Source organism: Bradyrhizobium sp. LTSP857 (assembly GCF_000938285.1).
In the GTDB taxonomy this organism is placed as follows: domain Bacteria; phylum Pseudomonadota; class Alphaproteobacteria; order Rhizobiales; family Xanthobacteraceae; genus Bradyrhizobium.
Genome location: NZ_JYMS01000039.1, coordinates 1 through 115,343, shown reverse-complemented (window position 1 = coordinate 115,343; position 115,343 = coordinate 1). Strand labels below are relative to the sequence as shown.

The following is a 115,343-nucleotide window of genomic DNA, read 5'->3' as shown; positions in this document are numbered from 1 at the left end:
ATGATGCTGACGCTGTCCAAGCGCATCATCCAGTCCGACCGCCGGATCCGCCGCGAGCGCGACGTCAACCGCAATGAGCTCGTTGGCAACGAGGTCGAACACAAGACCGTCGGCATCATCGGGCTCGGCAATGTCGGCCGCCGTATCGCCGCGCTGTGCAAGGGCCTGCTCGGCATGAAGGTGCTGGCCTATGATCCGTATCTGTCGGCCGATATCATGGCCGAGCGGGGCGGGGAGAAGGTCGAGCTCGACGAGCTCTTGCGCCGCGCCGATTTCGTCTCAATCTCCTGTCCGCTCAACAAGGGCAGCCGCAACATGATCAGCGTGCGCGAATTTGCGCTGATGCAGCCGCATGCCTATTTCATCACCACGGCGCGCGGCTTCATCCACGACGAGGACGCGCTGCTTGGGGCGTTGCGCGACAAGCGCATCGCGGGCGCCGGCCTCGACGTCTGGTCCAAGGAGCCGCCTCCGCCGGAGCATCCGCTGCTCCAGTTCGACAACGTGCTGGCGAGCCCGCATACCGCGGGCGTTACCATCGAGGCGCGCCAGAACATGGGCCGCATCGCCGCCGAACAGGTTTTGGAAACGCTCGACGGCAAGCGCCCGCCCCGCATCATCAATCCCGAGGTCTGGCCGGTTTATGCCGAGCGATTCAAGCAAGCGTTCGGCGTGACGCCGGGGTAGGGGCGCAACGTCGATCAGGCCGCGTCTGAGACACGAACTTCGACCTTCAGTCCAGCGGCGACTGCCATATTAACCAGAGTATCGATACCGAACAGTTCGATCTTCCCGCGCATCAGGTCGGAGACGCGAGGCTGGGTGACGCCAAACAGCTTCGCGGCTTCCGACTGATTGAGCTTCATCCCGGTGATATGATCGCGCAGCGCCAGCATCAGTTCCGAGCGCAGCTTCATGTTCGCGGCTTCCGCCGGCGTATCCTCGATCGCGTCCCAAACACTGGTGAAGCGCTTCTTGGTCATCGGTTCAGTTCCTTCAACAAATCCCGGTAGCGTAGTCGCCCTCTGAACTCGATCGGCTTCATGATTTAGATATACAAAATATTGTATAGGCTTGCAATCCCGCCTTCGGGACAATGTTGACCTTGATCCGTATCAAAATCTCCCTCCCCGATTCGGGCCAAATGGGATTAGATTGCTTCCGGGGCAGCAGGGAGGTCCCATGTCAACTTATGTCGTCAGGTTCATGAAGGACGTGCTCGGCCAGTACGGCCGGCAGATCGAGGTCTGCCAGGGCGCGCTCGAGATCGACGCCTCCGACGAGGCCGAAGCCAGGGAACGGGCGAAGGCGAGGTTTTGCAAGGATCAGGCGTTGCATCACTGGTCGCTGCATGCCGACCGCATCCAGGTCAGACCGGCTGACTGTCCCTCGTAGGGCCTAGCGGCCGGGCGCCGCGACCGGCGGCGGCGCGGTGACGCCCGCGCCGAGCGAACGCTGCACCATGACGGTATCGGACCATCGGCCGTGGCGATAGGCGACCCCGGATAACAGGCCGGCGCGCGCGAAACCGAACTTTTCGTGCAGCGCCAGCGAGGGGGCATTGTCGGCATCGATATAGCCGATCATCTGGCGGAAGCCGGCCGCCGCGCAAGCGTCGATCAATTCCTGGAGCAGCAGCCGTCCGACACCGCGCCCGAGATGTTCGTGGTGAACATAGATCGAGTGCTTGGCCGTGTAGCGATAGGCCGGGCGCTTGCGGAACAAGACCACATAGGCGTAGCCGACGACCTCGCCGCGATAGGTTGCGACCAGATGCGGCAGCCGGGTCTGCTTCAAATTCTTGCGCCGGTCGCGTAAGTCGTCCGGTTCCGGCGCGCCGGTTCCCTCGACGTCGCGGGGCACGCCGTTGCGGACGTGATGGCGATAGATCGCCAGCATCGCCTCGATATCGCTTTCACGTGAGGGTCGGACAAGGACCGGCTCGTCATCCGTGTGCATCACGGCTGTTTCGCTCATCGACGCCTACTCGGTAACGACGTAGGTATAGAGCCCGATGCGGCCCTGGGCATCGACCTCTTTGTAAACGCCCTGAATTTCGACGTCGAAGCCGGGAAACGTATTGAAGCAGGTCTCGAACATCTTGAGATAATCGACCATGGGCTTGGCCCGCTCCGTCAGCCGCTCGCCAGGCACGATGGTGGCGATGCCGGGCGGATAGACCACGAAGGGCGTGGTGGCGATACGGCCCGCAATTGCCTCGATCGGCAGATAGTCGACATCGTTCTTGAACAGATAGCGCGCGGCATCGCGCGGTGACATCGCAATCTCCGGCATGTGCTCGGGCATGAATTGCCGCGCCTGAAGTGCACTGACATCGGCGGCGCGGAAGAAGCGGTGCATCTCGCCGCAGAGGTCGCGCAGCCGCACGCCGGCATAGCGCGCCTGCCGCCGCTGATAGAATTCCGGGATCGCGTCGGCGAGCAGCGCATTGTCGTCGTGCAGCCTCTTGAACGCGACGAGGCCGGAGATCAGTGTGCCGGCCTTGCTGGCCTCGACGCCGGGCGTGAGCAGGAAGAGCAGGGAGTTGAGGTCGTTCTTCTCTGGCACGATGCGGTTTTCGCGCAGGTACTGCGCGACGACCGGGGCGGGGATGCCGTGCTCGGCATAGGCGCCGGTGGCGCGATCGAAGCCGGGGGTGAGCAGCGTCAGCTTGTTCGGATCGGTCATGGCAAAGCCTTCGGTGAGGCCGGGGAAGCCATGCCAATTGGTATCGGGGGAGAGCTGCCAGAGCACGGGATTGGTGGCGAGCTCGTCGGTGGAAAGCGTTTCCCAGGCAACGTTGTGCGCGGCGCCGGGGCGGCTGACATCGGGAATGGCGACGCGATCGGGCACGAACGGTTCGAAGAACCAGCGGCGGTCCGGATTCTGCTCCTTCTCCTCGAACTCCCGGCGCATCGCGCGGATCTTCTTGCGCAGCTCGATGCCGAGGCGGATCGTGTCGTCCCACAGCACCTCGCCGGAACGGCCCTTCATCATCTGCGCGCCGACGTCGAGGGAGGCGAACAGCGGATAGAACGGCGAGGTCGAGGCGTGCTGCATGAAGCTTTCGTTGAAGCGGCGGTGCTCGACGCGCCGCTTCTGGCCGCGAATGTGGCGGTCCTTGATGTGGATTTGTGACGCCTGTGAAAAGCTCGCGAGCTGCTTGTGGGTCGACTGCGTCGCGATGATGCCCGGTGCTTCGGGGGGAAGATTAGCCAGCCCCATGGCGAAGCGGCCAGCATAGAGCGGATGGAATTTCATGAAGCCGGCCCAGGCCTCGTCGAACAGGATGTACTCGCAGAGATGGCCGATGCGCTTCAGGATCATCTCGGCATTGTGGATCGTGCCGTCATAGGTGCACTGCTCGACCACGGCGACGCGGAACGGCCGCTCCTTGCGCCAGGCGTCCTTGTCCTCGACCAGCGGGTGATTGCGGATCGCCTCGCGCAAGGCCTTCTCGTCCAGCGCGTCCCAGCGCATCGGGCCGATCAGGCCCCAGGCGTTGCGGACGGTCGGCACGTAGACCGGGATGCCGCCATTGATCATCAGCGCGCCGTGATGGGCGGCCTTGTGGTTGTTGCGGTCGAACAGCACGAGGTCGCCGTCGGTGACGAGCGCGCCGAGTGCGACCTTGTTCGAGGTCGAGGTGCCGTTGAGCACGAAATAGGTTTTTTCCGCGCCAAAGATCTGCGCGGCTTCCTTCTGCGCCTTCAGCGCCGGGCCCTCATGGGTGAGGAGGTCGCCTAGGTCGAGCACGGAATTGTCGAGATCGTCGCGGAACACGGATTCGCCGAGATGCTCGACGAAGACACGGCCGATCGGGCTGCGGTTGTAGAACACACCGCCGTTATGGCCCGGACAGGTCCAGAGTTGGTTGCCTTCCTCGGCATAGTCGACCAGCGCGCCGAAGAACGGCGTCTTCAATGTCTCGGCATATTGCTTGAGCCGGCTGATCAAATTCTTGGCGATGAAGGTCGGCGTCTCCTCGGACAGGAAGACATAGCCGTCGATGAAGTCGAGCACCTCGACCGGTAGATCCTCGAAGCGCTTGCGCCGGATCAGCAGAATGATCGGGAAGTCGAGGCCGCGGCGCCGCATCAGATTGATCAGCGCCGAGGTCTTGCCCTCCAGGCCCTTCTTGCCCCAGTCCACCACCATGCAGCCGATCGCGGCATCGGTCTGCACCGCCATCTCGGCGTCTTCCAGCTTGCGGGCCCGGACCACCTCGAAGCCGGAGCGCTGGATCTCCTCGATGATCTGGTTGAAGCGGACACCCTCGAGGTCGTCGGCGTCGAATACGGGTGCGGCGAACAGGAAGTTGAAGCGCTTGAAATAGTCCATGAGGTGTCCCGGATGTGCAAGACCAACACGTCTCGGCACATTCGATGACAGTTATATGACGGTGGCGCAGGTTGGCCTTCGCCGCGTTTGTGAGGCGAGGGAACTGCTACCGCTTCGCCTCGCCGAACACCACCGTCGGCACCGCGCGGTTGACGACATCGCGCAGTGCGAAGCTCGACTGCACCCGCGCCACGCGCGGCAGGCGCGACAACTCGGTGCGGTGGATGCGCTCGAAATCCTGGATGTCGCGGGCAAGCACGATCAGGATGTAGTCGTCGTTGCCCGACATCAGGAAGCAGCGCACGACGGAAGGGCATTTCACCACCTCCGCTTCGAACGCCTTCAGCGCTTCGTCGCTCTGGCTCTCCAGCGCGATGCGCACCAGCACCGTCGTGGTGAGGCCGAACTGCGCCAGATCCAGCGCGGCCTGGTAGGCTTGGATGTAGCCGTCATCCTCCAGCGCCTTCTGCCGCCGCGCCAGCGCTGTGCTCGACAACCCGACCTTGGTGGCAAGCTCGGTGTGGCTGGCCCGCGCATTGGTGGTGAGTTCCGCGAGGATGGCGAGATCTTTCCGGTCGAGGGCCAAGGTTTTGTTTCCAGCGTGAAAGGGCACTTCTGCGCTCGAAACCAGCGCGCGGGTGGCGAAACTAGCGGATATTTGCACGAAACCAAACTGGCCCTGTCGCTACGATGGCGCGGTGAATCAGGACGTTGGAAGGAGCCCAGGATGCGTGTCGGTGTGCCCAAAGAGATCAAGGTGCAGGAATATCGCGTCGGGCTCACCCCTGGCGCCGTCCGCGAATATGTCGCGGCTGGGCATCAGGTGACGGTCGAGACCGGCGCCGGCAGCGGCATCGGCGCGTCCGACGAGATCTATCGGCGGGCAGGGGCCGCGATCGCCGGGAACGCCCGCGACATCTTTGCGAACTCCGAGATGATCGTGAAGGTGAAGGAGCCGCAGAAAAGTGAGTGGGCCCAGCTCCGCGAAGGTCAGATCCTGTTTACCTATCTCCACCTTGCGCCGGATCCTGAACAGGCCAAGGGCCTGCTTGGCTCCGGCTGCACCGCGATCGCCTATGAAACCGTCACCGACGCGGCCGGTCACCTCCCCCTGCTCGCGCCGATGAGCGAAGTCGCCGGCCGTCTCGCCATCGAGGCCGCCGGCGCCGCGCTCAAGCGTTCGGCCGGTGGTCGCGGGCTGCTGCTCGGCGGCGTGCCCGGCGTGCAGCCGGCGCGTGTCGTCGTGCTTGGCGGCGGCGTGGTGGGCACACAGGCCGCGCGCATGGCGGCGGGTCTCGGTGCCGAGGTCACGGTGATTGACCGTTCGTTGCCGCGGCTGCGCGAGCTCGACGATCTCTTCAGCGGGCGGGTGCGCACGCGATTCTCGACCATCGAGTCGGTCGAGGAGGAGGTGTTCGCCGCCGACGTCGTGATCGGCGCCGTGCTGGTGCCGGGTGCGAGCGCGCCAAAGCTCGTTACGCGCGCGATGCTGAAATCGATGCGGCCTGGTGCCGTGCTCGTCGACGTCGCGATCGACCAGGGTGGTTGCTTCGAGACTTCGCACGCGACCACGCATACCGATCCGACCTACGAGGTCGATGGCGTCGTGCATTACTGTGTCGCCAACATGCCGGGCGCGGTACCGGTGACGTCGAGCCAGGCGCTGAACAATGCGACGCTGCCGTTCGGGTTGATGCTCGCCAGCAAGGGCTTTGCGGCAGTGCTGGAAAATCCGCATTTGCGCAACGGGCTCAACGTTCATCGCGGCCGGATCACCAACAAGGCGGTGGCGGAGAGCCTCGGGCTGGAGTTTGCGCCTGTTGGGAGCGGGCTGGCGGCGTAAGGCGCGTCCGGCTCACACCTTCGTTAGCCGGTACTGCCCGAAATCCGGGTCATGCGTCATGCGCCAGTAATCCACGAAGCGCCACGGCATCGCCGAAAACACGCGTCCGCTCGAATTGCGATAGTAGGTGCTCATGCCCGGATGGGTCCAGATCATGCCCTCGTGTTCGGCGTCAACCTCGCGGACATAATCGTCGAGCACATCCTGGCGGACGTCGATCGCGGCGACGTTGCGCTCGATCATGTCGACGAGACAGGCCGAGATATAGCGACTCTGGCATTCCGACTGGAAGATGACGCTGCCGCCGTGGGCGGGACCGGCGTTGGGGCCGAGCATGCAGAAGAAATTTGGAAAGTCCGGCACGGTGAGACCGAGAAACGCGGTCGGATTGTCGTTGCCCCAGGCCTCACGCAAATTCTTGCCGTCGCGGCCGCTGATGTTGAGGCGGGCGGCCATCTCTGTGACCTTGAAGCCGGTCGCGACAACGATAATGTCGGCAGGGCGGTGCTCGCCGTCGGCGGTGACGATGCCGTCGCGGTCAAAATGGTCGATCGTGTCGGTGACGAGGTCGACATTGTCCCGCCTCAAGGTCTTGAACCAGTTGTTGTCGAGCAGGATGCGCTTGCCGTAGGGCGGATAGGTCGGCACGCATTTCGAAATCAGGTCGGGCCGGTCCTTCAGCTCGGTCAGGATGAAGTCGGTCAACTCCTGGCGATGCCGGTCGTTGCCCTTGTTGACGGCGCGTTCGGGGTGCGGCCAGGCGGGGTCCTTGCGCAGGAACGGCAGCAGGCCATCGCCGTAGCGCCAGAACATGTTGAAGCGGTACCACTGCACATAGAACGGCAGATGCGCGAGCAGCCAGCGCGCGCCATCGCTGATCGGATCGGCATAGCCCTTCACCGGCCGTGCCCATTGCGCGCTGCGCTGGTAGACCGTGACCGAGGCAACGCGGCCGGCAATCGCCGGCACCAGCTGCATCGACGTCGCGCCGGTGCCGATCACGGCGACATGCTTGCCTTCGAGGTTGATGTCGCCCGACCACAGCGCCGAATGCAGGATCGCTCCCTTGAAATTCTCTTCGCCCTTGAAGCGGGCGCGGGAGGGATCGTTGAGCTGGCCGATGGCGGAGACCAGTGCGGTGGATTCGAATATCTCCTCGCCGTCCTTGGTCTTGAGCGTCGAAATCCAGCGCCATTTGCCTTCGTCCCAGCGCGACGAGGTCAGCTCGGTGTTGACGCGCAGATGCTCGCGGATGCCGTATTCGTCCGCGACCTTCAGCAGATAGCCGAGCAGTTCCTCGCGCTGACAAAAATAGCGAGTCCATTCATTGTGCGAGCCGAAAGAGTAGGAATAGGAGTGGTTCGGCGTGTCGACGCCGCAGCCGGGATAGCGGTTGGTCCACCAGGTGCCGCCGAGCTCGGCGTTCTTCTCGACGATGGTGTAGGGAATGCCGAGATGGCCGAGCGCCACGCCGAGCGCGATGGCGCAGACGCCGGCGCCGACGATCAGCACATGCTGGTCCGCGAGCTTTCCGTCGGAGGGACGATTGGTCCAGCGCGGCTCGCGCGCCACAAAACCCATCTCCTCGCGCATCAGCGGCGCATATTCCGGTGCGACGTTCTCGCCGAGGCAGGCGCGCATCATCTTCAGCAGCAGCTCTTCACCGGGATCGGTGATGACCGGCTTTGGCGTGCCGTCGGCAAAGAGATTGACAACCGCGGCGCGGATTTCGTCCTGGATCTCCTTCGGGACCCCGGCCTCGGGATCGGGGATGAGGCGGATGTCGCGCTTGGGCAGATAGGGCGGCTCGAGCCAGCGCTCGTCGCCGGTCATGTGCACCAGCACCATCAGCAGGCAGCGGATGTCGCCTTCCGCGATGGCCGAGGTGAGGTCGAGGGGCTTACGGGGAGATGCGATGTTCATCGTCTTCTTCTGATCTCCGACGGCCCAGTACGTTCGATTCTGGAGGAGGCGAACGAGCGACTTGCGGTCATGGCACGGTAGTCGACAAGCACTGGGTCGTCTACGCGGCCGGTGTCCGGCCGCGTTCCGGTGCCCAAACCGGCCAAAAGAAGAAAACTATTGCCTCAGGCTCGCCCGGCGGAAGGAGTTTCCCCTCCAAGGGGCAAATACGCCAATCGCTTCCATTGCTGTTTGGGGCCGAAACAACGACATTTCTGTCAGAAATTGATGGATTGACTGCTATGGAACGCACCCGATTTGAGCCCTTCGGCGAGCAGCTGGTGTCCGCGACGGACACCCAGCCGACGTCGCGTGCTGCAAGGCTCGTGTTGCGGGCCGGCACCGGCCTGTTCTGGTCGCTGGTCGCCGCGATCGTGCTCGCGCGCGCGGCCTTCTTCGAGCCGGGCGTCTATGACAGCTTCAGCCACGTGGCCTCGCTGGCCAAAAGTCTGATCTTCTAAGCGCGATTATTCCGAGCTGAGCATAGGACTTCCCTAAGCCCTGATATGTCGAAAACTTATTTCCCAATCGGGCGGCCCTGCGTATAAATCCTCCTCCTCCGGGAGAGATTTGTGTCGCAGAATCAAGCATCCAGCCCGACCGAGACCAAGCCGACCACCGCCGCTAGCCGTATTGTGGCGCTGATTCCCGGCATTCTCCTCTGCATCGCCGTGGCCGGCGTTTCGGCCCTGCTCGAACGGTTCGAACTCGGCATCTTCGAGCACCCCTATGTCGAGGCGCTGGTGATGGCGATCCTGCTCGGCATGGCGCTGCGCAGCTTCTGGAAACCGGCGCCGCGCTGGCAGGCCGGCATCGCCTTCAGCGCCAAACAACTCCTCGAAGTCGCGGTGATGCTGCTCGGGGCCTCCATCAGTTTTGCCGCCATCGCGGCCTCTGGCGTCGCGCTCCTCCTGTCGATCGCAGCCGTCGTCGTGATCGCACTCTCCGCCTCCTTCGGGTTGAGCCGTCTGCTCGGCCTCTCGACGCGGCTGTCGATCCTGATCGCCTGCGGCAATTCCATTTGCGGCAACTCCGCGATCGCGGCGGTTGCGCCGATCATCGGCGCCAACAGCGACGAGATCGCGTCCTCGATCTCCTTTACCGCCATCCTCGGCGTGATGATGGTGCTCGGTCTGCCGCTGCTGATCCCGCTGTTGCAGTTGACGGCCACGCAATACGGCATCCTCGCCGGCTTGACCGTCTATGCGGTGCCGCAGGTGCTCGCGGCGACGGTGCCGGCCGGGCTCGTCTCGACGCAGATCGGCACGCTGGTCAAGCTGATGCGTGTGCTGATGCTCGGGCCGGTGGTCGTCGGCCTCTCCCTGGTCGCCTCGCGCTGGCAAACCGGCGCCAAGAAAACCAATGTCGGCTTCTTCCGACTGGTGCCTTGGTTCATTCTCGGCTTCCTCGTGCTCGCGACCTTGCGCTCGCTCGAGGTTGTGCCGTCCACGGTGGTTGCTCCGATCACGCGGATCACGGGTTTTCTCACGGTGGTGTCGATGGCCGCGCTTGGCCTCGGCGTCGATGTGAAGGTGCTTGCCAATGTCGGCGGCCGGGTGACGGCCGCAGTGACGTTGTCACTGATGCTGCTGCTCGGCATCAGCATCGCGTTGGTGCATTGGTTCAAGTGATTAGAGCGAAACTGCCGTAGGGTGGGCAAAGGCGCGAAAGCGCCGTGCCCACCATGTATCCACATTCGTGATGAAAATGGTGGGCACGCTTCCGCCTTCGCTCTACGAGCTACGGCGGACAAGTCGCTTTGCCCACCCTACGAGATCGTCTGTCTCTGCAAGCGTCGAGTTGAATCAAATCACATCCGCCAGCGAATGCCCGTGCAGCTCGATGTTCAGCCCCTGCATGCCCAGATCGGTGATCTCCCCGCCCATAGCCTTGATGCTCTCCTCACGGATCAGCGACATCAATCCGCGGCGGAGTGCCAGAAATTCCGACGACATCATCATTGCTTGCTGCCGTGGCCGCTCCAGCGGAATCGGAATTTCCGCCTTGATCGAGCCGGGGCGGGCGGTCATGCAGTAGACGCGATCGGAGAGGAATATCGCCTCGTCGATGTCGTGGGTGACGAACAGCACCGAGATCTTCAGCCGCTGCCACATGTTAGTGAGGATCTGCTGCATGATGACGCGGGTCTGCGCGTCGAGCGCGCCAAAGGGCTCGTCTAGCAAGAGGACCTTCGGTCCCGTCGCAAGCGCGCGGACAATACCGACGCGCTGTTTCATGCCGCCTGAGAGTTTGTCCGGGTAGTGCTTCTCGAACGCCTCCAGCCCCGCGAGTCCGAGTAGCGTGCGCGCGGCGCGCTCACGCTGCGAGCGCGCCATGCCGCGCATCTTCAGGCCGAACTCGACATTCTCCCGCACTGTCTTCCAGGGAAACAGCGAATATTGCTGGAACACCATGCCGCGCTCGGAGCTGGGTCCGTTGACGCGCTCGCCGTCGACGGTGACGACGCCCGTGGTCGGCTTGAGGAAGCCCGCGACCGCATTGAGCAGCGTCGATTTCCCGCAGCCGGAGGGCCCGACGATCGAGACGAACTCGCCGGGCTTCACATGGATCTGGGTATCGGTGACGGCCTGAACCGGTCCTTCGATACTGTCATAGCTGAGCGAGAAGTTCCTGACCTCGATATGGCCCTGCGGTGCTTTGGTCAGGATCTCGTTCATTTCAGCCTCCACGGCATCACCAATTGCCCCGCGCCCCTGATGAGCAGGCTCGATCCCAGTCCGAGCACGCCGATCGCGATCATGCCGAGCGCGATGTCGGGATACTGGACCAGCGAATAGGCCTCCCAGGTGAAATAGCCGATGCCGTACTGGCCGGAGATCATTTCGGCCGCGATCAGCGACACCCAGGCGACGCCCATGCCGACAGTGAGGCCTGTGAAGATGTGCGGCAGCGAGGCCGGAAAATACACCTCGCGGAAGATCGAGCGTTCGCGCGCGCCGAGACATTGTGCGGCGCGCACCAGCACGGGATCGACCAGCGACACGCCGTGCAGCGTGTTGACCAGGATCGGGAAGAACGAGCCGAGGAAGGTGATGAAGACGATGCTCTGCTCGTTGGTCGGCCACAGCATGATCGCCATCGGCACCCAGGCGATCGCCGGGATCGGCCGCAGCACTTCCGCGACCGGGAAGATGATCTCATGGACCAGCTTGAAGCGGCCCATGACGAGGCCGAGCGGTACGCCGACAATCGCCGCCAGCGAGAAGCCGACGAGGATGCGCCGGCAGCTCAGCAAAATGTGCATCAGGAATTTGGGATCGTGGATCGCCTTGGTGAAGCTCGCATAGACTGCGAGCGGCGATGGCACGTTGGTGAAGCGCACGAAGAACACGACGCGATAGGTCGTGAGCAGGTGCCAGACCAGCAGGAAGACGAGCAGCGAGATGATGCCGATCGCAGTCGCGCGCAGGCCGTTGCGGTTCAACTTATACCAGCGCAGCGCGAGCGTACCGAATGATGTGGGTTTTGCGGGCGGCGCGGCGTCCGACGCGGGCTCCGTTTCCGTGGTGGCAACGGCCATTGGCGTGCTGTCCTCGGAATGTCTGAGGAGGGCGGGGCTGCTCACGTCTTGCCCCCGCTGACTGCCGCCTTCACCGCATCGTCGAAGCCGAGCACCTTGCCGTTGATCTTGGCCGCGTAGGCTTCCGCGTCCTTCTTCAGCAGGAACGGCGCCACGTCGCCATTGCCGACGGCGAAGAAGGCCTGGTCGGCGAACAGCTTGATGCCGCGTGTGGTGTCGAAGACGTAGGCGACGTTGATCTTCTTGCCCTTGGCCTTGTAGTCGGCATAGGCGCCGAGCGTGCAACTGGCGGACGCGAACGGCAGGATGCCGGCCTCGTCGACCCAGACCTCGCCGGCCTTGCGCGGATCGGTGATCGGCTTCTTGCAGAACGAGTCTTCGCCGGATATCTCGTAGTTCTTGGTGCTCGCAAGCTGCGCGTCATAGTCGAGCTTCATCTCGGCATAGGCCTTGCGGATGTAGCTGTCATCGACCCATTTCTTTGGATCGAATTCCTTCATGCGGCCGAGATTCTGAAGAACCTTGACGTCGGTCGCCGCCGCATCGATCAGCGCCGGTTTCACGGTCGGATCGGTGGTCATGTTGCCGCTGGGGCCGAGGAAAATATAGACCACTTCCTTGTTGATCCCGGTCCATTCCTGGATCTTTTCGGCGGCAAGCTTCGGGTCATCGCGCAGCCACTGGTTGGCGGCGATCAGCGCCTTCATGTAGGCGACGACGACTTCAGGATATTTCTCGGCAAAATCGGTGCGGACCACGATGCCGTGGAAGGTCGGTAGATTGGTCTCGACGCCGTCAAAGATCTTTCGCGCGAAGCCACGGAACGGCAGCAGCTCGGCGAAGGGGACGAAGTCGGCATGCGCGTCGATCTTCTTCTCCTGGAGATTGGTCGAGCCGACTTCTGGGCTCTGGCTGACCAGTTGGAAGAAATCGGAGGTGTAGCCGCGGTCCTGCATCGCCTTCAGCACCATGCCGTGCGCGGCGGAGCCGAAGGGCACGCTGACGAGCTTGCCCTTGAGATCGGCGAGATCGTAATAGGGTGAGTCCTTGTGGACGACGATGCCGTTGCCGGAGCCGGACAGGCTGTAAGCGGCGATGCCGATCAGGCGGCTCTTGCTCTCAGGATTGCTGTCGAAGGTGAAGCCGTTCACGATCAGCGGATAGTCGCCCATCATGCCGATCTGGAGCTTGTTCGCCATCATCGCATTGGTGACGGGCGGACCGGACGTAAAATTCTGCCACTCCAGCTCGAACTTGATGTTGGCGTACTTGCCGTCCTTCGGCAGGTATTTTTCGAGGAGATGCAGCTGACGGATGACGACACCGGCGGTCACCGTGTTGGTCGTGGTGTCCTGCGTTCCGATGCCGAGCGTGACGGTTTCCGCCGAGGCCGGTTGCGCCAGAAGGAGAGCCAGCGTCGTCACCGACATCGCGATCGAGAGCGTGGGAAGATGGCGGACCATTCTCATCCTCATTCGGTTGGATGTGCTGTGGTTGCCATGATTGGGTGAGGGCGCGGGCGGGGCAAATCCGGAATGACCGTCGCAGTCGATTAGTTGCCGGGAAAAGCTGATTGCATACTCCTTGGGCAGCCCTGCACTATAAAGCCGCTTGCCTGTGCACTGACGCTGGTCTCGCGCCGTCAGTCGGCCGCTTGGCCGCGCATTTCTTCCAGCACGTCCGGCCGGCAGACCACGATCTGCGACCGCTTGGTCAGCACGATTCCCTTCTCCTGCATGCGCTTCAGGCTGATCGTGACCCACTGCCTGGTGGCGCCGACCATATGGGCAATGTCGGCATGGGTGAAAGCGGCTGCGATCACCCTGCCGTCGGCATCCTCGACGCCGTAGAGATCGACGAGATGCAGCAGAAGATGCGCAAGCCGCTGCGTGATCGATCGCGTTCCCAGCATCTGGGCTAGCGCCGAATAGCACTTGCCCTTGAAGGTCAGGCCCTCGATCAGGCCGATCGCGAGGTTCGGAATCTCCACGGCGAGCGACCGCAGCTCCTTTCCGGGCAGGTGCACCACGCTGCAATTGCTGGATGCAACGCCAGACCATTGGTGCACGGTGCCTTCGAACACTTCAGGCCCGCCGACGAAATTGCCGACATGCCAGTAGGCCAATGTGATCTCGCGTCCGAGCGGAGAAGTATAGAACACGCGGATGCGGCCGCTCTCGATCAGCCAGATGCCGTCATGCTTGCCGCCCTGGCTGAACAGCGTCTGGCCGCGGTTGAGCACCTTGCGACGGCCCTGCTTCAGCACCAGTTCCCGCTCGCGCGGCGTCAGCTTGTCCATCAGCGGCGGTGGTCCGCCGATCCATTGCTGGTTCTCGGTGAGCAGCAGCGAGGAGCCGCCGGCAGGTCGAACCGCTCCGGGAACAGCTCCGCGAACCACGTTGGCCGCCTGCAACATCATCCGCCTCCGGAACGTTGAAATCGTTCTAAAGAGGAGCAATGTCCGTGCCAATCACTCAACTGTCATCGCCCGCGAAGGCGGGCGATCCAGTATTCCAGAGAAAGCAATGGGATACGGAGAAGCCGCGGCGTACTGGATTCCCCGCTTTCGCGGGGAATGACAGCGGAGCAAGTGGGTCGGCTAATGCCCCGCCAAACTCAACAAATACGGCTTCGGATAAATCCCCCGATTATGCCCATCCGAAAACGAGATGTTCAGCCCGTAGCCGAGATCGCCGATCTCGGTGATCGCGATGCCCGGAAACGCTTCAGGAAAGCGGTCGTCGAAGCGGGCGCGGGTGCAGTGGGCGCATTTGCAGGAGAGGCGTAGCTGCTCGGCCGCAATCCTGACCACGTCGTTTTGCGTCGTGCGCACGACGAGCGTCGCGAGATCGGCGCTTGCTTCGTATTCGCTCACCGTCGGTGCCACCAGTGCAGTCATGGTCATGACGAATCTCCGACTCTCTTGTACGCCGGCGCGGTCGGGCGCGAATAGCAACTAATTGCCAGAGTGAAGGCGTGGCGTCGTTGCCTGCTATTCAGCCACCGCTCGGGAAATGTGAAACTAATCGACCGGGAATTTCACTTCCGCATTGCTGGACTCTCCCTTCTCTCCGAAACCTTGTGCGCCATCGTAGGCCAAGGAGAGACAATGAGCGCCTTTCAGAAGGAAACGGTTCTGTCGGTCAGGCATTGGACCGACTCCTTGTTCAGCTTCACCGCCACGCGCGATCCCGGCTTCCGTTTCCAGAACGGCCAGTTCGCGATGATTGGGCTCGAGGTCGAAGGCAAGCCTTTGATGCGGGCCTACAGCATGGCGAGCGCCAATCACGAGGAAGAGCTGGAGTTCTTCTCGATCAAGGTACAGGACGGCCCGCTGACCTCGCGCCTCCAGAAGATCAGGGAAGGCGACATCATCCTGGTCGGCCGCAAGGCGACTGGCACGCTGATCACCGGCAATCTCATTCCGGGAAAACGTCTGCTGCTGCTCTCGACCGGCACCGGGCTTGCGCCGTTCGCCAGCCTGATCAAGGACCCCGACGTCTACGAGAATTACGAGACCATCGTGCTCGCCCATGGCTGCCGCCGGGTTTCCGAGCTCGCCTATGGCGAGCACCTCGTCGATGGACTGCGCAATCACGAATTCTTCGGCCCGCTGATCCGCGACAAGCTGTTTTACTACCCGACCGTGACCCGCGAGCCGTTCAAGAACCGCGGCCGTATCACTGATTTGATCGCCTCCAACCAGATGTTCGACGACATCGGGCTATCAGACCTCGATATCGAGACCGATCGCATCATGCTGTGTGGCAGCCCGGCGATGCTCGAGGAGCTCCCCGCGATGTTTGCCGCGCGCGGCTTTGTCGAGGGCAACCACAGCCAGCCCGGCCATTTCGTGATCGAAAAGGCCTTCGTCGAGCGGTGAGGCGCAAATCGGTCTCTGGCGACAACTAATTGCTATCGCCGGGACGCCCCCTGAACAAATCTGATGCAAAGGCGCCGGATCTGCCGGCGGACCAGGAGCAAGCGATGGCACTAGATCAGATCGTCGACGGACTTTCGGAGGTTTCCTGCGATGTGCTGGTCATTGGCGGCGGTACGGCCGGCCCGATGGCGGCGTTGAAGGCGAAGCTGAAGAACCCGAAGGCCAATGTCGTCCTGCTCGAAAAGGCCAACGTCAAGCGCTCCGGCGCGATCTCGATGGGCATGGACGGGCTGAATAACGCCGTCATTCCCGGCTACGCGACGCCGGAGCAGTACACCAAGGAAATCACCATCGCCAATGACGGCATCGTCGATCAGAAGGCGGTCTATAAATACGCGCAGAACTGCTACAAGATTATCGAAGAGCTCGACAGCTTTGGCATCCGCTTCCTGAAGAACGAGAACGGCGATTACGCCGTCAAGAAGGTTCATCACATCGGCACCTATGTTCTGCCGATGCCGAACGGCGAGACCGTGAAGAAGGCGCTGTATCGCCAGCTTCGCCGCGCCCGCATCCTGATCTCCAACCGCTACATGGCGACGCGGCTGCTGAAGTCTTCGGATGGCCGCATCGCCGGTGCGATCAGCGTCAACACCCGCACGGCCGAGATTCTGGTCATCAAGGCCAAAGCCGTGATCCTCTGCATGGGCGCAGCCGGCCGTCTAGGCCTGCCGACGTCCGGCTACATGTTCGGCACCTACGAGAACGCCGCCAATTCCGGCGACGGCTATGCGATGGCCTATCACGCCGGCGCCGCGCTCGCGAACCTCGAATGCTACCAGATCAATCCGCTGATCAAGGACTATAACGGCCCCGCCTGCGCCTATGTCGCCGGTCCGTTCGGCGCCTTTACCGCCAACAACGAGGGCTCGCGCTTCATCGAGTGCGACTATTGGTCGGGTCAGATGATGCTCGAGTTCTACAACGAGCTGCTGTCCGGCAAGGGCCCGGTGTTCCTCCAGCTCAAGCATCTCCATCCCGATACCATCTCGGAGATCGAATCCACGCTGCACAAGGTGGAGCGGCCGACGCGCGGCCTGTTCCAGCAGGGGCGCGGGGTCGACTACCGCAACGAGTCGATCGAGATGCATATCTCCGAGATCGGCTTCTGTTCCGGTCACAGCGCCTCCGGCGTGTTCGTCGACGACAATGCGCGCACCACCGTCCCCGGCCTCTACGCCGCCGGTGACATGGCGAGCGTGCCGCATAACTACATGCTCGGCGCCTTTACCAACGGTTCGGTCGCCGGTATCGATGCGATGGAGTTCGCCGACAACCACGACTTTGCGGAGTTCGACGCCGCCGATGTCGCGACGGAGCGCGACCGCGTGCTGGCGCCGACCAAACGCGAGGACGGCATTCCGCCGAACCAGGTCGAGTACAAGACGCGACGCCTCGTCAACGATTATCTCCAGCCGCCGAAGGTCACGCGCAAATATGAGCTCGGCATGCGGCGCCTCGCCGAGACGCGCCAGGACATGCAGGAGCACATGATCGCGCGCAACGCGCACGAGCTGCTCCGTGCCCTCGAAGTGCAGTCGATCATGGATTGCGCCGATATGGCCGTGCATGCCTCGCTCTACCGCGAGGAAAGCCGCTGGGGCCTCTATCACTGGCGCACGGATTTTCCGGAGAAGGACAACGAGAACTGGTTCTGCCACACGCTGCTGAGCAAGCAGAACGGCAAGATGACCAGCGAGAAGCGTGCCGTCGAGCCCTACGTCGTGCCTATCGCGGACGATGAGAAGGATCTCTACGACAAGCAGCGTATCCGCGCCACCGCCTGATCCATCGCAACATAGCACCAGGAGCATCCAATGCCTCTCGCTTCCTATCAGACATCGGTTCCGGTGGTCGTCGACGACGCCAAATGCATCGCGGACAAGGGCTGCACCGTGTGCGTGGACGTCTGCCCGCTCGACGTGCTCCGCATCAGCGACATGACCGGCAAGGCCTACATGGCCTATGACGAGTGCTGGTACTGCATGCCCTGCGAGGCGGATTGCCCGACCGGCGCCGTCACCGTCAACATTCCCTATCTCCTGAGGTAGTCATGTCGAGCCCGTTCGAATCCTATGACGATCTCGAAGACGCCGACGAGCGACTCCAGGCCGCCGATCCCGCCGAGCGCCGCGTCGCCATCATCGCGCTCGGCCATTCCGGCGATCCGGCAGCCGTCGGCCATCTCGCCAAGATGGTCGCCGATCCCGACGCCGGTGTGCGCCAGCAGGTCGCCATGGCGCTCGGCGAGTTCGACGGGCCGGAGGCCGCGAGCGCGCTGGTCAAGCTGTTGGTCGATCCCGAAAGGATCGTGGCATCGGCCGCGTCCGACAGCATGGCCGAGTTCAAGGATCCCGCCTGTGCCGAAATCATCCTGCCGCTGGTCAAGCATGCCCACGCCTTCGTCCGCATGGGCGCGCTGCGCGCACTGAAGGAGCTGCGGTGCAAGGATACGCTGAAGCCGGCATTGGAAGCGCTTCAGGACCCGGACGCCGCCGTGCGCGTGCAGGCGATCGGCGTGATCGGCTTCCTCAAGCTGGAGGAATCGATTCCGGCGCTGACCGCACTGATCAATGATCCCGACGCCCATGTCCGACGCGCCGCGGTGAGCGCATTGGCCTTCTCGCATCTGAAGCCGGCGGCCGAGAGCATAACCCGCGCGCTGAAGGACACCGACTGGATGGTGCGCGAGATGGCAGCAGAAACGCTGGGCCTCAACGTCAACGGTTCGCTTGCGGCCGACCAGCTCATCAGTTCACTCGCTGATGAGTTCTGGCAGGTGCGGCTGAAGGTGATCCGCAGCCTCGGCAAGATGAAGATCGAGCGCGCGGTGCGCCCGATCGGCAATAGCATCAACCACGACCAGGCCAATCTGCGGAAAGAGGCGGCTGCCGCACTCGGCGAGATCGCGCATCCCGACGGCGAGGCATTCCTGGCCGTCATCGCCGACGACGCCGATCCCGACGTGCGCAAGAACGCGCGCTGGGCGCTTCAGCAGATTGCGGCCCGCAAGGCGCGGGCAGGGGCATAGCTGCGAGGCATCCTGCCGCTCTGGACTTCCCCCGCCAGACGTTTATTTGTCTTCGCCAACGTGATCGGCTGCCATTCGAACGCGGCCGATCCGAAAAACAGCGAGGACGCCGGCCATGACGACATTGTCCGTTAAAGATCTTCTCCCCGAGGATGGAACGAAGGGGACGCTTGTCGGCCGTGTCTGGCTGCCGCAGGCGAACGGCCCGGCCGTGGTCGCCGTGCGCAGCGACGGCGTCTTCGACGTCACCGCGAAATTTTCGACCATCAGCGCGCTCTGCGAGGAGGACAATCCCGCCAAGGCGCTTGCTGCGACCAAGGGCGAGCGCATCGGCGATCTCGAGGCGATCGTGGCCAATACGGCGCCCGATCAGCGCGATCCGAAAAAGCCATGGCTGCTTGCGCCCGTCGATCTCCAGACGCTGAAAGCTGCCGGCGTTACCTTCGCCATCTCGATGCTGGAGCGCGTGATCGAGGAGCGGGCCAAGGGCAATCCGGCCTCGGCCGAAGCGATCCGCAAGGAAGTGACGCGGCTGATCGGTGACGATCTGTCGAAGCTCAAGCCGGGCTCGGACCAGGCGATGCGGCTGAAGCAGGTGCTGATCGATCAGAACGCCTGGAGCCAGTATCTCGAGGTCGGCATCGGTCCCGATGCCGAGGTCTTCACCAAGGCGCCGACCTTGTCCTCGGTCGGCACCGGCATGGATGCCGGCCTGCATCCGAAATCGACCTGGAACAATCCGGAGCCGGAACTCGTGCTGTTCGTGTCGAGCCGCGGCAAGATCGTCGGCGGCGCGCTCGGCAATGACGTCAATCTGCGCGACTTCGAGGGCCGCTCGGCGCTGCTGCTCTCGAAAGCAAAGGACAACAACGCCTCCTGCTCCATCGGTCCGCTGCTGCGCCTGTTCGATGAAACGTTCTCGCTCGATGATGCGCGCAAGCTTGATATCAGCCTGAACGTGAAGGGGCAGGACGGTTTCGTTCTCGACGGTCATTCCTCGATCAGCATGATCAGCCGCGATCCGACCGACCTGGTCGAGCAAACCATCGGCAAGGTGCATCAATATCCCGACGGCTTCGTGCTGTTCCTCGGCACGATGTTCGCACCGGTCAAGGATCGCGATGCGCCGGGGCAGGGCTTCACCCACAAGCGCGACGACATCGTCACGATCGCTGCGCCTCAACTCGGCAAGCTCGTCAACCGCATGCGGACCAGCGACGAGTGCGAACCCTGGACCTTCGGCATCGGTGCGCTGATGAAGAACCTCGCGCAGCGGAAGCTGATCTAGCTCTTCGCCTCCAGCGCGACCGAAGCTCGTCGCGACCCCGCTCGCCGAGAGAGGGAGCGCACCTTCATCTTCGCGTTGCAGAGACGGAACAAAATCGCGTGGGGCGTGTCATAGAACGGCCCACCCCACATTTCTCCGAGTCAACGAAGAATAGTCAGATAATATGACTAGTCAGCTCGCCTCGTCCGTGAAATAGTCGACCAAATGGCCCCCGAAAGGGCCGTGTGTGGGTGCCATATTACCGAAATGGGCGCTCGCCGGTAATTGGGAGAGGCGCCTCATGACCGCGCGCATCGTGGTCATCCCGACCAAACGAGCTCATTCCAACAACGCGGAAGTCGCGCGCTCGATCGGCGTCGACATCATCGCCGGCCGCTACGCGGAGGGAACGCGGGTGCCGGGCGATGCCGAGCTGACCGCCATGTTCGGTGTGTCGCGGCCGGTGTTGCGGGAGAGTGTGAAGACGCTGGTCGCCAAGGGCCTGCTCACCACCAAGGCGCGGGTCGGCACCGTCGTGCGCGAGCGCGCCGCGTGGAACATGTTCGACGCTGACGTGCTGGCCTGGCATCTCGACGCCGGCATCGACAAACGCTTCCTCAACGATCTCGCCGAGATCCGTCTCGCGGTGGAGCCGCGGGCGGCCGTGCTCGCGGCGGCGCGGCGCTCGGAGGAGGACCTTGCCGAGATCCGCCGCAGCATGGAACGCATGCGCCTTGAGGCTTCCGACTCCGTCGGCTTTGCCGATGCCGATCTCGCGCTTCACGTCGCGGTGGCGCGTGCGTCCGGCAATCTTTTCATGCGCTCGATCGGACATGTCATCGAAGCCGCCTTGCGCGCGTCGTTCCTGCTCAGCGCGCCGGTCGAGCCGGACGACCGCGACGCCGTGCTGCTGTGGCACCAGAAGATCGTCGATGCCATCGCGGCCGGTGATGCCGACACCGCCTCGGAAGCGATGGTCTATGTCATTCACAACGGCATGCACCGCCACGAGGGTACCGTGATTGAGACCGCGCCGGCCGAGCCGTTGTCATCCGCGGATACTGGAGAATGAGCGTGACTGAACTTCGCATCGCCATCGTCGGCTTTGGCAAGATCGCGCGCGATCAGCATGTCGGTGCGATCGCCGCGACATCGGGCGCGACGCTCGCGGCCGTCGCAAGCCGCAATGCGTCGCTGCCGGAGCTGCCGCATTTTGCCACCATCGAGGAATTGCTCGAGAAAGGACCGCCGATCGATGCGGTCTCGCTCTGCACGCCGCCGCAGGTTCGGCGTGCGCAGGCCGCGGCCGCACTCGCCGCCGGCAAGCATGTGATGCTGGAGAAGCCACCCGGCACCGGCGTCGCCGAGCTCGATCCACTGATCGCGATGGCGGCGGATGCGAAGCGCACACTGTTTGCGACCTGGCATTCGCGCTACGCGCCGGCGGTCGAACCGGCACGCGAATGGCTCGCCACGCGCCGGATTAAATCAGTGCACATCAATTGGAAGGAAGACGTCCGCGTCTGGCATCCCGGGCAGGCCTGGATCTGGGAGCCGGGCGGGCTTGGCGTGTTCGATCCCGGCATCAACGCGCTCTCGATCCTGACCCGCATCCTGCCGCAACCGGTGTTCGTCACCGCCGCCGAGCTTGCCTTTCCCGCCAATCGCCAGGCGCCGATTGCCGCGAGCCTGACGCTGGCCGACATCAGCGGCCTGTCCATTACCGCCGAGTTCGATTTCCGCCAGACCGGCCCCCAGAGCTGGGATATCGCCGTGGAAACCGATCAGGGCCGGATGGCGTTGTCCGGCGGCGGCAGGCGGATGGCCGTCGATGGCAAGGCCATTGCCGAGGCGCCTGATCAGGAATATCGCGAGCTTTACCGGCGCTTTGTCGAGCTTGCGGCACGCGGCGCACGCGATGTCGATCTGGCACCGCTTCGTCTCGTCGCCGATGCCTTCCTGCTCGGCAAGCGCACGATCGTTGAACCGTTTATGGACTAGACATGGCTGGCTCAAAAATAACAAAAGACGTCTTTGGAACGCTGCCGGACGGCCGCACTGTCGATCGCATCGTCTTGCGCGGAGAGGGCGGGTTCGAGGCCCGCATCATCACCCATGGTGCGGTGATCCAGGCGCTGATCGCGCCGGATGCCAAGGGCGGCTACGACGATGTTGTGCTCGGCCATGACGCCTTCGCCGGCTATCTCGCCGAACGAAAATTCTTCGGCGCCACCGTCGGCCGCTACGCCAACCGTATCGCCCAGGGGCAGTTTTCGCTCGACGGCGAAACGGTGCAGCTTCCCGTCAACAACGGCCCGAATGCGCTGCATGGCGGCCTGGACGGGTTTGACCGCAAGCTCTGGGAGATCGCCGAAATCGACGAGGGTGCAGAGCCAGCGGTGACGCTCACCTACACGAGTCCGCACGGTGAGGAAAACTATCCCGGCCGGCTCGACGTCCGCCTGACCTATCGCGTCACCGGCCCGACCGAGCTGTCGCTGACTATGGAGGCGCGGACCGACCGGCCGACCATCGTCAATTTGACCAACCACAGCTTCTTCAATCTCGAAGGTGCGACCTCAGGCACGCCCATCCTCGACCATAGGCTGATGGTCGCGGCCGAGCATTTCCTCGCCATCGACCCCACGGCCATTCCACTGCCGGAGCCGCCGCGCGCATTGGCCGGAACGCCCTTCGATTTCCGCAACGCCCACCCTGTCGGCGAGCGCATCCGCGAGAGCGATACGCAGCTGCGCAACGGCAAAGGCTACGATCACACCTACTGCCTCGGGCGCGAGGGCAAGCTTGCTCTCGCCGCGCGGCTGGAGGCGCCGCGTTCGGGGCGGATCATGGAGCTCCTCACCAATCAGCCTGGTCTTCAGGTCTATTCCGGCAATTATCTCGACGGAACGATTTCGGGGAAGGGCGGCAAGCTGATCCGGCAATCGGACGCCATGTGTCTTGAGCCGCACATCTGGCCGAATGCGCCGAACCGGCCGGATTTTCCGAGCCCGCGCCTCGATCCCGGCCAAGTCTATCGGCATCACACCGTCTACCGCTTTGCAGTGAGGGCGCCATGATCGAAGAGGTGCCGACTTCCGTCCTCTCGAACGATCCCTGTCATCTCGGCGAGGGGCCGACTTATGACGTGACTACCGACACCGCCTGGTGGTTCGACATTCGTGAGGGGCGTTTGTTCGAAGCGCATCTCGGCAGTGGCGCGATCCGCGTCCACGCACTCGGCCGGATGGCGAGCGCGCTCGGGCGCATCGATGCCGAACGTCAGCTGATCGTGGCGGAGGATGGCCTCTATATCCGGACACTCGCCGATGGCGCGATGACGCTGTTCCGTCCGCTCGAAGCGGATAATCCCGACACGCGCTCCAATGACTGCCGCGTGCATCAGTCCGGCACGTTCTGGATCGGCACCATGGGCCGCAAGGCGGAAAGAGGGACCGGCGCGATCTACGCGCTCCATGGCGGCAAGATCTCGATGCTGTTTCCCGGCATCAGTATTCCCAATTCGATCTGCTTCTCGCCGGACGGTGCGACCGGCTATTTCACCGACACCGCGCGCGCGGTGCTCTACGCGGTTCCGCTCAATCCCGCGACCGGCTTGCCGCGTGGGGAGCCGGAGGTTTTGTTGCGCCACACCGGCATCGGCGGCTTGGACGGCTCGGTCTGCGATGCCGACGGGCAGATCTGGAACGCCTGCTGGGGCGCAAGCCGTATCGATGTCTACAGCCCGCAAGGCGAGCACCTGCGCTCCTTGAGTGTGCCGGCAAAGCAGGCGAGCTGCCCCGCCTTCGTCGGGCCCGATCTGTCGCGCCTGCTCGTCACCTCCGCCTGGCAGGACATGGACGCGGCCGCACGCGCCGCCGATCCGCAAGCCGGCTGCACTTTTCTGCTGGAGGCATCCGCGCGCGGTCGCGCGGAGCCCGACGTCAAGCTCGCATAGGAGACCAGAACCACCCCACGACCATCGTTCTCGACGAAACCAAAAAACAGTCTGACACCCAAGGGAGTGAAACATGCTGAAACTGAAGACGACATTTTTCGCGCTGGCGCTGGCCGGCGCCGCGACGATGGCCGCAGGCGTCACCGCCTCCGCCCAGGACAAGCTGACCGTCGGCATCGCCATGCCGACCAAGTCCTCGGCGCGCTGGATCGACGACGGCAACAACATGGTCAAGGTGCTGAAGGAGCGCGGCTACAACACTGACCTGCAATATGCCGAGGACGACATTCCGAACCAGCTCTCGCAGGTCGAGAACATGGTGACCAAGGGTGCGAAGGCGCTGGTGATCGCCGCGATCGACGGCACCACGCTGTCGGACGTGCTCAAGCAGGCCAAGGCCAAGGGCATCACCATTATCGCCTATGATCGCCTGATCCGCGGCACGCCGAACGTCGACTATTACGCGACCTTCGACAATTTCCAGGTCGGCGTGCTCCAGGCGGATTCGATCGTGCAGGGTCTCGGGCTGAAGGATGGCAAGGGCCCGTTCAACATCGAGCTGTTCGGCGGTTCGCCCGACGACAACAATGCCTACTTCTTCTACAACGGCGCGATGAGCGTGTTGAAGCCGTATATCGACAGCGGCAAGCTCGTCGTCGTGTCCGGCCAGATGGGCATGGACAAGGTCGCGACCCTGCGCTGGGACGGCGCCACGGCGCAGGCCCGCATGGACAATCTGCTCAGCGCCTACTACGGCAACAAGAAGGTTAATGCCGTGCTGTCGCCCTATGACGGACTTTCGATCGGCATCATCTCCTCGCTCAAAGGCGTCGGCTATGGCAGCGCCGATCAGCCGATGCCGATCATCTCGGGCCAGGACGCCGAAGTGCCCTCGATCAAGGCGATGCTGCGCGGTGATCAATACTCGACCATCTTCAAGGACACCCGCGATCTCGCCAAGGTGACTGCCGACATGGTCGATGCCGCGCTCGCCGGCAAGCAGGTCACCGTCAACGACACCAAGACCTATGAGAACGGCGTCAAGATTGTGCCGTCCTATCTGCTCAAGCCGGCCGTGGTCTACAAGGACAATTGGGAGAAGCTGCTGGTCGACAGCGGCTACTACAAGAAGTCGCAGTTTCAATAAGACTCTTTCTTCCCCTCTCCCCGCCTGCGGAGAGAGGGGAAGTAACGGATGGGACATGACACGATGACCGCCATGCTGGAGATGCGCAACGTCAGCAAGAGCTTTGCCGGCGTGCAGGCGCTGCGCGACGTCAACTTCTCGGTCGAGGCAGGGCAGATCCAAGCGCTCGTCGGCGAGAATGGCGCCGGCAAGTCCACGCTGATGAAGGTGTTGAGTGGCGTCTACCCTCACGGCAGCTACGAGGGCACCATTATCTTTGATGGCGAGGAGCGCCGCTTCCGCGACATCAACGATTCCGAGGCGCTCGGCATCATCATCATCCATCAGGAGCTGGCGCTGATCCCGCTGATGTCGATCGCAGAAAACATCTTCCTGTCGCATCCGCCGTCAAAACTCGGCGTGATCGATCGCGACGAGGTCTACCGCCGCACGCGCGATCTGCTGGTGCAGGTCGGCCTGAAGGAATCGCCGGATACGCTGATCACCGATCTTGGCGTCGGCAAGCAGCAACTGGTCGAGATCGCGAAGGCGCTGTCCAAGCGGGTGCGCATGCTGATCCTGGACGAACCGACCGCGAGCCTGAACGAGGCCGACAGTGCTGCGCTGCTCGAACGTCTCATGAAATTCCGCGAGCAGGGCATCGGCTCGATCCTAATCTCGCACAAGCTCAACGAGGTCGCGCGCGTCGCCGACCACATCACGGTGCTGCGCGACGGCCGTACCGTCGACAGCATCGACTGCCATGCCGAGCCGATCCAGGAAGACCGCATCATCCGCAGCATGGTCAACCGCGATCTCGCCCATCGCTTCCCCGAGCGCAGCGCGAAAATCGGCGAACCCGTGCTCGAGGTCGCCAATTGGTCGGTCTATCACCCGATCCATCCCGAACGGCAGGTGATCAAGAACGTCAATTTCGGCGTGAAGCGCGGCGAGGTCGTAGGCATTGCCGGGCTGATGGGCGCCGGCCGCACCGAGTTCGCCATGAGCCTGTTCGGCCGCTCCTGGGGCACCAATATCAGCGGTCGCATCCGGCTCGAAGGCCATGAGATCGCGCTGCCGAACGTCGTAGCCGCAATCGACGCCGGCCTCGCCTATGTCACCGAGGACCGCAAGCAGCTCGGGCTGATCCTGGCCGATGATGTCCGCAAGAACATCACGCTCGCAAGCCTCGACCAGGTCGCACCCAACCGCGTGATCGACGATATCGCCGAGCTGAAGGTCGCCAGCGACTATCGGAACCGAATGCGGATCCGCTGCTCCGACGTCTACCAGGAGACCGGCCAGCTCTCCGGCGGCAACCAGCAGAAGGTGGTGCTGTCGAAATGGCTGATGACCGACCCCAAGGTCCTGATCCTGGACGAACCGACGCGGGGCATCGATGTCGGTGCCAAATACGAGATTTACTGTATCATCAACGAGCTTGCGGAGGCCGGCCGCGGCGTCGTGGTGATCTCCTCGGAGATGCCTGAGCTGCTCGGCATCTGCGACCGCATCTGTGTCATGAACGATGGCGCCTTCGTCGGCGAGTTCCCTGGCACTGAAGCGACGCAGGAAAAAATCATGCGCGCCATCATGCGCAATGAACGAAGCAATGAAAACGGCGTGCCTGAGGCCGTGGAGATGGGAGGATTGCACCCATGACCGACAAGACGGTTTCGCTGCCTGAGGAGCGCCGGCACGGCAGCTTCATCAAGAACAATTTGCGCACCTACGGCATGCTGCTGTCGCTGCTCGCGATCATGCTGTTTTTCCAGGTCATGACTGGCGGCACGCTGCTCCAGCCGCTCAACCTCACCAACCTGGTGCTTCAGAACAGCTATATCGTCATCATGGCGCTGGGCATGCTGCTGGTGATCGTCACCGGCCATATCGACCTCTCGGTCGGTTCGGTCGCGGGCTTCGTCGGCGCGGTCGCGGCCGTGCTGATGGTGACGTATAAGGTCGACTACACGCTCGCCTTCATCATTTGCCTCGCGGTCGGCGCCGCCATTGGTGCTGCGCAAGGCTACTGGGTCGCCTATTTCAAGATCCCGTCCTTCATCGTGACGCTGGCCGGCATGCTGGTGTTCAAGGGGCTTGCGCTCGCGGTGTTGCAGGGCCAGTCGCTCGGCCCGTTCCCGCCGACGTTCCAGAAATTATCGTCCGGCTTCATTCCGGAACTGCTGCCCGAAGCCGGCACGCTGCATCCGACCTCGATGCTGATCGGCGCCGTGCTGGCGCTGGGGCTGGTCTATGCCAGCGCCAAGAGCCGCACGCGCGAGCTGTCGCACGGCATCGAGGTCGAGCCTTACGCGTTCTTTCTCGGAAAAAGCATCGTGCTGGCCTGCGCGGTGCTGTACTTCACCTATCTGATCGCGATCTATCGCGGCCTGCCCAACGTGCTGGTGATCATGAGCGCGTTGATCGCGCTCTACGGCTTCGTTACCCGCCGCACCGTGATCGGGCGCCATATCTACGCGGTCGGCGGCAATGCCAAGGCGGCAAAACTCTCGGGCATCAAGACCGAGCAACTGACCTTCCTCACCTTCGTCAATATGGGCGTGCTCGCAGCTCTCGCCGGCCTCGTCTTCGCCGCGCGCCTCAACACCGCGACGCCTAAAGCAGGTTTGGGCTTCGAGCTCGACGTCATCGCCGCCTGCTTCATCGGCGGCGCCTCGGCCTATGGTGGCGTGGGTCGCGTCGGCGGCGCCGTGGTCGGCGCCATGATCATGGGCGTGATGAACAACGGCATGTCCATCCTCGGCGTCGGCATCGACTACCAGCAGGTCATCAAGGGCCTGGTGCTGCTCGGGGCGGTCTGCATCGACGTGTATAACCAGCGGCGGTAGCTAGATCGGCACACCATACGGTGAGCTATTGCTCAGTTGATGGGTATATGATCGAATGGCCGGATGGCGAACGGCCAGCCAGAACCTGATCTCATCATCTTCGATTGCGACGGCGTGCTCGTCGACAGCGAGCTGTTGAGCTGCCGTTGCCTGTCGGAGGTGCTGGCGGAGTTCGGCTTCGACCTTCGCGTGGAGCAGGCGCTCGACCTCTTTCTCGGGCGTAGCACGGCTGCGATCGGACAATATTATCGCGAGCGCGGCGAGATCCTGCCTGTCGATTTCCTCCCGCGCCTGAAGGCACGCGTGCTCGAGACGTTTGCGGGGGTGCTCCAGCCGATCCCCGGGGTGAGCGCCGTCTTGTCCGAGTTGAAGGCGCCGCGTTGTGTCGCATCTTCGAGCGATATCGATCGGGTCTCGCTGTCGCTCAACGTGACGGGTCTCGCTTCGCATTTCGATAGCCGTCTCTACACCGCGCAGATGGTCAAGCACGGCAAGCCGGCGCCGGACCTCTTTCTCTACGCAGCCGAAAAGATGAAGGCCGATCCTAGGCGCGCCCTGGTGATCGAGGACAGCGTCAGCGGCGTGCAGGCGGCGAAGGCGGCCGGCATGACGGTCTGGGGATTTGTCGGCGGCAGCCATTATCATGGGCGTGACGGTCGCGCTATACTGGCCGCCGCCGGGGCCGATCGGGTCTTCGCGCGCATGAGCGATTTCTGGGAGGCGTGACTTCAGCCATGGCCGTCGAGAACGAAAAGTCGAGACTCGACGACGCCGCGCGCGCCGGCTGGCTCTATTTCATTGCCGGCCACACCCAGGACGAGATCGCAAAGATGCTCCAGGTGTCGCGGGCCTCTGCCCAGCGGCTGGTGTCGCTGTGCCTTGCCGAGCGGCTCATCACCTTCCGGCTCGAACATCCCATCGCCGCCTGCATGGAGCTGGCGGCACGGCTGAAGGAGCGATTTGATCTCGCCCATTGCGAGGTGGTTCCGGCTGATCCGGCCGCGCCGCAGGCCACAGCCGGCATCGCCGAGCGCTGCGCCAATCTGCTGGACGCGACGCTGCGCTCGGAGACGCCGGTGATCGTCGCGCTCGGCACCGGGCGCGCGGTGCGCGCCGCGGTCGAGCGCGTCACGCCGATCGACCGGCCCAATCACCAGATTGTCTCGCTGGTCGGCAACATCTCCGCAGACGGCTCGGCGAGCTTCTACGATACCGTCGGCCGGCTCGCTGATCGCACCGGCGCCCGGCATTATCCGATGCCGCTGCCGTTCCTGATGTCCTCGGAGGACGAGCGCAACAAGATGGTCCGCATCGAGCCGATCGCCAAGGTGAAGGCGGTCGCGGCCAAGGCTGATCTGCGCCTTGTCGGCATCGGCCAGATGGACCAGAAGGCGCAGGTCCATGTCGACGGCTTCGTCACCCGTGACGAACTGTTCGAGATGATGCGCCAGGGCGCCATCGGCGAGATCACCGGCTGGGCCTATGACGCGAAAGGCCGCCTGCTCAAGGCCGGCACCAACAAGCGCCTCACCAGCATTCCGCCGGAAGTACCGGCGAAGACCACCACGATCGGCGCGGCTGTCGGTGCGGCCAAGGTGCAGGCGATTGCGGCGGCGCTGAATGGGCGCCTGATCAACGGCCTGATCACGGACGAGACGACGGCAAGGGCGATTCTGGAGCGGTAGGGCGTTCGCTCTTCCAGCCTCCCGAGGCGGGAGGTCTTGCCACCCACACCGCTGTCATCATCCGCGAAAGCGGATGATCCAGTACGCCGCGGCCTGGCTTGGGGCAAACCAACAGACGATACGGAGCACTGGATGCCCCGCTTTCACGAGGCATGACAGCGAGAGTAGGGAATGGGCCGGCCCTCCCGCACCGCAGCACTCATAAGTTGCGAGAATGCTCGCGCGCGTGCTTGACAAGCGTCGCCCCTCAGTTGAACATACGCTCAACGCGTGGGCATATGCTCAAAAACGCGATTTGAGGGAGGTCACCGTGAAACACGTCCTCGGCGTCGTCTGTGGCGCCTCCGTACTGCTTGCCGTCCCCGCGATGGCCGAAACGACCCTGACGATCGCGACCGTCAACAACGGCGACATGATCCGCATGCAGGGGCTGACCAGCGAATTCACCAAGGCGAACCCCGACATCTCCGTGAAATGGGTGACTCTCGAAGAGAACGTGCTGCGCCAGCGCGTCACCACCGACATCGCCACCAAGGGCGGTCAGTTCGACGTGCTGACCATCGGCACCTATGAGGTGCCGATCTGGGCCAAGAAGGGCTGGCTGGTGCCGCTCGCCAATCTCGGCGCCGATTACGACGTCGCCGACCTGCTGCCGAAGATCAAGGACGCGGTCTCCGTCGACGGCAAGCTCTACGCCGCGCCGTTCTATGGCGAGAGCTCGATGATCATGTACCGCACCGATTTGTTCGAGAAGGCCGGCCTGAAGATGCCGGAAAAGCCGACCTGGGATTTCGTGATCGACGCCGCCAAGAAGGTCACCGACAAGAGCGGTGGCGTCTACGGCATCTGCCTGCGCGGCAAGGCCGGCTGGGGCGAGAACATGGCGTTCCTCTCCGCCATGGCCAATTCCTACGGCGCGCGCTGGTTCGACGAGAAGTGGGAGCCGCAGTTCAATACGCCGGAATGGAAGGCGACACTCACGACCTACGTCAATCTCATGAAGGACGCCGGCCCTCCCGGCGCGAGCTCCAACGGCTTCAACGAGAACCTGGCGCTGTTCAACGCCGGCAAGTGCGGCATGTGGATCGACGCGACGGTGGCGGCATCGTTCGTCACCAACCCGAAGGAATCCAGGGTCGCCGACAAGGTCGGCTTCGCGCTGGCGCCCAACACCGGGCTCGGCAAGAACGCCAACTGGCTGTGGGCCTGGAGTCTCGCAATCCCCGCCGGATCGAAGAAGTCGGAAGCCGCCGAGAAGTTCATCGCCTGGGCGACGAGCAAGGACTACACCAAGATCGTGGCGGCGAAGGAGGGCTGGGCCAATGTGCCGCCGGGCACGCGGACCTCGCTCTACCAGAATCCTGAGTATCTGAAGGTCGCCCCGTTCGCCAAGCTGACGCTGGCCTCGATCGACGCCGCCGACCCGAACAAGCCGACAGTGAAGCCCGTGCCTTACGTCGGCGTGCAATACGCTGCCATTCCCGAATTCCAGGGCATCGGCACCCAGGTGGGGCAGCAATTCTCCGCCGCACTTGCGGGATCGATGACGGTGGATGCGGCGCTGACCGCGGCGCAATCGGTGACCGAGCGCGAGATGAAGCGCGCTGGTTACATCAAGTAGACCCGAGCTCTCCCTGAGCTCACACTTGCGGCCATCCACTTTTCGCTTGATGGATGGCCGCCTTTTCCCCTCGCCCGAGGAGACGCGTGGATGGCAACCCGGCAGACGCAATTCCTTGCGCGGTCGCTCCTGGCCCCGGCCGTCGGGCTCCTGTTCATCTGGATGATCGTCCCGCTCGCGCTGACGATCTACTTCTCGACGCTGCATTACAGCCTGCTCGATCCCGGCTCCGAGGCGTTCGTCGGCCTGGAGAATTTCCGCTACTTCCTCACCGATCCGGCGTTCCTCGCCTCGCTCCAGAACACGCTCGTGCTGGTCGGCTCGGTGCTGGCGCTGACCATCCTGCTCGGCATTCCCCTGGCGCTGCTGATGGACCAGCCCGTGATCGGCCTCAACATCGTGCGGCTGATGGTGATCGCGCCGTTCTTCGTGATGCCGACGGTGAGCGCGCTGGTGTGGAAGAACCTGCTGATGCACCCGGTGTCCGGGCTGTTCGCCTGGCTCGCCGAGGTGTTCGGGTTGACGCCGATCGACTGGTTCACCGATGCGCCGCTGCTCGCCGTGATCCTGATCGTCGCCTGGCAATGGCTGCCGTTCGCAACGCTCATTCTGCTGACCGCGCTGCAATCGCTCGACGAGGAGCAGAAGGAGGCGGCCGAGATGGATGGCGCCAGCGCGCTCTCCGCCTTCATCTACATCACGCTGCCGCACCTGGCGCGGCCCATCACCGTGGTGATCCTGATCGAGACCATCTTCCTGCTCACGGTGTTCGCCGAAATCTATGTCACCACGGGCGGCGGTCCGGGCCTTCAGACCACCAACATCGCCTTCCTGATCTATTCGCAGGCGCTGATCCAGTTCGATGTTGGCAGCGCATCGGCAGGCGGTCTCGTGGCGGTGGTGATCGCCAACATCGTCGCCTTCTTCCTCGTCCGCATCGTCGGCCGCAACCTGGAAGCCTAAAATCATGGCGCGCAAATCAACGACGCAGCGGGTGGTGGTCTCGACGATCGGGGCGTGGTTCTTCGGCTTCCTGATCTTCTTCCCGATCCTGTGGATGGTGCTGACGAGCTTCAAGACCGAGCTCGAAGCTTTCGCCATTCCGCCGTCCTTCCTGTTCTTCCACTGGACCACGGAAAACTATGCGACGGTGCAGGAGCGCAGCGACTATCTGCTCCATGCGATGAACTCGATCATCATCGCCGGCGGCTCGACCTTGATCGCGCTGCTGATCGCGATCCCCGCAGCCTGGTCGATGGCGTTCTCGCCGACCAAGCGCACCAAGGACATCCTGCTCTGGATGCTCTCGACCAAGATGATGCCGCCGGTCGGCGTGCTGGTGCCGATCTACTTGATCTTCAAGACCTTCGGCCTGCTCGATTCCCGCATCGGCCTCGTCTTCATCCTCTGCCTCGGCAATCTGCCGATCGTGATCTGGATGCTCTTCACCTATTTCAAGGAAATTCCGCGCGACATCCTGGAAGCCGCGCGCATGGATGGCGCCACCATCGGCCGCGAGCTCGTCTATGTGCTGACGCCGATGGCGATCCCGGGCCTTGCGTCGACCATGCTGCTCAATTTGATCCTGGCCTGGAACGAGGCGTTCTGGACGCTCAACCTGACGACCTCGAACGCCGCGCCGCTCACCACGTTCATCGCGTCCTATTCGAGCCCGGAAGGGCTGTTCTGGGCCAAGCTGTCGGCGGCTTCCACGCTGGCGATCGCGCCCATCATCATCCTTGGTTGGTTCAGCCAGAAGCAGCTCGTGCGCGGGCTCACCTTCGGCGCGGTAAAGTAAGGGGGCTGCCGGATCATGGGTCAGATTACGCTTCAGGACGTGCAGAAATCCTTCGGCCCCGTGCACATCATCAAGGGCGCCGATCTCGAGATCGCGGACGGCTCCTTCGTGGTGTTCGTGGGACCGTCCGGCTGCGGCAAGACCACGCTGCTGCGGCTGATCGCCGGGCTCGAGGACGTCAGCGGCGGCAAGATTTTGATCGACGGCAAGAACGTCGTCGATACGCCCCCCGCGAAGCGTGGGCTCTCGATGGTGTTCCAGTCCTACGCGCTCTATCCGCATATGAGCGTGCGCGGCAATATCGGTTTCGGCCTGAAGATGGCGGGCCTCTCCAAAGACGAAACCAACCGCAAGGTGGAGGCCGCCGCCGCGACGCTCAACCTCACGCCCTATCTCGACCGCAAGCCGCGCGAACTCTCCGGCGGCCAGCGTCAGCGCGTCGCGATCGGCCGTGCCATCGTCCGCGAGCCCAAGGCGTTCCTGTTCGACGAGCCGCTGTCGAACCTCGACGCGGCCTTGCGCGTGCAGATGCGCATCGAGGTGACGCGGCTCCAGAAGCAACTTGGCACCACCGCGGTCTACGTCACCCACGACCAGGTCGAAGCCATGACCATGGCCGACAAGATCGTCGTGCTCAATGGCGGCAAGATCGAGCAATATGGCTCGCCGCTGGATCTCTACGAGAAGCCCGCCAATCTCTTCGTCGCCGGCTTTATCGGCTCGCCGAAGATGAATCTCGTGACCGGCGAGCCCGCCAAACAGCAAGGCGCGACCACCATCGGCGTGCGGCCGGAGCACATCAAGATCGAGCGCGATGGCGGCGGCGGCTGGCAGGGAACGATCGCGGTTGCCGAGCATCTCGGCAGTGACACTTTCCTCTATGTCGATGCCGGTCCGCTCGGGATGCTGACCGCGCGCTACATCGGCGAATTGAGCCTGCATGCCGGCGACCACGTGTCGCTGGCGCCGGACCCCGCGCGGATTCATCGCTTCGATGCAGGCGGCAACGCCATTCGCGGTTAACAAGAAACGGCAAGAAACGAAAGAAACGGAAATACCAACATGTACCTGGAGAAATTCAAGCTGAGCGGCAAGACCGCGTTCATCACCGGCGGCGGGCAGGGCATTGGGCTGGCCTGCGCCGAAGCGCTGGCCGAGGCCGGCGCCAGGGTCGTGATCGGCGATCGCGACAGCAAGGTCGCCGACAGCGCCAAGGCCAGTCTGAAGGCGAAAGGCTACGATGCCGAGACCGCGATCATGGACGTCACCGACACCAAGCGCGTGGCGGAAGTTGCGAACGACCTCGTTGCCCGCCACGGCAAGGTCGACATCCTCGTCAACAATGCCGGCATCGCTCGCAGCGAAACGCCCGCGGAGACCGTCACCGACGAGCACTGGCTCAACGTCATCGACGTCAACCTCAACGGCACGTTCTGGTGCTGCCGCGAATTTGGCAAGCATATGTTGAAGGCCAAGAGCGGCGCCATCGTCAATATCGGCTCGATGTCCGGATTCATCGTCAACAAGCCGCAGGAGCAGGCCTTCTACAACGCCTCCAAGGCGGGCGTGCACCATCTGACCAAGTCGCTGGCCGCCGAATGGGGCGCGCGCGGCGTGCGCGTCAACGCGGTGGCGCCAACTTATATCGACACGCCGCTCAACGCGTTCGTCAAGAGCGATGCCAGAATGTATGACGCCTGGATCGGTGGAACCCCGATGGCGCGGATGGGGCAGGTCGACGAGATCGCCTCGGTCGTGCTGTTCCTGGCCTCGGAGGCGGCGAGCCTGATGACCGGCAGCATCGTGCTTGTGGATGGCGGCTACACTTGCTGGTAGGCTTGCGTCAAAATTGACGAAAGCGACCGGGAGCAACAATGCCGCGAGCGTATATCGGCGTCGACGTGGGGACCACGAGCACGCGGGCAGGGGTGTTTGACGAGGCGGGCACTTTGCTTGCGACCGCCAAGCATCCAATCCGGATCTGGCACGAGGCCGGCGACATCGTCGAGCAGTCGTCGGCCGACATCTGGGACGCCTGCGTGAGATCGGTGCGGGCCGCGATGGCGGAAGCTGCAATCGCGCCCGACAGCGTCGGCGGCGTCGGCTTCGATGCGACCTGTTCCCTTGTGGTGCTCGATCCCCTGGGCGAGCCGGTCACCGTCAGCGCGTCCGGAGACAAGCAGCGCAACGTCATCGTCTGGATGGATCACCGCGCCACGGCCGAGGCGCGGCTGATCAACGAGACCGGAGATGCCGTGCTGCGCTATGTCGGCGGCTCGATCTCGCCCGAGATGGAGATGCCAAAACTGTTGTGGCTGAAGCGGCACATGCGCGCGAGTTTTGACGCCGCGGGCCATTTTTTCGATCTGGCAGATTACCTGACCTGGCGCGCGACGGGATCGCTGCAACGCTCGACCTGCACCGTCACCTGCAAGTGGAACTATCTTGCCCATGATGGCGGCGGCTGGAGCGCGCCGTTCTTCAAGCGCATTGGCTTGTCGGATTTCGTTAATGAGAAATACGCCCGCATCGGCACCGAGATCGTTGCGCCGGGCACGCGGCTCGGCGCGGGTCTCACGAGCGCCTCCGCCTCCGACCTGGGCTTGTCGCCCGGCACACCTGTCGGCGCATCGCTGATCGATGCCCATGCCGGCGGCATCGGCGCAATCGGTGGCCGTGACGGATCGGGCGGGGCGGCTGACGTCTCGGACCGCCTTGCCTACATCATGGGAACGTCGGCCTGCATCATGGCGACGACGAAGGAGCCGTGTTTCGTGCCCGGTGTCTGGGGCCCTTATTATTCTGGTATGGTGCCGGACTTCTGGCTCAACGAGGGTGGGCAGTCGGCCGCGGGCGCGGCGATCGACCATCTGCTCAAATCGCATCCGGGCCATGCCGAGGCGAGTGCGGCGGCGCGTAACGACGGCGTCGATCTCATCGAGTTCCTCGAGCGCCGCATCATCGCGCGCGCCGGCGATGCCAGCCGCGCCGCGCTGCTCGCCCGTGATATCCATGTCCTCCCCGAATTCATCGGCAATCGCTCGCCCTATGCCGACCCCGATACGCGCGCGGTGATCGCGGGCCTCGATCTCGACACCGATATCGGCGCCATGGAGCGGCTGTTCGTTGCCGGCCTATGCGGGCTCGCCTATGGTCTTGCCGAGGTGATCGAGGCCTTTGCCGCGCATGGCGTTCATTCCAGCATCATGATCATGGGCGGCGGCGCCAGCCGGAGTCCGCTGGTGCGACAGATCATGGCTGATACCACCGGCCTGACGGTCGCGCTGCCGCAGACGAAGGAGCCGGTGCTGCTAGGTGCGGCGATGTTAGGTGCGGTTGCCGGCGGCGCCTATGCCTCGATCGGCGAGACCATGGCAAAAATGTCGGCGCTGGGACGGAAGAGCGCACCGACCGCGCCCGACATGGCCGCGTTTCACGCCCGCAAGCGGGATGTGTATAAGTTGCTCCGCGAGGTCGACCGCGGCAGCCGTGCCGCGATGCGCGACGCCGCAAAGGACTGAATTCGGGGTTGAAACGGATGCTGATGTCTTGCGGCGATGCGCTGATCGATTTTGTACCGACTCGAAACGCCGAGGGGCGCGAGGCGGTGATGCCGGCGGTCGGCGGCTCCTGTCTTAACGTTGCGATCGGGATGGCGCGGCTGGGGGCGCCAACTGTCTTTGTCGGCGGCATCTCGACCGATCTGTTCGGGCGCATGATCGCCGATCATGCCGCAGCCTCGAACGTAGAGCTCAGCTTCGCCACCCGCAGTGATCATCAGACCACGCTCGCCTTCGTGCGCATCGTCGCGGGCGAGTCGCATTACGCCTTCTATGATGCCGAGACCGCGACGCGGAATTGGACCTACCGGCCCGGCTCTATTCCCTTTGATAAAGTCGAAGTCCTCCACGTCGGATCGACCACGCTGGTCAACGACCAGGGCGCGGCCGAGACCAAAGCCCTGATTGCAGACGCGCGGGCGTCCTCGACGATCTCCTTCGATCCAAACTGCCGGCCTAATCTGGTCAAGGACAAGCCGGCCTATCTCGCGCGCATGGCGGAGTTCGGCGGCCACGCCGATCTCATCAAGATGTCGGATGTCGACTTCGCCTATCTCTTTGGCGAGGAGCCCTATGCGCAACGTGCGAGCGCGCTGCTGGGGCAGGGCACGAGCCTCGTCGTCATCACCCGCGGCAACAACGGTGCCATGGCCTGGCATGCCAAGGCTGGGCATGTCGAAGTCACTGCGCCAAAAGTCGAGGTCGCCGATACCATCGGCGCCGGCGACAGTTTTCAGGCCGCGCTGCTGTTCGCCCTGCACAAGCAGGGACGCCTTGCCCGGCAGCAATTGAAGGACATCGGCGCTGACGAGCTCCGCCGCGCGCTGTCCTTTGCCGCCAATTGTGCCGGCCTGACCTGCACTCGCCCGGGCGCCGATCCGCCCTGGAGCCATGAGATCACCTGGAGCTGGTAGCTAGACAGGGTGTCCGGGCTCCTAATTTCTGAGTTGTTCCGGTGAATTGCGGCCATGCGCCGGCCGAAATGGACAGGATAGCCACACGCTGGCAAGGTCCGCGCGACCTCACGCGAGCCTGCCCTTATGAGCAACGATCTGTGTTTCCTGTCCGCCGTCGAACTGCGCGCGCGCATCAGCGGCAAGGAGGTCTCCCCTGTCGAGATCACCCGCGCTGTGCTCGCGCGCGCCGAGGCGCTCCAGGGCGAATTGAACTGCTTCATCACGCTGTGTGGCGACGAGGCGCTTGCCGAGGCGCGCGAAGCCGAGCGCAAAATGACGGCCGGCGAGCCGCTCGGCTTGCTGCACGGCATTCCCTACACCGTCAAGGACATCGTCAACACCAAGGGCGTGAAGACCACGTTCGGCGCCGTTCCCTACAAGGACAATGTGCCGAATGAGGATGCCGTGGCGGTTGCGCGGTTGCGCGCCGAGGGCGCGATCCTGATCGGCAAGACCACGACGCCGGAATTCGGCAGCAAATGTCTGACCGACTCACCGCTGTTCGGCCGCACCCGCAATGCGTGGAGCGCGGAGCGTTCCTCCGGCGGCTCCAGCGGCGGCGCGGCGGTGGCGGTGGCAAGCGGCATCGCGCCGCTGGCGATCGCGACCGATGGTGGGGGCTCGACGCGGATTCCCGCCGCCTGCAACGGCGTGGTCGGGCTGAAGCAGAGCAACGGGGTCATCGCGCACAGCCAGGCGCTCGATGCTTTCGGCAATCAGACCTATGTCACGCCGATGACGCGCGATGTCGCCGACACCGCCTTGATGATGCAGGCGATGGCCGGCGAGGATGCCTGCGATCCCTGGTCAATCGGCGTGCCCGTGCCTGATTTTATCGGCACGGCCACCCCGCGCGGCGATCTGCGCGGGCAAAAAATCCTGTATTGCCTGTCGCCGCCCGGACGTCCCGTGTCTGCGGATGTCGCCACGGCCTTCAAGGCAAGCCTCGATCGGTTGGCGAGCCTGGGTGCCGAGCTCGAGCAATTTTCGGGCGAAGGGTTTGATATCGAGCCGATCTGGCGCGCCATCAACCACACGGTCTGGCGCACGCGTTTTGCCAAGCTGGTTGCCGAGCACGGCGACGTCCTCAGCGAGGCCTTCGTCAAGCAGGTCGCGCTTGCGACCAATGTCAGCGGCGTCGCCTATCAGGAGGCGATGTTCGCGCGCACCGCGCTGTTCCGGCGCGTGCAATCCCTGCTTGCGCGCGGTCATCTGCTGGCGATGCCGACCATCACCCGCACCGCATTGCCGATCGACCAGGATCTGTTCGGCACCATCGAGATCGACGGCAAGCATTTTGACAGCGTCCGGCCGCACTGGTTCCCCTGGACCATGCCTTTCAACATGACCGGCCACCCGGCAATCAGTCTCCCCTGCGGCTTCGGCCGCGACGGCCTGCCGATCGGGCTTCAGCTTGTCGGCCGATTCCGTGCCGACGCAGAATTGCTGCGCGTCAGCGCGCTGTTCGAGGCCTCGCACGACCTTTTGTCCCGCCGGCCCGGCTGATGAGGCACTTGCCGCAAAGGGCTTGCCTTGGGCGTCCGGACATGTTGATCGTGCCGCGGATGAGCCCTGAAACCGAGCGCGCATGAGCGTATTCTTTCTCCGACGTCTCCTGACCTTGCTCGCGACGCTGGTCGGCGCATCCGTGATCATTTTCCTGGTGCTGGATGCCTTGCCCGGCAACGCTGCGCAGATGCTGATGGGCGCCGATGCGTCGGCGGATGCGGTGCGCGCGCTCACGGTCAAGCTCGGGCTCGATCAGCCGCTCGCGGTTCGTTACCTGCAATGGATCAAGGGACTTCTGATCGGCGATCTCGGCAACTCTTATGTTTACGGCACGCCAGTCGCGAGCCTGATCGCGGAGCGGCTGGTACTGACCATTCCGCTCGCGATCATGTCCATGCTGATCACGGTGACGCTGGCGCTCTCGGCCGGCATCTACACCGCCGCCAACCACAACAAGCTCGGCGACGTCGGCGTGATGTCGCTGACCCAGATCGGCATCGCTCTGCCGAACTTCTGGTTTGCGATTCTACTGGTGCTGCTGTTCTCGGTGCGGCTGCAATGGTTGTCCGCCGGCGGTTTTCCCGGCTGGGAGGACGGCATCTGGTTGGGTGTCAAATCGCTGCTGCTGCCGGCGGTCTCGCTGGCGGTGGTGCAGGCCGCAATCCTCGCGCGCGTCACGCGCTCGGCGGTGCTGGAAGTGCTGCGCGAAGACTTCGTTCGCACCGCGCGCGCAAAAGGTCTCGGCAAGCGCGAGGTGCTGTGGAGCCACGTGCTGCGCAACGCCATGATCCCGGTGATGACGGTGATGGGGCTGCAATTCGCTAATCTGCTGGCCGGCACGATCGTGATCGAGAACGTGTTCTATCTGCCGGGCCTTGGCCGGCTGATCTTCCAGTCGATCGCCAACCGCGACCTGATCGTGGTGCGCAACTGCGTGATGCTGCTCGCGGCGATGGTCGTCGTCGTCAATTTCGTGGTCGACATCCTCTATGCCTTTATCGATCCCCGCATCAAGGTGCACGATTTGTGAGCGCGCCGCTGACTAGCCTCGCTGACGCACCGATTGCTGTGCGTCCTTTGCCGGCCCGGACGTTTTGGGGCCGCGCGCTGCGCCATCGCAGTTTTGTGCTGGGCGGCGCGCTCAGCCTGCTGGTGCTCGTCTCGGCGCTGCTGTCGCTGGTGTGGACGCCGTGGTCACCCTACGAGATCGACATCGCCTCGAAACTCCGGCCACCATCCGCGGCGCACTGGCTCGGCACCGATTCCTTCGGGCGCGATATCGTCTCGCTGCTGCTTGCGGGCGCCCGCTCCACCATTCTGGTCGGCATCATCGCTGTCGGCATCGGTCTCACCTTCGGCGTCTGCCTCGGCCTCATCGCCTCGGCCCGGCGCGGCTGGACCGAAGAGATCATCATGCGCTTCTCCGACTTCACCTTCGCCTTTCCGGCCGTGCTCTCAGCCATCATGCTCGCCGCGGTGGTGGGGCCGGGCATGGTCACCTCAATCATCGCGATCGGCATCTTCCAGATCCCGACGCTGACCCGGTTGACGCGCGGCTCGGCCAACGCGATCTGGGCGCGCGAATATGTGTTGGCGGCGCGCGCCGCGGGGAAGGGCAAATTCCGCATCACCATCGAGCACGTGCTGCCCAACATCCTGTCGATCCTGATCGTGCAGGCGACCATCCAGTTCGCGCTCGCAATTCTTGCCGAAGCCGCCTTGTCTTATCTCGGCCTCGGCACGCAGCCGCCGCAGCCGTCCTGGGGTCGCATGCTGAACGACGCACAGACATTGCTGTTCCAGTCGCCGATGCTTGCGGTCTATCCGGGTGCCGCGATCGCCATCGCCGTGCTCGGTCTCAATCTCCTCGGCGACGGATTGCGCGACCTGCTCGATCCCCGACTGGCGCGGGAGCGGTGACGATGGCTGATCCCGCAACCCTACCGCTGATCGAGGTCGCCAATCTCGGCGTCCGCCTCAACACCAGCCGCGGGCCGGCACAGGCAGTGCGCGGCGTCAGTTTTGCGTTGAAGCGCGGCGAGACGCTCGGGCTCGTCGGCGAATCCGGCTGCGGCAAGTCGGTGACGGCGTTGTCGCTGATGGGGCTGTTGCCCGATAGCGCGGTCATCACCGGCAGCATCAAGCTCGAGGGACGCGAACTCGTCGGGCTACCGGATGCGGACTATTGCGGCTTGCGCGGCAACCGCATCAGCATGATCTTTCAGGAGCCGATGACGGCGCTGAACCCGATGCACACGATCGGCCATCAGGTTGCCGAGCCGCTGCGGCGTCACAAGAAATTTTCGGCGGCGCAGGCGCGGCGAGAGGTAATCGCCTTGCTCGACCGCGTCGGCCTGCCCGATCCGGCCAAGCGCATCGATGCCTATCCGCACCAATTTTCCGGCGGCCAGCGCCAGCGCGTCACCATTGCGATGGCGCTTGCCTGCGAGCCCGACCTGTTGATTGCGGACGAGCCGACCACCGCGCTCGACGTCACCATCCAGGGCCAGATCCTCGATCTCATCGCCGATCTCGTCGAGGAGCGCGGCATGTCGATGATCCTGATCTCGCACGATCTCGGCGTCATCGCCGAGAACGTGCAGCGCATGATGGTGATGTATGGCGGCACCGTCGTCGAGAGCGGGCCGACCAACGAAGTGTTTCGTCGCATGGGACATCCCTACACGCAGGGCCTGTTCCGCGCGCGGCCGAAGCTTGGCGCGCGCAAGGGGACGCGGCTGACGACGATCGCGGGCACCGTGCCGGAGCTCGCGGATCTTCCGGCCGGCTGCACCTTCTCCGAACGATGTCCGCTTGTGATCGATCAGTGCCGCGCGGCGCTGCCGCCGATGGTCGAAGTCGGCCCCGGCCATGGCGTGCGCTGTGTCCGCACCGATGTCTCCATGGCCGCGAATGTCGGAGCGCTGTCCGCATGACCGCCGCGCCTCTTCTCGACGTGAAAGACCTCGAGCAGCGCTACACGCTGCCCCGCGAAAGCCTGTTCCGCCCGCCCGGCCAGGTGCGCGCGCTCAATGGCGTCAGCGTGCAGGTCAATGCTGGCAAGAGCCTCGGCATCGTCGGCGAGTCCGGCTCGGGCAAATCGACCTTCGCGCGGGTGGTGATGGCGCTGGAGCGGCCGACATCGGGACAGGTGGCGATGCTCGGCCGCGACCTCAATCAGATCTCCGCCAATGAGCTGCGCCGTGCGCGCCGCGATTTCCAGATGGTGTTCCAGGACCCTTACGGCTCGCTCGATCCGCGCCAAACTATCGCGCGCATCGTGGCTGAGCCGCTGACCGTGCTGGAAGGCGCCGATCGCAGCACGTTCCGCGAGCGCGTCGCCGCGGTGCTGCGGCAGGTCGGTTTGCGCGATGCCGACATGGACAAATATCCGCACGAATTTTCCGGCGGCCAGCGTCAGCGCATCGCGATTGCCCGCGCGCTGATTACGCAGCCGAAGCTGATTGTGGCCGACGAGCCGGTCTCCGCGCTCGACGTCTCCGTGCAGGCGCAGGTGTTGAATCTGATGCAGGACCTCCAGGAACAGTTCGGCCTGAGCTACGTCCTGATCAGTCACGACCTCGCCGTCGTCGACTATCTCTGCGACGAGGTCGCGGTGATGTATCTCGGCCGGATCGTCGAGCAGGGCCGCCCCGAGGATTTGTTCGAGCGCTGCGCCCATCCCTATACAAGGGCGCTGCTGGACGCTGTGCCGCGGGCGCGTGCCGGTGGCGGCCGGCGCCGGCGCGGGGCCCAGGCGATCGCCTCGCAATCGGCGACTGCCGCCGGTTGTCCCTATGTCGCGCGCTGTGCGCTCGCCGACCAGCATTGCCGCGAGGCCCTGCCTGAGTTACGCAAGGTTGGCGAGGCCCATCTCGCCGCCTGCCACAAGGCGGAGGCCGTGATGGCGTTGCCGCAGCCTGCCGCGGAGGGTTAGTCTCGGGCGCAGGTTTGGCGTAGACTGGGAATTGAGAAGGCAGGGGAGATACGTATGTTCAGGAAACTATCGATCGTCGCTTTTGCCGCAGCCCTTGCCGCGGCGCCGCTGCCGGTGCTGGCACAAAGCAAGAAAGACAGCGTCGTCATGGCGATGGCGCTGGAGCCGCCGGGACTCGATCCCACCAACGCTGCGGCGGCCGCGATCGCCGAGGTCACGCTCTACAACATCTATGAGACCCTGACCAAGATCAACGAGGACGGCTCGGTCTCGCCGCTGCTGGCCGAAAGCTGGACCGCGTCGCCCGACCTGAAGAGCTATACGTTCAAGCTGCGCAAGGGCGTCAAATTCCACAATGGCGAGGCCTTCGATTCCGCCGCGGTGAAGTTCTCGTTCGAGCGCAATGCGGTGCCGACCAGCACCAACAAGGACAAGAGCCTGTTTCAGAACTTCGAGTCCGTTGCTACGCCCGATGCCGACACGGTGGTGCTCACTCTGAAGAATTCCGAGCCGAACCTGCCGTTCCTTTTGGGACAGGCGAGCGGCTCGATCGTCGAGCCGAAGAGCGCGCCGACCAATGTCACGCAGCCGGTCGGCACCGGGCCTTACCAGCTCGGTGCCTGGGCCAAGGGCTCGTCGATGACCCTGACCAAATGGGCCGACTACCGCAACGCCGCTGCGATCAAGCTTGCGAAGGTGACGATCCGCTTCATCTCCGATCCGTCGGCGCAGACCGCGGCGCTGCTCTCGGGTGACGTCGATGCATTCCCGCGCGTCGCGGCGCAGCGCACCATCGCGCAGTTCAAGGCCGATCCGCGCTTCAACGTCCAGGTCGGCGGCTCCCGTGCCAAGACCATCGTCGCCATCAACGAGCGCAAGAAGCCGCTCGATGACGTCCGCGTGCGCCGCGCCATCCTGGCCGCGATCGACCGCGAGGCGATGATCGACGGTGCGGTCGACGGCTTCGGCAGGCCGATCGGCAGCTTCTACGTGCCGGGCGCGCTCGGCTTCGTCGACACCACCGGCATCAATCCCTACGACCCCGAGAAAGCCAAGAAGCTGCTTGCCGAAGCTGGCGTCACGACCCCGCTCGAGCTGTCGCTAAAACTGCCGCCGCCGTCCTATGCGCGGCAGGGCGGCGAGATCCTCGCGGCCCAGCTCGCCAAGGTCGGCATCATCGCCAAGATCGAGAACGTCGAATGGGCGCAATGGCTGTCGCAGGTGTTCGCCGGCAATGGGCCGCACAATTTCGATCTCACCATCGTCAGCCATGTCGAGCCGTTCGACCTCGTCAAGATTACCGAGCCGGACTACTACCTCGGCTACAACAACGACGCCTTCAACGCGCTGTACAAGCAGATCGTGTCGACGCCGGATGAAGCGGCCCGCGCAAAGCTGCTCGGCGACGCCCAGCGCATGCTGGCTACCGACGCCGTCTCCGGCTATTTGTACCAGCCGCAACTGATCACCATCACCAACAAGAAGCTGAAGGGCGTCTGGAAGGAAGTGCCACAGTTCGAGAACGATTTTTCGACCTGGGCCTGGGAGTAGGGCCACAAGGGCACGGCCCTGTTCACCTCTCCCACGGGAGAGGTGAACAACAAAATCTGAAAAACAACCCCATGCACAGTAGCCGGTGACTGCCGGTTCAATGGCTTACGCATTCCCCGGAGCCGTTGCCCCGTCGGGCAAAACAGTGGCATGATGTGATCATGGCGGGGGCGCCGGTAACCGGTGCCGTCTCCGGCTTGCTGTGTCAGCTGCAGCTGATCACCATCGCCGGCAAGAAGCTCAAAGGTGACCGGAAGAAAGTCCCGCAGCCCGAGAACAATTCTCGACGGCGGCCTGGGAATATGCGCGGTGCTCCCACATCTCAGTGAAATTGCACAGTTCATCGGTTGTTGCCGATTCTTCCTGCACTTTATAAGTGCGGAATTGCCGAAAGCCGATAGTCAAACGGCGCGGCCGGTACGATTTTATTTAACGATTTGTAGCTAAATTCATCGTGATTTCTGATTGCGCGTTGCTTCGACTTTTTTCGGTGTCGCAAATGGCACCTTTTGGGGGACATTTGCATGCCGACCCAGGGCTCCTATCGCTCGCGGCTGTTTATTGCGACGATCGCATCGGCCACACTCGGCATTCTCGGTTTCGCTACGATCGGTTTTGGCGCCGCTGTGGTCGGCGAAAGCCGAAAGGTCGAGATCACGCAGAAAGGATCGAGCGGCCTCGATGCACTCAAGGCGCAGTATCGCAGGCCCGCGACGATCCCTTTCCCCAAGGACAATCCTTACACGCCCGAGAAGTCGGCGCTCGGCAAGAAGCTCTATTTCGACACGCGCCTCTCGGTAACCTCCGCGCAGTCGTGCGCGAGTTGCCATAGCCCGGGCTTCGGCTGGGGCGATGGCCTTGCCGTCGGCGTCGGTCACGGCATGGCGAAGCTCGGTCGTCGCTCGCCGACAATTGTCAACGCGGCCTGGAGCGCGATCTACATGTGGGATGGCCGTCTTCCGACGCTGGAAGATCAGGCGCTCGGTCCGATCCAATCGCCCGGCGAAATGAACATGAAGCTCGACCAGCTTATGGAGCGGCTCGCGAGCATTCCCGAATACAGGCCGATGTTCGACGCGACGTTTCCAGGCCAGGGCATGAAGCCGGCGACGTTGGCGCAGGCAATCGCGACCTATGAGCGTACCGTTGTCTCGGAACGAGCGCCGTTCGACGCCTGGATCGAAGGCAACGAGAAGGCGATCTCCGAAGAGGCCAAGCGTGGCTTCGCTGTGTTCAATGGCAAAGCGCAATGCGCCGCCTGCCATGAGGGCTGGAATTTCACCAATGAGGGCTTTCAGGACATAGGCCTGCTGAGCACCGACATCGGCCGTGGTGAATACCTTCCCGGAGTGATCAAGATGCAGCACGCGTTCAAGACGCCGGGCCTGCGCGAGATCACCCGCCGCGGTCCTTTCATGCATGACGGCTCGCTCGCCACGCTCGAAGCGGTCATTGACCATTATGACCACGCCGGCGTTGACCGGCCCAGCCGATCGGACCTCATCGTCCGCTCGCACTGACCGCGCAGGACAAAACCGATCTCATCGCATTCCTCAAGACATTGACCAGTGAACTCGGTCCGACGGCCGTGCCGGTCCTCCCACGCTAAACCTCGAAGGATATTCACATGCGCACAATTGCTCTCTTCACCTGCGTCATCGTCGCCGGCTTTTCGGTTGGGGCCTACGCCGCGACCGAAGTGATCCACCAGCAGGGGCGCGTCTTCTCTGCCGAGAGCGTCTCGGTCAAGAAAGGCGAGGCCATCACTTTCCTGAATGACGACACCGTGCCGCATAACATCATGTCGGCCAGCAAGGGCAACGAGTTCAATCTGGGATCGCAGGCGCCGGGCACCTCGACAGACGTGTCTTTCAAGGAATCGGGCGACGTGCAGGTGATCTGCGCCATTCATCCGCGCATGAAGATGATGGTCAAGGTGACAGACTAGGATTTTTGTTTTGACGCGTTTTCTTTACGCGAACCGGTATCCACTTCGCTCGAAAACGCTCTACCAAGGCACCGGAGATTGACGATGTTGATACGCTACAAGATTTTCGGTGCCTTCAGTGTCGTGATTCTCCTGGCCTGCGGCATAGCCTTCTACGGCATTCGCGCCATCGGCAATTCCGGCGACATGGTCGTTCGTCTCTAAGGCCCGTTGATGGGGATCAACCACGCGCGTTCCGCTCACTCAGCGCTGCACGAGGCACGGCTGGTGCTCCAGCGGGGCCTGGTCGCGGGCAGCTCCGGCGAATTGGTTGCGAAGTTCGAGGCGCTGGTACGCGAAAGCGTCGAGGACCTGAAAGTGGTGCGCGAGCGCGCCGCGACGCCCAATGTTTCGGCTGCGCGCGAGAAGGTCGAGAGTCAGCTCAAGGACTGGTCGACCGCCGCGCTCAAGATCCTGAAGCCGTCGCCCGGCGGCACGACGGAGATCCCGACCAGCTTCCTGCTCGCACAGCAAGGCGACCGGCTGATGGCGTCGATTGACGATCTCGTCGAGCTCGTCGCGGCTTACGGCTATGAATATCGCATGGCAGCGGAAGCAGACGTGGAGTCGGCCCGCACGACGATGCTGTCGGTTGCCATCGGCACCGTAGCGATCGGACTGATGATCGCGCTTGCGTTCTCGTACTCGATGAGCCGGCCCATTTCCGCCGCGGTGCGGGTTGCCGAACGCGTGGCGGCCGGCAACTTCACCGATGACATCGCGGTGCGTCGCAGCGATGAGCTCGGCCGTCTCCTCAAGTCGCTCGCTGTCATGCAGGCGAGCCTGAAGACCCGCGCCGATGACGATCTCGCACTGATTGCCGCCAAGGACCAGAGCAGTGCCGAGCAAACCAATCATCGGCAGCGTCTGGAAGCCGAGATCGATGCCTTCCGCTCCGCCTTCAGCTCGGTATTGAGCAATACCGCTCGCATGACCGGCGAATTGACGGACACGGCACAGGGTCTCGCTTCCACCGCACGGGCTGCCGGCACGCAAACGAACGAAGCGGCTTCGACAGCAAAAGAGACGTCGGTCAATGTCCAGACAGTGGCGACGGCCGCGAGCCAATTGGGACAGTCCGTCCAGGCGATCACGTCCCAACTTGCAGACGCAACCGCCATCGTCCAGCGCGCATCCGGCATGGCGGAAGCTGCAAACCAGACGATCGGCAGGCTTGCGAGCGCCGCACAGCAGATCGACGAGGTGGTTGGCTTCATCCGGACCATCGCTGGCCAGACCAATCTGCTTGCGCTCAACGCCACGATTGAAGCGGCGCGCGCCGGCGAGGCGGGCAGAGGCTTTGCGGTCGTTGCGTCGGAAGTGAAGGCGCTGGCGACGCAGACGGCAAAGGCGACCGAGGAGATTTCGTCGCAGATTACCGAGGTGCAGTCAGCGACGCGGGAGGCGGTCGACAATGTCGGCGCCATCGCGTTGATCATCGGCGATATCGACGGCTTCACCGGGCGGATCGCGGCTGCGGTCAGCCAGCAGAACGCGGCGGCCGGCGAGATCTCCAGGAATATCGGACAAGCGGCTTCCGGCACGGCTCAGGTCGCGCGCAGCATCGCGGGAACCGCCGAGGCGACAGACAACGCCAATCGCACCGCCGACATCGTTCTTGCCACGGCTCACGACCTGTCCAGTCAGGCGACGCAGCTGCGTTCGTCGGTGGATCGCTTCCTTTCGAACGTCGCGGCGTAGGCCAGGGGCACCAAGGACAGGTGCCCGGCCTCCGGCTTCGGCTGCAGTTCCATATCGATAGTCCTGCGCCGGCGGAAACGTCGCCGCCTTGCGACGTACTAGCTCGGTTGTCGCGGCCGTGTCACAGTCCTGCGAGTTACATGAAGCGGGCCGACGGCACGTGGAGTTCGATAATTGCTCAGGCTATACAGATGGCCGTCCGATGATTGGCAAAACATCGGTGCGGAGATGCCGGCCGAGATCATCTGGGCCGATCTGCTGAATGCAACGGACAAGGAAAAGCAGTTCGTCGAACGGCTGCTTGGGATATGCGTGCCGTCCGAGCAGTCGCTCGGCGAGATCGAAGCTTCGAGCCGGCTGATCTACGACCATGGCACGCTCTATCTCAGTTCGCCGGCGGTCCGGTTCAACGAAGACAATGAGGCCGAGATCACGCCGGTCGGATTCGTCATCGGGCCCCGGGTGCTGGTGACGGTGCGGTTCTGGCCGCTGCCGATCTTCGACGATATCGGCAAGCGCATCGGGACCGACGATAGTCTCGAGAACGGCATGTGCGTGTTCACCAGCCTGCTCGAGGCGATGGTCGACCGCGGCGCCGATGTGTTGGAGCATCTGGGCGCGAAGGCCGACACGCTTTCAAGGAGCGTCTTCAAGGGTGGACTCGTTCGGACCAAACGGCCGGTACGCTCGAGCCAGCGGATGCGCGAGGCGCTGGAGAATGTCGGTGAACTGGCTGATCGTCTCGCCAAGGCGCGAGACGTGCTGCTCGGAGTCGGGCGCATCGCGTCGTTTGCCGGCGATGTCGGAAGTGAATGGATCACGGCCGCGTCGAAGAAGCGCCTCGAGGCCATATCGAAGGATGTCGCTTCTCTCAGCGACTACGAGACGCGGTTGTCCGACAAGATCCAGCTTTTGCTCGATGCGGTGCTCGGCTTCATCAACATCCAGCAGAATGAGATGTTCAAGGTCCTCACGATCGTGTCCGTGGTCGGCGTGCCGCCCACGATCCTGGTCGGTGTCTGGGGCATGAATTTCAAGAACATGCCGGAGCTGAGCTGGACATTCGGCTATCCGCTGGCCTTGCTCGCCATCATCGCCAGCGGTGTGCTGCCGCTGATCTGGTTCAAGCGGCGTGGCTGGTTCGATTGAGACAGCGGCGCCCGCTACGCCGCCGCAGGCAAATCCGGATTGGCGATTGCACCGGCGACACGGACGCGCACGCGCAGCGCATTGCCGGGCAGGTAGGCGATCGGCATGTCCTCGACGTCGACGGTCTTGAGGCTGTCGCGCGCTGCACCCGCCTGGACGGCGCGATCGGCTGCGATATCGCGCGCGGCTGCGATCGCATCCTCGCGGCTGAGATCGCGGAACACCTGATCGGCTTCGCCGCTGACCTGCGCGATCGCGGCGCCCACCGCATTGGCGCAATCGCCATGCGGCACGCGCACGATCTCGGAAATGCCGGGCAGGCGGTCCGGCACCAGGAAGGCGCCGCCGCCGACTGCGAGCAGCGGCACGTCGCCGGCCTCGGTCTTCATGCGGTCGATGTCTTCTTCCAGCTTGCGCCAGGCATCGCGCATCGCGGCCTCGATCAGGCGTTTGGGCAGATTGGCGACGCGCGAGCGGTCGCCGATATCGATCAAGCCGGCGGCGACGGCGATGTCGGTGGCGGTGAGACGCGCGCCGCCGAACACCAGCGCGTCGGATGTCAGCCGATAGCCGACGCTGAGCGGGCCGACGCGAACCGGATCTTCGTCGACATGGCTGCCGCCGCCGAGTCCGATCGACAAGAGGTCGGGCATCCGGAACAGCGTCCGCACGCCGCCGACCTCGACCACGGCATTCGCCTCGCGCGGAAAGCCGTGGCGAAGCTGGCCGATATCGGAGGTGGTGCCGCCGACGTCGACGACCATGGCATCGTCGAGGCCGGACAGATGCGCCGCGCCGCGCATGGAATTGGTCGCGCCGGAGGCAAAGCTCATCACCGGGAAGGCGGTGGCGATCTCGGCCTGCATCACGGTGCCGTCGTTCTGGGTCAGGAACAGCGGCGCATCGACGCCGCTGTCGGCGATCGCCTTGCGGAAGGCCGCGACTGTGGTGATGGCGAGATCGTGCAGGGAGGCGTTGAGCAGTGCGGCGTTCTCGCGCTCGAGCAGGCCGATGCGGCCGAGATCGTGCGACAGCGTCACAGCGACGTCGGGGCAGATCTCGGCAAGAATCTCGCGCGCCGTGGTTTCACAGGACGGATCGAGCGGCGAGAAGCTCGAGCATACCGCGACCGAGCGCAGGCCCTTGTCCCTGATTTTTCGCGCGGCGTCCTTCAGCCCGGCGATGTCGAGCCGCATGAACGGGCGGCCGTCGTAATCGTGGCCGCCCTCCAGCATGAAGATATCGCCGTTGACGAGCGCGGCGAGGTCCGTGGGCCAGTCGCAGAACGGCGGCAGCGATGCGCTTGCGGGCATGCCGATGCGGATCGCGGCGATCTTCTGCACATGGCGGCGCTGCACCACCGCGTTGATGAAGTGGGTGGTGCCGATCACGACCGCATCGACCTTCACCGCGGCGGCGGGCTCTGTGCGCAACGCTTTCAATGCGTCGAGGATGCCCGAGGTCACGTCGGCCGTGGTCGGACGCTTGACGGAGTGGACGACCTTCTCGTCGACGATCAGCACGGCATCCGTGTTGGTGCCGCCGACATCGATGCCAATACGCTTCATGGGATCTTAAGCTCCTGCCGTAGCCGGCGCGAAGAGGGAACGGTAGTCGAGGTCGTAGCCGAAGGCGCGCGGGCCGACGAATTCGAGACCTCGGGGACTCGTGAGCACCGGCGGCGCCGGCAGCGCCACGACGGTGACGCGCTGGCCGTAGCGCACGGTCTCGGTGCCGACGCCGTGGCCGTTGACGCTGTCGAGCACGCAGATCAGATCGGGCGATGTCGCGATCGCTTCCTCGCCGCGCCAGGCCACGACCCATTCGTTCTGGAACGAGAGCTTGAGCCGGCTGCCGCGGTCGGCATCGCTGCCCTCGACCGTGGCCGAGCCGCGCAGGAAGCCTTCCGTCGTGCGGCGTGCCACGTCGACAATCTTGCCGGTGAAGAGTTTCTTGCCGCCTTCGGTCGACAGCAGCGCGGCGATCGGGTCTTCGTGGCGGCGGTTCGCCGCCTGGACGGCGTGACCGATGCGGATCGCCTTGGTGGTGGTGAAGTGGATGCCCCAGTCCTTCACCTCACGGCCGGTGCGCGGCGCCTTGCTGGTGGAGGCGATCGAGCCCATCTCGACGCAGATCTTGCGGCTCGCCCGCTCCATCCACTTCCAGCTCGGCACCTTCGTCACCACGGCTTCGATGCCGCGCGGATCATAGAGCGTGCAGGGGTAGGGGCGCAGGTCGCCGATCGCGACCGAGGTCATCTGCGCCTCGGGGAAGGCGCGGCCCATGCAGTCGGCATCGACCACGGGAATGCCGAGATGCGCGGCCGCCATCAGTGCCTGCACGCCATTGCCGCCGCCGATCTCGACCGACATCACGGCGCGGAACTTGATGTTGTTGATCTCTTCCTGCATGCGCACGGCGCGCGCGATATTGCGACTGTCGGCAAGCCGCTCCTGTCCGACCAGCGGCGCGCCCATGTTGGAGACCACCGCGACCCAGTCGTCGTCGCCGAGGTCGAGCGGCGATATCAATTGCACGCGGTGGCCCTCGGCATAGAGGCGGCGCAAATTGAGCAGGCCGAGATAGGGGCTGCCACCACCGCCGGTGCCGAGGATCCAGGCGCCGACCGCGAGCGCCTCGATCTCCTCGAGGTTGATCGTCTTCAATTCCACCTTGCTCACGACACCAGCTCCTCGACGATACGGGCCGCGGCGGCAATGCCGAGGATCACCGGGCCGGGATAGGCGGTGCGGACGCGCGCCTTGTTGGCGCTGGTGTAGCTGATGCAGTCCATCACCACGAGATCGGGCTCAAGGTCGGCCATCGTGCGCGCGGCTTCGTCGACAGTGGCATCGCTGGAGCCGGGACGCAGCGTGATGCCGACCACTTCGACGCCTTCGCGCTGCCATTTCTTGTCGATCAACGCGGTCTGCTCGGGGAGTGGCGAGAACACGCCGAGCCGGCCTTTCGGCAGCACGGCCTCGACGAGATTATGCAAAATGGCCGAAGGCAGGATGACGAGGCCGTCGGCCGCAAGATTGGGAAATTTTCCGGTGCAGGCCATCAATGTCACGCCGACGCCCTCGTGCTTGAACCGCGTGATCTGCTGGCTCGCGCGGCGCTCCACTTCCTTCTTGCTGATGGTGACGCCGTCGCCGTTCGGCAGCAGCGTGAACAGCGTGTCGTAGCCGTCCATCGGCGGGATGGCGTCGATCTCCGCGCGGCTCATGCCATCGAGCGCGCCGCGCAGCTCGATCTCGATGCCCGGCGACAGCACGGTGGCGATTTCTGACGCAACGGTCGGGCGCGGGCTCTGGCCGATCACGACCACCCCGATGCGCTGGTGCTTCAATGGCATGTTCATGTTGGGTCTAGTCCTTCAAGACGACGAGATCGGCCGGCGTCCAGTCGAGCGTGACACCGTTGCCGGGAACGAACAGGCGGTCCGTGCCTGCATTGGGCTGCTGCACGAGGACGCGATGGCCGCCCCCGAGCGTGATGCGATAGAGCACTGCGCCGCCGAGGAAGTTGGTATTCTCGACGACACCACGTGCGGAGGCGGCGGTGCCGTCGGCCGGCGAGAGGCGAATTTTCTCGGGGCGCAGTGCCACCGAGAGAACGCCGGTGCCTTGCGTCTCGATGGAAGCCGGCAGCGCCAGGATCAGGCCCTTGCCCACGTCGAGAGCCGGGCCACCGGCGCTTGTCGTGGTGCGTTCGCCACGGAAAATGTTGGTGTCGCCGATGAAGTCGGCGACGAAACGGGTAGTGGGCTGGTTGTAGATCTCCGCCGGCGTGCCGACCTGCTCGACGCGGCCGCCATTCATCACGGCGATGCGGTCGGACATCGCGAGCGCTTCTTCCTGGTCGTGGGTGACGAAGACCAGGGTCAGGCCGAGCTTCTTCTGGAGCTGCTTGAGCTCGAACTGCATCTGCTGGCGCAGCTTCTTGTCCAGCGCGCCGAGCGGTTCGTCGCAGAGCAGGACGCGCGGCGCGATCACGATGGCCCGCGCAAGCGCGACACGCTGCTGCTGGCCGCCGGAGAGCTGCGTGGGGCGGCGGTCCTCGAGGCCGGAGAGCTCGACCATCGCCAGCGCCGCCTTCACCTTCGTCGCGATGCTTGCCTTATCGAGCCCACGCATGCGCAGCCCGAAGGCGACGTTCTCGGCGACGGTGCGATGCGGGAACAGTGCGTAGTTCTGGAACACCATGCCCATGTCGCGCTTGTGAGCGGGCACATGGGTAATGTCGGCGCCGTCGACGCGGATCGCGCCCGCGCTCGGTATCTCGAAGCCCGCGATCATGCGCAGTGTCGTGGTCTTGCCGCAGCCGGACGGGCCGAGCAGGGAGAAGAATTCGCCCTGCCGGATGTCCATGGCGACCGCGTCCACCGCGCGCACGCCGCCGTCATAGACCTTGCTGACGCCGGCGATTTCGATCGACGCGCTCATGCGCGGAAGATCCGGTTGACGCGCTGGTCGATCTCGTCCTTGCGCTCGTTGTACCACTTCCAGTCGACCTGGATCAGCTTCGAGACCTTTTCCGGCGTGGTGAGCAGCTTGGCGTCATATTTGGGGTCGAGCTTCACCTTCCGGTTGGCCGGTGAGTACCACACGGTCTCCGCGAGACGCTTCTGCACCTCGGGACGGAGCATGTAGTTCACATAGGCGTTGGCGAGCTCCTTCATCTTGCTGCCGGGCGTGATGGTGAGGACCTGCTCAAGCGACAGCACGCCTTCGCTCGGCGAGACGAAATCGGTTGGTTGGTTCTGCCCGTCATAGCGATAGATGCCGGAATCGTGGATGACGCAGAGGCCGACTTCGCCCGACAGCAGCATCTTCTCCATCGCACCGGTGAAATCGACGATCTTGATCGGCTTCAGCTTCTCAAGCGCAGCATAGGCCGCATCGAGATCGAGCTGGCCCTTGCCGAACAGCGTGCCGCACATCATCAGAAAGGCCTGGCCGAGGCTGTTGACCGGGATAACATAGCCGCCGCGGACACCGTTGTACTTGGCGTCCCACAATTCCTTCCAGGAGGTGACGCCGCTGTAGCCCTTGTCGGTGCGCATGCCGAGGCCGATGGCGCTGGTGAAGATCGAGACGCCGACGATCTTGTCGCTGATGGCGTAGGGGTAGACGTCGGCGAGGTTCGGCACCAGCTTGGGATCGATCTTCGGCTCGACCAGACCCATTTCGGCTGCCGCCCACTGCTCGTTTGAATTGGTGTGCAGCACGTCGTAGATCGGCGCGGAGCGCGAGCTCGCCTGGAGTTTCGGCAGATAGGGGAATGCGGAATCGGTCTGGAGCTTGCACTTGAACTCGCTCTCGAAGGCGGGGCCGATCTCGGCCTTCATGACCTCGCCCCATTTTCCGCCCCAGCCGGTAATGCGCAGCGTAGGATCGTCAGCGCGCGCGACATAGGGTGCGGCGATCGTGCCGATACCGAGCGAGGCGCTCGCGGTCAGAAAGCGGCGGCGGTTGAGCCGTGACGATCCCAGTGCTTTCATCATGTTCAATTCCTTCGATGCGGTTACAATTTGACGTAGGAGCGCAGGCCGACGGTGCGGTCGAGCCCGATGACGACGACAAAGGCGAGAACGATCGAGACTACCGAGGCGGCGCCGATGGTGCCGTCGAGATCGAACTTGAGATAGTTGAACAGCGTGACCGGCAGCGTCTCGTTGCCCGGTGAGACCAGGAACAGCGACACTGGAAACTGGTCGAAGGAGACGATGAAGGCGAAGATCGCGCCCGCCAGCACGCCAGGCTTGATCAGCGGCAGCGTCACCTCGAAGAAGGTGCGCAACGGACTTGCGCCGAGATTTTGTGCGGCTTCCTCCAGGCGCGTGTCGAAATTATGCAGCACGGCAAGCGTCGTGCGAACGACGTAGGGCAGCGTCACCAGCGTGTGGCCGGCGACGAGGCCCCAGGTGGGGCGGCCGACATCGAGCAGCACATAGGTCTGGAACAGTGCAAGTCCCGTCAGGATCGCGGGCAGCATCAGCGGCGAGAGCATGGTCGCCACGATCAGCCGGGTGCCCGGCAGATTGCCGCGCGCGAGCGCCAGCGCCGCGGAGGCGCCGAGCACGGTAGCGGATACCGTGGTGAGGACCGCGACTTCGAGGCTGAAGCCGAGCGCCTGCATGAAATCGCGCGAAGCGAAGAATTTTTCGAACCAGCGCAAGGACACGCCGACCGGCGGAAACTGGATGAACGGCGTCGGGTTCAGGGCAAACACGACCACGACGGCGATCGGTGCGAGCAGGAAGACCAGGATGGCGGTGTTGATGGCCAGATAGATATATCGGCCATAATGCCGGGGGACGGCCGTACGCACGGGCGCTGCCGCGCGGTCGGGAGCGAGCGACGGGCTGTGCGAGGTGGAGGTGCTCATCGCCAGCCTTATTGCAATTCGCGCTGGCCGGAGACGAGGCCGAGCGCGCGGTTATAGGCGATAACGAGCAGCAGCGAGATCATCAGCAGGACAATGCCGAGGGCGGCCGCGAAGCCGACGTTGAAGTTCGCCGAGATCTGCTGGTAGATCAGGATCGGCAGCGTCATGATCTGGAAGCCGCCGAGCAGGATCGGCGTGACATAGGCGCTGATCGCGAGCGCGAACACCAGCAGCGAGCCGGCGAGGATGCCGGGCAGGCTCAAGGGCAGCGTCACCTCGATGAAGGCGCGCAACGGGCTCGCGCCGAGGTTTTCCGCGGCCTGCTCCAGCTGTTCGTCGATGCGGCCGATCACGCCGGTGAGCGTCAGCACCATGAAGGGGACGTAGATGTGGACGAGGCCGACCACGATGCCGGTCTCGGTGTACATCAGCTTCAACGGCTGGCTGATGAGCCCCAGCGAAATCAGCGTCTGATTGATCACGCCCTTGTCGGAGAGCAGCGTCATCCAGGCGAAGGTGCGCACGACGATGCCGGTCAGCATTGGCGCCAGCACGGCCATCAGCAGCAACGCGTGTCCGGTGCGGCTCTTGATGCGCGCCATCCAGTGCGCCAGGGGATAGCCGATCGCGAGCGCGACCAGCGTGGTCACGAGCCCGATCCGGATCGTGGTCCAGATCACTTCGAGATAATAGGGATCGTCGAACATGCGGGCGTAGTGGCGCGTGGTGAAGGCCACCTTCGGCGCCACCACCGGATTGCCGGTGAGCACGCTCATCACCGCCATCAGCCCGATCGGCAGGAAGAAGAACAGCGCAAACAGCAGCACGCTCGGCAGAATGAAGAGCGCGAGGCCGTTGGGGCGTTGGGGCGCGGCGCTGCTCATCGCGTCCCCGTCTGAACGCGCGTCGTGGCCTGATCGAGCGGGTCGCCGGTCAGTCGTCGCAGTTTTGCAGCCATCGCCGCCAGCTCGCGGCGGACATTGGCGCGCTCGGCGGCGGTGGTCGCCTGCACCGAATAGGACACCGCGATCCCGATCATCTCGCCGGTCTCGCCGCTCTTCAGCGCAAAGCCCTGGGATCCAACGCCCTCGATCGATTCATCGGCTGCTTCGGACACGCCGGTGCGGCGGATCTCGTCCAGGCGCGCCATCGCCTGCTTGAAGTTCTGCGGCGAGTTGCGCGGCAGTTTTGGATAGGTCGCGGGCACGCGCGCACGGATGTCCTCGTCGGAGAGGCGCGCGAGCATGGCGCGGCCGTTCGAGGTAGCAAGCGCCGGCGTGCGCTGGCCCGGCGGATTGACGACGCGCAGGGGATTCGAGCCCGGCACGATCCGGAGCACGACCTGCTCGTAGCCGTCGAGCACGGCAATGTAGCCGGTGTGCCCGGTGCGGGCGCAGACCTCGCGCAGCTCGCGCTCGGCCATGCTGATGAGGTCGTCATGGGCGCGGTGCAACCGGCCGAGCTCGAAGGTGAGGAGCCCGGGACGATAACGGCGGGTGTGGGGGTCCTGCTCGAGCAGGCCGCAGTCGCGCAGAGAGCGCAGCAGCCGCGACGTCGAGCTCTTCGGCTTGCCGGTCAGCGCCATCACGTCCGCGAACGACAGATCGGGCCGCGCGCTGGAAAAGCAGTGCAGGATCTCGATGGCGTTGGTGAGGGCGCTCATGCTCGGCGGTCCAAGGGAGTTCCAAATTCCGGAACCTTGTCCCAAATTCTAAGCCTGGCGTGGAAACGGGCAAGCGGAAATTTCCGGCACTGTGGTGCCCGATTGCGCAGATGCGACCGAAGGTCGCCCGTAGGGGATTTGGAAGCGGCGCGCCGCGATCAAACGGTGCGCCGCTTCTTTTGTCAGACGGCTTCAGCGGCCACGTTGCTGATCCAGTCGCGGGCGAGCGTCACGTCGGCCTGCGATAATTGGTGGCCCGCCGGCAGGACCTTGCGGGTCACGCTGGCGCCGGCCTGCGACAGCAGTGCGGCGAGGTGCGCCGAGTTGCTTGCCGGCACGATCGGATCGGCTTGGCCGGACAGCAACAGCACCGGCTTGCCTGCAAGGTCAGCCTTGGGTGAATCCGACAGCGGCACCATGGCGCGCAACAGGATTGCACCGGACAGGACGTCCGGCTTCAGCAGCAACAGCGCGGCTGCGATGTTGGCACCGTTGGAGAAGCCGACTGCGACTGGCGCTGCGATGCCGTAGCGCTGCCGCGCGTCCGCGACGAAGTCGCCGAGCTCGCGCGCGCGGTGGCGTACGTCCGCCTCGTCGAACACGCCCTCGGCGAGACGGCGGAAGAAGCGCGGCATGCCGTGCTCCAGCACGCGGCCGCGCGGCGAGAGCAGGGCGGACCCCGGCGAGATCATCTTGCCGAGCCCGAGCAGGTCGTTCTCGTCGCCGCCGGTGCCGTGCAGCAGCAGCAGCGGTGGGGAGCCCGCGATGGTCGCGGGCTCGAAGCGATGGATGAATGAACTCTCGGTCACGACACGCTCTCTTCCAGGTTCGGCAGGACGCCCTCGATCTGCTTGCGATGCGCTTCGAGGAAGCTCGGCAGCTTCAGGTCACGTCCCAGCGTCGCGACGGGTTCGTCGACGGCGAAGCCGGGAATATCGGTCGCGATCTCGAACAGCACGCCGCCGGGCTCGCGGAAATAGATCGAGCGGAAGTAGTTGCGGTCCTTCTGCTCGGTCGGGCGCAAGCCATGATTGGCAACCAGCTTCTGCGCCATCACTCCCTGCTCGGTATCGTCGGCCGCGCGGAAGGCGATATGATGCACCGAGCCGCCACCCTGATGGCCACGCAAAAAGCCCTTGGCCTCGTAGATGTCGACGACACTGCCTTCGGCATCGCCCGATACCTTGAAGCGGATCACCGAGCCTTCACGCCCGGTCTCTTTGAAGCCGAACACGTCGGTGAGGACGGCAGCCGTCTTCGTCGCACTGTCGAGCAGCAGGGTCACGCCATGGAAGCCGCGGATCGCATGTTCTGCCGGTACGTCGCCATTGCTCCAGCCGGATTCGTTCTCGGCACCGGGGACGCCCACGAGCGCGAGCGCCATGCCATCAGGATCGGTGAACGGCAGCACGGATTCACCAAAGCGCTTCTCCAGCGCCTCGTAGGCGATGCCCTTCTCGATGAAGCGCTGCGTCCAATAGCCGAGCGAACGCTGCGGCACGCGGAAGGCCGTCTGATGCGTCTCGCCGACGCCGCGGCGCCCGGCCGGTGCGCCAGCCCAGGGGAAGAAGGTCAGGATGGTGCCGGGCCGGCCGGTCTCATCGCCGTAATAGAAGTGATAGGTGCCGGGGTCGTCGAAATTGACCGTCTTCTTGACGAAGCGCAGGCCGAGATCGCGGGTGTAGAAGCCGAAATTCCTGATGGGGTCGCCGGCAATCGCGGTGACGTGGTGCAGTCCAGACATTGTCGTCCTCCAAAATTCGGGGAGCGGTCTTGCTCTGGCCGGGAATATCGTGCTGCTTTGGATTGGAGACAATCCATGCAAATATGACGTCTATGTCTACGATTTGGAAACAATCGCCGGGGCCGGCTCTTGGATAAGGTGGCCAGCCTCCGGGCCTTCGTGAAGGTGGTCGAAAGCGGCAGTTTTGCCGAGGCCGGCCGCCAGTTGCGGCTGTCGCGCTCGGCGATCAGCAAATATATCGCCGACCTCGAGGGGAGCCTTGGCGTGCAGCTCCTGAACCGGACCACCCGGCATGCGAGCCCGACCGAGAACGGCCAGCGCTATTTCGAGCGCGCCGTCGTGATCCTCTCGGAGATCGAGGCCGCCGACCAGGCGGTGGCGCAGCTCCAGTCGGCGCCGCGTGGCCTGTTGCGCGTCAACGCGCCGATGTCGTTCGGCACGATGCGGCTCGGACCGGTGCTCGCCGACTTCATGGAAAAATACCCGGAGCTTCAGCTCCAGCTCGTGCTCAGCGACGATCTGCTCGATCCCGTCCAGGACGGCTTTGACGTGACTTTGCGGATCGCGGAGCTGGAATCCTCAAGCCTGATCGCGCGCAAGATCGTGCCGGTGCCGCGCATGATCTGCGCTTCGCCGGATTATCTCGCGCGTCACGGCACGCCAAAACATCCGCAGGATTTGCGCGACCATGCGTCGCTGACCTACGGCTTCCTGCTCACCGGCAATCAGTGGAAGCTTACAGGCAGCGACGGCGATCACTGGATTCAGCCGGCCTGGTCGCTCTGCGTCAACAATGCCGAAGTGCTGCGCGATGTCGCTATCAAGGGCAGAGGGCTCGCGCTGCTGCCTGAATTCATCGCCGCCGACGCCTTGAGGAAGGGCGAGCTGCGCACGGTGCTGGGCAAATATTCCGCGCCGCCGCTCGCGCTTTATGCGGTCTATCCGCCGACGCGGCATTTGTCGGTGAAGGTGCGGCTGTTTATCGATTTTTTGGTGGAGCGGTTTGGGCGTGAGGAAGATGCGGGCGGGCGCCGAAGCTAGGGCGCGTGCTCATGAGATCCGCGATGTCTGTATATCTCCGAGCAGTGGTGGAGGAGCGGACATCGCGTGAGGTCCGAGAAGGGCCTGGAGCGCAGCTCAGCATCGCTTCGGCACGATGTTTCCAAATCAGTTCCGGAAGCAGTTTGCTCTCGGTGACCAGCGCAATTGGTTGCGGGGGTAGGCATCCTACGCGAGGTGCTTGCGGGAAAACCACTCGCGGGCATCGCCGCGGAAAAGTAGCATCACAGAGATTAGCTGCAGAACATATCCTGCGTACCAGAAGATAGCCGAGATGGGATTGAGGAACTGAAGGCGCTCTGCGTTATCCCAGAACACGACCGGGATACCGATCAACACCATGATGAGACTGATCCATCGAGCCCAATTCTGTCGCTTGCGGGCAACGACCCAAATCCAAACTAACTGCGCCACAATGGATACGACAAATAAAGCTAGAAAGCCATTTGCATATCGATCGTAGTTCCTTGCTAGGAGAGCCGGGTTAGCGGCAGATGACGCCAAACCAGCGGCGACCGCCGCCCAAGCGAGCCGTTCGTACCAGACGACACTCTGTGGGCGCACAACTCCGTCCGCATACTTCAAACCCTCGATTGTCATGCTGCCGACGCGCCCCGTCAGAAATATGTCGCCATACCGTTCCGGATAGCAGGCAATGTCGGTAAATACAACCTAAAATAGGCGCCTGTGTAAGTCCGTTTTGGGATCAAAACCGGAAGCACTCGCGATGAGCAGACCGCTGCTCGGCGGGCGCGAGCAGATCGTCGAGCGCGCTCATCGAGGCCTCTCGAAGCGTCGCCAACTCGCGTGCGGCATCCTGGCATTCGTCTGGCGACATCGTGGGCGCCGCCAGCTCGACGTCACGGCAGCGCTCGAACAGGCGGACGAGGCCGAGCGCGCTCGCCGCGCTGCCGAGCTGGTGCGCGGATCGTGCAAGCTGCTTGTGATCGGCAGCCGCAGCTGCCGCGGCGATGTCGGCGATCAGTTCTTTGCTGGTCTGGTTCAGCAAGTGTTGGAGCTTCGCGATCTGCGAGGCGCCGAGCAGCTCTTTCTGGTCGTCGAGAAAATGCTCGTCGATCAATGCGTCGGTCGCTGGCGGTGTGTCGGTAGCGCCCTGCGCTGGCTCATCCTCGATCGCCTCGCGAAGTGCGTTGATCAGGATCGGCTTGCTGACGACCTTCGTGATGTCAGCGCCTGCGAGCCGCTCGCGGGTGCTGCGCGACACGTCGGCGGTCACGACGATGATCCGCGGCATCGGCTGCAACGGAAGCTGTCGAATGCGCGCGGCCGCCTCGACCCCATCCATGTCGGGCATGTGCAGATCCATCAGGACGACGTCGAACGGCTGGTTGCGGGCGACCGCGACCGCGGCCGCGCCGTTTCTTGCAATCGTGGCGCGGTGGCCGAGCCGGTTCAGGATCGCTTCGCCGACCTCGCAATTGACGGGGTCGTCGTCGACCAGCAGCACGCGGAGCTGCCGCGATGGCGGCTCGATCACACCTTGCGTGACGCCGCTTGCGGCGTGACCGAGCGGCACCAGAAGCGTGAACATGCTGCCGGCGCCCGGCGTACTCTCTACCGTCAACTCGCCGCGCATCAGCCGCGTCAGGCGGCGCGCGATCGCAAGGCCAAGGCCGGTGCCGCCGAACCGCCGTGCGATGCTGTCGTCCGCCTGCACGAAATCCTCGAAAATCCGTTCGTGCATGTCGGAAGCGATGCCGATGCCGGTATCGCGAACGATGACGCGGAGGAGCGCGTGATCGTCATACCGCTCGGTGGTCGCGCTCAGTGAAATCCCGCCGCGCGGGGTGAATTTGATGGCGTTGCCGATCAGGTTGAGCAGGATGCGATTGAGCCGCACCGGATCGCCGTGCACGAATGTGTTGACCGTCGCATCGCAGCCGAGATCGAAGGTCAGTCCTTTGCCGAAAGCCTGGGGACGCATCAGATCGGCGGCCGTCTCGATCAGCTGGTCGAGGCGGAAGTCGCGCGTCTCCAGCGCCTCAGTGCTGGCCTCCAGGCGGGCATATTCGAGAATGGCGTCGACCAGCGCGATCAGCGTTTCGCCCGATGCGGCCGCGGTCGCAAGGTGTCGGCGCTGAACCTCGCCGAGGCTGCCGTCGTCGAGCAGCTGCACCACGCCCATGACGCCGTTCAGCGGCGTGCGCAGCTCGTGGCTGACCACGGCGAGGAAGCGCGATTTGGTCTCGTTGGCCGCGACTGCGACGCTGCGCGCGCGCTCGGCGGCATCATGCTCGGCAAGGGCGTGATCGCGCGTCTTCTCGAGCTCGGAGGTCCGCTCGATGACTTTGCGCTCGAGGGTCGCGTAGGATTCGCGTAAGTGCGCGGCCATCCGGTTGAACTGGTCGCCGAGCGCCTCCAGCTCGTCGCCGGTCTTGATCGCGAGCCGCAGGCCGAGATCGCCGCTTCCAATCCGCCGCGCGCCTTGCGTCAGCAGCTGGATCGGCACCGTCATGCGTCGGCTGAGCCAGAGGGACACCAGAACCGCGAAGGCGAGTAGGACAATCAGCAGAAATGTCGAGCGGCCGATCGAGGCGTAGATGGGGGCGTAGGCTTCGGTGAGCGGGAGTTCGACGAACACGAGCCAGCCGAGCGAAGGCACCGTCGCATAGGTCGACAGCACACGCTGCCCCGACAGATCCTCCTTGACCAGGCCGCCTGAAGGCGGCCCCACGCCATCAAGCGCGGCGCGGACGTCGGGGTGCCCGGAGAGGTCACTGCGGCGTAGCGCCGGCCACAAATCGGGATGCGCGATCAACAGGCCCATGCGATCGACAACATAGGCCTTGCCGGTGTTGCCCACCCTGATGCCGGCGACGAGGTCCCAGATGAAACGCAGATTGACCTCGGCGACGACCACATTGGGGTTGAGGCCCCCGCTGCGCGCGGCGAGCGTCATGAACGGTTCGGTATCGCCAAAGAAGTAGACCGGCCCGTAATAGGTCCGGCTTTCATTGGCACCGCGGAAGGCGGGCGAGGCGGAGAGGTCGGCCTTGCTGCCGATCCTGCCCGCGACACGGCGCGACACGCGCACCCGCTCGCGGCCCTGCGCGTCGAGCTCGGCAATTTCCGCGATCGCAGGCGAGAGGCGCAGCAGGCGGATGGCGTTCAGGCGCGCGTCTTCATTGGTTGACAGCTCTGGAGGCAAACGCGAGAGCCATCTGATCTGGTTCTCGATCTGGCCGATGAACTGGCCGATCTGAATGGCCGCGCTTGCTGCCTGCTCGCGCTGGGTCGCTGCGAGAAGCTGCTTCTGCTCGCGGTAGGAAAACCAGACGTCGAAGCCGGTGTTGATGGCAAGTGCGGCAAAAGCGAGGGCGACGATCGAGTAGAGATATTTCCGGAACAGCCGGCCGGGAGGCGTCCGCAGATCTCCCTGGTCGATCGTTTCGTTCACTCGCGAATCTCGTCGGCGCGTGCGAGCAGGGTGAATGGTATCGTCAGTCCGAGCGCGTTGCCGACGGTGCGGTTGATGAGGAGCTCGTATTTCCGCGGCGCTTGCACCGGGAGATCGCCGGCCTTGGTGCCGCGCAGGATGAGATCGACATAATCGGCCGAGCGCACCTCCAGCGTCGGCCCGTAGCTCATCAGCCCGCCCGCATCCATGAAATAATGGAATGGATAGATCATGGGGACGCGATACTTGGCTGTTGCCGCGATGATCGTCTGCCGGTTCACCACCAGGAAGCTGTCGACGAGCGCGATCATCGCTGCCTTCGGTGCTTCGGAGAAGCGGCTGATCGCGCCGTCGATGTCCGCTGTCGCGCTGACGGGCGCGAGGACCACGGCCACCCCGGATGCCGCGGCCTCCTGCTCGAGAGAATCGAGGAAGAAGCGTCCAGCGCGAGGTGTGGTCGCCGGATTGAACAGGACGCCGACGCGCGCGATATCCGGCACCGCCTCCCTGATCAGCTGAAGCCATTTGCCGCCCATCTCGGCGGTGCTGCTGGTGAAGCCCGTGACGTTGCCGCCGGGATGCGCGAGGCTTTCGACGAAGCCATTGCCGACAGGGTCGTTTGAGGTCGCGAAAACAATCGGGATCGTCTTGGTGGCCGCCATGACGGCCGCGGTTTCGCCCGTCGAGCCTGTCAGGATGACGTCCGGTTTGAGATCTATGAGCTCCCGCACCGCGGCCTTGAACTTGTCGGGTCCGCCGAAAGTTGAACGGATTTCGAAGCGGTAATTGACTCCTTCGACCCAGCCTCGCTGCCTCAAGCCTGCGATGAGTCCACCAAGGCGAGTGGTTGCACTGTCGGTCATGCTTCTTCTGGTCAGCTCGTCGTCGAGCGGCAATACGGTCAGCGAGGCGACGACCCGCATGCGATCCGGCGTTGCGCCGAGCGCGAGCCATCCCGCGGCAGTTGAGCCCGCAAGGCGTATGAAGCCGCGGCGATCGACCGCGAAAGCGGAAGGCCGTTCGGTCATGGAATGTGTTGCTCGATGATCCGTCCCAAGGCGGATGCTTAACGCGAAAGGGTGGCATCCACAATTGATGAAAAAAAGCATTTATGAATGTTCATTCGCAGCGTTCGGCAGCACGATACCGTATTCATACGCGCCTTGGGAATCGCTGTTTCGAGCTTTGTCTGCTCCGTGACGCTTTGTAAGGCCTTGTGGCATTGCACATTTTCCGTCTCGGTTCGGGGAAGCCGATTTCGTAACTGTCGATTTTTGAGCCGTTGTTTCAGGTTGTTTTGAAGGTTTACGATGCGCAGAATCTATCTTGTCCCGGCTCTCGCCGGCCTTCTCATCACAGTTGCGGCCGGACCTCTTGCGGCCCAGGGCGTCGTACCGAAGCAGAAAGCCGCGCCCGCGCCGAAGGCCGTTGCGGCAGGTGCGCCGCCGGCCGCCGCCACTGGCGCAGCGCCCGCGGCCTCTGGCGAAGCGGCGACTGCCGACGACAAGACCAAGGCGATCGACGGCTTCCGCTCCGCCAAGTTCGGCACGGGCGAGGCCGAGGTGCGCGCGGCGATGGTCAAGGATTTCAACGCCAAGCCCGATGCCATCAGGGCCCAGGACAATCCGTCCGAGCTGACCCACAGCCTGCTGCTCTCCGTTCCGGAGCTGCTGCCGAATGGCGGGACCGCCGAGCTCTCTTACGTGTTCGGCTACAAATCCAAATCGCTGATCCAGGTCGGCGCGGTCTGGTCCAAGGCGAGTGATGCAGCCATCACGCCGGAGAAGCTGTTCTCCAACGCCAACATCCTGCGCGCCCATTTCCTCAGCGAAGGCTTCAAGCCCGACTCCATCGCGGTCAACATGCCCGTCAACGGCGGCATCGTGATGTTCCGCGGCAGCGATGCCAGGGATCGCTCGGTGATCCTGCTCCTTCAGGGCACGTTCGAGAATAAGGAGAACAACCAGCGCCTGCTCACGCCGACGAGCCTGCTGCTGTTCTACGTGGCCGACGCCAAGAGCCCCGACATCTTCAAGCTTCCGCCCGGCCAGTTCTGATGCCGGGCGGTTGCACGCCATTCTCCCACCGGGTTGTGGATCGGCGCTAATGCCGATGACGAGGATCTGAAATGCGCGGACCATTTGCCACGCGAGACAAGGACGAACTGACGCTGCGAGGGCTCGCGCGTTTCCGTTCGATGTCGCTGCTGTGCGCGATGCAGATGGTCTTCCTGCCGGTCTTCAGCGTCCGACTCCAGGCGCAAACGGCGAATGTGATCACGCCGGACGGGCGCACCGGCACCTCCCTGCAAACCTCCGGCAGCGGCACAAACGTTACGACGTCGACGGTCTCAGGCAACAGCGCCTTCAACTCGTTCTCGCAGTTCAGCGTAGGGCAGGGCAACACCGTCAATTTGCAACTGCCGAACGGCACGCAAAACCTCGTCAACATCGTTCGCGACGCGCCGGTCTACGTCAATGGCACGCTCAATTCGTATATGAACGGCGCGATCGGCGGTAACGTCTATTTCGCCGATCCGAAGGGGTTCGTGGTCGGCCGCAGCGGCACGGTGAACACCGGCAGCCTCAACGTGTCGACCCCGACGCGGGAGTTCACCGACAGTCTGATCGGCCCGGGAGGGGCGATCAACGGTACGGCCGTCGGCAATTTGATGGCGGGCTCGTTTCCGGTTTCGCCGGATGGCAACATCCGGATTTACGGCCGGGTCAATGCCATGGATGGCGTCCGCCTGACCGGGCAGAACGTCTTTGTGGGCGGCGCGAGCCAGCGCGACATCGCCAACCTCGACCATGCCGCGAAGTTTGCGGCGTCCGTCAACTCGAAGGGATTGCATAGCGCCAGCGCCATCACTGTGAGCAACGGCTCGATCCATATCGGCGCCGTCAACAACGCCACGGTGAACGGGCGGCTGACCGCGCGCAGCAAGACTTCGACGCCGAGCACGATCACGGTCGTCGCCGGCAACAATGCCAAGATAGGCTCGAATGCGAGGTTGAGCACGGCGAGCGAGACGGGGGATGCTGGCGGTGTCCTCGTCAAGGCCGGTAACGATGTGAGCGTGACGAGCGGCGCGAAGATCAACGCCAGCTCGAAAACGGGCAATGCGGGCCTGGTCGAGCTCAGCGGAAACGGCGTCATCGACGTGGGCAGCGGCGTCAGCATCAATCTCAGCGCCCCAAGCGGCCGCGCCGGTACGCTGCTGATCGATCCGACCGATGTGGTCATCGGCGACACGACCCTGGACAGCGGCGCGGGTGTCACGCTGTCGAACACCTCGGTGGCCAACGCCATTGCCGCGCTGAGCGCCGGTGCCACCTATCTCGTCCAGGCCGACAATTCGGTCATACTGGCCGCGCATGCGGTGATCGATGCCCGCAATCTCGACACGGCCACCAAGACGCATTCGGTCGGCAACGCCATCAATGTCGAGATTGACGCTCCGACGATCACTATCAACTACGGCGCCCAGATCCTCGCCCAGGCGATCAACGCCAGCGGAACGACCTATACGAACGGCAATGTGACGCTGGCGGCCACGGCCAGCCAGAACCTGCTGTCCGGCCACGCCTATGCGACGACGGGCATCACGATCGACGGTACGATCACCGGCGGAGATGTCAGCATCGGCGCGACCTCGACAGCCGTCTCGAACATGTTGAGCTCGCTTCCCGGATCGTTCGCTCTGGTCGGCGAGAGTGTTGCGGGGCTGAACCTCGGCGTCAACGGCGGCTACGTCGCAGCGAGCGCGACGGCGAACGTCGCGATCAACCGCCACGCCAATATTTCCGCCAGCGGCAACATCCTGGTCACCGCGACCGGGTCAGAAACGGCGGCGGACCCGGTGCTCGCAGGCACAATTGGCGGTGGCCTTCCGTTCGGCGCGTCGGTCGTGGTCGGCAACGTCATCGGCAACGTCTCCGCCAACGTCGCAAACGGGGCGACGATCAATGCCGGCGGATATCTGAATATCACCTCCACCAACAACGCCACGGTGAATGTCGCCGCGGTCGCGACGACCACCAGCGCGGCTGTGGTCGCGACGTTCGCCTATTCGAACGCTTCGGTGACGACCAGCGCGAATGTCGAAACCGGCGCCCATCTGAGTGCTGGAACGGCGAGCGGTTCGCCGGGCGGCCTCTCCGTCTACGCCATCAACAACAACAGCTTCTCGACGTCGGCGACGTCCGTTGCCCTGGATAATCCGGCGCTCAACGGCGGTGTCGGCGGCGCGATGGCGATGAGCAACATCAACACCTCCGCCAACGCGACCCTGGGCTCATCGCTGGGAACCAGCGCAAACCCGATGACCGGTCCGGTGACGGTCGAGGCCTTCTCGAACACCACGTCGAACTCGACGATGTCGTCGACCATCACCGGCACGCCCACGCTGATTGCGGGCCTGCAGGGGCTTGCGGTCGTCGGCTCCGAGACGGGCAACATCATCGCGCAGCAGATGTTCAGCACGCTGGTCACGTCCGACCTGAACCTCAAGGCCGCCGCGGCGCTGTCGCTTTCCAACAGCACCGAAAGCGCCACGGCGGCGATCGCGCAAAACCCCAGCGGCGGGGCACCCTCGATCTACACGACCGGCAACGTCGCGGTGGTCTCCAACGTGACCGACGTCGGCGTGCGCAGCAACGCGACCTCGGCGGCGATCACCTCGAGCCCCATCGACGGCCAGTCCTACGCGCTGAGCGCAGCCGTGGCCTGGGGCAACTACACCCATAATTCCAATGCCTATGTCGGCGATGGCGTCACGATCAGCGCGCCGAACATCGGTGTCGCCGCAAACACCTCCATGCCGATCACCAATACCTGGACCCAATGGGCCGGGCTGACCGAGGTGATCAGCCACCTCAACGGCAATCTGGGTATTGGCGGCAATATCCTCACCAGCTACGCGAACGCAGGCGCGGACGCCGGCGACACGCTCGGAATTTCCGGATCGCTGAACAACTTCATCGTCCACAACAACACGACAGCGTGGGTTGCGAGCAGCGCAAACCTGAATGCGACCTGCACGGTTGCGACGTGCGGCAGCGGCGCATGGTCGGCCAACCTCAACACGGGCACCCAGCCGTTCGACGCGACGCTCTCCGTCACGGCCGCTTCCTATACCGCCTCGATCGATGCGGCCGGCAATGTCGGCACGCTCGGCTTTCTTCCCGGCAATACCTCGGGCGGCTCGTCGTTCGGCGGCTCGCTCAATCTGGTCCAGATCTCCAACACCACCATCGCGGGCGTTGCCGCCAATGCGACGATGGCGTCGACCGACAACATCTCGGTTGAAGCCGTCACGACCGACCAGTTCTTCGGTGTCGCGCCGACATCGGGCAAGGCCGCCGGTACGCTGGCACTGAACGGCATCACGTCGATGGCGCTGCTCGACAACACGACGCACGCCTCGATCGGCAGCGCAGCCACGGTTTCGGCGCCGACCGTCAACGTCTATGCCGCGCAGGACCTGTCGATGCTGACGATCGCCGGTGCCGTCTCGATCGGCGCCAACTCGGCGGTCGGTCTCGCCGTCGCCTATCTCGGCGCCAACGCCGACACCGCGGCCTATATCGGCGATAACAGCAGCGACATCCGTAACGGTGCATTCAGCACCGACGATCCGTTCTCTGGGACCGGCGGTGGCAGCGGCTCGTTCAGGGCCGACTATCTGACCATTTCGGCGACGACGTCCGGGCGCATCACTGCGGCTTCGGTTGCGGCCGCGATCTCGGAGCCGAGCGTCTCCAGCTTCGCGACCAAGGCGGGGGCGGTGACGGCGGCGGCCACCGGCGGGACCTCGGGCATTGCAGCCGGTGCGGCCAAGGCCGGTTCGACCGGATCGAGCACCAGCGGATTCAGCATCGATCTCGCCGGCAGCTCGTCGGTAAGCGACGTCTCGCTCGCCACCAGCGCCTACATCAAGAACGCCGGGACGATCAACAAATACACCACGACTAGTGCCGTGGAGACCAAGACAATCGTTCAGGCGCTCAACGACACCATCCTGGACAACGGCTCCGGCTCGGCCGCGGCCAACATGGCCGGAAGCGAGGGATCGAACAGCGCGGCCGTTGGCGGCGCAATCGCGTCGGCGACGTCAAACAACGCCACGAGCGCCTATATCAGCGGCACCACACTGAACAACCAGAGCTCGGTGACGGTGCAGGCGCTCAACGGCGGCTCGGAGACCGTTGTCGCCATCGGCGTGGCGGGCGCGCCGGAAGGCAATGCGGCCGCGCTGTCGGCATCCGTCGGCATCGTCACTGACAGCGCCAACGCCTATATCGAGAACTCGACGATCACGGGCCAGTCGACCGGCGTCAACCGCGCGCTTGAGGTCGACGCCTACCAGACGACCAAAATCGCGATCGGCGGCGGTTCGCTCTATGTCTCCGGCGGCAAGGCCGGCGTCGGCATCGCACTGACTTATGCCTCGATCGCCAATCCCACCGGCGGAAACGCAACCGACGCGCACATCAGCACGACCGCGATCTCCAACTACGACACCTTGCTGGTGCTGGCCGACAGCGCCGGAGTGATCGCGGCCGGCGCGGCTTCGGGCGGGGCAGGATCCAACGGGCTCGCCGGCGCCATTATCGTTGACGAGATATCGCCGACCACGACGGCCTATATCAACAGCGGCGCTACGATAAGCATCAGCGTCGGCAGCGTCACGGTGATCGCGGACAGCGGCGATGTGTCGGCGCTGGACACCGCGCTCGGAAATCTCGTCAAGAAGTCGAACAACAACCTGCTCGCCGCGGACACCTGCACGACCGCCGGCGGCACGGGAGGGCAGAACTGCATCGATTTCAGCGCAGCCGCGCTCAATGGTGGAACCAGCAACGGACCGGGCGGCAGCATCATTTCCGTTGCCGGCATCATCCAGGCCGGCAAGAACAATGTCGGCGCCTCGATCATTTACGACACCATCTCGACGACGCATTCGGCCTATATCGCCAACGTGCTCCTGACCGGCCGCGTCAATGTGAGCGCGATCGACGCCTCGAAGATCCAGTCGGTCGGCATCGGCTTCGGCCTCTCCACCGGACAATTCTCCGGCGTCGGCGCCATGACGATCAGCTCGATCACCAACACTGTTTCGGCCGCGATCGGCAACAGTCGTTCGAGCACGACGAATTCGACGATTTCGGGCAACAACATTTCAGTCACCGCGACCGATAATTCCAGCATTACGGGCAGCGCCGCGGTCGCAGGCGGGTCGACGCAGGGAAGCGCTGCGGGCCTCTCACTCGTCAACAGCAACATCGCCAACAATGTCAGCGCCGGCATCATCGGCTCCAAGGTGAATTCGACCGGTAACATTGCCGTCGGTGCCAGCTCGAACGCCAGCATCTCGACGGTTGCCGTCGGCGTTGCGATCTCCGGGCAGGTCGGGCTTGCGGGGTCGGTGGCCACCAATTTGATGGGAACCAACGTCTCCGCCAGCATCACCGGCGGGGCCGATGTCACCGCAAGCAACAATGTCGCGGTGATCGCTGGCAACACCGACAACGTGGCCGTGATCGCCGGCGCTCTCTCCATCTCCAGGGGCGCGGGTGGCTTTGCCGGCTCGATGGTGACGAACCAGATCACCGGCAGCACGTCGGCCTATATCAGCGGAACGAACACCAAGGTCGATGCGCTCGGAACCAGCTCGACCGACACGTTGTCGGTCAACAGCGGGACCCTGGCGCACGCCAACGACCTCAGCGGCTTCCAGGCCCCCACCGACAGCACGCCTGACCTGACCGAGACCCAGGACACGGTGAAGGGCCTTGCCGTCGTCGCCAGCTCGCATCAGGCCGTCGTGACCAACGTCGTCTCGCTGGCGGCAGGCAACGGCATCAACATCATGATCAACCCGATCACCTCTGTGATGAGCGGGTCGACCAACGCCTATATCGACGGCGCCAGCATCGATACGCGCCTGACCAGCGCGGGCCTGCTGCCGCAGATCGACGTCGCCGCCTCGAGCTTCTCCTATTCCGGCGCGTTCGGTGCCGGCATCGTGCCTCCGACCGGAAGCGGCGGGGGTGGCGCGACCATCATCTCGACGACGATGTCGCGCACGACGATGGCCACCATCACCAACGCGACCATCGGCAGCGTTTCGTCGACGACGACCCCGACCGTCGGCGCCGTCACCGTGAAGGCCAATGCCGAGCAGGACGCGTCCTCGATCGCCGTCGGCTTCAACACCGGCTCGGTCGGGCTGAACGTCTTCGTCGCCACCACGGAAGCCTATGTCGACGGCGGCGCAATGACGGCCTCCTCGCTCACCGTGACAGCCAACGACACCACCGGCATCTACTCGGCGAACGGCTCGGCGGCCTATGGCAGCCAGGCTGCGGCTTCCGCTGCGTTCCTGGTTCAGGTCTCCGCGAACCGGACCGAAGCCTATGTCGGTGACGAGTTCCACTATCAGGGCAATGGCAGCGCGCACATGACCGCGCTGAACCTGAGCGGCGCACTCGACGTCGAGGCGAATACTACCGATCGCTTCCAGGCCTATTCGGTCGGTGGCTCGCTCTCGACCGGGACGGCCGCGATTGCCGGCATGGCGAACATTGAGATTGCCAACAACACAACTATTGCCGGCGTCTATGACACCACGGTGCAATCGCCCACGGGCGGCGCGGCCGGCGCGATCACCATCAACGCCAATGAGGATGTTGCGATCAAGGAGATCGCCGGCGCAATTGCGATCGGCGCCAGCGGTGGCGGGGTTGGCGTCGGTGCTGCGGCCAATGTCATCGTCTTCAAGAGCCAGACCATTGCGGAAAGCCGCAACAGCGACCTGGACTCGTCGGCCGTCATCAATGTGGGTGCGCTCAGCACCAAGGAGGTGCTGTCCTACGCGGTGACCGCCGGCGTCGGCGGAAGCGTCGGCATCGGAGCGACCGTCGGCGTCATCATCATCGGCACCAATACCGCTGATCCTGACACGCAGGGCCAGGAGACCGGGCAGCTCAACCAGGGCGGTACCGGCACCATTGCGTCGGTGAACAACAGCACCAATTCCAGCCACGGCAGCGATGCCGTCGCCAGCGGCACGGCGGGCAATCCGAACAACGCCAATGTGAACTCGACCTACGACGTCTCGACCGTGCTGACCGGTGGCAATGACGGCGTCACCGCGCAGATCGCGGGCGGCAACGTCACGGGCACGCAGGTCAACGTCGCCGCCACCAGCGCCAACGCGACCAAGATGTACCTGCTCGGCGCCGGCTTCGGCAAGAACGTCGGCATCGGTGCCGGCATCGGCTACACCAGCGTCGACAGCAGCGTGCTCGCCAATCTGAGCGCGATCGTCTCCGCGCCCTCCGTCACCGTCGCGGCACAAGTCAAGGATGCCGGCACCGGACCTTATGCCGGCAAGACCATCGACAGCGAGGCGATCGCCGGCGGTGCCGCGCTTTACTTCGGCGCGGACGCAGCCGTGGCGGTCGGCAATGTTGCCAACACCGTGACGGCCCAGCTCGGCGGCTCAGTGACCGGGACGGGCGGCACCGGCGTCGCCGTCATGGCGCTGGACTCCTCGTCCCAGAGCGTCTTCACGGGCGGCGTCACCGCCGGTTTCGCGGCCGTCGGTGCTTCGATTGCTACGGCGGGACGATCGAGCTCGGTCGCGGCGAAGGTTCTGGACGGCGCCACCGTCAATGTCTCGGCGCTGGCGGTTGGTGCGGCCGGAGCCGGCACGTTGACCACGACGGCAACGGCGCTCGGCGGCGGTATCGTCTCCGGCGTCGGCGCAGACGCGGAGGCCCACGAAAATTCGACCGTGCTTGCGGAGATCGGCTCCGGCTCCTCGATCACCACGTCCGCGACCGGTGTCGGTACGCTGGTGTCGGCGTCGATCACGCCCAATCTGTCGAGCAGCTCGATCGGCGTCTCGGTCGGCGGCGGCGCCGTCGGCGTATCCGTCGCCCAGTCGACGGTCGGCGCCCAGGTCACCGCTGATGTCGGCGACAACACCAGTTTCTCGGGCGGTGCGCTCGCCGTGACGGCGATGGCGCTGGTTCCGACAGGGGGCACGACGACCTACGCCTGGTCGCTCGCGGGCGGCGCAGGCTCGCTGATCGGTGCCCAGGGCAGCTACGCCAAGGCGTCGGAGAACGCCACGGTCAGCGCTTACGGCGGGACCGGGATCACGCTTCCCAATTCCGACGTGGTCATCGCGGCCGAGAACGACAGCGCCCAGTACGCCGAGGCGACCGGTCTTTCGACCGGGTTCCTGGCGTTGGGCGCGACCGTCGCCCAGACGTCGTCGAGCGCACACACCTACGCTTATCTCGGCGCGGGTGCGGTCACGGCCGCGTCGAATACGGGCATTCTCCAGATCACTGCCACTGGCACGGATGCCAACGTCTCCAGTGCGACCGTCGGTGCTGGTGGCACCTATGCCGGCGCCGCGGCCGTCGCGACGACGAGCTCCACCGCCGTGACCAACGCCACGCTCTATGGCAACGCGACTGACGACACGCTCTATTTCGGCGGTCTCAACATCCGTGCCAAGCACACCACAAACTACAGCGCCAGCGGCGATGCCTATCAGGCCTCGACCGCCGGCGTCGCCGGCGGCAGTGCGCAGAACGACGTTACATCGACCACCACCGCCGAGGTCGGCACCCATTTGATCATCAACTCGGCCGGCGGCGACATGGACGTCATCGCCAACGACATCGTCAATCAGGCCGGCGGCGGCGCGCGTTCGGGCTCGGGCGGCATGTTCGCGGGCGCGGCTGCGCTGAGCACCTCGACCGTCACCCAAACCGTCAACACCAACATCGATGCCGGGACGATCCTGAGCCTCAACGCCGATCCGCGAACGACGACGGGCGTGATCAATATCGAGGCCTACAACACGCTGAGCACGTCGGACACGACGAGCCTGGCCACCGCCAGCCTGTTCGCCGGCGGCGATGCTGAATCCGACATGACGGCGAACGCGACGCTTAACGTCAACATTCAGGCCAGAGAGCTGTTCAGCGCTGGCAATATCTATATCGGCTCGGCGTCGCGGATGTCGGCGAACAACTATGCCAACGCCAGCCTCTATGGCGCGATCGGCGGCGTCGGTGCCAGCACCAACGCCTGGGCTCATGCCACCCAGAACGTCACTGTCGGCGGCAGCTCGACGGTGGAGGCCTGGGGCAAGATCAACATCGCCGCGGGCCTGGCCGGTGACGGCAGCGTCTACAGCAGCGTGGCCGCGAACGGGACGACGGTGGTCTACAACAACACGGTCGTTCCCATTTCCGGCCGCTACAGTGGCACAGCCAACGCCGACGACGACACCAGCCTGACGCTCGCGATCGGCTCGAAGGTGCTCGGCGCCAATGACATCTCTCTCACCGCAACTCCGGGCCAGGTCGCGGCCTCCGGCCTCGGCAGCAACTACAATCCCTATCTGGAGATGTTTAGCGCCAAGAACAGCGACAACCACAGCCACACCAATGACGGCGGCACCGGCAATGTCGCGCTCAACGGCCTTGTGGTCGCCGGCATCCACAATGACGAGACCATCACCATCGCACTCGGTGCGAGCACGCCGACCCTGTCCACGACGAGCCCCTACGATCCGCTCTCGCTCGAATACGTTTCCGACGTCAATCATTTCAATCCGGTGATGAGCTGGAACCAGCAGACGGTCCAGTACACCATCGTCGGCGGCTTCAATCCCTACCAGACGATCGTCGGCCAACTCGCAACCTTGAGCGGATTGACCACCACGCAGGTCCAGACCGCTCTCGCCGCGGCCCAGCCCGTCATCACGGTGCAGGGCGCCGATCCGACCGGTGACATCCAGCGACAGGTCAACACGCTGATTCAACAGGCGCCGTTTGCCGCCAACGCGTCAGGCAACGCCTTCGCGTTCGGCGACATCCTGGTGTCGGCGGGCAATGTCTCGATCCTGGCGCAGAGCCTGTCCGGGGCAGGGGGCGCAGGCAATGTGGCGCCATCCGTCATCGCGCGCTCTTCGCCCCTGATCAAGATCGAGAACCAGGGTCTCGACTTCATCGCCCTGTCGAACCTCACGATCACCAATGTGAGTGGTGGGCTGGTCACTCACCCGGACGTCGCCGCAGACTCGTCGTCCAACGTGACCTTCACGTCCAACAACACCGCGACGCCGCTCATTGACATCTCGGCGATCTACAACCGCAAGGACCCCAATACCGGTCTCGGCGTCGACCAGAACGGCAATACGCTGACCCGCACGCCCGACATCTATTTTGACGGCGTCGTCACCAACGAGCAGGGGCTGCTCAAGATCACCAACAATCTCGGCAACGTCGTGGCGTCGCAGACCTTCGATGCTGCGACGATCCAGATGGTCGTTCCGAACGGCTCGTTCACCTTCAACGGCGGCGTCGGCAGCATCTTCAGCTCTAACCACGACGTGGCCTCGCAATGGGCCAACACCGAATACAAGCCGGCAGACAACGACACGCTGACGGCGGTGATGGCGGCGGCGACCTATCTCGGCGCCTATGGCGCATACGATAGCGGCGTGCATATCGCCTCCGGCGGCAATCACCCCTATTCGTACTATTGCTGCGCATCCGGCAGTGAGGGCGTCGCCGGCACGGCGAGCAACAGCACGATCTTCACCGCGCGCCTGCTGGATCTGTACTACGACGGCGTTTCGCTCTATTCGGCGATCTTCCTGCCGACGGGTTCGGGCGCGCCGGGCAACGGCAATGCCAGCGCCGGCAGTGTACCTAGCACGAGCACGCTGGCGACGATCGAAGGCCCGACGGTCCAGACTATCTCCACCGCCCCATGGGAGCGGAACACTTATGACGGCCAGGGCGTCTATAGCGGCAACAGCCCATTCAACTGCTCGGGTTGCGGGGCCTATTTCCAGGTCATCAACATCCAGAATGACGTGATCACACCGAAGACCGCAGACACGGCGACCAACGCGCCCGCGAACGCGCCCTTCATTGTCGGCAAGGCGATCATCCTGTCGGCGTCGGTGCTCAACATAAACGGTACGATCCAGAGCGGTTCGAGCAGCAACTACTCGGTCAATATCGGCACCAGCGCGTTGAACGCGATCAACGCGATCAAGGCTGACAGCGCGACCCTTGCTGCCGACCAGGCCGCCGCACTTCATGGCAATTATGTCGATCTGACGCAGTATCTGACCAAGGCGAACAGCAGCGACGTGCAGATCAGCGCCAAATACAACGCCGCCACCGACCAGATCCTGCTGAACAGCGTGGTGCAGGGCTCGGGCGGCTACGTCTACCTGAATGGCAAGATCATCTCGACCTCGACCCAGAACAACGTCTCGCAGGGCAACATCATCGTCAATGGCGGCGCCGGCACGATCACGGTGAACAACACCACCGGCGTTCAACTCGTCACCAACACCATCAATACCGGTGTGAGCGCCGCCAGCGTGATCGAGATCGTCGACCAGCTCAAGCAACAGACGACGTGGTATGTCTACAATCCGGCGGCGCCGGGCGGCCAGCAGGTGTCGACGTACCAGACCAACAGCGTCAACGCGAGCCAGTACACCTCCTCGATGCTCGCCGGAACCAGCGGCACGTCGGGCCTCCAGTACACGCCGCAAGCCAACCTGTACTATCAGTGGGTCGACACCGCGACGCTGGATCGTTCGACCAGCGCCACGCAGTTCGACTATGGCTGGACCTACACGCCCAATTCGACCACTGGTGCGATCTGGACCCGCACCACCAGCCTGGTCTCGAACGTGCAGCAGGTTGCCAACGGCACCACCACCGGCCAGTTGCAGAGCTCGAACTACCAGGAGGTCGTCACCGCGACCGGCTCAGCGCATGGCGGCGGTGGCAACACCCATTCCGGCAAGTGCTGCGGTGCGGATGGCCAATACGACTGGTTCCAGGAGATCTTCGATCACCTGACCCTGACGTTGACGAACACGGTCAAGGCCTCGAACCCGATCAACATCCAGTTCAACGGCGGCGGCACCAGCACGGTTGCGGTCACGTCGAACTCCGGCATCGTCATCAACGGACCGATCAACAACCTCCAGGGCACGACCTCGGTTACGGCCACTGGCGCCAACTCGGCCATCACCGTCGGTGCGAACGCGAACAACCCGACGATCTCGGGCACGAGCGTGACGCTTTCTGCGCCGGGCGGCATCGGCACGATCGGTTCGGGCGGAACGGCTGTCTCCGTACAGGTCTATGGCGGCAGCCTTACCGCCAACACCATCGACCACGACATCGCAATCGCGGCCGTCGGCTCGCTGTCGATCAACCAGGTGAAGGTGAATCCGACGGTGGCCGGCAACGCGCCGCAGGGCAGCGTCTTCATCTCGGCGACCGGCGACATCAACTCGGCGTCGGCCTACGACGTTGCCAACCCCATCGTGATCGGCAAGAACATCGAGATCGACTCCACCAACGGTGCAATCGGCGCGATGTCCGGTGTCAGCAACGGCACTGCTGTGCTCACCAACATCAATCCGCTGGTGATCCAGGCGACGGGGACGACGCTGATCGACGGCAGCGTCGATGGCGGCATCCTCAACAGCTCCTCGAAGACCGGCACCTATATCGTGCAGTCGAAGGGCGACTTGCGGCTCGGCACGGTCGCGTCGACAGCCGGCCCGGTCTTCCTGGAGGCCGCCGCCTCCGACGGCAATCATGCCAGCATCCTGAACGGCCTGTCGTCCGGCGGTCTCACCGCCGAGCAGAGCGCGCATCTGGCGGACGTCTGGACCAGCCTCGACCTGCTCAGCGGCAATGCGGCGACCGTCGCCGTCAACAGCTACCATTCGATGGTGACAGCAGCCTACAACGACTACTTCCAGCTCCAGAATCAGGTCTTCCGGGTCAGCCCCAGCACTCACGCGCTCGAGTACAATCCGACCACGGTCGGCTTCAACATGCTGCGTGCGCAGGTTGCCGCCAAGCTTGGCATCACCGATCCGTCCACGGTCTCGACGACGCAGATGCAGAACGAGGCCGCGACGCGCTTGGTGAAAGACCAGTTCCTGCTCGGCATGATCGACACCGATCAGGTCAAGGCCTCGCTGACCACAGTGTTGGGCACCGCGCCCACGGACCCGCTGGCAACGCTGTTCGGCAGCTCGCTCTCGTCGACCCTGTTCACCAAGTTGTTCGACGGCGTCGCGACCGGCAATCAGTTCATGCCGACCAACACGGCCTTGCAGTCGGCGCTTACGAGCTACAGTGCGAACTACACCTATACGCTCGCCTCGACCGAGAAGGTCTACGGCATCATCACGTCGGGCTCGCAGTGGACACAAAGCCAGCTCGCCTACACGGTCTCGTCGTCGGCCGTCGGTGCACCGCCGCCGCCGATCACCGACGATGTCATGGCCAACATCAGGGCCAGTCAGGTCATGCTGTACACGCCGAATGGTTCGGTCGGCCAACTGGCGGCGCCGCAGACGTTCAATTTCACCAGCGTCAATGCTTCGTCGCTGACGGCCGCCCAGAAGGGCCTGCTCGCATCGGCCGGTCCCGGGCAACTCACCGTCGACTCGGTTACGGACCCGACGACCGGCGTCGTGACCTACAACGTGACGCTGTCGCAGCAGAGCCTCGTCATCCTCGACGATCCGACCGCGGTCACGGCCAAGGCGCTGTCGGAGGTCTATCTCGGCAGCAAGAACAGCCTCGTGCTCGGCGGCATCGCGGCTGCGACCTACGGTCCAATCGCCGCTGCGCAAGCCAATGGCGTGCAAGTGACCGGCACGGGCGACGTCAAGCTTGACGCCGTCGCCAACATCTCCGCGGGCGTGACCGGCGTGCCGCTGATCTCCGGTGACATTCCGAACCTGACCCTGATCGCCGAGCACGGTAACATCGGCAGCGCCGGTGCCGCGGGAAGCGATCCGGCGGCCAACGCGAACGCGATTCAGATCGCCTTCGCGAATCCGGCCACCGATCATCTCGACCAGGTGTCGTCCGGACTGGGTGTCTATGTGAAGCAGACCACCGGCGACCTCGTCCTCGGTAACGTCTCGGCGACCGGTACGATCCAGCTTGCCGCGACCGGCAGCATCTATGCCGAAGGCGGCACCAATTTTGCCGATCGGACGGCGCCGCATATCGTGGGCACGGACCTCGATCTGCGCGCGGGTGGCGACATCAGCTTCAACGGCACCACCTTCCAGCCCCTGCAGGTGCAGATCTCCGGCGCGCTCACCGGCTCTGCGGTCGGCGACCTCAGCATCCTGGTGGTGGCGCACGATCTCACGGTCGGCGCGACTGGCACCTACGGCCCGCTCACCGCGGGCGGTACGCTGACGCTGAACGTGCCGCACGGCGCGATCAGCATCAACGCCGATGTCACCAGCGTCGGCCTGATGCAGCTGCTCGCCAACGGCGCCGTGACGTTCGCCGACGGCACCGGTGCGGCGCCGGTGGTGGCGACCAGCTCCTCCGGCGGCGTGACGCTGGTCGCGTCAACGCTGTCGATGGGCGCCTCTTCGGCGATCGACGCGGCCGGGGTGATCTCGGTGACAACGACGGGCAACGCCACGATCGGCCAGCTCAACTCGTCGCTGTCCTATGCGGCGGCCTCGAACGCGCCGTCGATCATCGTCAGCGCCGGCGGCGTGGCCTCGCTGGGTGCGATCCTCGGCAATGGCGACGGCCAGACCAGCTTCGTGGCCTCCGGCTCGGGCGCTGAAGTCTCGCTGTCGGCGTCGAACGGCATCGGCAGCTCGACTGGCCGGATGGGCTTCAGCGCCGCGCTGCTGACGGCGAGCACGAGCGCCGGCGGCATCTACCTGAAGGCCTTCACCGACACCGAGGCGACCTTGCTGTCGGCAGTGAAGGGCAGCGTCGACATCCTCGGCACCGGCGGCCTAACGCTCGATCAGGTCGCGGCCGGGACGGCGGCGGGTGCGAGCGGCAGCTTCAGCGCGGTGACCAGCAATGGCAGCATCGTGATCGGCACCGCCAGCAGCAGCGGCTCGCAGACGGTCCATGCCAGTCAGAACGTGATGTTCAAGGCGCTGGCTGCCACGGGCAACACGGGTGACCTCGGCAATATCAACGTCACCGCGGACAATGGCTTCATCCTGGCGCAGACCGTAACGACCGGTGGCGTGACCACGCTGGGCTCGGTCTCGGCCAACGGCGCGGCCGCGTTGGTTGCCGGTACGACCATCACCGGCAACACGCTTGCCGCCACGACCGGCTCGGGCCTGTTGACGGCCGGCGGCCCGATCAACTGGAACGCGCTCAACGTCGGAACGTCGCTGGGCGCGACCGCAGGCCAGGGCAGCATCACCTTCAAGACCGCGCAGAGCGGTGGGACGCAGACAATCCACGCCCACGATAACGTGACGTTCAACGCACTGACGGCCACCGGCATCACCGGCGATACCGGCAGCATCAACGTCACGGCCGACAACGGCTTCATCCAGGCGCAGACGGTGATGGCCGGCGGCGTCGTGACGCAGGGCTCCGTCGCCGCCAACGGCTCCGCTACGCTGATCGCGGCGTTGTCGAACACCGGCCACAATCTCACGGCGACAACGGGCAATGCAGTGCTGCGCGGCACCGTGATCAATTGGGACAATCTCAACGTCGGCGGTACGCTCGGCATCACCGCGACGACGGGCGGCATCACTCTCGGAACGGCCGTCAGTGGCGGGACGCAGACCCTGCATGCCGTGACCGATATCGCCTCCACCCAGCTCACCACCACGGGCATCCCGGGCGATGCCGGCGATATCGACCTGAAGTCCGACACCGGCTCGCTCCGCGGCGGATTGATCTCCGCCAACGGCGATACGCATTTCGACGCGGCCGGTTCGATCGCGTTCGACCGGATCCGCGGCAACACGATCAAGCTGTCCTCGCCGGGTGACCTGACGATCGGCTTCGTCAGCGTGGTCAGGGAGCTCGACCTCGCGGCCAACACCATCAACGTCAAGGGCGAGCAGATTGCTTCGACGCCGGCCATTCCGCTGATCATGAACGTCACGGGCTACAATGGCGGGACGGCGAAATCTGCCAATGTCTCGATCGATCCGGACTCCATCATCATCAATCAGTTCAATGTGGTGGACGCGAACTTCCTGACCGATGCGCGGGCCGTCTCGATCCTCAACGGCTACGTGCCGGGCCAGCTCGTTCTCACCACGGCAACCCAGCAGGTGCTCCTCAACAACCGGTCACCGGCGCCGACGGACTGGCCGTCGCTCCAGCTCTATCAGCCGGGTGGCGTGTTCACGATGAGCCAGGTCGGCAACGCCAATGTCAGCAATGCCTATGTGGTGTTCTACACCGGCGATATCTCGGCGACCGTTACCAATTACGGCCCGACCCACACCTGCTGTAGCGACTTCACCGGCGCCAGCATGATGCGCAACGTCTCCGTCGACGGCGAGGGCAATGAGAGCATCGACACCTGGCTGGCGCAGAAGAGCGGAGGGGCGTTCTACCAGCTCGGTCTCTCCGGTCACGCACGGCTCGATGCGCTGTTGTCGCCGCGGCCGGTCGAGACGATCGGGTCCGGCCCCGCCGTCAACGTCGAGGGCCTCAGCGACATGCGCAAGCTGCGTCGCCAGGGGCAGCGGATGGGGCGCACCGGCTGGAAGGATGCGGCGGTTGATGTGACGAAGCCGGCCATCGGCCGTCTTGCCGAGGCGTGGTAACGGGAATGGAGATGCGGGTTCTGAGGGCAGCGTTAGGGGTGGGTCTTGCAGCGTCCTGCATCGTGCAGGCGCGCGCGCAGGTGCCTTCGATCAACCCCGGTGTGATCCAGCAAGACGTCGACCGGCAGCGGCGGCAGCTCGAGCAGCAGAGCGCGCCGCCGAAGCTCAATGGGCCTGCCGTGATCGGCGGCGAGCGCGAAAAATCCCCGCTCCTCAAGCCGGGCGGGCCGAAATTCCGCCTGCGCAAGGTCGCGTTCGATACATCCAAATTCATCACGCCGGCGGAGCTCGACGAGATCGCGAAGAAATATGTCGGCAAGAATGTCGACATCGCGTCGCTGTTGCAGCTCGTCGCCGACATCAATGCCATCTACACCGCGCGCGGCATCGTCACGGGCATCGCGACGCTGCCGGAGCAGGATCCCAGGGACGGGGTGGTCAGGGTCAAGCTGACCGAAGGCCGGCTCCAGAAGACGACCATCGAGGGTAACAAGCAGACGCGCACCGATTACATCCTCCAGCGCGTCAAGGAGCCCGAAGGCGAAGTCCTCGACGTGCCAAAGCTCAATCGCGACGTGATCTGGTTCAACCGGACCAATGACGTGCAGATCAAGGCGTTGCTCCAGCCCGGCACGACCTTTGGCCTGACCGACCTCCAGTTTGCGGTGATCGAGCCGCCGGTCGATACCTTGCAGCTCTTCGTCGACAACCAGGGCGTGGAGAATACCGGCCGCTGGGAAGGCGGCGCCTTCTACAAGCGCCACGGCCTGTTCGGTGTCGACGACCGTCTGACCTTCTATGGCGTCCGCTCCGACGGCAACCTCAACGGCAACGTCGCCTACAGCATTCCGGTCAACCCCTGGGGTGGGCGCGCCGGTGTCAGCTATACCGAAGGCAAGATCAAGATCATCGAGGGCCCGTTCGTCGCGCTCGACGTCACCGGCCGGTCGAGCCAGGCCGCGGTCAATTTCAGCCAGCCGATCTGGGTGACGCAGAACTGGCTGGTGCTGCTCAACGCCGCCGAGACCGAAGGCAAGACGGTGAGCCGTTTCTCTTCGGTTGCGGTGACCGACGACCACCACGACAAGGCCACCGCCGGCGTCTCGGTGACCAATTCCGGCAATACCTATTCGATCACGGTCTCGCCCGCCGTGAACTACATCGCTTGGCAAGACCACGTGCTCGGCAACAACCGCGCGTTCAATACCTATACCGGCTCGATGATCGCGACCAGCGCGGCGGGACCTGCCAATTTCACCGCCAACGTGCTGGCGAGCTGGCAGTACACGCAGGAAAAGCTTCTGCCCGGCGACCAGATCTTTACGATCGGCGGCCCGACGACGGTGCGCGGCTATCCGACCAACGCGGCATCCGGCGACAGCGGCTACTACTTCAACGCCGAGCTGCACTACAATTGGTCAGCGCTGCTCAGGGGTTTTGATACCTACGTCTTCACCGATTGGGGCGCGGTGTACTCGACATTCCCGGGCATCACCGAATTGAGCTCGGTCGGCGTCGGCTTCTCCTGGACCTACGCGCAGTTCATGACATTCGAGGCCAATTATGCGACGCCGCTGAAGATGGCGGTCTCCACCCAGCGGCACTATGAGGCCTATGGCCGCATCATCTTCCGCCCGCTGTTGATGTTCGAGAAGCAGCAAAACGCTGCGCCGGCGACGATTGCCGACAAGGGCAAGTCGTAGGGCGCCACTTCGCGAACCCGCTACCGTCGCAGCGTAAACTCGTCCGAGCCGCGCCGGGTTTCCCACTTCGCCTGCTCGAGTTCGGGCTGGTCGCATTCGGCCTCGGGATAGCCGATGCAGAGATAGGCGATGAATTTCCAGGAGCTTGGCACGTCGAGAATGGTGTGGATGCGGTCTGGACTCAGGATCGAGACCCAGCCGAGCCCGATATCCTCGGCACGCGCGGCGAGCCACATCGCGGTGATCGCAGCGACAACGGAGTATTCCGTCGTCTCGGGCATGGTCGCGCGGCCAAGGCCGTGGCCGATATCGCTCGCCTTGTCTGCGAATACGGCGAGGTGGCCGGGTGCATGTTCCAGGCCCGAGAGCTTGAGCGCGGCATAGCGCGCCGCGCGTTCGCCGGAGTAACAATTCAGCGCGTCGGCGTTGCACGCCCTAAAATCGTCGATCACGGCGCGGCGCCGTGCGGCATCGTCGACGGTGACGAAGCGCCAGGGCTGGCTGAGGCCGACCGATGGCGAAAGGCAAGCGGTCTCGATCAGCCGCGCGATGGCGCCATCCGGCAGCGGATCGGTGCGAAAGCGGCGCACGTCGCGACGCCACACGAACAGCTCGCGCAATTGCCGGCGGAAGGTGTCGTCGAATTCGACCATCGGGTCACCCTCCCATCTGAAGGAAGGCTGCGGCGACCTGCAGGATCAGGACCTCGCCAGTCTGCTCGAAGGCGCCGAGGATGTCGCCAGTCTGCCCGCCGATCTGACGGATGGCGAGCCGCGCCAGGATCAGCCCGGCGAGCGAGAGCAGGGCGAGGCCGACCAGCGCCTTGCCCGGTCCGAGCGCAAGCGCAAGACAGAGCGTTCCGAGGGCGAAGGCGATGGCCACGCTGCGACCTGGCGGTGCTCCCGCGCTCGCCGACAATCCATCAGGCCGCGCCGGCGGCACCAAGGACATGAAGGCCGGCACGCCCGCCCGGGCCGCGGCATGCGCGGATGCGAGCGCCAGTGTGACTGCCCACGGATTGGCAATTGCCGCGAGCGCGCTCCAGCGCAGGCCGTACGACAGGATCAGCGCGCAGACGCCATAGGTCCCGATCCGGCTGTCGCGCATGATCTCGAGCTTGCGGTCGCGCGTGCCGCCGCCGCCGAGCCCGTCGGCGGTATCGGCAAGGCCGTCCTCATGCAGCGCGCCGGTGACGAGGGTTGTCGTGGCCAGCGCGAGCAGGGCGGCCGTCGCGGAGGGGAGCCCCAGCCTGCTTGCAATCGCATAGGCCACCGCGCCTGCAAGCCCCACCAGCAGCCCGGCGATGGGAAGCGCCCAGGTCGCACGCGCGATCGCGCCATCGCCGGCGGCCTTTGACGAACCGACCGGAAGGATCGTGGTAAAGGACGCCGCGATCCGGAGATCGGCGATGACGTCCCAGATCATGTCGGCGCGTGGCATCATTTCAGTTTCATCGGAAGGCCTGCGACGACGAACTCGACCTCGTCGGCCACAGCCGCAATGGTCTGGTTCATGATCCCGGCGGCGTCGCGGAAGGCGCGCGCCAGCGCGTTGTCGGGCACGATGCCAAGGCCGACTTCGTTGGTGACGAGGACGACCGGGCTCCTGAGGCGGGGCAGGGTACTTGCGAGTTCTGTCACCTCGCGCGACCAGTCGCGCTCGGCATGCATCAGGTTGGAGAGCCACAGCGTCAGGCAATCGACCAGCCTTGCGCCGCCGCCATCGGTTGCGACCAGCGCCGCGACGAGGTCGAGCGGTACCTCGCGCTCGGTCCAGTCGGTTCCGCGCCGTGCGCGATGGCTTGCGATGCGCGCCTCCATTTCGGCATCAAGCGCCTCGGCCGTAGCGACATAGACAGGCTGTCCCGGGAAGGCGCGCGTGCGCGTTTCCGCACGCTTGCTCTTGCCCGATCGCGCTCCGCCCGTGATCAAAATGACGGCCATGAAGGTCTCCTACGGCCAGCACTAATCACCAAACGCGGGCAAAGACAAAGCCGAAATCCGAGGGCCGGGGGCTTGCGCTCGGCTCGTGCTTTGCGCAACAGGGGCGGGACAGGAGGCGCATGTGGGTTTTGCGGGTGCGATGGCGGTGGCGATGGTAGTGGATGCCCTGGTGGGCTGGCCGTCGCCGCTGTTCGCGCGGATCGGCCATCCCGTGACCTGGCTCGGCTGGCTGATCGCGGCCATCGACACCGGCTGGAATCGCTCGTCCGATCCGCCTGCGCTTCGCCGCGTTGCTGGCTTTGCCGGAGCGCTGGTTGTGATCATGCTCTCCGCTGCGATCGGCTGGATGCTTCAATCCTTGCTCCCATGGGGCTGGGTACAGATATTGCTGATCGGTGTGTTGGCCTGGCCTCTGGTCGCGTTGCGCTCGCTGCATGATCACGTTGCGGCCGTCGCAAATCCTCTGCTAGGCGGTGACATTGCTGCCGCGCGCGAAGCGGTCTCGCGCATTGTCGGCCGCGAGCCCGCGGCGCTCGACGAGGCCGGCATCGCGCGCGCGGCGATCGAAAGCCTCGCCGAAAACGCCTCCGACGGCATCGTGGCGCCCGTGTTCTGGGGTGCGCTGTTCGGCCTGCCCGGCATCTTCGGCTACAAGGCGATCAACACGCTGGACTCCATGATCGGCCATCGCAGCGAGCGGCACGAGGCCTTCGGCTGGGCCGCCGCCCGCATCGACGACGTCGCCAACTTCATTCCGGCGCGGCTGACAGGTTTTCTGTTCGTGCTGCTGGCGCCGCGGCGATCGGAGGCGTTGTCATGCATGACGCGCGATGCACGTCGTCATCGCTCGCCCAACGCCGGCTGGCCGGAAGCTGCGATGGCCGGTGCGCTCGGCGTGCGGCTCAGTGGTCCGCGCATCTATCACGACAGCATCAGCAACGAGCCCTGGTTGAACGAAGGCGCGCGCGATCCGCTCGCTGCCGATATCAGCCACGCGCTGACGATCTACCGCCGCGCCATGTTGCTGCTCGCGGGCGCGCTTGCGATCCTGGCTTTCGCGTGAAAGAACAGGACATGCGCGAGCACGGTGGAAATCTCGATCAGGCCCAGCAGCGTTTTGGCGGACGTGCGGAGGACTGGATCGACCTCTCGACGGGGATCAACCGGCTGCCTTATCCCGTGGGCGAGATCAGCGCGCGCTATTGGAGTGCGCTGCCGTCGCGCTCCGCGATCGACGCCCTGCATCAGGCTGCTCAGCGCGCCTATCGCACAAGCGCGCCGGTTGTCGCGATGGGCGGCGCACAGGCCGCCATCCAACTATTGCCGCAACTCGCGCCGCGCGGCCGGGCGCGCATCCTCGCGCCGACCTACAACGAATATGCTCCAGTTCTGTCGGCCGCAGGTTGGGAGGTCGAAGAGGTGAGCGAGCTTGACGCGCTGGCCGGCGCGAACCTCGCCATCGTCATCAATCCCAACAATCCCGACGGGCGCTGGTACACGCCTGCGAATTTGCTCGCACTGCTGCCACGCGTTGGCCGCCTCGTGATCGACGAGAGTTTCGCCGACGCAGTTCCGCATTTGTCGCTCGCTTCGGAAGCAGTTCGGCCGGGGCTGGTGATCCTGCGTTCATTCGGAAAATTTTACGGGCTCGCCGGCCTGCGGCTCGGCTTTGCGCTTGGCCATGCCGACGACATCGCCAAGCTCGCGGCGATGTCTGGTCCATGGCCGGTGTCGGGCGCAGCGATCGCGATCGGCTGTCGCGCCTTGCGCGATGATGACTGGGCCAAGGCCGCATCGGCGCGGCTTGCAAGGGACAGCGTTAGGCTCGACGCTATGGTGCAATCGCAGGGCTTGAGGCTCGTCGGCGGCACACCATTGTTTCGTCTCTATGAGATGCCCGACGCTCTCGCTGCACAGGAGAAGTTGGCGAGCGCTCAGATTTGGTCGCGCGTCTTCGTACAGCAGCCGACATGGTTGCGCCTTGGACTTCCGGGCGACGAGTCCGAATGGTCGCGCCTCGCCGAGGTCCTAGCGCGCTAGCGCGAGCAGGCCCTCGACATCGAGATGAGTCTCGATGTGATTGGCAAGCGCATCCAGGGCGCTCTCGACCCTGGCGTGATACGGCTCGTCGCCTGCGGGAATATCGAGCTTCGCGAGATACGCCCTGCGAAAGTCGTCCGATGTGAACAGGCCGTGCAAATAACTGCCCTGCACGCGTCCATCGCTTGAGATTGCACCTTCCGGCTCGCCATTCAGTTTCGCAAACGGTCGCGCGCGATCCGGTCCATCGGTACGGCCGATGTGGATTTCGTAGGCCTGGATCGGCTGATCCGTCGCTGCATGCACGGCTGCGACTCGCGTCAGCGTTTTCTGCGCACTCATCTCCGTCGTCACGTCGAGAAGTCCGAGGCCCGGTGTTTCGCCCGCGGGGCCTTCAATGCCGTCGGGATCAGTGACGCTCCGTCCCAGCATCTGATAACCGCCGCAGAGGCCGAGCACGTGACCGCCCCTGCGGTGATGCGCCAGCAGATCGATGTCCCAGCCCTGTGCGCGCAGGAAGGCGAGATCGCCGCGCGTGGATTTGGAGCCGGGGATGATGACGAGGCGCACATCGCCAGGGATCGCTCCGCCCGGACGCACCATCACGAGATCGACGCCCGGTTCGAGCTTGAGCGGATCGAGATCGTCGAAATTGGCGATCCGGGACAATGCCAGACAGGCGATCTTGCACTGGCCAGGCTTTCGCGCGTCGCTCAGGCCCAGCGCATCCTCGGCCGGCAGCTCGCCGGCGCGGGTGAACCAGGGCAGCACGCCAAGGCCGCGCCACGACGTTTTCTGCTCGATCAGCTTGTAACCGTCATCGAACAGCGTGGGATCGCCGCGAAACTTGTTGATGACAAAGCCCTGGATCATCGCGGCATCATCCGGATCGATCACCGTCTTGATGCCGACGAGCTGGGCGATGACGCCGCCGCGATCGATGTCGCCGACCAGCACGACGGGGACGTCGGCCTTGCGCGCGAAGCCCATATTGGCGATGTCGGCCTTGCGCAGATTGACCTCAGCGGGGCTGCCGGCGCCCTCGACCAGCACGAGATCGGCGCGCGCCTTCAGCCGCTCAAAACTCTCCATCACCGCGCCCATCAGCGACGGCTTCATCGCCGCGTATTCGCGCGCTCGCGCGGTGGCGATGCGTTTTCCCTGCACAATAATTTGCGCACCGACATCGGTCTCAGGCTTGAGCAGCACCGGGTTCATATCGGTATGCGGCTCGACGCCGGCGGCGAGCGCCTGGAGTGCCTGGGCGCGGCCGATCTCGCCGCCATCGACGGTGACGGCCGCGTTGTTCGACATGTTCTGCGGCTTGAACGGCAGCACACGCTGGCCGCGCCGCGTGAAGGCGCGCGCGAGGCCGGCGACGATGAGCGACTTGCCCACGTCCGAGCCGGCTCCCTGGATCATCAATGCGCGCGCCATCGCTGAGCCCAATCAGAACTCGACGCCGGCCTGCGCCTTGATGCCGGAGCGGAAGGGATGCTTGACCAGCGTCATCTCGGTGACGAGATCGGCGATCTCGATCAGCTCATCCTTGGCGTTACGCCCGGTGAGCACGACATGCGTCATCGGCGGCTTCTCGGTTTTCAGGAAGTCGACGATCTCCGCGATGTCGAGATAGTCGTAACGCAGCGCAATATTAATCTCGTCGAGCACGACCATGTGCAGGCTCTCATCCATGATCAGCTCCTTGGCCTTTTCCCAGCCTGCGCGCGCGGCGGCGATGTCGCGGGCACGATCCTGCGTCTCCCAGGTAAAGCCTTCGCCCATGGCATGGAACTGGCAGAGATCGCCAAAGTGGCCGGTGAGTAGCCGGCGCTCGCCGGTGTCCCAGGCGCCCTTGATGAACTGCACGACCGCGCAGGGGAAGCCATGCGCGACGCAGCGCATGATCATGCCGAAGGCTGAGGAGGACTTGCCCTTGCCGGCGCCGGTGTGGACGATGATGAGGCCCTTTTCGCCGCTCTTGGTCGCCATGATCTTGTCGCGGGCGACCTTGATCTTCGCCATTTTCGCAGCGTGGCGGGCGTCAGTTTCCTCGGCCGTTTGGCTATCCGGTTCAGGCGTCATCGGACGGGCTCCTTCGGCTTGACAAGTGGCGGCCGGGGGCAAATGGTGGGCCGACGTTGGTTCCTGTCCTATGACAGGCGAAGAGGGAATGCGATAGGGTCCGAATCGGCAAGATTTGGCTCCAAAATGCAGCCGCCCCCGCGACCGTGACCGGAGAGATGCCCGAAGCCACTGATCCCCAAGGGGATCGGGAAGGCGGGGATCGTAGGGGAAACCCTGCTCCGCAAGCCGGGAGACCTGCCAGCGCCGAAGTTTTGCACCGGCGGACGGGGTGTTCCGCGACGGGGAAACGGGCCTTCGCAAGAACGGTTCGTGCGCCTCATCGCTTCCCGCTGTTTATCCTGGAAGAGGCGATGACTGTCACACTTCACGTCTGCATCACCTGCCGTGCCGGCCAGACACTCAGCGAGGGCGAAGTCGCGCCGGGTAAGCGCTTGCATGGTGCGATCCTCGACGCGGGTGTGCCCGATGGTGTCAATGTGGTTCCCGTCGAATGCCTGTCGGCCTGTAGCCAGGGCTGTTCGGTCGCGCTCAGCGCGCCCGGCCGCTGGTCCTATGTCTATGGCCGCCTGTCGGAGGCCCACGCGGGCGATGTGATCGCAGGCGCTGCGGCCTATGCCGGTGCGCCCGACGGCATCGTGCCCTGGCGCAGCCGTCCCGAAATCTTCCGCAAGCAATCGCTTGCGCGCATTCCTCCCATTGCCGTTGTGCCAGAGGCCGCCGAATGAACTCGCTCGCAAAAGTCCCGGTCACGGTGGTCACGGGTTTTCTCGGCTCCGGCAAGACGACGCTGATCCAGCATCTCCTTGCAAATCCCAACGGCAAGAAGCTCGCGGTGCTCGTCAACGAGTTCGGCAGCGAGGGCGTCGACGGCGAGATCCTGAAATCCTGCGCCGACGCCAATTGCCCGGAGGAGAACATCGTCGAGCTCGCCAATGGCTGCATCTGCTGCACCGTCGCCGACGATTTCATTCCCACAATGGAGCTGTTGCTGTCGCGGCCGGTGAGGCCCGATCACATTCTGATCGAGACCTCGGGCCTGGCGCTGCCAAAGCCGCTGCTCAAGGCGTTCGACTGGCCGGAGATCCGCTCGCGCATCACCGTCGACGGTGTGATCGCGCTCGCCGATGCCGAGGCTGTGGCTGCCGGCCGCTTCGCGCCGGATCCTGACGCGGTCGAAGCGCAGCGCGCGGCGGACGACAATCTCGATCACGAAACGCCGCTGTCTGAAGTGTTCGAGGACCAGATTGCGTGTGCCGACATCGTGCTGCTGACCAAGGCCGATCTTGCGGGCAGCGCGGGCATTGAAGTCGCAAAGGCTGCGATCACCGCCGAGATGACGCGTCGCGTGCCAATGCTGGCGGTCACCGACGGCGCGATCGATGCGCGCGTCATCCTTGGTCTTGGAGCTGCCGCGGAGAACGATCTTGCTGCGCGCCCGTCGCATCATGACGGCGAGGAGGACCACGAGCACGACGATTTTGCCTCCGTCGTGATCGATCTTCCGGAAGTCACGGATATCGACGCGTTGGTCGCGTCAGTCCAGCGTCTCGCGCGTGAGCAGAACGTGCTGCGCGTCAAGGGCTATATCGCAGTTGCGGGCAAGCCGATGCGCTTGCTGCTCCAGGCGGTCGGCGAACGTGTGCGCCATCAGTTCGACAAGCCGTGGGGCGCGAGCGCGCGTCAGTCAAAACTCGTCGTGATCGGCGAGCACGGCGATATCGACGAGGCCGCGATCAAGGCGGGACTTGGTATCTCAAGGCTTGGTATCTGATGCACGTCGTCTTCCGCGAGAGCCGCGGTCTCGAGGAGACCGCGACGCCAAGGGACGTCGGCCAGGACCCGGCCGATCTCGTGGTGCTCTCGTACTCGGATTCCGATCTCGCTGCGTTCGCGGCTGGCTGGCGGCGCGGCCGCGACAGCCTGCCGTCGCTGCGGCTCGCCAATCTCGCGGAGCTCCGTCATCCGCTCTCGGTCGACACCTATATCGAACGCACGCTGTCGCAGGCGCGCGGCATTCTCGTGCGCCTGATCGGCGGCGAGTCCTACTGGTCGTATGGGCTGGCCGCCTTGCATCAGCTTGCGAAGGATCGCAACATTGTGCTGGCCGTGCTGCCGGCCGATGGTCGCGACGATACGCGGCTGGACGCGTATTCGACTCTGCCGGTCTCGACCTTGCGGCGGCTCAAGGTGCTCTGCGACGCTGGCGGCCCGGTTGCTGCCCAAGCCGCGATCGCGCAGCTCGCGCTGGCCTCGGGCCTCTATGCCGGGCCGGTTGTCGGCGAGATGACCGTGCCCGAGATGGGCTTTTACGATCCCGCTCGTGGTGTCATTGCTGCGCCGCCGGACGTTGAGGGCAGACCGCGGGCGCTGGTGACGTTCTATCGCTCCTACTTGACTGCCGCGGACACCGGTCCTGTCGATGCCCTGATCGCGGCGCTGCGCGAAAAGGGCTTTGATATCTACGGCGTGTTCGTCACCTCACTCAAGGCCGCGGGCGTCGCGGATTGGCTGCGCGTTCACCTCGCGAAGAATCCTCCCGCTGCGATCGTCAATGCGACCGCGTTCTCCGCGATCGGCGACGACGGTACGACGCCGTTCGACGGCGCGTCGTGCCCGGTATTTCAGGTCGCGCTCTCGACGGCGCGGCGCGAGGACTGGGCTACCTCGCTGCGCGGTCTGTCGCCCGGCGACCTCGCGATGCATGTGGTCCTGCCCGAGGTCGATGGCCGCCTGTTTGCAGGCGTGGTGAGCTTCAAGTCGGGCGAGATCCGCGATCCCGATTTGCAATTCTCGCATCTTGCGCATCGCCCGGACGAGGAGCGCGTGAAGGCTGTCGCCGCGCGCGTAGCCGCGTGGCACCGGCTCGCGGCGAAGCCGGTTGGTGAGAAGAAATTGACCGTCGTGCTGTCGAACTATCCGGGGCGCCCGCACCAGATTGCACATGCGGTCGGCCTCGATGCGCTGGCCTCGGTCGAGGCATTGCTGTCTGATCTCGGTGAAGCGGGATTCGACGTCGCGTCAGCGGATCGGCTCGGCGATGCGTTGCTGAGGCAGACATTGACGTGGAGCGCCGCCGACTATCGTGCGGCGCTCTCGCGTCTGCCGCAGGCATTGCAGGATGATCTCGCGCAAGCCTGGGGCGCGCCGGAGGACGATCCGGGCTGCCGCGATGGCGCATTCCATTTCGCCGCGGTCCGATGTGGCAAGTCGATCGTCGCCGTCCAGCCCGAGCGTGGCGACACGACCACGCGCGATGCCGATTATCACGATCTCGCCCGCACGCCGCGCCATGGCTATGTCGCGTTCTATCTCTGGCTCCAACAGCAGGGCTGTGATGCCGTCGTGCACATGGGCGCGCATGGCACGCTGGAATGGCTGCCCGGAAAATCCGTCGCGCTGTCGCAGGCCTGCTGGCCGGACGCCCTGATCGGCGATCTGCCCGTCATCTATCCCTTCATCGTCAACGATCCCGGTGAGGCCGCGCAGGCCAAGCGGCGCCTGGGTGCCGTCACCATTGGCCACCTGCCGCCGCCGCTTGCGGCATCCGCCGTGCCGGAAGGCTTGCGTCGACTCGAACAGCTCCTCGATGAATACTCGACCGCCGATGGTCTCGATCCCGCGCGCCGCCAGCGCCTGATCGCCGCGATTCGCGACGAGGCCCGCGCCGCCGGCCTCGAAAGCGATCTCGGCCTCGATGCCTCGGCAGCACCAGCCGAAGCCATCCCCCGGATCGATCGCTTCGTCTGCGATCTCAAGGAAAGCCAGTTCGGCGACGGCCTGCACGTGTTCGGCCGCGGCGTCTGCGGTGAAGCCGAGCGCGATGCTCTGCGCACGGCACTTGCGGGCCAACGCGTTGCGCCGGGCCCATCCGGCTCGCCCTATCGCGGGCGACAGGACGTGCTGCCGACCGGGCGCAATCTCTTTGCCGTCGATCCGCGCGCCGTGCCGACCCCCTCAGCACACGCGCAAGGCATCAAGCTCGCGGAAGAGCTGTTGCGCCGTCATTTGCAGGATCACGGCGATTGGCCGAAGGGCCTCGTTGTCGACCTCTGGGGCTCGGCAACGATGCGCACCGCGGGCGAAGAGTTCGCGATGGCGCTGCATCTCGCCGGTCTTGCGCCGCGCTGGGATCACGCCTCCGGCCGCGTTATCGGCTACGACATCGTCGCGCCGGCCGAGCTCGGCCGTCCCCGCATCGACGTGACGCTGCGTGTCTCGGGCCTGTTCCGCGATGTCTTCTCCGGCCTTGCGCAACTGTTTGAAGCCGCCGCCGAGGCGCTCGCGGCGCGCGAGGACGAGGGTGACGAAAATCCCTATCGTCATCGCGCGTCCCGCGTGTTCGCGCCGCGTCCTGGGCAATATGGCGTCGGCCTATCGGCGATTCCCGATGCCTTCACGCCCGAGACCCGCGAGGCTGCGGGCGAAGCGTGGCTGTCGGCGTCGTCCTGGGCGTTCTCCGCTGCCGGTGCGATCAAGCCCGATCGCGCCGGCATCGAGGCGCGTCTCGCGTCTGCCGATGCTTTCGTTCACGTCCAGGACTTGCCGGAAACCGATTTGCTGCTCGCGGCCGACTATGCGGCGCATGAAGCGGGCATCGCGGCTGCTGCAGCGTATCTCGGCGCTGCAACGCCATCGCTCTATCACCTAGATGCGACGCGTCCGGAGCAGCCGCATGCGCGCAAATTGACCGAGGAGATTTCGCGCGTCGTGCGCGCACGCGCCGCCAATCCGGCCTGGATTGCCGGCATGATGCGCCACGGTTTTCGCGGCGCCGCCGAAATTACCGCGACGCTTGAGCACATGGCCGCCTTCGCCCATCTGGCCGGCGCCGTGCCGCCGCATCTGTTTGATCTCTATTTTGACGCGACGCTCGGCAATGACGATATTCGCGTCTTCATGGCACGCGAAAATCCGGCGGCGCTGGCTGCGATGGAGATTTGCTTCACCCGCTTGTACGAGGCCTCGCTCTGGCGAACGCGCCGCAATTCAATCGCGGCCGCGCTGCGGGAGGCATCATGAGCGCGATGGCGGTCAAGGGCTGGTGTCCGGGCGCGCTACAGCCGATGCAATCGGGCGATGGACTCGTGGTGCGCGTGCGCCCGTTTGGCGGAAGGCTCGACGCGGCGCAGATTGCCGGGCTTGCGCATCTCGCCGGGCGCCATGGCAACGGTTTGATCGACGTGACCAGCCGCGCCAACCTCCAGATCAGGGGCGTCAGCGACACCAGCCATCGGCTGCTGCTCGCCGGCCTGGCCGAGTTGGCGCTACTCGATCCGGATGTCGACACCGAATCCCGGCGCAACATTCTGGTGACGCCGTTTTGGCGCACCGGTGACGAAACCCAGGCGCTCGCCGCCGAGCTCGAGGAAGCGCTTGCCGACAGCGCACTCGATCTCCCGACCAAGTTTGGCTTCGCTATCGATGACGGGACCTCGCGCGTTCTCGCCGGCGATTCCGCGGATGTGCGGATCGAGCGTGATCGAACCGGCGGACTTTTGGTACGAGCCGATGGTGCTAAACACGGCCGCGCCGTCGCGCGTGGAGAGGCCGTGACCGCTGCACTCGCGCTTGCAGACTGGTTCGTCGCCTCTGGCGGAGCAAGGGGCGGACGAGGGCGCATGGCGGCGCATCTCGCCGCCGGCGGGGTCTTGCCTGAAGTCTTGCGCGGTGAGGCCGAGCCGGCGCCGATCATGGCGGCTGCGCGCCCCGGCCTCTATCCGCAGGGCGCGCTGGTCGGCGTCGCGTTCGGACAGATGCCGCATGCAACGCTCAACCAGTTCGCCGGCTGCGGACATGGGCTGCGCATGACGCCATGGCGGATGGTTTTGAGCGAGGACAGGCGGATGCCGTCCGCGGCCGGCCTCATCACCGAGGCCTACGACCCGGCGCTACGCGTGATCGCCTGTAGTGGCGCACCGCGCTGCCGCGAGGCGCATGCGGACACCCGCGCGCTGGCGGCAGCGCTTGCGCCGAACATTGGCGCTGCCGCGCGGCTCCACGTTTCGGGTTGCGCCAAGGGCTGCGCCCATTCCGGTTCGGCCGCGATCACGCTGGTTGCGACCGGTGCAGGATTCGATCTCGTGCGTGGCGGGTCGACGCGCGATGAGCCCATCCTGCGCGGGCTGAACCGCGATGACATCATCGCCGATCCCTCCATCCTGATGGGAGGGCACTGATGCCGCATCTCTATGAGACCGATGGCGCGGCGATCTACCGGCAATCCTTTGCGACCATCCGGGCCGAGGCCGATCTTGCGCGCTTCACGGGGGATGAGGAGCAGGTCGTGGTGCGAATGATCCATGCTGCCGGCATGGTCGGCCTGGAGGCGCACATCCGCTTCACGCCCGGCATGGCGACCGCCGCACGCGCCGCGTTACAGAGAGGCGCGCCGATCCTTTGCGATGCGCGCATGGTCTCGGAGGGAATTACGCGCGCGAGACTTCCCGCGGCGAACGACGTCATCTGCACGCTCGGCGACGAATCCGTTCCTGCGCTCGCCCAATCCATGCGTAACACGCGCTCGGCGGCGGCGCTGGAACTGTGGCGGCCGCATCTCGAAGGCGCGATCGTCGCGATCGGCAATGCGCCGACCGCGCTGTTTCATCTCCTCAACATGCTGGAGGACCGCGACTGTCCGCGGCCGGCGGCGATCATCGGCTGTCCCGTCGGCTTCGTCGGCGCGGCCGAATCCAAGGCTGCGTTGATGGCCGATCCGCCGGTACCGGCGCTGACGGTCGAGGGCCGCCTCGGCGGCTCGGCGATCACCGTTGCTGCCGTGAATGCGCTGGCGAGCCGGAGCGAATAGCGATGGGACGCATCATCTGCTGCGGTCTCGGCCCCGGTGATCCCGATTTGATGAGCGTGCGCGCCGATCGCACCGTGCGCGAGGCAAAGCACGTCGCGTACTTCCGCAAGAAGGGCAGGCCCGGCCAGGCCCGGCGTATCGTCGAGGGCATGCTCGCAAGCGATGTGACCGAATATCCGATGGAGTATCCGGTCACCACCGAGATCGCCTTCGACAGCCCGGACTATGTCCAGCTGCTCGCCGGCTTCTATGACGAGTGGGCCGAGCGCCTGGAGCGGCTTTCGCGCGCTGTCGATGTCGTCGTGCTCTGCGAAGGAGATCCTTACTTCTACGGTTCGTTCATGCATCTGCACGCGCGCCTGCAAGGCCGCGTCGAGATTGAATTGATCGCGGGCATTCCCGGCATGGTCGGCTGCTGGAATGCCGTCGGCCAGCCGATTGCGCTTGGCGACGACGTGACGACGGTGCTGATGGGCACGCTGGCCGAGGACGAGCTCGAACGGCGCATGCGCGACTCCGATGCTCTGGTCATCATGAAGACTGGGCGTAATCTTGCGAAAGTGCGCCGCGCACTTGTGTCCGCCGGTCGGCTGGATGATGCTTGGCTGGTCGAACGCGGCACCATGCCGGGCGAGCGGGTCGCGCGGCTGGCCGACATCGATGTCACCGATTGTCCCTATTTCGCGATCGTGCTGGTGCACGGCAAGGGCCGGCAGCCGGAAGCCGCCGAATGACGGGCACGCTGACCATCGCCGGCCTCGGGCCGGGCAGCGACACGCTGGTAACGCCGGAGGTCTCCGCCGCGCTTGCGGTTGCGACGGATATCCTGGGCTATGCACCTTATGTTTCGCGGGTACTGCCGCGCACGGGTCTCAGGCTGCATCCGTCCGACAACCGCGAAGAGTTGCAGCGCGCGAGCGAAGCCTTGCGGCTTGCCGCGGAAGGCGGCCAGGTCGTCGTCGTCTCCTCCGGCGATCCCGGCGTCTTCGCGATGGCCTCGGCCGTATTCGAGGCGCTCGAACAGGCGCCGCAATACCGGGAGCTGCCTATCCGCGTGCTGCCCGGCATCACCGCGATGCTAGCAGCGGCCGCACGCGCCGGTGCGCCGCTCGGCCATGATTTTTGCGCGATCAACCTCTCCGACAATTTGAAGCCATGGGCGATGATCGAAAAGCGGCTGCGGCTCGCGGCGGAAGCCGATTTTGCCATTGCACTGTACAATCCGCGGTCGGCGAGCCGGCCCGAAGGATTTGGCCGTGCGCTCGCAGTGCTGAAGGAGGCCGGCTGCGGCGAGCGGCTCATGATCTTCGCGCGCGCGGTCAGCACGGCGGACGAGACAATCGAGACAGTGACGCTGAGCGAGGCCCGGCCCGAAATGGCCGACATGCGCACGCTGGTCATCGTTGGCAATTCGCAGACGCGCCGCGTCGGCCGCTGGGTCTATGCGCCGAGGCAGGTCCGATGACCGAGCCACTGCATCACCTCGGAGACGTTCTCGGCTCGCAACCGTTCAGGCAATCGCGGTCGCGAGATCATGATCACGGGCAGGCCGAGCGTGCGGGCCGCGTCGATCTTGGCGCGTGCGCCGTCGCCGCCAGAATTGCGGGCGACGATCCACGCGATGCCGCGCGCTCGCATCATCTCCAGCTCGCCGTCAAGCGTGAACGGTCCGCGCGACACGACCACATCGGCCGCGAAGGGCAGGGGCGCTTCGGGCGGATCGACGAACCGCAGCGTGTAGGCGTGCTGTGGCCTCGTCGCGAATGGAGCGATGTGCTGGCGGCCGATGGCGAGGAATATTTTTGCCGGCGACTCCGGCAGCGTGGCGACCGCGGCGTTGACGTCGGCGACTTCGATCCAGTTATCGCCGGGCGCCTTGGTCCAGGGCGCACGTTCGAGCGCGATCAGCGGCGCGCCGGTCTCCGCACACGCCGTGACCGCGTTGCCGCTCATCTCGGCGGCGAAGGGATGCGTCGCGTCGATCACATGCGTGACGCCTTCGCGACGGATGTAGTCGGCAAGCCCGCTCACCCCGCCAAAACCGCCGATGCGGGTCGGCAGCGGCTGGTCGGCGGGCGCACGGGTGCGGCCGCCGTAGGAATAGACGGCCTCGATGCCCGCGCGCGCGATCTCCGCTGCGAGCAGGCTCGCATCGGCTGTTCCGCCCAGAATGAGGGCGCGCGTCATGGCTGATCCCTGGCTGACCATCATCGGCATCGGCGAAGATGGCCTTGCCGGGCTGTCGGAAGCAAGCCGAAAGGCGCTCGCGAATGCGGAAACTGTCTTTGGCGGCGAGCGTCATCTTGCACTTGCAGGCGTGACCAGCCGGGGCCGCCCGTGGCCGGTGCCATTCGATGCGGAGGTCGTGCTGAGTTGCCGCGGCAGGCCGACGGCGGTGCTCGCCTCCGGCGATCCATTCTGGCATGGCGCCGGTGCAAGCCTCGCCGAGAAGCTCGATGCGGGTGAATGGATCGCGCATTCCGCGCCTTCGACCTTTTCGCTTGCCGTCGCGCGGTTGGGCTGGCGACTCGAATCCACTGTCTGCCTCGGTCTCCATGCTGCGCCGTTCGAACGTCTCGTGCCGCATCTGGCACCGGGCGCGCGGATCATTTGCCTGGTGCGCGATGGCAAGGCCGCTGGTGATCTCGCGAAGTGGCTGAGTGCGCGGGGATGGGGCGCCTCGGCATTCTGGACTCTTGCCGCGCTCGGCGGTCCCCATGAAAGCACCATCGAGCATCGTGCCGATAGCTTTGCGGGCGATCTTGCTGGAAGCCTGGTTGCAGTCGCACTGGAGGCGAGGGGCGCGCCGGGCATGCCCGGAAGCTCCGGACTGCCGGATGATCTTTTCGTCCATGACGGCCAGATGACCAAGCGGCCGATCCGCGCGCTCGCGCTCTCCGCGCTGGCGCCGCGTCCCGGCGAGCGGTTGTGGGATATCGGCGCCGGTTCTGGCTCGATCTCGCTGGAGTGGGCGCTGTGCGGCGGGACGGCGATTGCAGTCGAAACGCGCGAGGATCGCGCCGCGAATATCCGCAGCAACGCTGCGGCATTCGGATTGACGCATCGGATCACCGTGGTCGCCGAAAAGGCACCGGAAGCGCTCGCTGCGCTGGAGGCGCCCAACGCCGTCTTCATCGGCGGAGGTCTGGATATCGCGATGTTCGATAGCATTTGGTCGCGGCTTGCGCGGGGTGCGCGGCTGGTCGCACATGCGGTGACGCTGGAGACCGAAGCACTGCTCGGCGAATTGCATCAGCGTCATGGCGGCGAATTGATGCGGATCGAGATCGCGCATGCCGGCCCGCTCGGCCGCTACCGGTCCTGGGAAGCAGCGCGTCCCGTGGTGCAATGGAGTTCGGTCCGATGAAGGTCGCCGGACTCGGATTCAAGCGAGATGTGACGCTGGCTTCGCTGCGCGAGGCGCTTCTGGCGGCCGGCGGTCCCGAGGGCCTTGCGGCGGTAGCAACTGTCAGCGACAAGGCCGATGCTGAGGTGCTGAAGCAGCTCGCGCGCGAATGCGGCGTACCGATCAAGGCGGTTCCGCCAGACGTGCTCGCCGGTATCGCAACGCCAACCCAGTCAAGGCTGATCACCGAACAGTTCGGCACGGGATCTGTTGCCGAAGCTGCGGCGCTTGCGGCAGCTGGGCCTCGCGCGCGGTTGATCGCGACGCGTGTGGTCTCGCAGGACCGGACGGCGACCGCGGCGATCGCGGAAGGAGACGGCGCATGACGGTGCATTTCATCGGCGCAGGGCCGGGCGCTCCCGATTTGCTGACCTTGCGCGGCCGCGACCTGATCGCCGCCTGTCCGGTCTGCCTCTATGCCGGCTCGCTGGTGCCGGAGGGCGTCCTGGCGCATTGCCCGCCGGGTGCGCGGATCGTCAACACCGCGCCGCTGTCGCTCGACGAGATCATTGCAGAGATCGTTGCCGCGCATGCGGACGGCAAGGACGTTGCGCGGCTGCATTCCGGCGATCTCTCGATCTGGTCGGCGATGGGCGAGCAGCTACGTCGGCTGCGGGCGCTCGGCATTCCCTATTCGGTGACGCCCGGTGTGCCGTCTTTCTCGGCCGCCGCGGCTGCGCTCGAAGCCGAGCTGACATTGCCCGGTCTTGCGCAATCAGTGGTGCTGACGCGTACGCCGGGCCGCGCCAGTGCGATGCCCGAGGGCGAAAAACTCGCCGCATTCGCTGCGACAGGTGCGGTGCTCGCGATCCATCTGTCAATCCATCTACTTGACAAGGTCATCGCCGAGTTGACGCCGCATTACGGCGCGGACTGTCCGGTTGCGATCGTCTGGCGCGCGAGCTGGCCGGATCAGCGCATTGTCCGCGCAACCCTTGCAACGCTCGATGCCGCTGTCGGCGCCGAGCTCGAACGCACCGCGCTCATCCTGGTCGGTAAGACGCTGGGCTCAGCGGATTTTGCCGAGAGCCGGCTCTATGCCGCCGATTATGATCGCCGCTACCGACCGGTCGGCGTCGAGCCACGCTTTCCGGAGGCGTCGTGATGGCCGCGAGCCTCATCATCTCCGCGCCGGCCTCAGGCGCCGGCAAGACGACGCTGACGCTGGCGCTGGCGCGTGCCTGGCGCAATCGCGGTCTGAATGTGCAGTGCTTCAAGAGCGGCCCCGACTACATCGATCCCGCCTTCCACGCCGCCGCCACGGGACGCGCCTCCGTCAATGTCGACAGCTGGGCGATGGACCGCGCGACGATCGCGCATCTCGTTAACCGCGGCGTGGATGCCGATGTCGTGCTCGCCGAGGGCTCGATGGGCCTGTTCGACGGCGTCGCCGCGCGCGGCCTCTCCGGCACGGGGGCCACGGCCGACATCGCGGAGATGCTGGGCTGGCCCGTGCTGCTGGTGATCGACCCGTCCGGGCAGGCGCAGACGGCGGCGGCGATCGCCGCTGGCCTGCGTGACTATCGTGCCGGCGTGCGCCTCGCCGGCGTCGTGCTCAACCGTGTCGCCAGCCCCCGCCACGAGGATCTCGTGCGGCGCGCGCTGACTGATGTCGGCATTGCCGTGTTCGGCGCGCTGCCGCGCCATGCCGAAATCAACCTGCCGAAGCGGCATCTTGGTCTGGTGCAGGCCGAGGAACAGGCCGAGATCGGCAAGTTGATCGACGAGGCCGCGCGCTTTGTCACCGAACATGTCGACCTCGATGCCGTGCTGCGATCGGCAGCCAGCTGGTCGCCGCAGCCTGCGACGAACGGTCTGAACGTAACACCGCCCGGCCAGCGCATCGCGCTGGCCCGCGACGCCGCATTCTCCTTCGTCTATCCGCACATGCTGGAAACCTGGCGCGCGGCCGGTGCCGAGATCTCGACATTCTCGCCGCTCGCCGACGAGGTGCCCGACGCGAGCGCCGATGTGTGCTGGCTGCCCGGTGGCTATCCCGAGCTTCACGCTGGGAAGATTGCCGCCAACGCCCGCTTCGCTAGCGGCTTGCGGGCTTTCGCCGCGACGAGGCCCGTGCACGGCGAGTGCGGAGGCTATATGGTGCTGGGCGCAGGCCTCACCGATGCCGAGGGTGTCCGCCACGAGATGACGGGCCTGCTCGGCTTGGAGACGAGCTTTGCCAAACGCCGCATGCATCTGGGCTATCGTCTCGCCACGCTCGCAGCATCAATGCCGGGGCATCAGGCGGGCGCACGCCTGCGCGGCCACGAATTCCACTATTCGACCATCCTCGCTCAGCCCGATACGCCGCTGGCGGTCGTGCATGACGCAACGGGCGCGGTCATTGCCGAGACCGGCTCGCGGCGGGGACAAGCCACCGGCACGTTCTTCCATTTGATCGCGGAGGACCAGTGAGCGGGTTTGTCTCCTTCATCTCCGCTGGCCCGGGCGATCCCGAGCTGCTCACGCTGAAGGGCGCGGCGCGGCTGCGCGAGGCGGATGTCGTGCTCTACGACGACCTTGCTTCCGGCGCGATTCTCGATCTGGCCCGGCCCGGCGCCAATCTCGTCGCTGTGGGAAAGCGGGCGGGTCGGCCCTCGACCAAACAGCACCATGTCAACCGCCTCCTGGTCGACTATGCAGCGACCGGCGTCCGCGTGGTCCGCTTGAAGTCGGGCGATGCCGGCATTTTCGGCCGGCTCGAGGAGGAGCTCGAGACGCTGCGCGAAGCCGGCATCGGCTACGAGATCATCCCCGGTGTCACCTCGGCCTGCGTCGCGGCGGCGCAAGCCGGCATTCCCCTGACCCGTCGCCACACCTCGCGGCGCGTGCAGTTCGTCACCGGGGCCGATGTCAGCGGCGAGCTGCCGCAAAACCTCAACTGGGCGGCGCTCGCCGATCCGGAGGCGACGACCGTGGTCTATATGGGCCGCCGCACCTTTCCGGCGCTCGCCGCAAAACTGATCGAACATGGCCTTGCCCCAAACACCCCGGCGCTGTTCGCCGAATCCCTCGGCCGGGCCGACGAACGGCTGGTCCGCACCACCATTGCCGAACTCGCCAAGCAGCTTGCGCGGGGCGGAGCCGCCTCGACGGCCGCCGTCATCCTGTTCGGCGCGCTGGCGGAGGGCGGTCCGTGATGCTGACGCTCTCTTTGATAGGCATCGGATGCGGCGATCCCGAGCAGCTTACGCGCGCCGCGGTCCACGCCATCAACGCGGCCGATCTCATCCTGATCCCGCGCAAGGGAAGCGCCAAATCCGATCTCGCCGATTTGCGGCGGACGATCTGCGCGGATGTGCTGACCAATCAAACGACACGCATCGTCGAGTTCGATCTTCCCCTGCGCGACGCGGGCGAAGCCGACTATCACAAGGGCGTGGACGATTGGCACGATGCGGTTGCTGCGGCCTGGTCGCAGACGATCGCGAGCCATCTTGGCGGTGACGGCAAGGTCGCGTTGCTGATCTGGGGTGATCCCTCGCTCTACGACTCCTCGCTGCGTATTGCGCGCCGGCTAAATCCCTTGCCGGTGATCGAGGTCGTGCCCGGCATCACCTCGATCCAGGCGCTGTGCGCTGCGCACGCGCTGCCGCTCAACGATATCGGCGAGCCGTTCCTTGTCACGACAGGGCGCCGCTTGCGTGAAATCGGTTGGCCGCAAGGCGTCGATACAGTTGTCGTGATGCTCGACGGCGGCACCGCGTTCCAGTCGCTCGATCCGAACGGCTTGCACATCTGGTGGGGCGCCTATCTCGGCATGCCCGATCAAATCACCATGTCCGGCGTGCTCGCCGAGGTCGGCTCGCGCATCGTTGCCGCGCGGCAGGACGCGCGCGAGCGGCACGGCTGGATCATGGACAGCTACATTCTCAAGCGCAGGCCGTAACGCAAGCGAGGCAGCATGCCCCCCGAATGGGTTTCCCAAAAGTGCCCAAATATCTCCGCGGTTCATCGCGAGGCGGCGATTGCGCGGCAGGCGCAGCTGACAAAGCCGACCGGCGCGCTCGGCCGGCTCGAGCAGCTCGCGATCGAGCTTGCAGGCCTGCAAGCGACCGAACAGCCGCGCGCAGCGCGCGTGCCGATCATCATCTTCGCGGGCGATCACGGTATCGTCGCGCAGGGCGTGTCGGCCTATCCGCAAGCGGTGACAATCGCGATGATGGCGAATTTTGCCTCGGGTGGTGCCGCGATCTCGGTGCTGGCGCGCGAGCTGGGCTCCAGCCTGGAGGTGGTTGACGCCGGCACACTGGCGCAAGAGGAGATGGCGGGCATCGTGACCGACAAGCCGCGCAGCGGCACCCGTGACTTCAGCGTCGAACCGGCGCTCGAACTGTCCGAGCTGGCATTCGCTTTCGAGGCCGGCCAGCGCGCAGTCGCCCGCGCTGATGCGGCTCAACCAGATCTCCTGATCTTCGGCGAGATGGGCATCGGCAACACCACGGCGTCGGCGGCGATTGCGGCCGGCCTGCTCGGCGTCAGCGCCGAGGAGATCGCAGGCAGCGGCACCGGTGTCGATGCCGCCGGCCGAGCGCACAAGGCGCGGGTGATCGATGCTGCAATCGCGCGCCATGGGGTTGCAGGTGCCACGCCCGAAAAGATCCTGTGCGCCGTCGGTGGTCTCGAAATTGCAGCGATTTGCGGTGCGATCATCGCGGCTGCGCAGCGCCGCATTCCGGTGCTGCTCGATGGCTTTATCGTGTCGGTCGCGGCATTGGCGGCGGTGCGGATCAATCCGTCGTGCCAGCCGTTCCTGCTGCCGTCGCACCAATCGGCAGAGCAGGGGCATCGGCTGGTGCTCCGCGCGCTGAACGTGCAGCCGCTGATCAGCCTCGATCTCAGGCTCGGTGAGGGATCGGGCGCCGCGATCACGCTGCCATTGGTGCGCCTCGCTTGCAGCCTTCACAACGGCATGGCGACGTTTGCACAGGCCAACGTCCCGGATCGGCCGGCTTGACCCAGCTCAGGCCACGCGCTGATTGACGGAGACGACACGCCAGCCGGTCGCGAGCCGGTCGATCCGGGTCAGCGACAGCGGATCGATCACGAAGCGCAAGGCCGCTTGCGGCGTCAGATCGAGCGCGATGCAGAGTGCGGCGCGGATCGTGCCGGAATGCACCACGAGCGTTGCCGATCTGGCTCCGATGCGTGCGAGACCCAGCCGCACGCGCGCGACCTGATCCTCGAAGCTTTCCCCGCCTGGCGGTCTTGCGCGGGCGGGATCATTCCAGAATTGCGCATAGGCGTCGCCGCGCGTTGCCGCGAGCTCGTCATGCCGCCGGCCGGTCCAGTCGCCAAAATCCTGTTCGCTGAACTCTGGCACGAGCGCGGGATCGAGCCCTAGCGCGCGTGCCGTCTCGACCGTGCGCCGCCACGGGCTCGCATAGCTCGCGGCCTCCCGCGGCAGGTACCGCTGTAGCGCCTCCAGCTGCGCCCGGTCACTGAGATCAGCCGGCGCGTCGGGTGCGTGGATCGTGCCCGCGACGCCGTCGACGACTGCATGACGGATCAGCCAGAGGAAGGTCTCGCCTTCCATGCGAAAATCTCCAGGGAAAGTTGGTCGCTGTGGCAACAACGCCGCAACAGGCACATTGACTCTGTCTTGATCGTAATCCTAGATGATCGTGACGGTTTCCCCGAGAGGGGATGAAAAGGGAATGCGGTGCGGGGATGTTGTCCCCAATGCCGTGGCTGCCCCCGCAACTGTAAGCGATGAATCCTTCGTCATGAGCCACTGGGTCCTCGGTCCCGGGAAGGCGACGAAGTGGTAACGACCCGCGAGCCAGGAGACCTGCCGTCAGCCGTGGTCACACGCGAAGATGTCGGTCGGGGAGTACAGACATTTGGCTTCATCGGAGGGCTGGAACGCCGAAGATGGGACCTTGGTTCGCTGTGACGTGCCACTGACGTCATACCGAGGTCTACGACCATGTCTTCCGTCCGTATTGCGCGCCCGCGCCGCTTTTTGGTTGCGTCCGCCGCTCTCACATCATTTGCCGCTGTCGATATGCCTGCCGCACTGGCGCAGCAAGCCCGCAACCCGCTACCGCCGGTCGAAGTGACGGCGCCCGAACAGTCCCGCAAGCCGGCCAAGCCGACGGCACGTGCGGGGCGGGGCGCGCGCCGCGCCACGGCGCACAGGTCTGCCACAGCACCGGTCGCGCCAAAGCCGGTCGTGCCGGCCGCAACGGCGCAGACGCCGCTCAATACCAATGCGGTGGCCGAAAGCGCCTCGCGCCTCGGCCTGACCGTGCGTGAGACGCCTGCAACCGTCGAGGTGATCTCGGCCGAAACCATGCGCGAGCAGGGCTACCGCACCGTTTCCGACGTCGCTCAAGGCGCGGTCGGCGTCACCGCCGGCGACAATCCGGCCGAGCCGTCAGCCTTCTCCATGCGCGGCTTCACCAACAGCCAGATCAACACGCTCTACAATGGCATCAAGATCGGCCCGCAGAACATGACCTCGCGGATCATGGACACGGCCAATCTCGAAGCCGTCGAAATTTTGAAAGGTCCGGCCTCGCTGATGTCAGGCGAGGGCGCCAGCGGCGGCGCGATCAATTTTGTCACCAAGCAGCCGCACACCGGACCGATCCGGAATGAGGCTGATTTCTCATATGACTCGCTGAATTCGTTCCGCGCGCATTATGGCTCCGGCGGCAGCACCAATGTCCAGGGGCTCGACTATCGCTTCGACATCAGCCGCTCTTCGCTCAACGGCTTTGCCGACGACACCAACACCAAGACGCTCGACGTCTCCGGCCAGCTCAACTACCGCATCTCCGACAGTCTCAAGGTCTGGGGTGCGATCGAATATCGCGAGGACCGCTCCAAGGCCTATTGGGGCGCGCCGCTGGTGCCGGTCGCGTTCAGCGGCTCGCACGCGACGGCCGGCATCGTCTCGGGCAACTATGTTGCCTCTAACGGATCGAATCTCGGCCCGATCACGATCGACGACCGTACCTTCAACACCAACTACAACGTCCTCGACAATCGCAACGTCGCACAGGAGGTCTGGCTGCGCGGCGGCTTCGAGCTGAAGCTGGCGCCTGACCTGACGCTGAAGAGCCAGGCCTATGCCTATGGCGCGGAGCGCTCGTGGTTCAACAACGAGGTCGAGGCATTCAACACCGCGACGAACACGGTTGACCGCAGCCGCTTCTATGTCGCGCACAGCCAGCGGCTTGTCGGCAACATCACCGATCTGACCTGGGATGCGAACATCGCCGGCTTCGACAACCGCCTGGTCTCGACGCTGTCCTCAAGCTACCTCGATTTCGTCAGGCCGGGTGCAGCGAATTTCCCCAGCGATTCCGTCTCGCTGGTCGACCCCGACCGTGGCTTTTACGGCCTGCTCACGACCAAGCAGCAGACCGCGCGTATCGACAACGAGGCGCTGTCGTTCGAGGATCGGCTGAAGCTGACGCGAACCTTCGCCCTTGTCGGTGGCCTGCGCGTCGAACATATCGGTCTCGACCGCAACTCGACCGACGTGAACGGTCTGGAGAACGCGAATTTCCCGTTCTCGAAGTCATGGGCACCGGTAACAGGCCGTATCGGCTACACCTGGGAGGCCATTCCAGGCCTCACCTTCTTCAGCCAGTACGCCACCGGTGCGGACATCTCCGCCAACAACATCTTCCTGCTCGCGCCGACCCAGCCGTTGGATCTCACGACCTCGCGCACCTATGAGACCGGCGTGAAGCACCTGTTGTGGGACGGCCGGGCAGAGTGGTCGTTCTCGGCCTACGATATCCTGCGCAAGAACGTCTATGCCGCAGCCGGCGGGATGGCGCTCAATATCGCCGGGCGGCAGGAATCGAAGGGCGTAGAGCTCGCCGCATCTGTGCGCCCGATCGAACCATTGCGGCTCTGGGGCAACATCGCCTATGTCGATGCGCGCTATGCCGACTACAACTTCGTTGGCGGCTCGTTCTCCGGCAATACGCCACCGAACGTGCCGCGCATCGTCGCCAATGCTGGCGCGTCATACCGCTTCCTGACGTCGTGGCCCGTGGAGCTCGGCATTGTCGGCCGCCATGTCGGCGATCGCTACAACACCGATGCCAACACCGTGACGCTGAACGCCTACACGGTGGGGGACGTCTATGCCTTCGTGGATATCCCCAAGACGGTCTTCAATGCGGTCGACCAGGCTCGCTTGACCTTCCGGGTGCGCAACTTCACCGATAAGCGATATGCGATCTGGGGCGATCCGTTCTATCCTGACCAGATATTGCTGGGCGCGCCGCGCACGTATGAGATCTCGGCGGCGTTCAAATGGTAGGGCACTGAACGCATGATGGACGCGATCGTCCTGCTGCACCGCTGGCTCGGGGTCGTGTTCTGCCTGCTGTTCGCGATGTGGTTCGCGACCGGGATCGTGATGCACTTCGTTCCGTTTCCGTCGCTGACGGAAGCGGAACGCTTTGCCGCGTTGGCGCCGATCAATCGTACTCAGGTGGTCATCGGGGCCGCCGATGCGGTGGCTTCCAGCGGCATCACCGAGGCAACGCGCGTTCGCCTGATCCAGCGGAGCGACGGGCCGGTTTACATCGTGTCGGGAATCCTGCTTGTGCGCGCGGTCCGCGCCTCGGACGGACGGGACGCGACTGTCACGTCAGACGATGTTGCGCTTGCTATCGCGCGGGACCACGCCCGCAGCCGCGGGATCGATGCTGCGCAGGCCACGATCGTTGCGCGCAGGAACTATGATCAATGGACCGTGCCGAACGGTTTCGACCGTCACCGGCCCTTGTTCCGGGTGGCCCTTGGCGATGCCGCCGGCACGGAGGTCTATGTCTCGTCGCTCACCGGCGAAGTCGTCCTGGATACGACGCTGAGCGAGCGCGGCTGGAATCTCGCCGGAAGCGTTCTGCACTGGATTTATCCAACGATCCTCAGACGCGATTGGGAGCTGTGGGATCGTGTGGTTTGGACATTGTCCTTGCTAGCCTCGATCGCGGCCTTGCTCGGTGCAGTGCTTGGGCTCGCGCGGATCAAGCGTCGAGGAGGGTTGCTGGGCTCACCTTACCGCGGCTGGCATGCCCTGCATCACCTGATGGGCCTTGTCGTGACATTTTTCCTGCTGACCTGGATTGTCAGCGGCTGGCTCTCGATGGATCATGGGCTGCTGTTCTCGCGGGGGCAATTGACCACGGGCGAAGTTGGCGAGTTGAGCGCTGCACCGGACTGGAGGACGGCCTCGTCGTTAGGTCTTGAGCAGAAATCGTCCGCTGTGCGTGAAGTCGAATGGTTTGCCTTCAACCGCACGATCTATCGCCGTGACCGTGTCGTGCTGGGCAGCCAGACCCTGACAGGCGTGAGCGAACGACCGAGTGATGGCCAAGCTTCAATCTTGCGTAAGCAAGAGATCCAGAGCCTGGTCGCGCGTCTCGCGCCCGGATGCGCCCTGCCTGTTGTTCTTGCTGATAACGACGATTATCCAGCTCACTCCATCCTCCCCGGCGCGCCGGTCTATCGCTCCAGATGCGGCGATCTCTGGTTCGATATCGACGGCGCCGACGGAAGTGTGTTGCAACGGCTGGACTCGTCACGGCGCGCCTACCGCTGGGCTTACAGCGCGCTGCATACGTTCGACTTTCCGGTCCTGATGGCGCATCCGCTTTTGCGCGATGTCCTGATCGTTGGGCTCTGCGCGCTCGGGCTGGTGTTCTCGATCACCGGAGTGGTCATCGGCTGGCGCAGGTTGCGACTATCTTTCGCTGGTTAAAATAAAACTACGAAAACAACCCCATGCACAGTAGCCGGGGATAATGGAATCAACGGCTTACGCAGGCATCAATGCGATTTGATCCGTCGGGCAAAACAGGGCTATAGTGCTACTATTCCGAAATAGTCGCTACGCCTGCAACTGCGCCTCGATCTGCCGGGCCGCGCGTAGCAGCGTGGCGTCCTGGCCCCGCCGGGCGATGATCTGGAGACCGAATGGAAGGCCGTTCGCATCACGCCCACATGGAATCGAGATCGCCGGCAGGCGGGCGTGATTGACGAAGGGCGTGAACACGGCATGCCCGCGCGGGCTTGCGGGACGGCCGCCGATCATGTCGGGCCCAAGCTGGGCGAACGGCCAGGCGACGCAGGGCACGGTCGGCGCCAGCAACAAATCGGTATCGCTGAAGAAGGTTGCGAATGCATGGGCGATCGCGGCGCTCGCCAAGAGCGCTCCCGCAACGTCGGTGCCCGACCAGGACAGCCCTCGCTCGATCTGCTTGGCGATATCGGGGTCGAAGACGGTCGGGTCCTTGCGAAAGGCGTCGCCATAGAGCGCCGCGAGGCCGGCATTCTGAAGCGGCATGATGGCGTCTTCCGTGGCGCCGGCCGGCCAGACGGGATCGCGCTGCATGATAGGCAAGCCTGCGGCAGAAAGCCGGGCAACGGCGGAGGCCAGCCCGTTGGCGACGACATCATCGACGGCGACGTCAAGCCCGAGGCGCGGCGAGAAAGCGATGCGCAGGCTAGTGATGTCTTTGGCCTCTTGAACGATGCCGGCCGAATCCGGATCGCGCGGATCGACGCCGGCCATCGCTTCGAACGCTAGCGCGATATCGGCAATATCGGCCGCGATCGGTGCGATGACCGACAGGCCGAAGAACGGCTCGGCAAAACCGGGGCCGTAGGGGATCGCGCCATAGGACGGCTTGAAGCCGGCGACGCCGACATGAGCCGGTGGCCTGCGGCTCGATCCGCCGGCATCTGTGCCGATCGCGAGTGGCACCAGACCGGCTGCAACGGCGGCTGCCGGGCCGCCCGATGATCCGCCCGGCGTCAACTCGGGATCGAGCGGATGCCGGGTCGGCCCGAACAGCGGTGACGTCGTGACGCCCTTGCTGGCGAACTCGGACGTCGCTCCGATGCCCACGACGACCGCACCGGCTTTGCGCAGCCGCTCGATCGCAATCGCATCACGCGGTGCGATAAAATCGGCGAACAGGTGCGAGCCCTGCGCGATGCGCCAGCCGCCAACCCAGATGTTGTCCTTGACGACGATGGGGACGCCTGCGAGCGGCATTGTCTCCCCGGCGCGCAGGCGATCATCGACCGCAGCGGCATCGGCAAGCGAGCGTGCCGCATCGATCGTGACCACCGCGTTCAAGGATTTGGCAGCCTCGATGCGGCCGAGAGCAGCCTTGGTGGTCTCGACGGCGCTCGTCCGCCCGGCGGTGACGTCGGCTGCGATCCCGCGCGCGCTATGCGTCGACTTTGTCATGGCTTCCCCAGATCAGCGCCACTGTGCCGCACAGCGCGAGGCACGCCAAGGCGAAGAAGGCCGCGCCGAGGCTGGCGACACCATCCAGGATCGAAACCAGCGCCGGCGCCGCAAGCAGGCCCGCATAGGAGGCGGTCAGCACCGCGCCCGTGGTCTCGCCAATCCTGTCCTGTGGTGCAAGGCGCGCGATCTCGGCGATGAAGACGCCGTTCCAGCCCGACGCTGTGAGGCCGAACAACGCTGCGATGACGAATTGCCCGGTGTGGCTGAGCGATGCGCCATCGAGGCCAAGCAGCGCGGCGCAGAAGGCCATGCCGAGGCCGATCACGATGAGCACCGCGCGTGAGGCGTTGAGGCGCATCGCGACAAAGCCCCAGCCGAGCCGGCCGACCAGTCCGCCGGCTTGTGCGCAGGCCAGCGCCATGCCGGCTTCGATGTGGCTGAGCCCCAGCTCGCGCGTGCCGAGGGTAACGAAGACGGTGTTGAGGGAGACCTGCATCGCGCTGAACGGCATTGAGGCCAGCGCCAGCATGGCAATGCGCCGGTCCGCGGTGACCAGCGCCAGCCGCGCGCGCAGATCGAGTTTTGGCGGCGGGACGACCTTGCCGGCATAGGCCGGCCGCAACCACTCGAACAGGCCGATCGCCAGCACGGCGCAGGCGCCGACCGCCGCATAGCACCAGGCCGGCCCAAGCGCGATGGCAATTGCGGGCAGGGCCAGCGAGCCACAGACGGCACCGATCTGGTTGCCGGTCTGGCGGACCGAGAAGACGAAGGCGCGACGTTCGGCGGTCACAAGGCGCGAAAGAAGGGCCGCGCTTGCCGGCGTCTCGGGCCCGAAGGCGAGGCCGAGGCAGAGGCCCGCGGCCAGCAGCGCGCCGGTCGATCCGAGCGAGGCCAGCGCCATGCTGGCGACGATGGCGGCCGCACACAGGCTGGCGATCCGCATCGAACCAAGGCGTGCGATGAAGCCGCCGCCCCAGAACGAGGCGGGAATACCGACCGCGAACACCGCGCAGGAGAACATCGAGAGCTGCCAGACCTCGATGTGGGCGCGGGGCGCGACCACGCCGGGCGCAAACAAGGCCAGCGCGACCAGGGCCTGGAGCCAGGTCATCGCCCCGAGGGCTGGCAGCAGCGCGGGCGCTGGCCGAACGGCTGCGTTTCCGTCTACCATGGCGGCGCGCTCACGGGAGGAACATAGTGGCAGGCGGCATTTCCATTCACGCGGTCGATGTTGCGAGCGGACGCCCGGCGCAGGGGCTGCGCGTCGAGATCTGGCGCATCGATCCCGACTCGGCGCGCATTGCCGACGGCAGGCTCGGCGCCAATGGTGTGCTCGATCATCCCGTCGCGCAAGGCGCTGACGTCACGGCGGGCGAGTATGAGGTCCTGTTTCATCTCGGCGAGTTCTTTGCGGACCGCGACGGCTTCCTCACCGTGACGCCGTTCCGCTTCGGCATCAAGAGCGTCGACGAGCATTTCCACCTGCCGCTGAAATTCACGCGTTGGGGCTATTCGCTGTTTCGCGGTGCCTGAAGAGTGGCCCGGGGGCGTACTTATAGACGCAGATGCCCGGTCTTGGAGCCAAGGCAGACTTATTCCACTCGTTTAGAGAACCACCGCTTTTGACCCAAAGCGGGCCTTCACCCATTCATCGAACGTTGAGTATCACGGGAGCGAGACGTTGACCTGCAAGAAAAATACAACAAAAAGGAGAGTTTTAGAATAACGAGAGGCAACGGATGAAGCAGATCAGGATAGCCGCGATCCTGATAGGAATGGCATTCGTGGTGTATTTATGGGTGCAGCCCGCGTACACGCATCGCGTCCGCCTGACAATCGAATTCCAGACCCCTGATGGGATCAAATCTGGCTCAAGTGTTATTGAAACGAGTACATGGGAGAGTGGAAATTGGGGACCTGCAGAGGCCAGAGGGATTCGCTCAGACTTTAAAGGCCGCGCGGTATTTGTGGATCTCGGTCATGGAAAGAACGTCGTTGCTTTGTTGAGTTTTGGTGCCATTGGCACAGATCAGAATCGTCTATTCGGACTCACGCGCGACGCGTTGGCGCCAGCTGAGAAAGGCGACTGGACCGAAGAGTACAAGCTGAAAGGACGAGGCGTCTTGCCGCCAGACGACATACCGGCCCTCGCCACCTTCAAAGACATCAACGACCCATCCTCAGCAGTGCGCGTCGACCCGGCTGATGCTGCCGCAACTCTGGGGTCAGGATTTGCATTTCGGCAGGCATTGCTGGAAACAACAAGCGACCCGGCCTTAAGGGGCATCGAGAAGGTCCTTCCCTGGTGGCGGTCGCCGGGACGTCCAGCGGAAATAGCGTATCGAGCTTGGCGAGGAGGCTCGAGGATCGGAGATAGCATTGAGCCCGAGCACCTTTTTCAGAAAGAGTAGCGGTGCTCCTTCCTCACCGTTAATTGTCTCCTTCTGGCCCATCCGTTCACGTTAAGGCGCTACATGTCGGTTCGTTGAGACCGGAAGTTTGCAGTCGAGCGCCAGACAGGCGCTATTGACCCATAACTGACTTTGGCTGAACGCGGCATGCGAGTAGGACCGCTCAAACTTAGTCGGCTTCCCTCACAATTTTGCGAAGCTGCTCGCAAGTTCGTACATTCGAAGGAAGATAATATACTCGTCGCGCTCAAAGGCGATGTCGTAGTTGGTGCCCCACTTTGCGAGTTGTTCGCTGATCGCTTCGCCGTCAATCCGATTCGCATTGCGATAAAGATATTTGGAAGGCCACTGTGGCGCGCCGTCAATCGAGACGATCGAACTATCGCAAAAGGCAAAGCCGCGTAGTTCCGGCTTAGTCTCAGCCGCGGAATAATCCAATCGTTCTTTTGCGCTCAGTTCGGCAGGAAGTTCACCGGTAGGTTCCAGCTTGTTGATCGAGAGGTCTGTGTGGGCCGGGTAGACATCGCCTTCGACTTGGCGATTAAAGAAGATGACTGCGCCAGGTTCGCGTCGTGCCAATCCATTATTGCCCCGAGAGCCAAAGTAATCTTGGAACCGATTCCCTTCGATGAGCGGGGGTTTGCTGGGTCCATAAGCGATATTCCAAAGCGATTCTCGAGTCGACTTATCAGGAAACCAATAGGCTGGTTTGCTGGGAGGCCAGCCAGACGTCACGACATTGCGCGCCGCGTCGGAGAGCTTCATTCTTGAAATGCCGAAGCACTGGGTGGCCATTACACGAAGCCCCGGCTTCCATTTGGGAAACTTCCACATATTTATCGGGTTGATGCCCAACAGCTCGTAAGTGATGAAATTCCTTTTCGCCTCGGTCTCGCGCCACGCTTCCCATTCTTCGCGCGTTGCTCGAGCAATTGTGGAACCCAGGAATTTCAATTCAGAGCGCGGGCTATCGTACGAGTCCTCCGATGCATAGGCGACGCCAGACCAAGGCTCGTCGGCACGTTGATAGGTGATCACGAGCGGTAGCAGCGTTTTGGGGACCCTGCCGTTCTGCGTAGTCTCGCCATTGCAGGCTTGAGGCAAGTGCACCACCACACCGTGCTCATCTTTTGTCTTGAGCCCGAAGATCGTTGGCACGACGCCGACTTCGACTGTTCTATCGTTATCGTTGTAGGTCGTTATTTTTACGCGGCAACCGACCACGATGTCGAAATTAAGCGGCTCCCCCTTGTAGACGTAGCTGGCCTTAAATCGGTAATAGTAGCCGCGGTCCTGGCCGGGTGCAGTGACCTTGACCGGCTTCGTGAAACTGAAAAGAGCGCCGAAGACGAGCCAAGGTTGCGAAAACAACAGCATCAGCCCCAAGCCGAGTAAAACGACAACGGTTCCGAAGATCAGGCTGGGTAATGTCTTCATATCCACTTATACGGG

General features: G+C 64.5%; 93 protein-coding genes and 2 riboswitches (1 of these 95 running past the window's edge). Of the genes, 60 read left to right on the top strand and 33 right to left on the bottom strand.

The window, feature by feature from the left end; all coding sequences use genetic code 11:
• A protein-coding gene (locus UP06_RS25285) for a hydroxyacid dehydrogenase (protein WP_045006386.1) crosses the window boundary here: on the top strand, positions 1-687 show its 3' portion. The gene continues 363 nt to the left of window position 1, outside the view; 687 of the gene's 1,050 nt are visible here — the last part of the coding sequence; its start codon lies off the left edge, out of view; its stop codon occupies positions 685-687.
• 14 nt (positions 688-701) lie between these two features.
• On the opposite strand, the gene UP06_RS25280 is transcribed toward UP06_RS25285, so the two are convergent.
• On the bottom strand, positions 702-983 hold the full coding sequence (locus UP06_RS25280; protein WP_045006385.1) for a helix-turn-helix domain-containing protein: 282 nt from the start codon (positions 981-983) through the stop codon (positions 702-704).
• A gap of 199 nt (positions 984-1,182) precedes the next feature.
• Here UP06_RS25280 and UP06_RS41630 point away from each other — a divergent pair, with 199 nt between their 5' ends.
• Entirely contained in the window at positions 1,183-1,395 is a 213-nt protein-coding gene (locus UP06_RS41630) for a hypothetical protein (RefSeq protein WP_045006384.1), read from the top strand.
• Positions 1,396-1,398: 3 nt separating this feature from the next.
• Here the strand turns inward: UP06_RS41630 and UP06_RS25270 are convergent, their stop codons facing one another.
• The 3 genes from UP06_RS25270 to UP06_RS25260 form a co-directional block, all read right to left on the bottom strand.
• A complete protein-coding gene (locus UP06_RS25270) occupies positions 1,399-1,977 on the bottom strand; it encodes a GNAT family N-acetyltransferase (protein ID WP_045006383.1) in 579 nt (192 codons plus the stop codon).
• A gap of 6 nt (positions 1,978-1,983) precedes the next feature.
• A complete protein-coding gene (locus UP06_RS25265) occupies positions 1,984-4,341 on the bottom strand; it encodes an Orn/Lys/Arg family decarboxylase (RefSeq protein ID WP_045006382.1) in 2,358 nt (785 codons plus the stop codon).
• Between the two features lie 106 nt (positions 4,342-4,447).
• Positions 4,448-4,927: an Lrp/AsnC family transcriptional regulator gene (locus UP06_RS25260; RefSeq protein ID WP_045006381.1), complete on the bottom strand. Its 480-nt coding sequence runs from the start codon at positions 4,925-4,927 to the stop codon at positions 4,448-4,450.
• Between the two features lie 141 nt (positions 4,928-5,068).
• On the opposite strand from UP06_RS25260, the gene ald reads away from it, so the two are divergent.
• Complete coding sequence (ald, locus tag UP06_RS25255; protein WP_045006380.1) at positions 5,069-6,184, top strand: alanine dehydrogenase; 1,116 nt, start codon at positions 5,069-5,071, stop codon at positions 6,182-6,184.
• A 12-nt stretch (positions 6,185-6,196) separates the two neighbouring features.
• Here the strand turns inward: ald and UP06_RS25250 are convergent, their stop codons facing one another.
• Positions 6,197-8,107: a flavin-containing monooxygenase gene (locus tag UP06_RS25250; RefSeq protein WP_045006379.1), complete on the bottom strand. Its 1,911-nt coding sequence runs from the start codon at positions 8,105-8,107 to the stop codon at positions 6,197-6,199.
• A gap of 281 nt (positions 8,108-8,388) precedes the next feature.
• On the opposite strand from UP06_RS25250, the gene UP06_RS25245 reads away from it, so the two are divergent.
• Positions 8,389-8,607: a hypothetical protein gene (locus UP06_RS25245; RefSeq protein WP_045006378.1), complete on the top strand. Its 219-nt coding sequence runs from the start codon at positions 8,389-8,391 to the stop codon at positions 8,605-8,607.
• Between the two features lie 111 nt (positions 8,608-8,718).
• Positions 8,719-9,777, top strand: a complete 1,059-nt coding sequence (locus UP06_RS25240; RefSeq protein ID WP_045006377.1) for a YeiH family protein — start codon at positions 8,719-8,721, stop codon at positions 9,775-9,777.
• A 174-nt stretch (positions 9,778-9,951) separates the two neighbouring features.
• Here UP06_RS25240 and UP06_RS25235 read toward each other — a convergent pair whose 3' ends face one another.
• From UP06_RS25235 to UP06_RS25215, 5 genes are all read right to left on the bottom strand, one after another.
• Positions 9,952-10,824, bottom strand: coding sequence for an ABC transporter ATP-binding protein (locus UP06_RS25235; RefSeq protein ID WP_045006376.1), 873 nt, complete (start codon positions 10,822-10,824; stop codon positions 9,952-9,954).
• On the bottom strand, positions 10,821-11,732 hold the full coding sequence (locus tag UP06_RS25230) for an ABC transporter permease (RefSeq protein ID WP_156163210.1): 912 nt from the start codon (positions 11,730-11,732) through the stop codon (positions 10,821-10,823). Before UP06_RS25230 ends, UP06_RS25235 begins: the two co-directional genes overlap by 4 nt.
• Complete coding sequence (locus UP06_RS25225; RefSeq protein ID WP_045006374.1) at positions 11,729-13,150, bottom strand: ABC transporter substrate-binding protein; 1,422 nt, start codon at positions 13,148-13,150, stop codon at positions 11,729-11,731. Before UP06_RS25225 ends, UP06_RS25230 begins: the two co-directional genes overlap by 4 nt.
• A 179-nt stretch (positions 13,151-13,329) precedes the next feature.
• Positions 13,330-14,106, bottom strand: a complete 777-nt coding sequence (locus tag UP06_RS25220) for a Crp/Fnr family transcriptional regulator (protein WP_045006373.1) — start codon at positions 14,104-14,106, stop codon at positions 13,330-13,332.
• Between the two features lie 180 nt (positions 14,107-14,286).
• Positions 14,287-14,592, bottom strand: coding sequence for a gamma-butyrobetaine hydroxylase-like domain-containing protein (locus UP06_RS25215; RefSeq protein ID WP_045006372.1), 306 nt, complete (start codon positions 14,590-14,592; stop codon positions 14,287-14,289).
• Between the two features lie 204 nt (positions 14,593-14,796).
• On the opposite strand from UP06_RS25215, the gene UP06_RS25210 reads away from it, so the two are divergent.
• The 31 genes from UP06_RS25210 (at position 14,797) to UP06_RS25060 (ending at position 49,315) form a co-directional block, all read left to right on the top strand.
• The gene (locus tag UP06_RS25210) at positions 14,797-15,570 is read left to right on the top strand and encodes a ferredoxin--NADP reductase (protein WP_045006371.1); all 774 of its coding nucleotides are present in this window, start codon (positions 14,797-14,799) and stop codon (positions 15,568-15,570) included.
• Positions 15,571-15,674: 104 nt separating this feature from the next.
• On the top strand, positions 15,675-17,417 hold the full coding sequence (locus UP06_RS25205) for a fumarate reductase/succinate dehydrogenase flavoprotein subunit (protein WP_045006558.1): 1,743 nt from the start codon (positions 15,675-15,677) through the stop codon (positions 17,415-17,417).
• A 30-nt stretch (positions 17,418-17,447) separates the two neighbouring features.
• Positions 17,448-17,681 (top strand): 4Fe-4S dicluster domain-containing protein, encoded by a 234-nt coding sequence (locus UP06_RS25200; RefSeq protein ID WP_008141081.1) that lies wholly within the window; start codon positions 17,448-17,450, stop codon positions 17,679-17,681.
• Positions 17,682-17,683: 2 nt separating this feature from the next.
• On the top strand, positions 17,684-18,661 hold the full coding sequence (locus tag UP06_RS25195; RefSeq protein ID WP_045006370.1) for a HEAT repeat domain-containing protein: 978 nt from the start codon (positions 17,684-17,686) through the stop codon (positions 18,659-18,661).
• Positions 18,662-18,776: 115 nt separating this feature from the next.
• Positions 18,777-19,949 carry a fumarylacetoacetate hydrolase family protein gene (locus UP06_RS25190; RefSeq protein WP_045006369.1) on the top strand — a complete coding sequence of 391 codons (1,173 nt, stop codon included), beginning with the start codon at positions 18,777-18,779 and terminating at the stop codon, positions 19,947-19,949.
• A 280-nt stretch (positions 19,950-20,229) separates the two neighbouring features.
• The gene (locus UP06_RS25185; protein ID WP_045006368.1) at positions 20,230-21,000 is read left to right on the top strand and encodes a FadR/GntR family transcriptional regulator; all 771 of its coding nucleotides are present in this window, start codon (positions 20,230-20,232) and stop codon (positions 20,998-21,000) included.
• A 2-nt stretch (positions 21,001-21,002) separates the two neighbouring features.
• On the top strand, positions 21,003-21,929 hold the full coding sequence (locus UP06_RS25180; RefSeq protein ID WP_045006557.1) for a Gfo/Idh/MocA family protein: 927 nt from the start codon (positions 21,003-21,005) through the stop codon (positions 21,927-21,929).
• 2 nt (positions 21,930-21,931) lie between these two features.
• Positions 21,932-23,008 carry an aldose epimerase family protein gene (locus UP06_RS25175; protein ID WP_045006367.1) on the top strand — a complete coding sequence of 359 codons (1,077 nt, stop codon included), beginning with the start codon at positions 21,932-21,934 and terminating at the stop codon, positions 23,006-23,008.
• On the top strand, positions 23,005-23,886 hold the full coding sequence (locus UP06_RS25170; protein WP_156163208.1) for an SMP-30/gluconolactonase/LRE family protein: 882 nt from the start codon (positions 23,005-23,007) through the stop codon (positions 23,884-23,886). Before UP06_RS25175 ends, UP06_RS25170 begins: the two co-directional genes overlap by 4 nt.
• 73 nt (positions 23,887-23,959) lie before the next feature.
• Positions 23,960-25,033, top strand: a complete 1,074-nt coding sequence (gene chvE, locus UP06_RS25165) for a multiple monosaccharide ABC transporter substrate-binding protein (RefSeq protein WP_045006366.1) — start codon at positions 23,960-23,962, stop codon at positions 25,031-25,033.
• A gap of 63 nt (positions 25,034-25,096) precedes the next feature.
• Positions 25,097-26,674, top strand: coding sequence for a multiple monosaccharide ABC transporter ATP-binding protein (gene mmsA, locus UP06_RS25160; RefSeq protein ID WP_045006365.1), 1,578 nt, complete (start codon positions 25,097-25,099; stop codon positions 26,672-26,674).
• Positions 26,671-27,861 (top strand): multiple monosaccharide ABC transporter permease, encoded by a 1,191-nt coding sequence (mmsB, locus tag UP06_RS25155; protein ID WP_045006364.1) that lies wholly within the window; start codon positions 26,671-26,673, stop codon positions 27,859-27,861. Before mmsA ends, mmsB begins: the two co-directional genes overlap by 4 nt.
• A 63-nt stretch (positions 27,862-27,924) precedes the next feature.
• A complete protein-coding gene (locus tag UP06_RS25150) occupies positions 27,925-28,587 on the top strand; it encodes an HAD family hydrolase (RefSeq protein WP_045006363.1) in 663 nt (220 codons plus the stop codon).
• 8 nt (positions 28,588-28,595) lie between these two features.
• Positions 28,596-29,546, top strand: coding sequence for a sugar-binding transcriptional regulator (locus UP06_RS25145; RefSeq protein WP_045006362.1), 951 nt, complete (start codon positions 28,596-28,598; stop codon positions 29,544-29,546).
• Between the two features lie 367 nt (positions 29,547-29,913).
• Positions 29,914-31,167, top strand: a complete 1,254-nt coding sequence (locus UP06_RS25140; protein ID WP_245305544.1) for an ABC transporter substrate-binding protein — start codon at positions 29,914-29,916, stop codon at positions 31,165-31,167.
• A 90-nt stretch (positions 31,168-31,257) separates the two neighbouring features.
• On the top strand, positions 31,258-32,130 hold the full coding sequence (locus UP06_RS25135) for a carbohydrate ABC transporter permease (RefSeq protein ID WP_045006360.1): 873 nt from the start codon (positions 31,258-31,260) through the stop codon (positions 32,128-32,130).
• 4 nt (positions 32,131-32,134) lie between these two features.
• The gene (locus tag UP06_RS25130; RefSeq protein ID WP_045006359.1) at positions 32,135-32,965 is read left to right on the top strand and encodes a carbohydrate ABC transporter permease; all 831 of its coding nucleotides are present in this window, start codon (positions 32,135-32,137) and stop codon (positions 32,963-32,965) included.
• Positions 32,966-32,980: 15 nt separating this feature from the next.
• A complete protein-coding gene (locus UP06_RS25125; protein WP_045006358.1) occupies positions 32,981-33,988 on the top strand; it encodes an ABC transporter ATP-binding protein in 1,008 nt (335 codons plus the stop codon).
• A gap of 39 nt (positions 33,989-34,027) precedes the next feature.
• The gene (locus UP06_RS25120) at positions 34,028-34,801 is read left to right on the top strand and encodes an SDR family NAD(P)-dependent oxidoreductase (RefSeq protein ID WP_045006357.1); all 774 of its coding nucleotides are present in this window, start codon (positions 34,028-34,030) and stop codon (positions 34,799-34,801) included.
• Positions 34,802-34,839: 38 nt separating this feature from the next.
• Positions 34,840-36,486: an FGGY-family carbohydrate kinase gene (locus tag UP06_RS25115; RefSeq protein WP_045006356.1), complete on the top strand. Its 1,647-nt coding sequence runs from the start codon at positions 34,840-34,842 to the stop codon at positions 36,484-36,486.
• Between the two features lie 17 nt (positions 36,487-36,503).
• A complete protein-coding gene (locus UP06_RS25110) occupies positions 36,504-37,439 on the top strand; it encodes a carbohydrate kinase family protein (RefSeq protein WP_045006355.1) in 936 nt (311 codons plus the stop codon).
• A gap of 126 nt (positions 37,440-37,565) precedes the next feature.
• On the top strand, positions 37,566-38,987 hold the full coding sequence (locus UP06_RS25105; RefSeq protein ID WP_045006354.1) for an amidase: 1,422 nt from the start codon (positions 37,566-37,568) through the stop codon (positions 38,985-38,987).
• Positions 38,988-39,069: 82 nt separating this feature from the next.
• Entirely contained in the window at positions 39,070-40,020 is a 951-nt protein-coding gene (locus UP06_RS25100; protein ID WP_045006353.1) for an ABC transporter permease, read from the top strand.
• Complete coding sequence (locus UP06_RS25095) at positions 40,017-40,910, top strand: ABC transporter permease (RefSeq protein ID WP_045006352.1); 894 nt, start codon at positions 40,017-40,019, stop codon at positions 40,908-40,910. Before UP06_RS25100 ends, UP06_RS25095 begins: the two co-directional genes overlap by 4 nt.
• Before the next feature lie 2 nt (positions 40,911-40,912).
• A complete protein-coding gene (locus tag UP06_RS25090; protein WP_045006351.1) occupies positions 40,913-41,926 on the top strand; it encodes an ABC transporter ATP-binding protein in 1,014 nt (337 codons plus the stop codon).
• The gene (locus UP06_RS25085; protein ID WP_045006350.1) at positions 41,923-42,927 is read left to right on the top strand and encodes an ABC transporter ATP-binding protein; all 1,005 of its coding nucleotides are present in this window, start codon (positions 41,923-41,925) and stop codon (positions 42,925-42,927) included. Before UP06_RS25090 ends, UP06_RS25085 begins: the two co-directional genes overlap by 4 nt.
• Positions 42,928-42,981: 54 nt before the next feature.
• A complete protein-coding gene (locus UP06_RS25080; RefSeq protein ID WP_045006349.1) occupies positions 42,982-44,478 on the top strand; it encodes an ABC transporter substrate-binding protein in 1,497 nt (498 codons plus the stop codon).
• A 524-nt stretch (positions 44,479-45,002) separates the two neighbouring features.
• Positions 45,003-45,998 carry a cytochrome-c peroxidase gene (locus UP06_RS25075; protein ID WP_245305535.1) on the top strand — a complete coding sequence of 332 codons (996 nt, stop codon included), beginning with the start codon at positions 45,003-45,005 and terminating at the stop codon, positions 45,996-45,998.
• A gap of 107 nt (positions 45,999-46,105) precedes the next feature.
• The gene (locus tag UP06_RS25070; RefSeq protein WP_045006348.1) at positions 46,106-46,426 is read left to right on the top strand and encodes a plastocyanin/azurin family copper-binding protein; all 321 of its coding nucleotides are present in this window, start codon (positions 46,106-46,108) and stop codon (positions 46,424-46,426) included.
• A 267-nt stretch (positions 46,427-46,693) separates the two neighbouring features.
• Positions 46,694-48,166, top strand: a complete 1,473-nt coding sequence (locus tag UP06_RS25065; protein WP_197087374.1) for a methyl-accepting chemotaxis protein — start codon at positions 46,694-46,696, stop codon at positions 48,164-48,166.
• Between the two features lie 174 nt (positions 48,167-48,340).
• Positions 48,341-49,315: a magnesium transporter CorA family protein gene (locus UP06_RS25060; RefSeq protein ID WP_045006347.1), complete on the top strand. Its 975-nt coding sequence runs from the start codon at positions 48,341-48,343 to the stop codon at positions 49,313-49,315.
• Between the two features lie 14 nt (positions 49,316-49,329).
• On the opposite strand, the gene UP06_RS25055 is transcribed toward UP06_RS25060, so the two are convergent.
• From UP06_RS25055 to UP06_RS25010, 10 genes are all read right to left on the bottom strand, one after another.
• Complete coding sequence (locus UP06_RS25055) at positions 49,330-50,883, bottom strand: hydantoinase/oxoprolinase N-terminal domain-containing protein (protein ID WP_045006346.1); 1,554 nt, start codon at positions 50,881-50,883, stop codon at positions 49,330-49,332.
• Between the two features lie 6 nt (positions 50,884-50,889).
• A complete protein-coding gene (locus tag UP06_RS25050; protein WP_045006345.1) occupies positions 50,890-51,996 on the bottom strand; it encodes an S-methyl thiohydantoin desulfurase family protein in 1,107 nt (368 codons plus the stop codon).
• Positions 51,993-52,679, bottom strand: a complete 687-nt coding sequence (locus tag UP06_RS25045) for an AroM family protein (protein ID WP_045006344.1) — start codon at positions 52,677-52,679, stop codon at positions 51,993-51,995. Before UP06_RS25045 ends, UP06_RS25050 begins: the two co-directional genes overlap by 4 nt.
• Before the next feature lie 7 nt (positions 52,680-52,686).
• Entirely contained in the window at positions 52,687-53,763 is a 1,077-nt protein-coding gene (locus tag UP06_RS25040) for an ABC transporter ATP-binding protein (protein ID WP_045006343.1), read from the bottom strand.
• Positions 53,760-54,824: an ABC transporter substrate-binding protein gene (locus UP06_RS25035; protein ID WP_045006342.1), complete on the bottom strand. Its 1,065-nt coding sequence runs from the start codon at positions 54,822-54,824 to the stop codon at positions 53,760-53,762. The genes UP06_RS25040 and UP06_RS25035 overlap by 4 nt, the downstream gene beginning before the upstream one ends.
• A 20-nt stretch (positions 54,825-54,844) precedes the next feature.
• Positions 54,845-55,708: an ABC transporter permease gene (locus UP06_RS25030; RefSeq protein ID WP_045006341.1), complete on the bottom strand. Its 864-nt coding sequence runs from the start codon at positions 55,706-55,708 to the stop codon at positions 54,845-54,847.
• Between the two features lie 8 nt (positions 55,709-55,716).
• Positions 55,717-56,592, bottom strand: a complete 876-nt coding sequence (locus UP06_RS25025; protein ID WP_045006340.1) for an ABC transporter permease — start codon at positions 56,590-56,592, stop codon at positions 55,717-55,719.
• Positions 56,589-57,371, bottom strand: a complete 783-nt coding sequence (locus UP06_RS25020; RefSeq protein WP_045006339.1) for an IclR family transcriptional regulator — start codon at positions 57,369-57,371, stop codon at positions 56,589-56,591. Before UP06_RS25020 ends, UP06_RS25025 begins: the two co-directional genes overlap by 4 nt.
• A gap of 182 nt (positions 57,372-57,553) precedes the next feature.
• Positions 57,554-58,180 carry an alpha/beta hydrolase gene (locus UP06_RS25015; RefSeq protein ID WP_045006338.1) on the bottom strand — a complete coding sequence of 209 codons (627 nt, stop codon included), beginning with the start codon at positions 58,178-58,180 and terminating at the stop codon, positions 57,554-57,556.
• On the bottom strand, positions 58,177-59,115 hold the full coding sequence (locus UP06_RS25010) for a ring-cleaving dioxygenase (RefSeq protein ID WP_045006337.1): 939 nt from the start codon (positions 59,113-59,115) through the stop codon (positions 58,177-58,179). Before UP06_RS25010 ends, UP06_RS25015 begins: the two co-directional genes overlap by 4 nt.
• 129 nt (positions 59,116-59,244) lie before the next feature.
• On the opposite strand from UP06_RS25010, the gene UP06_RS25005 reads away from it, so the two are divergent.
• Positions 59,245-60,156, top strand: a complete 912-nt coding sequence (locus UP06_RS25005; RefSeq protein WP_045006336.1) for a LysR family transcriptional regulator — start codon at positions 59,245-59,247, stop codon at positions 60,154-60,156.
• 186 nt (positions 60,157-60,342) lie between these two features.
• On the opposite strand, the gene UP06_RS25000 is transcribed toward UP06_RS25005, so the two are convergent.
• The 3 genes from UP06_RS25000 to UP06_RS24990 all read right to left on the bottom strand — a co-directional run bounded on the left by UP06_RS25000 (position 60,343) and on the right by UP06_RS24990 (position 64,620).
• On the bottom strand, positions 60,343-60,774 hold the full coding sequence (locus UP06_RS25000; RefSeq protein ID WP_045006335.1) for a hypothetical protein: 432 nt from the start codon (positions 60,772-60,774) through the stop codon (positions 60,343-60,345).
• A 106-nt stretch (positions 60,775-60,880) separates the two neighbouring features.
• Positions 60,881-63,592, bottom strand: a complete 2,712-nt coding sequence (locus tag UP06_RS24995) for a hybrid sensor histidine kinase/response regulator (RefSeq protein WP_045006334.1) — start codon at positions 63,590-63,592, stop codon at positions 60,881-60,883.
• Positions 63,589-64,620, bottom strand: coding sequence for an ABC transporter substrate-binding protein (locus UP06_RS24990; RefSeq protein WP_045006333.1), 1,032 nt, complete (start codon positions 64,618-64,620; stop codon positions 63,589-63,591). The genes UP06_RS24995 and UP06_RS24990 overlap by 4 nt, the downstream gene beginning before the upstream one ends.
• Before the next feature lie 282 nt (positions 64,621-64,902).
• Between UP06_RS24990 and UP06_RS24985 the strand changes: the two genes are divergently transcribed.
• The 3 genes from UP06_RS24985 to UP06_RS24975 all read left to right on the top strand — a co-directional run bounded on the left by UP06_RS24985 (position 64,903) and on the right by UP06_RS24975 (position 83,962).
• Positions 64,903-65,649 (top strand): hypothetical protein, encoded by a 747-nt coding sequence (locus UP06_RS24985; protein ID WP_045006332.1) that lies wholly within the window; start codon positions 64,903-64,905, stop codon positions 65,647-65,649.
• A gap of 71 nt (positions 65,650-65,720) precedes the next feature.
• Positions 65,721-82,259: a leukotoxin LktA family filamentous adhesin gene (locus UP06_RS24980; protein WP_045006331.1), complete on the top strand. Its 16,539-nt coding sequence runs from the start codon at positions 65,721-65,723 to the stop codon at positions 82,257-82,259.
• Between the two features lie 11 nt (positions 82,260-82,270).
• A complete protein-coding gene (locus tag UP06_RS24975) occupies positions 82,271-83,962 on the top strand; it encodes a ShlB/FhaC/HecB family hemolysin secretion/activation protein (RefSeq protein ID WP_045006555.1) in 1,692 nt (563 codons plus the stop codon).
• A 20-nt stretch (positions 83,963-83,982) separates the two neighbouring features.
• On the opposite strand, the gene bluB is transcribed toward UP06_RS24975, so the two are convergent.
• From bluB to cobU, 3 genes are read right to left on the bottom strand one after another with little or no spacing between them, the layout of a single operon-like run.
• Positions 83,983-84,615: a 5,6-dimethylbenzimidazole synthase gene (gene bluB / locus UP06_RS24970; protein ID WP_045006330.1), complete on the bottom strand. Its 633-nt coding sequence runs from the start codon at positions 84,613-84,615 to the stop codon at positions 83,983-83,985.
• A gap of 4 nt (positions 84,616-84,619) precedes the next feature.
• Entirely contained in the window at positions 84,620-85,405 is a 786-nt protein-coding gene (cobS, locus tag UP06_RS24965; RefSeq protein ID WP_045006329.1) for an adenosylcobinamide-GDP ribazoletransferase, read from the bottom strand.
• A complete protein-coding gene (gene cobU, locus UP06_RS24960; RefSeq protein WP_045006328.1) occupies positions 85,402-85,905 on the bottom strand; it encodes a bifunctional adenosylcobinamide kinase/adenosylcobinamide-phosphate guanylyltransferase in 504 nt (167 codons plus the stop codon). The genes cobS and cobU overlap by 4 nt, the downstream gene beginning before the upstream one ends.
• A gap of 121 nt (positions 85,906-86,026) precedes the next feature.
• Here cobU and cbiB point away from each other — a divergent pair, with 121 nt between their 5' ends.
• Together cbiB and cobD are read left to right on the top strand one after the other, a co-directional pair.
• Entirely contained in the window at positions 86,027-86,968 is a 942-nt protein-coding gene (gene cbiB, locus UP06_RS24955; protein WP_045006327.1) for an adenosylcobinamide-phosphate synthase CbiB, read from the top strand.
• An 11-nt stretch (positions 86,969-86,979) separates the two neighbouring features.
• Positions 86,980-87,945, top strand: a complete 966-nt coding sequence (gene cobD / locus UP06_RS24950) for a threonine-phosphate decarboxylase CobD (protein ID WP_045006326.1) — start codon at positions 86,980-86,982, stop codon at positions 87,943-87,945.
• On the opposite strand, the gene UP06_RS24945 is transcribed toward cobD, so the two are convergent.
• Positions 87,934-89,382 (bottom strand): cobyric acid synthase, encoded by a 1,449-nt coding sequence (locus UP06_RS24945; protein WP_045006325.1) that lies wholly within the window; start codon positions 89,380-89,382, stop codon positions 87,934-87,936. The genes cobD and UP06_RS24945 overlap by 12 nt on opposite strands.
• 12 nt (positions 89,383-89,394) lie before the next feature.
• Positions 89,395-90,030: a cob(I)yrinic acid a,c-diamide adenosyltransferase gene (gene cobO / locus UP06_RS24940; RefSeq protein ID WP_045006324.1), complete on the bottom strand. Its 636-nt coding sequence runs from the start codon at positions 90,028-90,030 to the stop codon at positions 89,395-89,397.
• A 40-nt stretch (positions 90,031-90,070) separates the two neighbouring features.
• Positions 90,071-90,289: riboswitch (cobalamin riboswitch) on the top strand.
• A 94-nt stretch (positions 90,290-90,383) separates the two neighbouring features.
• Between cobO and UP06_RS24935 the strand changes: the two genes are divergently transcribed.
• From UP06_RS24935 to cobJ, 7 genes are read left to right on the top strand one after another with little or no spacing between them, the layout of a single operon-like run.
• A complete protein-coding gene (locus UP06_RS24935; protein WP_045006323.1) occupies positions 90,384-90,758 on the top strand; it encodes a DUF1636 family protein in 375 nt (124 codons plus the stop codon).
• Positions 90,755-91,804, top strand: coding sequence for a cobalamin biosynthesis protein CobW (gene cobW / locus UP06_RS24930; protein ID WP_045006322.1), 1,050 nt, complete (start codon positions 90,755-90,757; stop codon positions 91,802-91,804). The genes UP06_RS24935 and cobW overlap by 4 nt, the downstream gene beginning before the upstream one ends.
• The gene (gene cobN, locus UP06_RS24925; protein WP_045006321.1) at positions 91,804-95,052 is read left to right on the top strand and encodes a cobaltochelatase subunit CobN; all 3,249 of its coding nucleotides are present in this window, start codon (positions 91,804-91,806) and stop codon (positions 95,050-95,052) included. Before cobW ends, cobN begins: the two co-directional genes overlap by 1 nt.
• On the top strand, positions 95,049-96,209 hold the full coding sequence (cobG, locus tag UP06_RS24920; RefSeq protein WP_045006320.1) for a precorrin-3B synthase: 1,161 nt from the start codon (positions 95,049-95,051) through the stop codon (positions 96,207-96,209). The genes cobN and cobG overlap by 4 nt, the downstream gene beginning before the upstream one ends.
• A complete protein-coding gene (locus tag UP06_RS24915; RefSeq protein ID WP_045006319.1) occupies positions 96,209-96,838 on the top strand; it encodes a precorrin-8X methylmutase in 630 nt (209 codons plus the stop codon). The genes cobG and UP06_RS24915 overlap by 1 nt, the downstream gene beginning before the upstream one ends.
• Positions 96,839-96,840: 2 nt before the next feature.
• On the top strand, positions 96,841-97,572 hold the full coding sequence (locus tag UP06_RS24910; RefSeq protein WP_045006318.1) for a precorrin-2 C(20)-methyltransferase: 732 nt from the start codon (positions 96,841-96,843) through the stop codon (positions 97,570-97,572).
• Entirely contained in the window at positions 97,569-98,303 is a 735-nt protein-coding gene (gene cobJ, locus UP06_RS24905) for a precorrin-3B C(17)-methyltransferase (protein ID WP_045006317.1), read from the top strand. Before UP06_RS24910 ends, cobJ begins: the two co-directional genes overlap by 4 nt.
• On the opposite strand, the gene UP06_RS24900 is transcribed toward cobJ, so the two are convergent.
• Positions 98,279-99,025, bottom strand: coding sequence for a cobalt-precorrin-6A reductase (locus UP06_RS24900; RefSeq protein ID WP_045006316.1), 747 nt, complete (start codon positions 99,023-99,025; stop codon positions 98,279-98,281). The genes cobJ and UP06_RS24900 overlap by 25 nt on opposite strands.
• On the opposite strand from UP06_RS24900, the gene UP06_RS24895 reads away from it, so the two are divergent.
• From UP06_RS24895 to cobT, 7 genes are read left to right on the top strand one after another with little or no spacing between them, the layout of a single operon-like run.
• Complete coding sequence (locus UP06_RS24895) at positions 99,024-100,205, top strand: bifunctional cobalt-precorrin-7 (C(5))-methyltransferase/cobalt-precorrin-6B (C(15))-methyltransferase (RefSeq protein WP_045006315.1); 1,182 nt, start codon at positions 99,024-99,026, stop codon at positions 100,203-100,205. The two genes, UP06_RS24900 and UP06_RS24895, sit on opposite strands and share 2 nt — an antisense overlap.
• Positions 100,202-100,570, top strand: a complete 369-nt coding sequence (locus tag UP06_RS24890) for a cobalamin biosynthesis protein (protein WP_045006554.1) — start codon at positions 100,202-100,204, stop codon at positions 100,568-100,570. The genes UP06_RS24895 and UP06_RS24890 overlap by 4 nt, the downstream gene beginning before the upstream one ends.
• Positions 100,567-101,349: a precorrin-4 C(11)-methyltransferase gene (gene cobM / locus UP06_RS24885; RefSeq protein WP_045006314.1), complete on the top strand. Its 783-nt coding sequence runs from the start codon at positions 100,567-100,569 to the stop codon at positions 101,347-101,349. Before UP06_RS24890 ends, cobM begins: the two co-directional genes overlap by 4 nt.
• Positions 101,349-102,659 carry a cobyrinic acid a,c-diamide synthase CobB gene (locus UP06_RS24880; protein ID WP_045006313.1) on the top strand — a complete coding sequence of 437 codons (1,311 nt, stop codon included), beginning with the start codon at positions 101,349-101,351 and terminating at the stop codon, positions 102,657-102,659. The genes cobM and UP06_RS24880 overlap by 1 nt, the downstream gene beginning before the upstream one ends.
• Positions 102,656-103,384: a uroporphyrinogen-III C-methyltransferase gene (gene cobA, locus UP06_RS24875; RefSeq protein ID WP_045006312.1), complete on the top strand. Its 729-nt coding sequence runs from the start codon at positions 102,656-102,658 to the stop codon at positions 103,382-103,384. The genes UP06_RS24880 and cobA overlap by 4 nt, the downstream gene beginning before the upstream one ends.
• Positions 103,384-104,133 carry a precorrin-6A synthase (deacetylating) gene (cobF, locus tag UP06_RS24870; RefSeq protein ID WP_045006311.1) on the top strand — a complete coding sequence of 250 codons (750 nt, stop codon included), beginning with the start codon at positions 103,384-103,386 and terminating at the stop codon, positions 104,131-104,133. The genes cobA and cobF overlap by 1 nt, the downstream gene beginning before the upstream one ends.
• A gap of 15 nt (positions 104,134-104,148) precedes the next feature.
• Positions 104,149-105,201, top strand: coding sequence for a nicotinate-nucleotide--dimethylbenzimidazole phosphoribosyltransferase (cobT, locus tag UP06_RS24865; RefSeq protein WP_045006310.1), 1,053 nt, complete (start codon positions 104,149-104,151; stop codon positions 105,199-105,201).
• A 6-nt stretch (positions 105,202-105,207) separates the two neighbouring features.
• Here the strand turns inward: cobT and UP06_RS24860 are convergent, their stop codons facing one another.
• Positions 105,208-105,780 (bottom strand): histidine phosphatase family protein, encoded by a 573-nt coding sequence (locus UP06_RS24860; protein ID WP_045006309.1) that lies wholly within the window; start codon positions 105,778-105,780, stop codon positions 105,208-105,210.
• Between the two features lie 75 nt (positions 105,781-105,855).
• A riboswitch (cobalamin riboswitch) is annotated at positions 105,856-106,057 on the top strand.
• Between the two features lie 116 nt (positions 106,058-106,173).
• Here UP06_RS24860 and UP06_RS41625 point away from each other — a divergent pair.
• Complete coding sequence (locus tag UP06_RS41625; RefSeq protein WP_045006308.1) at positions 106,174-108,531, top strand: TonB-dependent receptor; 2,358 nt, start codon at positions 106,174-106,176, stop codon at positions 108,529-108,531.
• A 12-nt stretch (positions 108,532-108,543) separates the two neighbouring features.
• Entirely contained in the window at positions 108,544-109,977 is a 1,434-nt protein-coding gene (locus tag UP06_RS24850; protein WP_045006307.1) for a PepSY domain-containing protein, read from the top strand.
• Between the two features lie 129 nt (positions 109,978-110,106).
• On the opposite strand, the gene UP06_RS24845 is transcribed toward UP06_RS24850, so the two are convergent.
• The gene (locus UP06_RS24845) at positions 110,107-111,474 is read right to left on the bottom strand and encodes an amidase (protein WP_045006306.1); all 1,368 of its coding nucleotides are present in this window, start codon (positions 111,472-111,474) and stop codon (positions 110,107-110,109) included.
• The gene (locus UP06_RS24840) at positions 111,455-112,651 is read right to left on the bottom strand and encodes an MFS transporter (protein WP_045006305.1); all 1,197 of its coding nucleotides are present in this window, start codon (positions 112,649-112,651) and stop codon (positions 111,455-111,457) included. Before UP06_RS24840 ends, UP06_RS24845 begins: the two co-directional genes overlap by 20 nt.
• Positions 112,652-112,677: 26 nt before the next feature.
• Here UP06_RS24840 and UP06_RS24835 point away from each other — a divergent pair, with 26 nt between their 5' ends.
• Together UP06_RS24835 and UP06_RS24830 are read left to right on the top strand one after the other, a co-directional pair.
• Positions 112,678-113,013 carry a hydroxyisourate hydrolase gene (locus UP06_RS24835; RefSeq protein WP_045006304.1) on the top strand — a complete coding sequence of 112 codons (336 nt, stop codon included), beginning with the start codon at positions 112,678-112,680 and terminating at the stop codon, positions 113,011-113,013.
• A gap of 206 nt (positions 113,014-113,219) precedes the next feature.
• A complete protein-coding gene (locus tag UP06_RS24830) occupies positions 113,220-113,891 on the top strand; it encodes a hypothetical protein (protein WP_045006303.1) in 672 nt (223 codons plus the stop codon).
• A gap of 183 nt (positions 113,892-114,074) precedes the next feature.
• Here UP06_RS24830 and UP06_RS24825 read toward each other — a convergent pair whose 3' ends face one another.
• Positions 114,075-115,328, bottom strand: a complete 1,254-nt coding sequence (locus tag UP06_RS24825; protein WP_045006302.1) for a hypothetical protein — start codon at positions 115,326-115,328, stop codon at positions 114,075-114,077.
• Positions 115,329-115,343 lie beyond the last annotated feature (15 nt).

Coding starts and splice junctions, on each gene's coding strand:
- UP06_RS25280 (WP_045006385.1), bottom strand. CDS start 983: ATGACCAAGAAGCGCTTCACCAGTGTTTGGGACGCGATCGAGGATACG.
- UP06_RS41630 (WP_045006384.1), top strand. CDS start 1,183: ATGTCAACTTATGTCGTCAGGTTCATGAAGGACGTGCTCGGCCAGTAC.
- UP06_RS25270 (WP_045006383.1), bottom strand. CDS start 1,977: ATGAGCGAAACAGCCGTGATGCACACGGATGACGAGCCGGTCCTTGTC.
- UP06_RS25265 (WP_045006382.1), bottom strand. CDS start 4,341: ATGGACTATTTCAAGCGCTTCAACTTCCTGTTCGCCGCACCCGTATTC.
- ald (WP_045006380.1), top strand. CDS start 5,069: ATGCGTGTCGGTGTGCCCAAAGAGATCAAGGTGCAGGAATATCGCGTC.
- UP06_RS25250 (WP_045006379.1), bottom strand. CDS start 8,107: ATGAACATCGCATCTCCCCGTAAGCCCCTCGACCTCACCTCGGCCATC.
- UP06_RS25245 (WP_045006378.1), top strand. CDS start 8,389: ATGGAACGCACCCGATTTGAGCCCTTCGGCGAGCAGCTGGTGTCCGCG.
- UP06_RS25235 (WP_045006376.1), bottom strand. CDS start 10,824: ATGAACGAGATCCTGACCAAAGCACCGCAGGGCCATATCGAGGTCAGG.
- UP06_RS25225 (WP_045006374.1), bottom strand. CDS start 13,150: ATGGTCCGCCATCTTCCCACGCTCTCGATCGCGATGTCGGTGACGACG.
- UP06_RS25220 (WP_045006373.1), bottom strand. CDS start 14,106: ATGATGTTGCAGGCGGCCAACGTGGTTCGCGGAGCTGTTCCCGGAGCG.
- UP06_RS25215 (WP_045006372.1), bottom strand. CDS start 14,592: ATGACCATGACTGCACTGGTGGCACCGACGGTGAGCGAATACGAAGCA.
- UP06_RS25210 (WP_045006371.1), top strand. CDS start 14,797: ATGAGCGCCTTTCAGAAGGAAACGGTTCTGTCGGTCAGGCATTGGACC.
- UP06_RS25205 (WP_045006558.1), top strand. CDS start 15,675: ATGGCACTAGATCAGATCGTCGACGGACTTTCGGAGGTTTCCTGCGAT.
- UP06_RS25200 (WP_008141081.1), top strand. CDS start 17,448: ATGCCTCTCGCTTCCTATCAGACATCGGTTCCGGTGGTCGTCGACGAC.
- UP06_RS25195 (WP_045006370.1), top strand. CDS start 17,684: ATGTCGAGCCCGTTCGAATCCTATGACGATCTCGAAGACGCCGACGAG.
- UP06_RS25190 (WP_045006369.1), top strand. CDS start 18,777: ATGACGACATTGTCCGTTAAAGATCTTCTCCCCGAGGATGGAACGAAG.
- UP06_RS25185 (WP_045006368.1), top strand. CDS start 20,230: ATGACCGCGCGCATCGTGGTCATCCCGACCAAACGAGCTCATTCCAAC.
- UP06_RS25175 (WP_045006367.1), top strand. CDS start 21,932: ATGGCTGGCTCAAAAATAACAAAAGACGTCTTTGGAACGCTGCCGGAC.
- UP06_RS25170 (WP_156163208.1), top strand. CDS start 23,005: ATGATCGAAGAGGTGCCGACTTCCGTCCTCTCGAACGATCCCTGTCAT.
- chvE (WP_045006366.1), top strand. CDS start 23,960: ATGCTGAAACTGAAGACGACATTTTTCGCGCTGGCGCTGGCCGGCGCC.
- mmsA (WP_045006365.1), top strand. CDS start 25,097: ATGACCGCCATGCTGGAGATGCGCAACGTCAGCAAGAGCTTTGCCGGC.
- mmsB (WP_045006364.1), top strand. CDS start 26,671: ATGACCGACAAGACGGTTTCGCTGCCTGAGGAGCGCCGGCACGGCAGC.
- UP06_RS25150 (WP_045006363.1), top strand. CDS start 27,925: ATGGCGAACGGCCAGCCAGAACCTGATCTCATCATCTTCGATTGCGAC.
- UP06_RS25145 (WP_045006362.1), top strand. CDS start 28,596: ATGGCCGTCGAGAACGAAAAGTCGAGACTCGACGACGCCGCGCGCGCC.
- UP06_RS25140 (WP_245305544.1), top strand. CDS start 29,914: ATGGCCGAAACGACCCTGACGATCGCGACCGTCAACAACGGCGACATG.
- UP06_RS25135 (WP_045006360.1), top strand. CDS start 31,258: ATGGCAACCCGGCAGACGCAATTCCTTGCGCGGTCGCTCCTGGCCCCG.
- UP06_RS25130 (WP_045006359.1), top strand. CDS start 32,135: ATGGCGCGCAAATCAACGACGCAGCGGGTGGTGGTCTCGACGATCGGG.
- UP06_RS25125 (WP_045006358.1), top strand. CDS start 32,981: ATGGGTCAGATTACGCTTCAGGACGTGCAGAAATCCTTCGGCCCCGTG.
- UP06_RS25120 (WP_045006357.1), top strand. CDS start 34,028: ATGTACCTGGAGAAATTCAAGCTGAGCGGCAAGACCGCGTTCATCACC.
- UP06_RS25115 (WP_045006356.1), top strand. CDS start 34,840: ATGCCGCGAGCGTATATCGGCGTCGACGTGGGGACCACGAGCACGCGG.
- UP06_RS25110 (WP_045006355.1), top strand. CDS start 36,504: ATGCTGATGTCTTGCGGCGATGCGCTGATCGATTTTGTACCGACTCGA.
- UP06_RS25105 (WP_045006354.1), top strand. CDS start 37,566: ATGAGCAACGATCTGTGTTTCCTGTCCGCCGTCGAACTGCGCGCGCGC.
- UP06_RS25100 (WP_045006353.1), top strand. CDS start 39,070: ATGAGCGTATTCTTTCTCCGACGTCTCCTGACCTTGCTCGCGACGCTG.
- UP06_RS25090 (WP_045006351.1), top strand. CDS start 40,913: ATGGCTGATCCCGCAACCCTACCGCTGATCGAGGTCGCCAATCTCGGC.
- UP06_RS25085 (WP_045006350.1), top strand. CDS start 41,923: ATGACCGCCGCGCCTCTTCTCGACGTGAAAGACCTCGAGCAGCGCTAC.
- UP06_RS25080 (WP_045006349.1), top strand. CDS start 42,982: ATGTTCAGGAAACTATCGATCGTCGCTTTTGCCGCAGCCCTTGCCGCG.
- UP06_RS25075 (WP_245305535.1), top strand. CDS start 45,003: ATGCCGACCCAGGGCTCCTATCGCTCGCGGCTGTTTATTGCGACGATC.
- UP06_RS25070 (WP_045006348.1), top strand. CDS start 46,106: ATGCGCACAATTGCTCTCTTCACCTGCGTCATCGTCGCCGGCTTTTCG.
- UP06_RS25055 (WP_045006346.1), bottom strand. CDS start 50,883: ATGAAGCGTATTGGCATCGATGTCGGCGGCACCAACACGGATGCCGTG.
- UP06_RS25045 (WP_045006344.1), bottom strand. CDS start 52,679: ATGAACATGCCATTGAAGCACCAGCGCATCGGGGTGGTCGTGATCGGC.
- UP06_RS25040 (WP_045006343.1), bottom strand. CDS start 53,763: ATGAGCGCGTCGATCGAAATCGCCGGCGTCAGCAAGGTCTATGACGGC.
- UP06_RS25035 (WP_045006342.1), bottom strand. CDS start 54,824: ATGATGAAAGCACTGGGATCGTCACGGCTCAACCGCCGCCGCTTTCTG.
- UP06_RS25030 (WP_045006341.1), bottom strand. CDS start 55,708: ATGAGCACCTCCACCTCGCACAGCCCGTCGCTCGCTCCCGACCGCGCG.
- UP06_RS25025 (WP_045006340.1), bottom strand. CDS start 56,592: ATGAGCAGCGCCGCGCCCCAACGCCCCAACGGCCTCGCGCTCTTCATT.
- UP06_RS25020 (WP_045006339.1), bottom strand. CDS start 57,371: ATGAGCGCCCTCACCAACGCCATCGAGATCCTGCACTGCTTTTCCAGC.
- UP06_RS25010 (WP_045006337.1), bottom strand. CDS start 59,115: ATGTCTGGACTGCACCACGTCACCGCGATTGCCGGCGACCCCATCAGG.
- UP06_RS25000 (WP_045006335.1), bottom strand. CDS start 60,774: ATGACAATCGAGGGTTTGAAGTATGCGGACGGAGTTGTGCGCCCACAG.
- UP06_RS24990 (WP_045006333.1), bottom strand. CDS start 64,620: ATGACCGAACGGCCTTCCGCTTTCGCGGTCGATCGCCGCGGCTTCATA.
- UP06_RS24985 (WP_045006332.1), top strand. CDS start 64,903: ATGCGCAGAATCTATCTTGTCCCGGCTCTCGCCGGCCTTCTCATCACA.
- UP06_RS24980 (WP_045006331.1), top strand. CDS start 65,721: ATGCGCGGACCATTTGCCACGCGAGACAAGGACGAACTGACGCTGCGA.
- UP06_RS24975 (WP_045006555.1), top strand. CDS start 82,271: ATGCGGGTTCTGAGGGCAGCGTTAGGGGTGGGTCTTGCAGCGTCCTGC.
- bluB (WP_045006330.1), bottom strand. CDS start 84,615: ATGGTCGAATTCGACGACACCTTCCGCCGGCAATTGCGCGAGCTGTTC.
- cobS (WP_045006329.1), bottom strand. CDS start 85,405: ATGATGCCACGCGCCGACATGATCTGGGACGTCATCGCCGATCTCCGG.
- cobU (WP_045006328.1), bottom strand. CDS start 85,905: ATGGCCGTCATTTTGATCACGGGCGGAGCGCGATCGGGCAAGAGCAAG.
- cobD (WP_045006326.1), top strand. CDS start 86,980: ATGCGCGAGCACGGTGGAAATCTCGATCAGGCCCAGCAGCGTTTTGGC.
- UP06_RS24945 (WP_045006325.1), bottom strand. CDS start 89,382: ATGGCGCGCGCATTGATGATCCAGGGAGCCGGCTCGGACGTGGGCAAG.
- cobO (WP_045006324.1), bottom strand. CDS start 90,030: ATGACGCCTGAACCGGATAGCCAAACGGCCGAGGAAACTGACGCCCGC.
- UP06_RS24935 (WP_045006323.1), top strand. CDS start 90,384: ATGACTGTCACACTTCACGTCTGCATCACCTGCCGTGCCGGCCAGACA.
- cobW (WP_045006322.1), top strand. CDS start 90,755: ATGAACTCGCTCGCAAAAGTCCCGGTCACGGTGGTCACGGGTTTTCTC.
- cobN (WP_045006321.1), top strand. CDS start 91,804: ATGCACGTCGTCTTCCGCGAGAGCCGCGGTCTCGAGGAGACCGCGACG.
- cobG (WP_045006320.1), top strand. CDS start 95,049: ATGAGCGCGATGGCGGTCAAGGGCTGGTGTCCGGGCGCGCTACAGCCG.
- UP06_RS24915 (WP_045006319.1), top strand. CDS start 96,209: ATGCCGCATCTCTATGAGACCGATGGCGCGGCGATCTACCGGCAATCC.
- UP06_RS24910 (WP_045006318.1), top strand. CDS start 96,841: ATGGGACGCATCATCTGCTGCGGTCTCGGCCCCGGTGATCCCGATTTG.
- cobJ (WP_045006317.1), top strand. CDS start 97,569: ATGACGGGCACGCTGACCATCGCCGGCCTCGGGCCGGGCAGCGACACG.
- UP06_RS24895 (WP_045006315.1), top strand. CDS start 99,024: ATGGCTGATCCCTGGCTGACCATCATCGGCATCGGCGAAGATGGCCTT.
- UP06_RS24900 (WP_045006316.1), bottom strand. CDS start 99,025: ATGACGCGCGCCCTCATTCTGGGCGGAACAGCCGATGCGAGCCTGCTC.
- UP06_RS24890 (WP_045006554.1), top strand. CDS start 100,202: ATGAAGGTCGCCGGACTCGGATTCAAGCGAGATGTGACGCTGGCTTCG.
- cobM (WP_045006314.1), top strand. CDS start 100,567: ATGACGGTGCATTTCATCGGCGCAGGGCCGGGCGCTCCCGATTTGCTG.
- UP06_RS24880 (WP_045006313.1), top strand. CDS start 101,349: ATGGCCGCGAGCCTCATCATCTCCGCGCCGGCCTCAGGCGCCGGCAAG.
- cobF (WP_045006311.1), top strand. CDS start 103,384: ATGCTGACGCTCTCTTTGATAGGCATCGGATGCGGCGATCCCGAGCAG.
- cobT (WP_045006310.1), top strand. CDS start 104,149: ATGCCCCCCGAATGGGTTTCCCAAAAGTGCCCAAATATCTCCGCGGTT.
- UP06_RS24860 (WP_045006309.1), bottom strand. CDS start 105,780: ATGGAAGGCGAGACCTTCCTCTGGCTGATCCGTCATGCAGTCGTCGAC.
- UP06_RS41625 (WP_045006308.1), top strand. CDS start 106,174: ATGTCTTCCGTCCGTATTGCGCGCCCGCGCCGCTTTTTGGTTGCGTCC.
- UP06_RS24850 (WP_045006307.1), top strand. CDS start 108,544: ATGATGGACGCGATCGTCCTGCTGCACCGCTGGCTCGGGGTCGTGTTC.
- UP06_RS24845 (WP_045006306.1), bottom strand. CDS start 111,474: ATGACAAAGTCGACGCATAGCGCGCGCGGGATCGCAGCCGACGTCACC.
- UP06_RS24840 (WP_045006305.1), bottom strand. CDS start 112,651: ATGGTAGACGGAAACGCAGCCGTTCGGCCAGCGCCCGCGCTGCTGCCA.
- UP06_RS24830 (WP_045006303.1), top strand. CDS start 113,220: ATGAAGCAGATCAGGATAGCCGCGATCCTGATAGGAATGGCATTCGTG.
- UP06_RS24825 (WP_045006302.1), bottom strand. CDS start 115,328: ATGAAGACATTACCCAGCCTGATCTTCGGAACCGTTGTCGTTTTACTC.